Here is a 96,589-nt window from a genome sequence, read left to right as displayed (position 1 = left end):
TCCTTCTCGCTTCCACGGGCCTCTAGCTGTGCAATGACATTGTTCGCGACATCCAGAATCGGTTGCTTGGAGCGGAAGTTCTCCTCAAGCGTTTCTGGAACCAGCGTCTCGTAGCGTTCCTCGAGTCGGTGCCCGATGTTCTCGACTGCCGCCCCACGCCACTCGTAGATCGCCTGGTCATCATCACCGACCACGAACAGTTTGTCATCGTCCGCGAGCTGGTCGACCAGCTCGAACTGGACAGCATCTGTATCCTGGAATTCGTCACAGAACACGTAATCATACTGTCCCGCAATCTCGGCACGGATGTCCGGATCCTCAAGGAGATCGAGCGTCGCACCGATCAAGTCGGCAAAGTCGACCAGCGATGCCTCGCGGAGGCGTTGCTCGTACGCTGTATAGCCAGCGGCCAGATCGGCTGCCTCCTGGCATTCCTCGACGAACGACCGAAGTTTCCCGGTGAGCGTGACGGACATCGAGTCGGGGATACCGCTCGGTGGACTGGAGTACGTCCCGAACAGATAGGCGGGTAGACGGAACGCGGGCTTGTGCTCACCATCGATAATCGACGCCTGCTCCGTTTCTAATAGCTCCGCGAGGGAGGTACAGGTCTCCTCCATGCCGCGCAGATACGTCGCGACCGACTGTTCGACACCGGTTTGGCCGACCGCGGTTCGTTCGTCTGCAATCGATTGCTGGAGGTCGGCGAGGCCGTCACGCATCTCCTCGAGGCGGTCTGCAGACGGGGCCCGCCAGCTGACCCGGACTGTCTCATTCGCCCGGTCGACAATTCGGTCAACGAGTGCCTCCAGTTCCAGGAGTCGGTCAGCGTCACCAAGGAATGTCTCGATGGTGCCTGGCGAGATTCCTTTGCTCTTCATCGTGGAGATGAATTTGAGCAGGCTGCCTGCTGCCCCATCAGCATGTGAATCGGGGCCATAGACTTCAGGACCGGTGAACCGATAGGTGATTTCGTCGAGCGCTTCGTGAATGAGGGTGGTTCGATCAGCGTTATTCACGACATCGAATTGCGGATCGATTGCAGCGTGATACGCATACTCTCGAAGGATATCGTGGCAGATGGAGTGATAGGTGTATGCGTTCACATCGTATCCTGGTGCGCCAAGCTTCTCATTCAACTTCTCGCGCATCGAGTCTGCAGCCTTGTTCGTGAACGTTAATGCGAGGATTCGATCCGGTGAGACGTCGTGTTCGTTGATCAGGTGCTCGATCTTCCGAACCATCGTGAACGTCTTCCCGGTCCCAGCTCCGGCCAACACCCGCATTGGGTACTCTCCAGACTCGATGATACGCTGTTGGGAAATCCGCGGCGACGGCTCTTCGTCGGGGTCGTTTTCAGCGGGAGGAGGCGACATCAGAACTGCACCTCCTCTGCGAGTGCATCGGTACACATAGAACGATAATCACACCGCTCACAGGCATTCTCGCGAATCGCGTCCCACCGAATGGGCTCGTAGTTGTCCTCACGGATCCCATCGTGTGCCCGCTGTATCAGCCCCCAGATCGTTTCTTCTTCGCTGTAATAGGTTTCCTCGACATCGCGACCATAGCCCGAGACACGGGGCTGGACGCCGGCAGTACTCTTTTCGAGATCCGTGTTGGCGAGCAGTCCATAGTACGTGAAGACGACCTCCATCCCCTGCTCGTAGACGGATGTATTCTGGACCCCTTCGATGTAGGTCGCCGCCTGAATCGCGCTCTTGACGATACGGGGGTGGTAGTCCTCGCCGGCAAGGTGCTCGCGGAGCTTCTCCTTTGCGCGATCGCTCGTCGAGAGCTCGTATCTGACGGATGGTTTGTAGTCGATGATCTGAAGGCCGTCGTCCGTACGGACGACGTTATCAGCGTATCCGTGGAGGGAAATCCCATCTCGTTCACATTCGAGTTCGACTTCCGTGAGAACGGATCCACGAACGTGATCGAGCCCTGGACCGGTCGAGAAGTAAGCCTCAATCGCGGCACGGGCGAGCTGTTTATCGTACTCGTAGTGGGCAGCAGTGGCGTACTCAGTGCGACTCGTGCGACCGTCCCACTCGTCGGCGAAGGCATCGAGCGCGAGCGCACGAATCTCTTCATCCGACTCTCCTGCTATGGTCTCACAAACATACTCAATAGTGCCGTGCAGCGCCAGCCCACGGTCTAAATATCGGCGCGTTTGATCGGGGTTCGCGACAGAGAGGTCGTGCTTATATTCGTACTGACGCGGACACCGAGTGTACGTTCCCAGACGGGAGGGAGACAACGGTCGCGACCGGTCAGAATCAGTCACGGCGAACCCTCCCTTCAGCGAAGTCGACATGCGCTTCGAATGCGGCTTCAAGTTCTGGGTCATCCGTCTCATCCAACAGCTGCTGAATCGCGCCGAACTGCGTCTCAACCGCGTCCAGGCCGACGTCGTCGCCAGTGACGGGTGCTGTCCGTACGTCCTGGAGAGCACGCTCAACGCTGGAGAGGACCCTCGTTGCAGCACGACCCTGGCTATGGACGTCCTCGTGGGTGATCGAGTCGAACTCGAACTGGCCCCGAAGTTGTTGCAAGAAGCGGGACGGCTGTTTGTACTTTCCTGGATCTGCTGCGTTCTCTGCATAGGTACAGAAGTACAGTTGATCCGTCGCCGCGTTGGCGCCAACCGCGAGGAGCCGTCGGCTCAGCTCAGTATAGTACGCCGAGAACGGATGGTTGATGTCGTCGTCTGCGGTCGGGAAGGTCTCACAAACCTCGTCCCGAGTCGGACTCGTGACAGCAGGATATTCGGGGAGCGATTTGAGCTGTGCAATCGGAAAGAGCGACGAAAACCGTGGGACTGCAGGGTACTCCTCCTCGACGACGTTCAAGACGAACACCGCCTTCCAGGAAGCGTTTTTGACCACGCGGGCAGAGTCGACGAGGACCCCGCCCTCCTTCACGTCGACCTCACTGTAGAAGTCGGGCGCGGAGTATCGGAATGCTCGCTCCAGTGCTTGACAGAACGCGTCCCACGAGGAGTCCAGCAGCGGGCAGTCCTCAACGAACCGTGCGAGGTCGAGAACGCGCCCGATGTGCTGGAACTGGATGCGAGCCTCCAGCTGTGATTCGGTCGAAGCGACCCGTTGCTTGAGATCTGTGTCGAGAACCCAGGTCGTCAAAGCGTCCGAAACCGATGCAGTCGCCAGCTCGTCATCGTCGAGAATCGTCGTGAAGTCCGGGACTCTGGCTTCGAGCAGCGTTCGAGATTGGTCGTCTCCGCCCGACTCGAGATATCGAGCAACGTGATACAACTCCCGGGCAGCAGGGTCATCAGAAATCGCACTCGTGGTGATAGACGCCGTCGGAATGCCTGCCTGCTGTAAGATCCGAACGGTCTCTTGGATCGGTGAACTCGAATCTTTGAGGACGACCGCAAACTCGTCGTACGACCACCCCTCTGTCGTTCGACGGCGTTCGATTTCTTCTGCGACGGTCTGTACCTGATCGGCGAATGTTTCCTCGGTTATCTCGAAAAGGCCGTCCGGAGCTGCCGATTGTGGCGCTTCGCCGGTCGCGAGATGCGCTGCTACCTGGGCAGGGCCCGAGATGGGAGACGAGGAATCGTGGACGACGGTTTCCATCTGGAGATGATCGGTGATGTCTCCAGGTTCGTTCCTGATCCGCTGAATACTCCCATGTCGTTCTCCGACACACACCAATTCAGTGCCCGTCGACGCGGCTGCCAAGAATCTGCGCTCCAAGGCGGAGAACTCCTCGACCTCTACAGTCAGAATCACGTCAAACCGATCGAGAATCGGTGGACGTGCGGTCTCCGTCTCCAGGTACTCTAATGTTCGTGGGATGATGCTCGCACGCTCAGCATACCCGTTCGTCACAAGAACCTCCTGCAGATGGGTCGTGAAATCGAATAATTCAGCGAGCGACGAATCGTTCGCGTCGACGTTCTGATTTTGCCACGCTGCTGCCAAGGTGAAACGACCGACGTCGTCTTCGAAGGCATCGAATGCCGATGCTTGCTGCAGAAACGAGTCGGTCCATTCGTACTCGGAGAGGACCGATGCGAGAACTGCAGCACGTTCATGCTGGGAGACGAGCGTCGGGTTCTCTTGGCTCGCTTCGAGGATTGTCCGGGCGAACCGCGTGAGCGACATCACTTCTGGTCGTTCAACGGAGTCGACGTGAGTGGCCAAGACATCGGTAAACGTCTCGATGCCAGTCGGGAACCGCTTCAACACGAGGATATCGCCGACATCGTGTTCATGCAGACACTCGGCGAAGATAGGTGCGACTCGCTCCTCAAGCGGGGGGCCGGTTGGAGAGAACAGATGAAGCTCACCGGGAAGCTCCGTCATTGTGTGACCAATTGCAGACATAGTACTGTCGTCTGCATCTCATTTGATAAATCTTCAGCACGTGACTATACGATGACGGAGATATAACGCGAGAAACCATGTTCCGCCGATTACTGCGTGCCCTCGGAAGCAAAACAGATGATAGCCCAAAGAAGGATTCAGCGACGGCTTCCTCGGTTGGTTCGTTCGATCACTACACCGATTCAGTCGATACAATCAAACAGCTAAAGCGCGAGCAGCGCCACGACGAGGCCGAATCGTTGCTCCTCTGGTGTATTGAGCAAACTGAACAGGAGGAGTTTGGCGATCCAGCGCCGTGGTATTACAAACATCTAGCAATCGTCTATCGGAAGGAGAACCGATACCACGACGAGATTCAAATCATCGAGCGTTACCTCAACAACGCTTCCTCACCTCGGGACGACCTCCAGAAACGACTGCATCGGGCGAAGGAGCTTGCAGAGAACGAATCTGGATAACGAAAGTTACTGAAACACCCAGTTTGTGATAGATTGAGGAAGCCGTGCTGCATAGATAGCGCGTATCTCGCACCAGAGGATTATCGAATATCACTCCAGGCCTTTCAGCAATCGAAATAGTGATACTGTAACACACGACTATCAAGCACAGTGCGTGGACGATACTCTGATCGGACGGTGCTCCTCTATCTCGGGAGCGAAGTAGAGCGGATGGGGACGACCCTCGGGGCAGAAGAAGAGACCGTGCGAGATGCGATCCGTATCTGTGGTGAGGTACTTCGAACGGACTACGCGTACGACTCGCTTGACTCGGTTGCTGGGGCGACTGTCTATCTCGCGTGTACCCGGCAGGATGAACCGATATCGCTACCTGACATTGCCGATGTGAGTCGGAAGAGTCAGAAGAACATCCAACACCTCGGAGCGAAGCTGATGACCGAACTGGGGATACAACCAACACCAGTCGAACCGGATTCGTACTTGGAGGATGGTATCAAGGAGTTCGAGTTTACCGCAGCACAGGCAGCCGATGCGAGAGCGATCCTAGAACGAGGAAAGGAGAGAGGACTCCACAGCGGAATGGCACCGACGACAGTCGCTGGAAGTGTGTTATACGCGGTGGTCCAGAAGTACGACCTTGATATCCGTCAGGCAGACGTTGCAGAGCTCGTTAACAAGACCCCCGTTTCGATTCGGAACAACTACCGGGACTATCTCCGGTTGGCTGACGACGTGACCGTCGATGCACTCGCCCCACAGAGTGTAGAGGAGGGGCTCGGCCTCATCCAAGCGAAGTTCGACAACAATCCAGCCGTGTACGTTCAGGACGCACAGCGTTTAGTAGACGATGCCGAGCACATCAACGGTGCCATGAGCCCGGCGGGGGTCGCTGGGGGCGCGTACTTGGCCGTCGTCAATGCAAATGGGGGAGACGGAGACGCAGAGATGGTCGCAGATACGGTCGGTGTCACCGCACAGACGATACAGAGACACGCCAAGAGGTTCAACCATGTCTGAATCGGAGGTCAGTGTAGACACATGTGACGAGTGGCGACAACGGCACAACCGGAACGAGTCGCTGTTCTCGATCGCACACGACAATGACGTGATTCGAGCGACCGTTCGCGATCACGTGTCCGGTGAGTGCGACCACACAGGGAACGTCGATCCGATCGCTGCGGCGGCGAGACGACCCGTTGGTGAGACGGAGTGTACGGCACTTCGACGACGTGCCGCAACGGGCGAATCCCCAGACTCACTGGCCGAAGAGACGGGGCGAAGGTGGAAAACGCTCGTAAAACATCTCTCTGGAAACTGCGAACACCCGGATACGGAGGGGGTGACCGTGGCTCGGGAGACGCTACTGGAACGTACCAATATCACCGCAGAGCAGTGTGCTGCGTTCCGCGACGGTGTGGAAGAAACCGGGAACGTGTTGGCCTACGCAAAAGCGGCGGATCACGAGTATCAGACTGTGCTTCGGCACGTCAACGGGGAGTGTAACCACGACGTAGATATTCCACCTCGTGAGAGGCGAGAGCGAAGCAACGACGTATCCGAGTCGGAGTGTGCAGCGATCCGCGACCGGTATCGGGAGGGGCCAGATGTGACACTTGAGATGCTCGCAGACGAATTCAGTCTGTCGAGGGGCACAGTCGAGCGCCACATCAGATTCACGTGTTCGCATCCCCCGGGGGACCTCCTCGTAACATCGGTGGACGAGGTACAGGATCTCCTCGAAGAAACGATGGAACCAGAGACGACGTACCGGCCGGAGAGCGTCGCTTCACTCGATTCGGTGACTAATGGGGATCCAACCGAGGCAGCGGCTGACCTTGCGACGCCAGAGCCCGAGCGTGTCGAGACAACACAGAGCAGGGTTGTCCGCAACACTGCCTTAGCTCGTGAAGTGAAAGCGTTGTACGGCCACAGCTGCCAGCTCTGTGGCGACGTTCGTCGTGGACCAGGAGGAGACCCCTACGCAGAGGCCCACCATATCCGGCCACTTGGAGCTCCCCACGATGGCCCCGACGAGTTGGAGAACGTTCTCGTGTTGTGTCCGAACCATCATGCCGACTTCGACTACGGTCGGGTAGTAGTCGACCCGGAGACGTTGACCGTTCGCCACCAGGATGAACCCGCCGTCGAAGGAGAGGAGCTGACAGTTGTCGACTCTCACGACATCTCATCAGCCCATCTCCAGTACCACGCAGAGACAATCGCCTCGCAAGAGCAGAGTTAGATTCGGTCCAAGACTCTGTTCACCACGCACTCCCACGAACTCACGGGCCTCATCGAGATAGTCTCAGGAGTTCACTTCTGGCCTGATTGTCGCGATGAGCTCGTCGGCTGCCGGACCCATACTCAGGTCGTCCCTCGCGGGTGCGGTCATTATATGGACAGGAGGCTCCCGATACGATGAGACCCAACTCGTGTCGTTCTTCGTGGGTGTCCCCATTGCCGCCGTCCTCTATCTCGGCCGCCTTGTCTATACGGTGTACCTGACGCGTGGGTCGCCTCTTCAGGTAAAAACTGTACTTGACAGGAGTCTTGGGTCAGGAATTTGCCGTTCTATCGCTACTGATATTTTGTGGGCTTGGCATTGTCAGTTCGCTTGTCAGCCGTTCATTCGGCACTCGATTGAACTGATAGAGAGTGTCAGACGGTCATAACCTCATCTCAACTCCATGCGGAATTCACCCTCTATATTCAGCAAACCACGTCCATCTGTCAGACGATATTCATTCAACATCTAGCTACGACCAGGTTGGCTCCAGCAGTTCGCAGGGTTCGTCTGGCTTCGAGTAAGGCCCATCGAATTGACCATCGTCAAGACCCCAGTACTGGGCGCTATCTGTGTGCGTATCGACTCGTTCAAGAAGTTCCGGGTGGCACGTCAGCAGGAAAACCTGGTTCGTATCCGCCAACTCGGAAATCGTCTGCAGCGTTCGAACGTGGTGAGCGGGGTCGAAGTTCGTCATCGAATCATCGAGCAAAACGGGGAGCGACGATTCATGGCGACGAATCCGAGCAAGGCGAATCGCGAGGAACAGCTGCTCGGCGGTGGCTCGCGATAATTCCGCGGTACGTTGTGTCTGGCCATCAGCGAGCACCGACTGGAAGTCGAGATTGTCGAACTCGTTAGTGGAGTCAACCTCGGTATAGGCGTTGTCGGTGATTCGCGCGAAAATCTCGCTGGCTTCGTCGAGGAGTGGCCCTGTCGTCCGGTCAATGAAGCGTTCGTGGAGTTCGTTCAGCAGGTACTCGGCGATGCGAGATGTCGCATACTCCTCGGCAAGCGGCTCGAGCCGACGTCGTCCCGCCTCGATCGTCGCATGTGCCTCGCGGACATCGTCATCAGAGGCAAGCTCTTCGAGCTCTCTCGTGAGCTCAACCCGGTCTTCAACACGATCCGATCGTTCCGATTCAAGGCTCTCGATGGTTCCCCCAATCGTATCGAGTCGCTCCTCGATCGCCTCTCTATCAGCGTACTCCTCAACGACGCGCTCGAACGCAGCGAGCGCCCAGTCGTCATCGTCGTCCTCTGAATCGCGGTACGATTCAAACGCTGGTTCGATGGCTGACGCCGTCAGTCGGCGCTTGAGTCGGACACGAATCTCGTCGCGCTGTTCCCGCGCTTCTACGAGCTCGGTGACGCTCTCACCGCGTTCGAGAAACTGGTCGGCCGTACGAACGATAGTAGCTGAATCAGCAGTGGTGAGATCTGGTGCATCGTCCCACTCGGTTAAGAGATCACGGAGGTCATCTTTGTGACTGGTGACGGTCCGTTGGGCTGTCGTGACCGCCTGTGCGAGATCGAGGTCGTCTTCGGTATTTTCGATCGTCGCGAACAATTTCTCTGCGTCTTCGAGCGGGTCGATATCGTCAGTATCGAGAACACCGAGTTCGGACATGGTATCGGCGGCTGCTGCGAGGTCTGAACGGAGAGTTTCCTCCTTCTCATCGAGGGCTTGGACGTCTCCTTCCAGCGTCGTGAGATCGCCTCGGAGCGAGGAGATGTCAGCATAGAACTCTCGTACGGCAGCAGGACTCGTATCGTTTGAGAGTCCGAGCTTCTCTCGGAGGGAGTCCAATTGCTCGGTATCGATCGAATACTCTGTTTCGAGATCCGCTTTTCGAGAGCGCAGGCCTTCAATATCGGCAGTCAGGCTGCGTTTGTCTGCTCGAAGCGTCTCGACAGATATGCCATCGACTTCAGGGGACTCGAATTCAAGCCGTGACGCGGCATACGCGCCGACAATCAGGGTTATCACGAGCGTGATGACGACACCAGGAATCGCGCCACCAACAACGCCCACCCCACTCCCCACAATCAGCGCAACTACCGTCCCACCCGCAGCGACGGGAAGCTGGTCACGAAGTGTGTGAGACGCCTCAGATGATGAGTCGGTTGCAGTGTCGATTTCCTGTTCCAGCTGTTCGTGACGAGTCGTTTTCTCGTTCAGGTTGCGCTCGACCTCATCTAATTCGGATTTGAGATCCTCACAGGAGCGCGTAATCGACCGAACCTCATCGCGAGAGAACAGGTCGGTCTCAACATCACGAACCCGGTCAAGCAAGGACTCGCCATCCCACCCAGGTTGCAAGTCCGCAGCCTGGGAGCGAAGTTTTCGACGCTCTTTCGCAAGCTCAGACCGTTGCTCTTGTAGTGAATTTACCCGCTCACGCCAGCCAGCGATTTCCTTGTTGTACGCCCGTATCGTAGACGTGGCATCCAGTAGCCGGTCGCGATACGCTTCGTGATCCTCCGCACTAACCTGTCGAGCGAACGCTTCTTCCGCAGTCGTCAATTCCTCCTGCCCTTCCGCTAGTTGACTTTGCAGTTGCCGAGCGCGGTCAAGTTGGTCTGTCGGGAATGCATCGACTTTGTCAAGGTCAGCCCCATCAAGTTCAAAATTAAGCTCCTGAAGCGACTCGAACTCCTCGTATTCCGTGAGGACCGTGTTGAGACGGGTTTGTTCCGTTGATAGATCAGCAATCTCTTCATCAAGTTCCGCGATGCGGGAATTCACATCGTCACGAGCAGCCTGTTTCCGGTCGTGCTCGTCGACCTGAGTGACGGCGGCGTCTCGCGCATCGACCCCCGACTGAATCTCGTTAATCGGCCCTTTGAGGTCATAGACCGATCGTCCGTGTTTGCCTCCGATTGATTTCGCCCGATCACTGAATGACTCTTGAATCTGGGGGATTTTGAGGACGTCACCATATGCTGCACCGAGTAGGATTGCCGACAGGCTAACGTCGTCATCGAGACTCGTTGGCAACCGCCGGAGTTCGTCGAGACTAATGGTGAAGAGCTGCTGGTACTGTGCGGGCCCTAGATTGCCGAACACATCCGAAAGTGCTCGATCGGGGGCACCATTGACAGGCGCAAGTGCAGGATCACCATAGCCAGTGAGTGCCAGCTCATATTCAGCGCCCTCGACGACGACATCGGCCGTGAGGTCATACTGGTCCGTTGCTGGTGGGAGACCATTGCCGCGAGGAATCCCATAGCCGAGATGGCGAACCGCTTCCATAAACGTCGTTTTGCCCGCTCGTTGTGGGCCAGCGATGACGGTCAATCCATCATCGACATTTTGGAGTCGAGCTCGCCTGAAGCATCCGAAATCGTCCAGATCGAAGTTCTTAATTCGCATTGTCCCTCCGTGTCGCAAGTTCGTCGATTGACCGAGTGACGGCGCGGTCAATCAGGTCGTCTAGTCGTTCCTCGTCCAACGCAATCCGTTCCTCTGAAACGTCTTCGTGTTCTTCGTCCGTCCGCCACTCCCAGACGTCACCTGTCCTCGCTCGCAGCGCAGCTCGTGCCGCGTCGTCCGCTCGTATCTCGTTGGAAAGCTCAACCAATTCGCTGATGATCTCGTCCGACTCTACCAACGTCTCAAGGTCTGGAAGCGGTGGCGCAGAGTAATCACGGACGGACTCGGTCCACACAAAGGGTGAAGCGCTACTGCTGCGCTCCCGCAGACGGTTGGCGAGCACATCCGTCGCTTCCTCATCAAGCGCTTCAGATAGCTCTCCACGGCCACTCAGCGTCCATCGACACACGAACCCCTCTGGCATCCAGTCTGTCTCAGCCACCGGCATCGGAAGGGTGTCAGTGAGAGAGTCCTGGTCCGCTACCCGAAGGTCTAACATACGCTCCTCGAGGTACCCTTCCGCATCTGCAAGGTTGCGAAGGGGGGTATCGTCGTCTGTGCTCGCAGTGCCGAGGTCGACTACGATTTCCTGCCAGACGATCGGGCTCGTCGGAACGAACTCGATGTCAGGGTCGCCACCTGCATCCACGTCGACGAGCAAACACCCGCCGACGGCAGTTTCACCAATATTTCGTCCTTGTGGTATCCCAGCGTACGCCGCTGGCGCTCCGTCGACGAGCCGTGGCGTATGGATGTGCCCGAGCGCCCAGTAGTCGATTTCCTTCTGTGCTAAGTCGCTCGGCCCACAGGGGGCGTACCGCCGGCCATCCGGATTCAGGCCCGTGTGGAGCAGGCCAATATTCGGGATTGCTGTATCCGGCGGTGTGTAGTGATAGTACAGAGAGTTGCTCTCCCACTGGCTTCCATAGGATTGGCCCATGATGCGGGCCTCCGGCTCGTCGTCGTTGGGGTACAGAACCGTCTCGACGTCGTCTGCACCGAACACGTGGACGTTATCGGGTAAGGGGAGTTTCTCCGCCCCTGCTCCCAGTGGATCGTGATTCCCGTGGACAACATAACACGGGATATCGGCGTCTTCGAGCCGCTCGAATTGATTGACGAGAAATTCATTCGCGTAGACTGAGCGCGCTTGCTGATCGTAGAGGTCGCCAGCGACAACGACGAAGTCGACGTCCTCGTCGAGGGCGACCTGGATAACTCGACGGAGGGCTTCGTGCGTCGCTCGCTGCAGGCGCTCAGCCAATGATTCAGATGCCGCTTCCACAGCGCGGAGTGGACTTCCGAGATGGAAATCCGCGGTGTGGAGGAACGTAACTCCCATTCAGTTGACTGTCATGTGAAGCTCATATCAAAGTTTCCTGTCTAGCGAGACGACAGAACAAGTCCAATCGTATTAACCAACAGAATTATGCAAACTCCCCGACATTGTTGGTTAAGTCCTGTCCGGACGGTGAGTCCGATGCCATACTCCGAACCGACAACCCCACCAGAACTGCCAGCCCAACTTGTAGAGCAACTCGACAACTGTGATGTTGAGACGCTCCGCGCAGCTGGCAGCTACGCCGAGGCACTTGCAGAATATCGAGAACGTGAAGCGCGATTACGCGACGCTGAGGAGGGCAACGCAGAAGGCGTCGACGAGCGTCCTGAAGATCTTCCGAATGACGTTCCAACGAAAGCCACTCTCACGGTGAAGGAGATCAACGACAACCAGTACTACTACTGGCAATGGAGAGATGGAGAGAAGATCAAGTCGAAGTATAAGGGGCCGGTGAGTCAGAGCGAATAATTAACCAACAAAATCGAGCTGGTCCGTGGGTTGTTGGTTAAAATGGTGGCATCGATTGTCAGCCGAAGTAGGTCAAAAACGGCCGTATCTTAATCTTAAGATTAATCTTCAACTTAGATTTAAGTCGGAGCAGTATGATGAACCACTATGAGCGATCAATTCACCGACGCCCTTGACCAGACGGAGGAGGCACAAGCGGCGTACGCGAAACAGCTGGGGATCAAGCCAGATCGGATTCCCTTCACTGCCGAAACCCTTCCGAACGCCAGTATCGCCGTGCGAGTCAATCAAGGTCTGCTCAATGAAGTAGCGAGTCACATACTCAATCGTGCTGGCCACATCTCGATCATCGACGAACGTGGTGCTGGCAAATCGCACTTCCGTGACTTGGTGTACGATGCGCTTTCGGACGGCCCGCGAAGTGATGAGTTCCGTGTAGCCAGAATCCGTGAAGTCGAGTCAATCACTACACGTCGATTCTACACGCGGTTACTCGATGAACTCAGTTCGTTTGACGACCTCGACGTCCCGGACTCATATCCACATGCAACGGACGAAGTACGGGAGATTGTAGAGGACGTTGCTGAGCAGCTCGAAGCTCAGGACATCGCATGCATCATCCAGGTCGACCAACTCGAGGACGCAGCCAGGAATACGCGAACCTTCGAACAACTGCTCGCGGCGTTGCAGAGCGTCGGTGACCTCGGCGAGAGCGAACCTGTATTCATCCTCTTCTTGTTCGGAACGGAGCGTGCTGGGAATCGTATCGATGAGTTGCGGGAAACGCTGAGCTCTCGACTCGTCGCGAAGGATCGAACACTCGAACGATTTGAGTTCGCAGAGACAGAGGAACTCATCGCTCGCTGGTTAGCCTGGGCACGCGAGGAAGAGTATGACGGTGGGTATCCCTCCGACCCGTACACAGCGAGCGCGATCGATACTATCGTCGAGTACAGTGATGGAACCCCACGGAACACCCGGCAAAAATGCTATCACGCATTCCGCGCGGGGGCACAGCAATTTGCTGCCGAAGACGTCGTCGAAATCCGTGACGAGACGTTGGACACATACCTTTAAGATTAAGCTTAAGAATTAGCAAACATGAGCAGCGACAATCCGTTCGGTGAGGCGATGGACGACGCCTCCGAGGAGAAACAGCGTGAGGAACGGCGAGAGGCATCCGATTTCGACCTCGATCCCTATTACAACGCGCTGAACACGGGTGTGAAAGATCACACTATCGGCGTGTCAGTGAGTGAAGAGATGCATCAGTTCTGGCGAGAACTCCAGGACACGGATGACGTGGACATCAATCCAGCGCAGTCCATTCGCAACCACCTCGAGAACCTAGCGCACCGTCATCCCGACGTATTCGAACGGGCGATGCGCAAACTCGAAATCGATCGCGAGATGTGAGCCACTTCTTTAACCAACGAGACAGGTGAGAGACGGCTGTTGGTCTTTTCAGGTCACAACGAGACGGCGACGTTGAATACGCTACTTTCCCACCACCACTGGTCCCGTCAGAAACGGTCCTGTTGCATTTCGCCTGAAAAGATCAATGTCTGTTGGTTAAGGGAGGTTGCTCTGTATCAAAGACACGAGAGTCGTTCGCAGCGATGTTGCAGTGGTGTAGATTCCGTTGCTCGTATTCTGATTGACTGAATCTGGAGGCACACCCCTATCGACTTGTTTTCCGAAACCACGTGCAGACACAGAGTCACCCCTATCGATTTGTTCGTGAAGGATGCGCCCAAGGGGGATGCAGACTCACGCGAAAGAGTACCTCTGAGATAAACGTGAAGCTGCGAACGAGAAGATCTCAGTTGAGAGCCGAATCTGCATCGTGGAGTACCGACTCGGGAACCACTCTCTCACCCCTATCGATTTGTCCCCGTACGAAAGAGCACCACAGGACAAGCTTTGGCCCGATAAAAGTAATCGGAGATCTCACGATTGGTGGCCCATGGTGTAATCCCCCTTGTTTAAGGCACTATTTTACCGATTTCTGGGAGACTGCGTTGATATCGAACAAATCGATAGGGGAGACCGGACGAATTTAGAATGGCGTCTAAGGACTTGTATTGCTGGAATCGAGACCGTTCGTATCCACACTAAAGACACCTGTTTAAGTAAAGTACACGGGAGAAAATCGGACGACTTCGACCAGTTAGAACAAATCGATAGGGGTGTGTCTACTCTAGCTAGGCTAGTCTAGAACTAGAAGAAAGAAGAAGAGATCGAAAGAACAACAACCAATTCAATGAAATACTCGGTCTAGAGGTAGTGACAACGCAATCGGAATCGAGTCACCCCCACCCCTCCTTTGTGGTTGGAACAAATCGATAGGGGTGAGAGGGTGTTCTTCATGTTTCCACGATATCGTGCTACGAAATCCTTCCGAACAAATCGTCGGAGGTCTACGAGCAAACCGCTAAAACTCTCCGATTCTCCACCTCTGAGCCTCGTAGAGGGTGAAAAGAAATCGACAGGGGAATCTTTTAGTATCCTGATAGAGAGGGATGAGATATGCCCACGGATCCTGGTCCCGAGGAATCATCTGAGTCCACGGGTTCTATTAAAGATCTCATCCTCGAGCAGGAAGAAGCCGCGAGTCTCATCAAGAACCGAGCTCTTCTCGAACCGAACGAGATCGTCGACGAGGAACGGATCGTCGGTCGCGACTCCCAGCTCACCGACATCACCCAGCACCTTCGAGTCGCGATTAGCAATGAACGCCCACCGAACCTCTTCCTCTACGGGCCGTCAGGGACTGGAAAGTCGCTCATCATCAACGCCGTCTGTTCGAACATCCTCGAACTCTGTGAAAGCCGTGACATCAGATTCGGCGTAATCCAGATGAACTGCCAGAACGTCGGGACTCTCGGTTCTGCCGTTTACGAGTTAGCTCGAAAAGTCGCGAACGATGTCGGAGTGACCGTTGAGGTTCCAGAACACGGCATCCCGAACAAGAAGAAATGGCGAGAACTCTACCGCCTGATTAACGAACACTACGACACTGTCGTGTTCATCCTCGACGAACTCGATATGCTCATCGGTCGCCGCGATATGGAAGAACCTGCCTTCTCCCGTCTTCTGTACCAGCTTTCTCGCGCTGGGAGTACGGACGAGATTACTTCCCAGGTCTCTGTGACTGCCATCACCAACGACACGAAGATGATGGAGAACGTTGGCAGTCGAGCACTCAGTTCATTCACGCCGGAGGACGTCCACTTTAGCGACTATGATGCCAACCAACTCCGAGAAATTCTCTGGGCACGGGAAGATGCCTTCCACGAGGGCGCACTCAGTAACGACGTGATCCCACTGGCTGCAGCATTCGCCGCCCAAACGAACGGGGATGCACGGAAGGCGATCGATCTAATGCGGACTGCAGGCTCAATCGCCGAGAAAGCAAACGCGGACCAGGTTCGTGAAGAGCACATTCGAGAAGCCCAAGACAAGGTCGAGAAGAACCGCGTTCTAGAGGTAACTCGTGGAATTAGTACCCAGAAGAAGCTCTGTCTCTTCGCGACTGCTGCCGTTGCCCGGGAGACCGGGGGGGCAGCGAAAAGTCCGCTCGGGTATCGAGTGTATCAGTATCTGACGGGGACGCTTGATGCAGATCAGTATCACCAGGAAACGTACGTGAACAAGATGAAGGAGCTCACGACGTATTCGTTGGTCGAGACAGAGCGGAAGAGTCAGGGCCCGCACTCGGGAAGCTACCTCGAGTTCACGTTTGGGGAGAATCCGAACACGATTATCGAGACGCTTCGAGAAGATTCACGACTGAAGGACGTCCACGTAGATGAACTACGAGCGGTGGTTCGGGCTCAGATCAACAAGTAGCTCCTCATCGGAACAAATCGATAGGGGCGAGGGTGCTGCAGCGGTCTAGTTCTCTCGACATCGATAACAAGTCGATAGGGGTGCGTCTCTAGGGTTTGGTGGTCTCTCTCACAACAAATCGATAGAGGTGTGTCCCTTCCGAATCCAGAATCCTGACTGACCATCGCCTAATGAAAACCTGGTATATGTAGGTGTCTGTCATTCATGTTGCTAAATCTCATGAAGTGACTCCCGGAGCGACAGTGGGTAAAATTTGCACTTCAAAGCCCGTAACGCTTGATCTCTATCTCTTAGGGTCTCTTCTTGGCCACGCAAGCGTTTATACGCTGGAAGAATCAAGATTAGGTTGACCAATGAGTCTTGATGAGGCGGTTGACGAGGCACTCGCGACGTACAACATGTCGCGCAGCGAAGAGGCCGAGGAAACGGGCCGAACAGTCGCCACGCTCCAAGACTAACAGAGCCGCTTAGTCGAGGTTCCGAATCTTTTCAGCGAACGCTGCTTTCGATAGCCCCGGCGTTTCCTTCAGCTCTGGATAGCCTGCGCGTTCGACGGCCTCCTCGACGAATTCGGTCCAGAGTTCTTCGTGCTGCTCCGCGTAGACGACCTTCGCTTCACTCGGGTACATATCCAGCTCGTATGCAGTCAGGTCGATTTCTACCGCGTGTTTCCGCTCAATCGTTCTCGCGCCGAAGCGGTACAGGTGCTTGAAGAGGACGTTCTTCCGCCGAACGGTCAACAGCCGCTTCGATTCGTTGATGTACTCATTCACCCACTCCCGCCAGTCGTACGACTCCGGATTGACTTCTATGGACGTTTCGGGCATCGAGAAATTCGGATTCAAACGCCGGAGGTAGAACTGGATTAGTGCGACAGCAGTCCGGTGATTGGCGTTCGGAAGTGCGTGTCTCAGAATCAGGTTTGAGGCGAGTCGCCCTGCAACGGCTGTTGCTGAACCCTCCCAGGATGTCCGATCAAGCACGTCCGGCAGCGCGTCGACGTCGATTTGCTTGTATGCCTCGACAGGAACGCCTTCCTCTTCCTCGTTCTGAGCGATGAGGGCGCGGTAGATCTCAAGCAGCCGAATGACGATGGTGCTGTTGTCCTCACTCATCTTCGCGAGTGACGCTTTGAGATCGAAGTCGACCTCACGAACGGGGCCACCATCAACGCGGGACGTGTAGACGACGTAGAACGCTTCGTCAATCTCGTACTTCTGAACCTTCACAGCGACGTCGTCGTCGTAGTCGACGATATGCGAGACGACTTCAGCAGGGTCCGGATGCACGAAGTCAAGAGAGAACTGCTTGTCACCGGGATGGTGGTAGTAGACGTGGCCCATCTGGTATACTGTACTCTTTCATCAATGCATATAGAGACTGCGAGGTTTCTACATTTGTCTTGGATAAAAATAGCAATTAGTATCTAGTTTGATATGTCATCACACTTCATATCGGCCAGTAAATATATAATATTCCATCAATCTGATTGACATGTACGCACCGCAAGACAATCGGTGCGGAACGATACCGAACTCATGATCTCCCGCTCAGTCACCGTCGAAGACATCGATGAGTTGTTCCTCAGGTGGAACGACCATCTCAACGCATCGGCCCTCTATCGGCAAGCCCTCCGCGACGAGATGCAACTTCGCGACGTTGAGCCGCACGAACTCCGCGCGCAACTCACCGAAGCGCGTGAGTTGGGCTACTCGCTCGATGAGATTGCAACCATGACGAGTCGCTACGCCGACCTCCAAGCGCTCGTGTACGACCACACCCAGTGATTCCCCGTGTCTGACTCACACCAGTCCTCTGCTGACGCTCGCTCCGTCCGTCGGTTACGGCCCTCCCGGTCCATCCTCCGCCACGTCGCGATCGGGAGCGTCCTGTTCGCGCTCGTTGCCGTCCAGCCAGTTGCCGCACAAGACAGCGTGGTCTGCAGCGCTGAGAAATTGCCGGAGATGGTCGAGGGCTTCTTCCAGATCACGACGACGATCGGCTTCATTGGGTTGGCAGTCATCTGGCAGGCCGATTCCCTCGCTGAGATCTTCACCGCCAGCCCCGAACAGAAAAAGCGACTCAAAGTCCACAAGCGCGCGGCACTCAAATCCGCCCTCATCTTGGCGGTGCTCGGCCCGCTGTATACCGTTGTGGCGTCGATTATGGGCCTCCCACTTGGGGACTGTGTGAACCTCACTCCCTGGTAAGCGCCCCACCAATCCACCTTTGCCCTCCGATGAAGCATCGAGTGCCCTCCGTACTGGTAGCCGCGTTGCTCGTGTCGAGTTCCATTATCGGCCTCGCCACGGCACAGCCCCCGAGACCAGGGACTGAAACAAACGGCCTCACGGAAAACGAGTCGGCAACGCTCTGGTCTCGCGATAGCGACCGCTACGTCAGCCAACAAGACTACCAGCAGCAGTACGGCGACGACCGAACGGCGCTCCACCAACTCGCCAACGGGACTGACATCACGTTCACGCGCCCGCCGGCAACAGCCGCGACGTGGACGCGCAACGACTTTGCTGATCTCGACGCAGGCGGACCCGACACGTCGACCTACCCACCCCACGCGTCACTCGAAGATGGGACGTTCATCGATGATGCACACGCGACGATTTTCGCGGTCACGCCATCGACGCGTGGCCATCTCGACGCAGGTGAGACACCGCTCTATATCGCTCCCAATGGGACGGTTCGTGGCCTCGTCGATTATCGTGTTCGCGTTCCAACCAGGAACGAAACGGGCAACCGGACTACCGACTGGGCACTCGTCTCCCATGAGATTGAGAACATCCGTCTGAAAATCGACGGCATTCCAGTCGCAACTGCGAGCGGCACTCACACGCCAGAATTACAGTATCACACCACTCACTCGTGGGGTGCGAACCTCACGCTCGAAGCGACCATCTCTGTTCGCCTCAAGAAGACAGTCGAGACAACGGTTGGTGGCGAATCCGAGACGACAGTCAACTACCGGACGGAGACACGAACCGTCTCGGACACACTCGATACCGAGATTTACGACCTCGCGGCGTACCCCTACTACGCGCAGTACCCGAACGGGGATACTGGCGTCGCGATTTTCCAGTCCCGGCCGTGGCAGGGCTATACGCTCACCGACGATGAGAACTCTCGGGTCCGTGGTGTGTGGCGGTTCTACACCGCTCGCAACACGAACTGGGACACCCTCGTCACATCGACCGGGTCAACGACAACCACGGCACAGTCGGATGCGATTCCCGTCCGAGTTCACGCGTATCCTTCACAGATCGGGCCGCGAGCAGAGCCGGTTCGCGATGGGCCGGATATCATCGATACGTGGGGGACTGACCGGGCGTCACCTCGCCGGACGATCGGCGAGAACGTAACCGTCGAGGTCGTCAATCAGTCGTACACGCCGACGTACGGACTGGCCGTCCGTGCGGAGACCGTCGACCGGGAGGCGCTTCGGGTGGGTGGGATCGTTCGCGGCGTGAATGCCACGATTGTCGACCCCCAAGTCGGGTCAGCGCGCCAGCTTCGTGAGAGTAACCTCTCTGTTGAGCTCGTTTCGCAGACGACGTCGAACGCGACGCTTCGAGTCGAGTTGCGCGATAACCAGACGGGTGCGCCAATCGCGTCGAATGGGAGTGACCGACAGTACCCGATTGGCGGGTCGTCACACAGCGGCTACATCACGGTGGGTGACCAGCGCGTTGAGACCAATGAGAGTGGCATCGCGATCGTCACGCTGGACGAGCCGGGGATCTACACCGCTCGCTACCACCCCGGCACGTGGCTTGGCCACGACCCAGCATATGTGGGCGATACGGCCTCCGTTCGCTGGCATCCACTCGGGACTCTCGAGGGCTGGGTTACGTTCGTATTCGAAGTTGGCTGGCAGGCGATTCCGTTCGTCGTGACGTTCTACGCCGGTCGCCGACTCCTCCGCATGTTTGGTCCGACAGATAGCTACTACCGAAACCAATGATTCCAACCGATTCACCGATTGATAGACGTACCGTCCTCCGAACCGTTGGCGGGGCCGCCCTCGCCAGCGTTACCGGCTGCCTCGATGGTAGCCGTAACTCGGGCACAATGACGCCCGACCAGACATCGGCGACGACCGAGCGTGCTGGTCCCCTCTCACGCATCGCTGTCGAGGGCCAAGCCGTCGTTGTTGAGGTTGATGCTGACGCACCCGTCGAACAGGTAAACCTCATTCAGCCGAATGGGGAGCTCTTCGGGAAGCGCGGGCTTGCCGCCGGCGCACGACAGGTTTCGTTCGAAATCGGGACTGCCTACGAGCCCGGTGGGTACCGTATCGTCGCGCTGGATGGTGACGAAACTGTTGCTGAGGGCTCACTTTCCATTCAACCGGACCTCAGCATCGTCGAGATGGGGATTGGGAGAAATCAGCCAGAGGAGATGTGGAACTCTTCGGGTGACGAAGTTACTGATGAGGCGTTTGTGACTGTTGAGAACCGTGGAACGGGGCCAAACGCAGTCACGAAATTACTCTTCATCGGAGACGTTCCGTATCCCTCCGATGAAGAGGGGACGAACTACGCCAACCATGACGATGTTAGTGGGATCTATGACCCCGAGTCTGACTCTGAAGTAGCTGAAGTTGTTATTCCAGCCGGGAAGCAACTCACGATTTACAGCTTTCGGTCTCCGTTCGCTTTTGTTCCCGGTTCAGATATCTCGTGTCAAGATGGGGAGCAGAGTGGTGAGTTCAACCTCATCCTCAAAACACGTGTAGCTGCTTCTGAGGTGTCTAAGACCTACAACGTTCAGTATACAGACTCGACTAGTACTGAGGGTTGCAGTATCTCCATCGGAGAGCACGATGGTTGATCTAATTGACGTTGTACTTGAGGGATTCAAAGAGGCGCTTAGCTGGTTGACTGGCCTGTTCATGCGGGGTCTGAGAACTGGATATCAGTCTCTCACGGAGGGTATGTTTGGAACTCCGACTCCACGTACTGATGGGCCGATTGTGTTTGGAACAGCGTCTAATGGGCCGTGGCCTGCGATACAAGACGCTTTAGTTGGCGGTGAGATTATGCTGATCTCGCTGTTGTTGTTGGTAATGTGTGTTCAGGGGCGTCATGCGCTCCGAATTTTCAATATCGGGAGTGCGTACGAGGCAAGACGCACTAAGAAAACTGCGTGGGTTGGTGCGCTCCTCATCGTATCTTGGTACTGGGTTAGTATTCTGTCCCTCTACCTCGTTGACGGTTTCACGATCGCCTTGATGCCGAGTCTGAGTTCACTTGGAGACACGATGTTCGAACTTCTAGAGGTGTCGCTAACTAACCCCGTTCTCGCCTTTTTATTCGGCGTTGCTGGCGGACTGTCAATGTGGTCTCTTGAGGCGTTCTATTACATCCGTGAAGTTCTCATCTATGTCTACGTGTATGGGATGCCGATTGCGTTCGCCCTCGGTTACGGTAACCTCCCGGTCATCTCTGATATCGCAGTTGGGTTCAGCAAACGGTTTGTTCCTCTTGCAGTACTTCCTCTCCCTGCAGCAGTCGTATTCAAAGGGTACGACCTACTGTTCTCACAGAATGCTCTTGCTCCAAGTAGTCCATTCATGAGGTATCTTGTAGCAACGTCACTTCCACTAATCGCGCTCTATCTCACCTGGAAGACGTTCACGTACGCGACGCCCCTCACCGCGAAGGTGATTGGTGGTGCAACGCGAGGCGCAGCCCTCATCGGCGGCGTCGCAGCTGGTGCGTACGTTGGTGGCGCTGGCGTTGCGACGACGGCCGCCCGCTGGGGACCGAAAGCCGCCGCCGGCCAAGCCCTCGCCCAGCGAGCAGCCGCACAGCGTGACTCGACTGATGACAGCGACGGACTGCCGTCGTACCGGCGGACCGAAAACGAACCCCGAACCCGCTAACTATGTCGACAGATCAAGACACAGCCGCTCGGCGCATCATGGACCAGTTCGGCGAAGCGAGTCGCATCCCCTACCTCAACATCGAAGAGGGTGACGTCGGCATCCTCATCGCTCTCCCCATCTGTGGGTTGCTCCTCGCCGGCCTCACGGGCATTGAATCACTCGCCGTCCCGCTTATCGCAAGCGGCCTCGGGATGGGTGCGGCCATCGTCTACGTCACCCCCGACCATCTGAACGCATGGACGTGGACGAAAGACGTCTATCGCTACGCCAAACGGCCCCGGATTACGCTGAGTGCGCCGGAACACTCGGAGAGCCAATCGAACGAGACCGTGCGCAACGAGGGCGGACTCGCGAACTACACGCCATTCACGCCGGACGAGCGAACCCAAGACCTCACGAATATCGAGCGAGCGTGGCCCGGCGCCGGCGCGATTCAGCGGACCGATGGCGCGATGGAGGCGTTCATCGAAATCGACCCGGGGAACATGGACTTCGCGATGGCCGACGACTGGGCCCAACTCCAGGACGCAGGCACCGAGTTCGCCAACAAAGAACTCGACTCGAAGCTCAAATTCCACGCAACAACCCGGTCATTCCCGGTCGAACAGATCACCGAGACAATCGAGGAGCGACTCACCGACGAGGACGTCACACAGAACCCGATCTTCCGGGAACTCCTCGAGGAGTATCGGGAGACGCGGCCCAAAGAAATGCGTGACCGCGGCATTCAGCAGGTCCGATACTACATCGGTGTAGAAGTCTCGCCACTCGAAGTCTACGACCGATACCGTGACGAGGGAACGCCGGCTGAAAAGCTGACGCAGTTCCCCGTGATTGGCATCCTGTTCAACCCGTTCGTCACCCGGCGTGCGGACCTCTCTGACGTGGAACGCCGCGCTCAGATGTTCGAGAAGCTGGACGACCGGATCGAAGACGTCCGTTCCGAATTCATTCAGCAGGCCTCCGGCTGGTCTGCCCACCGACTCAGCACGGTCGAATTGTTCGTCCTGAACATGGACTTCTGGAACGGCGAGGAACACGATTTCGAGACCGAAGCAGGCGTAATTCGCGAACAGCCGATTCTCGGCCGCTCACGCCGGGAGGAGGCGTTCGATGCGTAACCTCCCGTTGCAGTCGAGTCGTGATATTCTCACGCAGCTCACCCAGTGGGCTCAACAGCCGACATCCCCCGAAGGTGCAGCATTCTATCTGGGCACCATCGTGGTGCTCGGTGTCGGCGGGACAGCCCTCTGGCAGCGGTACCGCACCGACGATGAGCCGGAAGTCGACTTCTCGGATGTCTTCGACGAGGAAACCCTCGAAGCCGGCGAGGCAGAAGGCCAACTTCTCGACGATATCTCGGAGTCACACAAGACGGCGACAGCACCGGCGGCAATCGAATGGGAGACGCGAGCTGCCCGTGTCGGTGAGCAATGGACGACGACGCTGTACATCGCTGATTACGCCGACTACCCGAATGACGGCTACTTGAGTGACCTCTTCGAGTTGACCGACGTCGAGTTCGACCTGACGGCGCACATCACGCCGAAGAACCAACAGCGCGCACGAAACGAACTGCAGAATATCGCTGACGACCTGCAGGTCGACGCTGATTTAGAACAGAGCGTCCGGAGTGAGTATCTCCAAGAGCGAGCCAACGAGGCAGCGGCGACGTACAAGGCCGTCGAGAGTGGTGCGAGTGTGTTCGACCAAGGGCTATTCGTCACCGTCCGCGCCGACGACACGGACAACCTCCGAGATGCTGTCAGAGCAGTCAAAAGCGCGCTCCGTGACGAACCGGCGAATCTCACGCCGAAGACGGCTATTTGCCGGCAGGACCTCGCGCTCCAGTCCGCCGCGCCAATTGGCGACAACGTCTTTGGTCGGGAGTCGATTGCCCTCGGGGGTGCTGTTGGGTCGCTTCTGGCGTCGCCACATAACGCGACGATTCTCGAAGAAGGAGGCGTCGAGTTCGGGATCCACAAGGACAACCAGAGTCCGGTCGTCATCGACCCGTTTGCCCGCGATAACGGCTATGCGATGTTCACTGTCGGCGACACAGGCTCCGGAAAATCGTTCGGTGCGAAGGAGAACTTCATTCGGTCGATCGAACAGAGCAAGGACCGCATCGGGATCATTCTCGAACCGCTCAACAACTGGGCGGGCGTCTCCGAAGCGCTCGATGCCAAGCGCATTACCGTTGGTGGGACACTCGGGTTGAACCCGCTCGAAATCCGCCAGACGCCCGAACACGTCCAACGGGCGATGGGTGAAGACGCGAGCCCGTTCAACGAGAAACTCGACGACGCGATGAGCTTCCTGACGAATTTCTTCGCCCTCCGCGGCATCTCACTCGGTGACCGCCGAACGACGCTCGAACTCGGACTCAGACACGCCTACGACCGTCATGGCATTACGGATGATATCACGACGCACGGCAACCCGAGCCCGACGATTCGAGAAATGTTAGACGTCTTTGAGGAGATGGTTGACGACCCCGAATCGTTCGTCGTCCGGTCGGATGCGGAAGCCGAGAAGCTTAGCAACGATGCGACGTGGTTAATCGACCAACTGCGGCCCTTCGAAGAAGCAGGCCGCTACGCGAACCTCGGGAAAGAATCGGAGTTCGACATCCGTGACGAGAAAGTCATCTATCTCGACCTCGCCCAGCAAGAAGGCAGCGTCGACAGCAGTACGGCGCTGACGATGCAGTTGCTCATCTCGCTCGTCTACGAGCGAGCGAAAGAGACGGACAAGGAGGTCGTGTTCGTCATCGACGAAGCGCGGTATATCATGCAGGACGCCGCGAGTCTGGCGTTCCTCGAAACGGTGTTCCGACACCATCGCCACCACGACCTCTCGATTCGCCTCGTTACCCAGACCGTCGACGAGTTCTTCGAGCACGCTGAAAGTGAGGCTATCCTCGACCAGTGTGCCGTTAAGCAGTTCCATCGCTTGGATGGGATGGACAAGGAATGGGCCGACGAGTTCGGCTTGAATCACGCCCAGATGCGGTATGTGCAAGACGCGGTGCCCGGGAATGAAGACGCTGGTTTCTCCGAGGCACTCGTCGGCGTCGACGGCGAGTGGCGTGGTATCAGAGTCGAAGCGATGCCCAAGGAAACGGAGGTCATCGACTTCGATCCGACCGAGCAGCGCCGGGCGTCGCTGCCCGGTGCTGGTGAGACAGCGGTCTCACCCGAGATTGAGACCTTTCGGACGGAGTTAGCGCAGCAAGCAAACGGAGAGTCACAAGACATGCAGACTGATTCAACAGCAACTGACACCGACCAGCTTGGAGGTACCGACGATGCCTGAGCGTGAGTATCTTCGCGTGACGCCGACCTCGGAGGAACTCACGGCTCGTGGTATCCCGCAGACGCTCGAGAGTCTCCACAAACTGATCCCTGACAGTTCGGGGCTGTGGTCGAAACTCAACCCGTTTACATCCGCGACCCCACCGTGCTTCGAGTTCCTCGCACTCAGTACCGGACAAGACGCGCCGGTTGAGTTCTACTATGGTGCTGACGACTATCTTGGGACACTCGAAGAGCGACTTCGATCTATCTATCCGAAGACGTTCGACATCGAGCGTGTCGAGGTGGACGTCGCGTCGAAGTTGATTCACCCGGTTGCATTGTCTCACGAGGAATTTGTCGAGCGGTACCAGCAGGGTGACCTGCAGTACGAGTTCACCGACGACGAACAGTATTCGGCTGCAGATGTCGACGTGGACGTGACGCCGGACGGTGGCGGAAGCGCCGTACACGAGTCTGGGGGTTCACCGACGGACACTGCCGACGAAATGGGTGGCAGAACGGCGGACGGACTGGTGTCGATTGGAGAGACAGTTGTCGAACTCGAAACGACTGACTCCCTCGCTGACGAGGTTTCGCCCACGTCGGTCGAGAAGCCGACGGTGGCCGCAGAGGGGACGATTCTCGCCCGCCCCGCGGCCGACGCCGTCTCACCACGGGGTGTGCGGTGGTGTGGGTCGGCAGTTCGGAAGCAAGACTGGATGTCGTCGTTGACTCCGCTGACGGCGACGCCCGACGAGAGCACGCTGCCGGCGGTCGACGAACCGGGGGCTGTGCTTGCGTCGCTGATCGACCATCTGAACGATGCACGCGAACCGCTCGCGTTCCAAGTCGTGTTTCAGCGCCGGGAGAGTTGGCAAGCAGATGCAGAACTCCGCAAAGAGGACTTGAATGATGGCCGGGATACGCTGTCGCAGAAAATCCTTGGCGACCTGCTTGACCCCGAACTAGAGTACGAACGTCGAACCCGTGACGAGTTGAGTGACATCGTCGTCAAGCGGCTTGACGCGATTGATGCGGTTAACCCCAAACGCTCGTACACGACGAATATCCGGGCGATTGGTGTACCAACGAATGAGGCTGGCCGCGACGCCCTTGATGACCGCCTGTCGTCACTCGCGCCGGTCTTTGACCCACTCGACGGCCCGTTCTACGAGATCGAAGCGACGCGACTTCGAGACCGTGGCTTCCGACAATCGAAGAAAGAACAAAACGCGCGAGCAGCGCTCCAGCGACTCCTCTCGCGAGAGGTAGCGACTGGACGTGGTAAGACCCGGCCGGAGTTGGTTCTCTGTGGGGCTGAGCTTGCGAACTTCGTGGTTGTCCCTTCGTCGGAACGATTGACAATGGAGGGTTCTCGTGGGACGCGTGCTGAGCAACAGAGCCGGAACCCGCTTGCCCGTCCGAATCCGGACCTCATGAGCGAGTTCCGTGAGGGCATGGCAATCGGCTACGCGCTTGATGAGACTGGTGAAGCGGAGAAGCAACCGACTCGAATACCTCCCGGACTGCTGCCGACACACTATGGCCGGTTTGGGACGACTGGGGCCGGTAAGTCCAAGGCACAGATTAATGAACTCCTCTCACTCTACGAGGCGACGACTGGGCCGTCGATTCTCATCGAACCGAAGGGCGACGGTATGGCGGAGAACTACATGCGTGCGCATGCTGCGCGTTTCGGCTTGGACGACCTCAGAGAGAATGTTATCTACTTCTCTCTCCCAGACGTCCTCCCCGGATTCTCGTTTTTCAATCTCGAGCCGTCGCTTGAAAACGGACTCCGGCGAGAAGATGCTGTCCAGCGCAAGGCCGACCATTACGAGGAAATTCTGAAACTCGTTATGGGGGTTGACCGCTACGAGCGGGCGACAGTCGCACCTGGGTTGATTAAGTCGCTGATCAAAGTGTTGTTCGACGAGACGCATGGTCGCGAAAACGGCCAGTATCGCGAGTCAGCGGACTACTTCGCTCATCGGCAGTTGGAGTCTGTGCTTGACCAACTTTGGCAAGCAGGGCCACCCCAGCCAGATCTGAGTGCTGCCCCGCAATCGAGTGACGAGGCTGTCTCGCGGTCACTCCGACGACAGTTACAGGCAGACAAGACGACCTTCTCGAATGTGTTGGGTGGTGTCGGCAATCGTCTTTCAGTTATTTCGGACGACACACATCTGCGTCGAATCTTCAACAACACCGAGCCACGGTTTGATTTCCGCGATGTCATCGACGACGATACGGTGATTCTCTTTGATCTGGGTGATCTCCGTGAGGATGCTGCTCGCGTCATGACCGGTGTGATTCTGACCAACCTCGAGGACGCCCTGAAAGAAGAGAACCAGGATGTCGGTAAGCGGCCCGAGGATTACGTGGTTAATCTCCTGATTGATGAGGCAGCGTCGGTTGCTGTTTCGGATGTCATGAATACACTACTCGAGCAAGGGCGGAGTTTCCGGCTGTCAGTCGGGCTCTCGATGCAGTTCCCCGAGCAAATGAAAGCGGAAGGGGGGCGGCGCGCCTATCTCAACGTCCTCAACAATATCGGGAGTCCGATTGTGGGGAAGATCAACGTTGACCGTGAGCTCGCTAGGGCGATGGCTCACGAGGAAATGGACCCAACAGCGTTCGCGAACCGAATCCGGTCACTTCCGCGTGGTGAGTGGATTGCGAATCTTCCAAGTCCGATCTTCGGTGAGACTGGGCCGTATCCGTTCAGTCTCGCTCCGCTGCCGATTCCGGATGGGCATCCTGAGAGCGACCGTCCTCTTACCGAGAGTGAAGAGTCTCGGTTTAGTGAGACGCTCAGTCGGATGCAGGGCCGCGTTGACGAGACGTACGGCGTGACCACGACTGAGGCACCGGCGACAGAACTCCCCGACGAACTCAGTACCACGCTTGACATTACTGATGGGGAACTCGACACGGCTCTTGCGAAAGTCGTTCGAGCGGTGCAACTTCGGCTGTCCGAACGTGAGGCAAACGGCTGGGTTTCAGTCGAAACCGTTGATGATGAACTCCGCCGTCTGTGCGACGAATCAGGTGGTGATGCACCGACGTACGACGAACTATCGACGATTCGCCAGCGCTCTCGCTTCCTTGAAACGACGGTTCACCTCGACCAAGACGAACTCGTGATTCGTCTAACTGAAGCGGGCGAAGCGGTTGCTGCCCCCGACACTGGGGCAGTCCAATCTGCTGGTAGTTCGAAGCATGACGCTGCTCTTGCACAGATCGAAGCAGAACTGACGACCCATGGCTGTACAGTATCGATACTCAGCCAAGACGGGAGCGAGAAACCGGATGGGCGTGCGACGCACCCTGCGTTTGACGCTCCGTTTGCCATCGAGGTCGAGACGACAACGCCAGGGAAGCCTGCGAAAGTCCTCACGAACCTCCGCAAAGCACAGGAGGCGGGGGAAATCCCGATGTTTGTCGTTCGGGCTGGTGAGCCGGAACCCTACTGGGCAGAACGTGTCGAACAGGTGCTGTCGCCACCGCTTCGTGAACTCCAGTCAGGAGACACGCGGTTCTATACGACTGATACAACGATCTCGTTCAATGGTGGTGCGAGCGAGGAGGGTGGTCTGACGGCACTTCGACCCGTGTCACCTGAGAGCGCACAGACGATCTGGTCACGAGTCGATGGGGATCTTGTTTTGGAAGACGGTGCTGGGGGTGAACTGCTTCGAGTTGAGTCATTAGACGAACTCTCGAAGAGCCGACTGCCTGCGGTTTACAGCTATGATTCGGTGGCCGATGAGTACGTCGTCTATGCGGGGGGCGAGCAGTATGTCTACGACTCGAAAGAGGCGTTTACTGCTGACTGGACTAAGCTCAAGCGGCCATTCGTCCCCGAAGATGAACTGCCGTATCCAGGATTCAGTAGTGAGCAGTATCTTATCGTCATTCTTCGGAACGACGGTGACGCAGTAATTTATCGGGACGGCACAGTACGGCCCTTGAGTGACCTCTCGGAGCTGGATCTCGTCGCACAGCCAACCCAATCCAATACCGCAGCGGCCGAAAGAGCCGCAACCCCCACATCAGACGAGTCGGACGAGTCTCTGGTCGACGTATCGGAGCTTGCAGACGACCCTGATGCTGTTGTGGGCCGCTTCGCAGAGGAGTTCCTCCGTGAGACAGCCCACGGATCTGTCTCCTCTGAACGGGTTTACAACTGCTATCAGTCGTGGGTGACTGAACAGGGGCTTTCACCGGACTCAAAGCGGTGGTTCACACGCCGGCTGAGACAGCACGTTGAGTTCGATAGCACGGTCAAGAAAGACGGGAATGCCACAACTCGTCATTACGATGGGCTCGCCCTCACTCAGGAGGAATTATCTAATGACTGATACTGGTCTGTCAGCGTTTGTCCCCGGTCAGACGAACAACAGCCGATTCAACAAGAAATCGGCCGAAGGAGTGTTCAGACGGATGGTTACGACAGGTTACGATAGTATCGCCCAGAGTTACGACAGCCGTTACGATAGAATTCGGATAATAGCGGGACTGAACGGCGTATCTTGGACAGATTCGGATTGTCGGTTACGACAGAATCCGACTAGTATAGACAGGGGGGACCCCGTCGGAACTGGGTATTGTCAAAGTGAGCAGACAATGCAGACGTATTTGGACTCTGAAATGACTGCGAGTCAGCGAGGAACAACGAATGTGTGATGAAATTGACCTCGATATAGACCAGCTGCCACCCGAACTTCGCGAGCGTGAGCAGTGGGTTTGCTGGCGGAGTGAGATGCGAGATGACAAAGCGACGAAGGTCCCAGTCAACCCTACGACTGGCGGCTTCGGTTCGGCCACCGATTCCGTGACATGGGCTGATCTCGATACTGCGGTTGCGGCCGTCGAGTCAGACGACGCTGATGGGATTGGGTTTGTGTTCACCGATGACGACCCGTTTGTCGGTGTGGATTTAGACGACTGTCGAGACCCCGAGACAGGTACGATTGACGACGACGCACAGGCGATAATCACACAGCTAGACTCCTACACGGAGGTGTCGCCATCGGGAACGGGTTTCCACATCCTCGTTGCGGGTGAACTTCCTGCAGGACGGAATCGCCGCGGGAGTGTCGAGTGCTACGATACGGCGCGCTTCTTTACAGTAACCGGTGCCCACGTTGCGGGGACGCCGACAGCGATCACACATCGGCAGGATGCACTTGTCGACATTCATCGTGAATACGTCCAGCCCGATACTGAGCCAACAGCGGAGCCACCGAGTGCAACACCACCCGCAGCAGCACGTGATGACGCGAGTGAGCCTGCCCTCAATGACGAGGTTGTGCTGACAAAAGCGAGGGAAGCAGCGAACGGTGAAAAGTTCGATCGACTGTGGCGCGGCCAGACGAGTGGATACGAGAGTCACTCGGAGGCAGATATGGCACTCTGCTGTCTACTCGCGTTCTGGACGGGCGGGAACCACCCACAGATGGACCGCCTCTTTCGGGAGTCGGGGCTGTACCGCGAGAAATGGGACGAAGTCCACTATGCAGACGGGTCGACATACGGCGAGAAGACACTTGAGCGAGCAGTCCAGCAGACATCGGAGTTCTACGACCCCAGTCCAAGAAACGAATCGACGCAGTCGAAGCTAGAAACAGAGCCTGAGACCACCGACGTGGGTATCGACGAACCGAACCGCCAGAACGCCTACCTCATCGAGAAGAACCAATTGTTGTCTACCCGTGTGAGCGAGCTTGAGGCGACGATTAAACAGAAAGACGAGCGTATCGCAGAACTCGAAAGCCAGCTTGAGGACCTCAGTGCAGAGCCTTCGGCAGGTAGTGGTGAGGATAATCGTGAACAAGAACAACGAACCAGTGGCAGCGAAGACAACTCAGACAATACCTCGCTACTCGGCCGAACGAGACGCTTGTTCAGCGAGAACTCCAAGTAGTATCTGATAGCTGTCTCTGTTTTGTAGCCCCGTTAGGGGTGACGGGGCAACTTGTGTGCCCTGGAGACAACGTATGCATTCTGAGCAACAGCAACACACACGTAGCAACGAGAGACCGCTGAATAATTCGAACCAATCCAGTTCTCCGTGGTCAAACTTCCAACTGACTGTCCCAAATAACCGTCACTACATTTCGATTGTCGCGTTTGTTGAGTGTGTTCTCGTCGAACTCACTCACGAGGACGTTGGTGCGGAGTACGTCTCATCGAACGTGTGGGGAACAAAACGGACGCAGTTCATCGCAGTTGATGACGTTGCAGAGACGTTCTACAAACGTCATTACGACGAGCGTCTGGGGTGGCATGAGACGACAATCAGCCGGAAATCTGTACGCAACGAGTTAATAGACCGACTTTCGCAGACTGATTCACTCGCGACCGACCGTAGTTACAGCGTTCCTGTTGAGTCGACCGACGTGTTCAGGGTGAAGCCGGTGCGGCAACTCTACAATCGGCAATTTTAACCAACGAGAGGCAACACCATCTCGATTCTGTTGGTTAAGATAGTCGTATCACTCCCGAACTGAGGATACTTCATTGCTCAAAAACCAGCCGCTAATTTGAGATACTGATGCTTCTTGTTCTGAAGTTCAATCGTCGGCAGTATACGCACCGCTTCGGTGCTCGATTCGATGGACCTCGAGGATTGACTCATCGTAGTCCAAGACACAAGCCAGACGATACTGTCCGATACGGAGTTTCGAGAATGGCCCACCAGTTAACGGCTCAACAAAGTCGTCAGGATCTCGCCACTCTGAGTCGACAATCTCGTCGAGCTTTGAGACGATCCGGTCTTGAACGTGCGTATCGAGCCCTTTGAATTGGTTCGCAGCGCGTGGTGAGAACTTCCACGTCCAGTCTTCCTCACTCACCATCCGTGTCTCGATCCATCATTTCGAGGACTTCGTCTCGCGAGACTAAATCTGATTCACCGGACCGGAGGTCGTGTTCGCTCGCTGCGATTTGCTTCCATCCTTCTCGCGAAAATTCGGGATGTTTGATGGCGTCACGAGCAGCGTAGCGAAGGAATTCGCTCCGTGAGTTGAACCCCTGTTCTTCCCACGTTGCGTCGATGTCTTCGAGGAAGGCTTTGCTTAGCCGGAGGTTTATCTGCACCATCTCTGGGCCGTTATTGCTGGACCCTGTCTCAGCATCGGACATATGCGTGTGCTATGCGTCCGTGTAGACATAAGCTTTCTCCGAAGAACTACCTGATTGCCTTGATCGAATTCTCGGTGTCGTCGAAAGATTGGTCTGTACGTATCCACATCATGATAGCGTAATCGTCTACCCATGGACACGGATCTCAACCAACAGGTAAAAGAAATCGCCGAAGCGCGGGGCTTCACCGGGTCGGAGATCCTCGAACAAGCGTTGGAACGCGGTGTCGAAGATCTCTAGGCAGAGCTTATGATCTCACAACACGTAAACGACGGAATCGACCGAGAGACAGCCATCGATTTCGTCGGTCGAGACCGCGTCAAGCGTGCGGAGCACGAATTACAGGCCGTTGAAGATGACGTCCGCTGGGGACTGAGTGCGTGATTCTCCGCTACTACGCCGATGCAGAAATCTCGGAGTGGCATGACCATGCGCTCCGACTCCTGAAAACGCTTCACGACGAGTACGGCATCACAGTAGAGATCGACCGGATTGACGAACAGCATGGGCTAATCACAGACTTTCCAGGCGAAGTACGATACCCGACGCCTGAAGACGTCTACGAGCGCGATCTTAAACGTAACCGTGAGCTGAACCAAGTCATTGAGCAGACGCCGTCAGAGGCGTTCAAACGCTACGGAAAACTCGATATCGCCGGGAACATTTCGGTCGTTGATGATGGGGGTACCGTTTGGTGGGCCTCGACACTCCCGGGCTACGCTGACGGCTATCGGCTAGATGCTGAATCACGGACTGCAATGGACTTCTTGGAAGATATCGCCGCCTCTCCGAGCAACCGTCTCTGTGTCGAGTGCCTCTCTTTGCTGGACGGCGACGAGAGCTTCTGTCCGAACTGTGGCTACGAAGTTCCGTAACACAGTACACCCAATTAGAGTTCTTAGAGCTGTTTGGCATCCAGTGAGGCGATAGAATCCGAGCCAGTTACTGATCGGTCGCTGCATCTGTGTCCAAGTCGCGACTAGAAAGGCGGACTCGAAGTTCCTGGCCATGCTTAAGGTCTACAGATGGATCGTCCACCCGGAGTAGAATCGTCCCATTACCTGCGTCAACAACGTGTGCGGTGAGTTCTCGACTAGTGACTGCCGACTCGATTCTCCCAAGGCGCTCGTCAATCGCTGCGAGTGACTGCTCAACAGTCTGTGTCTCTGCTGTCTCAGTGTCTTCGGGTGACCGGGACTCGGAGCTCGTTTCCGCTGGCATCGGGGGCGTCTCATCAGCTTTCGTCTCGGGAGCACCGTTTGACAGCCGTGGTCCCGGTCGTAATGGGATTTGTGTGCGGAGTTGTTCGAGGTCTAACCCTTCGGCGGCGAGGTCGATGTCGTTACAACGGGTCGTGATGGGCAGTGAGTATTCGAGTTCAGCCGAGCCGTTGGTGAGTAATGACCCATTGGTCGTGGCTGTTGCCCGTACCTGACGAGTTGTCTGCTCTGTCACCCATGGTGGTGGTGTCCAGCCAGCGTCGTCCAATAGCGTATAGCAGTCAGTATCGTCGGTGGCCCACACGAAACTGTCATACTTGTCCTTGTACTGGGTTGCAGCGGAACCTTGTTGATGCGTGATAATCGTCTGGATGGGCGCAAATGCGTCGACAACGGCGTCGATAGTATCTGTTGTTGGGTGGTTGCTGAGCGGGAAGTGGTGCGTCGTGCAGGTGGCACTCGACAGTGGGTCGCTCGGGCCGCTCGTAAGTTGGACAAGCGTCGCACCGGGGTCATCGCGAATCGAGTCGAAGAGTCGCTTCGAGCTGCCACCGACTGGGACTTCTGGGCCGGCAATCGTGACACCACCCGCTGTGAGAACGTCGGTCGGAGAACTAAATTCTGGACTCGTAGTAACGTTCGGGACTGTGTATTCGAGACTCTCATAGAGTTTTGCTGCATGTCCAACGAGAGTGATTGGCAGCGGGTCGTCCCATTGGTCTGTGAGGTGCCCGAGGAGATAGGCGGTCTGTACCCCAGTCAGACCACTCGCAGTAGTGAGAACAGTTGACCCAGCACGCGCTCGTTCGAGAATCGTCCCAATCGCGTCGGTCAGTGTTGGTTCAAACTCGTCGTTCGTTGCCGCCGTCAGGACGAGCGCGTCGATTTCGATAGGGAGGTTGAGGTCGAAACCCCGGTAGCCAGCCGCCCGTCGCGTCGTAAAATCGCCAGTGACGAGAATCGTTCGCCGTACGTCGTCGTCGGTGACCTCGAAGAGGAAGCCTGTCGCACCTGGAGTGTGACCTGCCGGAACGGGGTGGACGCGAAGTTCCGGCGCAATCTGTGTCCACGAGGTGATCGGTTCGAGGCGATTGAGGACTTCTTCGGTCTGTGTAAAGCCGTGGTGTTCACGCCCCGTTTCGAGGACGTCTTCGAGAATTCGAGCAGTACCATCCCCAGTGTATATCGGGGGTCCATGACTGAGATTCGTCCCCAGAGACTGGTAGTGGTCAAGATGTGCGTGCGTCAAACAAATTGCGGTGAGATACTCCCCGGCGTCTTCGTCGAGGAGCGTGGTCGTATCGACATCTGCTCCAGCATCAACGAGCACACAGACGGTCTGGTCGGCGAGGAGTCCGTCGAACCGGAGGATGAGCGACTCACGACCAGAATGTGGATTCGCATGCTGAAACTGGATGTGCATTGATGTCCAATCCTACAAAGGGACGGCCCATATATCATTCCACAACTGACAGAAGAAAAGAACCATATGAAGACAGATACAGTTGGTGTGGCACGACTGCGGTCATGAATTCAACATCCTGAAAGCCCCCGGACGCTCGACGACCGCGACTCGCTGCGCGCCTCGTTCCTGCGGTGCTTGCTCTGAAGAGCCGGTCTTGGATATCTCCCAGAATCGCTTGATTAGACCTCGTCGTAGTAGGTTCCCGGCTCTCTGAAGTTGGGCGCGATGTCGAAGAGTTCTGGCTGCGTGTATTCTTCTCCGTGCTGAATCATTGGGTCGACACCAAGATGGCGTTGCACCTCTACCTTCCGCAGCTTGAGGAAGTGGCGACCAGTTCCCTTCGTCCTCATCAAGTGGTCGTAGTATATCTCGATTTGATACACAACTTCCTCAATATCCCTTTCGTCAAAATCGTTCATTAGATGGCCGAGACGCCCCTCACCCTCTTCACCCAGTCGAGGTGTGCGGACCGCTGCTGCAAGTTTACCTATTTGTCTAGGAGATAGGCTTCCGATTTCAGCTGCTTCTCCAACAGGTAGATCAACAGCGTCAGAGTCTGCGGAATGGGTCAACGGGTCACCATCTGAGTCTACAGTGATACCCTCGTCTTCAACGTAGAAGTGCAGCTTGACGCCCATATCTTTCATCGGTCCGTTTCCGATGTTCCGTATCTTCGGCCACAGAAATTGGTCGTAGGAGTCGACATCAAGGACCTGGAGTATCGGTTCGTGGCTGGCTTCCATCAATTTCTGCTGGCCTTCCTGCAGTTCATTCTGGCTGCCTTGTCTAATTGCCAAGACACCGTAGATTCCGATCAATAATACCGAGGTAGCGAAATTGAGTCCAATGCTCAATAGCTGGAGATTGTTCGATGCATCCGCATACGGCGACAGTAAGTAGAGGAACGTAAGAGAGAGGGCAAGAAAAACTACGGCACCCACCACAGCAGCTGCCAACATGAGATTGTCCCGTTGCATATTGACCAGATTCAGCCAAGAGCCACATAGATATACCTCAAGGCGACATGGCTAGGAGACTTCCTGAATTGTGGGAGAATCTAAAATCTGCTGTGACTACGCAAAAGGACGGCTCACGGGATGGAATTTTTATACTAATCTGACGAATAGTTAGGATATGCAGGCTGTTGACCGCGTTTCAAACCGGTTTCGGGACTTGTTCACACGAGTTTTCGCTCGTCTGTATCACGGACCAGTAGAATCGGTCAGTAGTTTCAACGGATATAGCGACGACCAAGATGTGTACTGGTTCGAAAGCAACTCTGCTGCGTTTGGACAGGCAACGCCAGTCGGTACGATTATTCTGAATAAGCAGCGGATGGATAATCTGTCAGACGAGGCAGCCGAACTCGTCTATCGGCATGAACAGGGGCATCTTAATCGTCTTCCTGTTTTCAGAGGTTTATTCTGGGGTTTAATACTCAATGGGGCCATCGGGATCTACTATTTCTTACAGAGCCTCGGGTACTCACTTCTGATTCCGTTTGGAGTCACTATCGAACCGGTAGCGATGATGGTTGGAGTATCTTTGATACTCATTCTGCTCATGGTGGGTGCCGCCCGTCTTGAGGAGTTAGCAGCTGATCTCTACGCGCTCCGGAGTATGGGTGAGGAGGAGTTCCTTACCGCATACGATGAAATCTCTGAAGAAGGGAGTGATTCGCTTCACGTTAGGATCGTGAACCAGATACAGTACACTGATCCCGAAAACGTGGTCAAGTTCCATCGATTCTTAGCCCGAGCGAAGACGCTGTACCCAGCGTAGTTCATTAACTCGTCTACGGATTCACCAAACCATCCAAAATAGGTAGTACTGGGGGTAGGTTTCTTTTGACCCCTCTATGGGTGAGGGGCTCGCTGTACTGGCGGGTTCCCTGAACACGGTGAGAACGATGGCAACCAGAGACATCTACGGAGAGCGGACTCGACGAAGACGTCCGAACGGAATCAAGTGCGAACCAGTGTCCCGAGTGCGACGGCCAGGTCACCACGAACGCGGTCGAAACGGTCTGCGAGGACTGTGGGCTGGTCATCGACGAACAGCGTATCGATCACGGGACGGAGTGGCGTACGTACGACGACGAGGAGCGCGAGCGAACGGGCGCCCCACTCACTGCGGCCCGCCACGATCGCGGCCTGTCGACAGAGATCGGTCGCGGCACCGACGCGAAGGGAAACGAACTCTCTGGGCAGAAGCGACGGCGACTCGCACGGATGCGCCGTGAGCAGACCCGGGGTCGCTGGCGGTCGAAAGCGGAACGGAATCTCGCACACGGCTTGGGCGAAGTGCGCCGGTTGGCGAGCGCGCTCGAACTCTCCGATTCGGTCCGCGACCAGGCGTGCCATCTCTTCCGGAGCGCCCAGAACGAGGATCTGCTTCGTGGCAGATCCATCGAGGCCATCGCCGCGGCCAGCGTCTACGGGGCCTGCCGGTGCAACGGCCTCTCGCGGTTAGTGGACGACGTCAGCGAGATGGCCCGCGTGGCAGAGTCACGGGTCACGAACGCGTACAAAACGCTGAACGAAGAGCTGGGCCTCCCCGCTGAGCCCGTCTCCCCCAGCATGTTCGTGCCGCGACTCGCCTCGGACCTCGAGTGTCCGAACAAGATCCGACAGCGGGCCCGAACCCTTGCGGAGCAAGCTGAAGAGCGCGGCGTCACGACGGGCGTCCATCCGGCCGGGTTCGCCGCGGCCTGCCTCTACAAAGCGGGGCAGGAACAGGGGTAGTGGGTGACGCAAAGCGACGTCGCGGAGACAGGGAACGTCACGCCAACGACTGTCCGGACGCATCACGAAACACTCGATGAACTCGCGGTCTAGACAGGCCAGGTAGGAAGCGAGGGCGTGCCATTCTCCCAGCGAATCGCCTCTACCGCCGCCGGGAACTGTTGGAGCCGGTCATCGAGGACGGCGAGCGGGTGCGCATCGAGAAACGACGCGCTATGCCGATCAACCGGCATGTTTTCGTGGTTAAGTTGGATGTGACAGGGACCAAGGTCCGGATGGTCGGCGTCTTGGTGGAAGCCGAGCATCAGGTTCCGCTCCGGTTCGACCCAGTTGATGCGGTAGTATTCGTGGTCGACGCCAGCTGGGTACCAGAAGCGAATCTCGAGCCGTGCGGTCGCCGCATCGTAGGAGTCTCTCAGGAACGTCGTCGGGTCGATGTCCGCGATTACGTACCGGGGCCGTCGTCGAGACGGGCGATAGCGCACGTCATCACACCCAGCTTGATTCGTCAATCGGTCGTGAACGTCGCGGAGGAGGGTCCGCTGTGTATAGCGGTCGCGACCGGCAAGAAAAATCATTTGGGAGAGAAAGGATTAGCTCGTGGCGCGGTCGGCCACGTCGGTCATCTGTTCGCGGGCGGCTTCGACGTCAGAGTAGAGTTCCAGTGCGTGCTTGATGAGGCGGCGATCCTCCTCGTTCTCACGCCAGAACGCGATGACGTCGCGGCGCTCACGAAGCTCGGCACTTGCGAGGTTACCGTCGGCGAGCGACTGTTCGAGTTCCTCCCACGTCTCGACGTCGTAGGTCGCCTGCCACTGCTCGATTTCCTCGGTGATCGCGGCCAATTCGCTGCGCAGCTCTTCGCGCGTGTTCTCCTCGATGAGCGTCCGGATCTCCTCGAAGAGCAGACGCGTGTAGTCCGGCTGATAGCGCGTGGTCTCGCCGGCCTCGACGCGGCGCAGCTGGCCCTGATCGACGAGATCCTGGAGTTCCTCGTTGGTCGTACTCCAGGCAGCGTCGGCCTGTTCACTAATCCAGTTGACCGACCGCGGTTCGCGAAGCGTCTCGGCGACCGCTCGAATACGGTCGCGGGCACTCATCGATTCAGTCCACGACTGGACGCCATCTCCCGAAGATTCGGACATGCTTGGCACCTCTTGCGACTGTGTTAGCGCTGAACTCGCATATATGTTTGTACTGTCTCGCATAATCAAGAGGCCATTACGAACGTGGGGGGTCCTGACGTTGAAATACAAAACCGACTGAAACTATGAGTCAACCAATGCACAACCGATATTCTGACTTTGCAGAACTGCGGCCGACTGGCGAGGAGTCCCACATTCCGGACACGAGGCTGGACGACAACTGTGAGGGTGCCCCCCGGCGGCAACGCGTCGCGACGAGCGCTGGTGGCTACCCTGATGCGCCGACGGTAACCGACGGCGAGTGCCGGTCCTGTGGGGCGTCAGTCCCAGACGGCCAGACGAAATGCCGGTTCTGTCTCACTAACTATCTCGGGAGTGACGCCACTAGCACGAACGAGACAGCGTCGACGACGTGCCTCGGCATCGTCCACCTGGTCGTCGAGTCGACCACGTTCTATGGCGCCGTCGCGAAGGGCGGCGCCGCGGCGAACCTCCTCTCTGCCAACGAGGCGGAGCAGGCCGTCGACGACTACACGCTCATCTACGATCTCGACGAGGCACCGGCGCGCCAACTGGCCGAGCAATGGCCCTCACTTCCCGACGCGGTACAGGTGTCGTCAGCGGAGGGAGAGCGGCTTCTCAGTACCGCCCGCGACCGGACTGGGTGGCACGGGCAGGAAGCGTCGGAGCGTCAGGAGCAGGCCCCGACGCGGCTCTACGACCAGCGTGGGGACGGCATCCGCGACGCGTCGCGTCTCGACGCGGTCCTCGACGACGCCGACGACGCGGTGTGGCTGGTTCCAGCGATGGCGCTGACCGAATTCACTGGCAAGGCTGCGGCTGAGAGCCAGGTGTCGTCGGTACCGACGACGCAGGAACTCGACTGTCAAAACTGTGGACTGACGACCGACCATCGGTTCAAGACCCATGAATCGGTCCCGGATGAGGCGTGGACGGGACAACTGATCTGGGAGTGCCGGGTGTGTGGCTCGGCTCGCTACGGGCCCAGTCTCGAGTAGCACTAGTACTGGGCATAGATTAACCAACAGCCGGCGGGTGTCGTCGAGGTTCGTTGGTTAAGGTCGGCCTCCTCCAACCCCGACGCCAGTCTCGATGGGGAGTCTTTCCGCGCCGGCGAGCAGTGAGGCGCTTCCGATGGAGCAAGAGTTCAAACAGGGCTACCGGATGCATCGTATACTCAGCAATCTCAACCGACTCGACATCGACCGGTTGGATGAGGCGGATCGAGAGCGAGTCAAGACCGCGAGAGACCTCCTGGAGGAGGTGAGCCTTCTCACGCGGCCGGGCGACGGATCCGGGGCAGACGCCCACGCAGACTCCTAACTGGCGTCTCCGGCCACGCCTCGGGAGGCACTTCTCGCGTCGGTTTATCGCCCCCGACAGGGGTGCGGGGGCGACCCCGTGAGGTCTAGACATGGCGACACTACAAGCTGCGACGACGTCGACCGGCGCGATTGTATCGGATCCGCAGGCAGTCCGCGAGCTCTGTGAGAGCTACTGCTTCGGGACGCTCGACTGGGAGGTGACCGAAGACGGAGAGTTCACCATCTGGGGTTACGACGACTTCGAGGTGTACGAGGCACGGGAGAACGGCCTCCCAGACTACGAGAGCGGCATTGTGACCCACAAATTCTTGCGAAAACTCGCCGGCTACATCGAAGTCGACGAGGAACTCGATATTCAGACGGCCGGGTTCACGAAATGTCGCTTCCCCGTGCTGGCCAAGCGGTACGTCATTCGCGACGACGAGGTTCTGTATGCAAACCTCAGTTCCCCCGACCCGATCGACGAGTAGCGTTTTGGTCTCTCCTAAACGGACCCCACGTTTCCGACGTTCTTGACCACCGGCTAGCAGAATCAAATCAGCGTCTGAACGTGTTTGGGAGCTGAGGATTATCGGTACGTTTGGGGGGCGACTGCTCGGGTTGCGCGCGCTCCGGCGGGCAGTCCGTTCCTGCCGGGCCCGGGCGTTTCGCGCTGCCGTTGCGTCTGCGACGGACGGGGCACGGTCGCGGGGCCGGGTCGGGCCGGGTGCAGCCACCCGATACCGGTCAGCCCCGAAGGCGGGCCTGCGAGCGCTCGGCCCGCGACCGGGCCGTGACCGAGACCGGGGTGGCTGCATCTTCACCAGCCGTTGCGTCGACGCTCCCTCAATGCGGTCGCGCCGCCGGCCGGCTGGCTCAGACGTGGCCGCTTGCGCGGTCCGGGCGGGCTGCTCGCCATTCGGGCGATAGCCCTCACCCCTCGTTCGCCCGGGCTGCCGCGGCTACTGGGGGCTCGCCGTGCTCACCCCCAGTATGCCACGGTCCGGGGCTCACTCAGGGCTGGCTGTGCGGCCTGCCGGGCGTGCGCTCAAACTCGGCCGCGACGAGCTGTGGGTCCGCGGGCGTCCAGCCCGCACCGGGCTGCCGCACGAGGCGTTTCCGTTGCGTCTGCGACGGACGGGACAGGCTCGTGCGGGTCCGGGCGCGTGCTGTTCCAGCGGGTCCTCGCTCTCTGCGGCCTCGCTGTGGCCGTATGCGACGCCGTTCACCACCGTATACCCCCCGGCCGTGCCGCCTCGGCGCCGTGGCCGCTTCCGTTGCGTCTGCCGACGGACGGGTGTCGGCGAGGCGTCGACCCGCGGTGACCGGCTGGGTATATGGTGGTGACCGCGCGCTCACCTCGAGGTTCACCCCCCGCACTCGTCTGTGGGGGTGCCGTCGGTGCCGCGCCGCGCCGGACAGGGTCCGGCGTGAAGGCGCGGCGCGGACACCTCGGTGACGGCGTCATCGGTCGACGTCGGAGCCGTGGCTCGAGTAGGTTTGTTCGTGAGAATCCCGCGAGTGGTGTCGCGGGCGTCGGCGCGTTAGCGCCTTCAGGAACAACGATGTCTAGTAACAACTCCAGTCGAAAGGTAGTTTCGGTGGCTGAACAGGCGTTCGAGCAAGCGGATGACAAGACAGTCGACGAAGACGGGTTCGAGGTCTTCGACGAGACGCCGACGTTTCAGGCGACGGTGCAACAGGAGATCCAAGCAAAGGTGGATGCGAACCACCCAGATGGGATTGCAGACACGAGCGACGAGCGGATTGACGGGATGACGTTGGCCCAAGAAGAACGCATTCGAGCGCGGGAAGCTGAACTCGAACGGATTAGTGCCCGTGCGGAACTGGGCTCGCAAGAGGGTCGTGAGGCACGGTCGCGGGTGATTGCGGCCGAGCGGAGCGCTGCGCGACGGCGGCAGTTTCAGAAGCGCGCAGCGAGTGTGAACCCGATGGCGGACCCCGACCGGGCGGATCCCCGGACGGAGCTAACCCAAGCACAGTTGGGCGCAGTGAACTCTCAGGCAAAACGGCTGGCAGAGAAGCTGGATGGGTGGTCGCGAGCGGCGATCAGTCGGCGGCTGAGTGAAGCGGTATTAAGCGGCAAAGACATGCTGTCGGCAACTGTGAGCGTGTTCGAGGAACTCGAAGGTGCACCGGGGACGATGGTGCCGATCGGGAAACTGGAGGGCGTGTCGCGACGCGAGGTGTGCATTGAAGGGAGGCTGACGACGATGTGGGAGTCAGAGTCACCGGCGATTCAGCAAGCAGGAATACTCGAAGACGAAAGCGGGCAGGTGAAGCTGACGAGTTGGAAGGCGTCGGACGTGCCGTGGATTCGCGAGGGCGAACGCGTGCGGATTCACGGAGCGGCGCGGAACTGGTACGACGGGCGTGTCTCGGTGGCGCTGACGGGGTGGACGACCGTGCATTTCCCCGAGCGTGACGCTTGGTGGGACGCCTAACGGCGCGAGGCAGCCCTCTTTTTTGTTGGTGGCCGGGCCGACCCAGACCCCACCGCCCCACCCTCCGCTCCGTGCTCGCTCCGTGAGACTCGCATTCGCTCGTCTCACGTGCCCTCGTTCGCGATGCTCACGAGTGACTCCGCTGCGCGCGCAGCCACGACCTTGGTCCATACTCAACATCGAGATCCATGTTCATGGCGGCAACCCCTCTGATATGAACAGCAGGCTCTGTGGAAGTCCTTAGATTTTGACAAACCTGCGTAACACAGACAGAGGATGTATGCAGTAGACGGTCCTCGTTCTGTCGAACAACCCTGAGTATCTGGCCCCCAAAAATCATATGTCTGGTCACGACTGGAATCAGAGAACAGTATTCGTTCAGCGGTTTCAGATCAACCCGTCGTTGTCATCGTCGTCCTGATCGATGAGGTCAATCCCAGAGTTAGCAAAATCCTCTACGAGAGACTCTACGTCGATGTCACCCATGTTTTGCTGATGGTTGTTCGGTAGTTCAGGCCCATTCTGGTTCTGAACAGGAGTAGAGTCGTTATTGGCGTTCTGCAGAAATTTGTACAGTAGATAGCCTCCCCCGACGATTCCTCCTATTTTACCTGCAGATTGGAGGACTTTCACAAACTTCTCTCCGCTATTTATCTCTCTGACCGACATCTTTTCCTTCTTAGTGAGCTGGTCGGCCTGCTGTTTGGCATCTTCAACCCAGTCCCCTATGTTATCCCAGCCATCATCTCTCTTCCATTCGTATGTCTCAAATACGTTGGAGAGTTTCTTCACCCCGTCCTTGGTTTCGATGACGAAATCTTTGAACGGGTTGGAGCCTTGGAAATCTTGGCCGTCCTCCTTGTCTCTCAACCGATGGATCTTGATGCCGACTATCCCGTTACCCTGCCTGACGCTCTCCTTGATCTCGTAGTTGACATATTTCCGGCCCGCGGTTTTGTTACCAATCAGAACCGCTGTTACTGAGGTACCGTGTAACTGGTCGCCTATCCAGTTCTTGATCTCTTCCTCGCTTTGCTTTTTTACTTCCTCCCAGTCCGCAGCATCTTCGAAACCAGCCGCTTCTCTCCCTTGCGTCACCCACGCATTTCTAACCGGGTTGACTCGCCACTTGTCTCTCTCGTAATGAAAACTGAAGAAGACTCTTCGAACCATGATTTGAACTTATAGCTCCATTGAATACCTACCAGTATCAAAATTTCCCGACCGCGGTGAAAGTAATAACAGGAAGGAGGTTCAAAGAATTCTTGAACACCCACTTTTGAAATATTGATCAGTTTCTCAGCTAAACTCACCCGGTGATAGTCGCTCACCCAGCTCACCAACTAGATTAATGAATAGTCTACCGCGTATTCAGAAGTCGTACATCTCGTTGATCGATTCGATATCCGGTCCTGCGAAGTACTGCATCAATTTCGTCAACCGTCGTGACCAACTCAGAAAGTGGGTGGTCAGCAGAGGGCAAGAAATATACTTAAAAGCCGGATCAGTTGTTGGTATGGCCGTTCGTACTGAGCAGGTACGAAATTAAAATTCGTGTTCACTTCCCATCAATTCCTTTTTGATGATCTCCGCGTCGGAGTCCATCTCCGAGCGGTTCAAGTCCAGTCGCGGACCTTCCAAACGAATTTTGTCTGTTGCTGACCGTGGCAACACGTGAAGATGAACATGAAACACTTCCTGACCGGCTGCTTCTCCGTCTGCTAGCCAAAAGTTGATTCCTTCACTCTCTATCTCTGAAGCTCTGAGCGCCTCAGCTACCTTCATACCTACCTCAAATAGCTCTCCTCCGGCCTTATATTCCATATCTGACAGTGAGGCTGTGTGTGTTTTTGGTATCACGAGGACGTGACCTCTGGTCATCGGCCGGAGAGTCATCATAGCCAAGATGCAATCATTCTGATAAACAACGCTGCTCGGCGCGTCTCCAGCTACGATCTTACAGAACTCACAATCTTCCATAGTGATACCGTTACAGCCAGAAGTCATTATTCGTTCTGCCAGTGTTTAATGGCTGCCGCTAAAATCCATTAGACCCTCATAGTGTATATAATATGATTGACTATAGTGATACACCACTCAGTTCAAGAGATAACCACAATACGAAAACCAAAATGGAATATATTAGTAGTAGAGCAAAAATTGTCCCATGGAAAAGCAATAGCGATTTTGAGAGCATTAACTTCGGGATTGAGTCTACACTATACGCAGATGCATCCATCTCGAACTGGGCCCTATTTTCGTTACCCGTCCTTGCATCCTCAAACATAGACCGATATCTTCGCTCAAGTTTGAGGTAGTATGCGTCCAATATCCAGAATCCGAAAAGAGGTATAAACGCAACTAGGAGATGCAGATCTTTAGTCCGGAAAAGAAGGACTACCACAATAAGAGTGATTGACCATCCTTTAATTTTAAATGAGTTCCCAGCTAAACGGGAAATGATGTCTTGAATAAATTCAAGATCTGATATATTAGGGCCGTCTCCCATTACCGGTTAACAATTTGAGCTGCTTCCTCCACCCAATCCCCTAAATTCTCCCGGCCATCGTCACTTACCCAATCATAGGTGTTAAAAATGGAAGACAGTTTTTGGTCTGTGTTTGGATCTTTATACCTTGATAACGGGTTTTTACCTCGCCGACCTCTGTTTCCATCTTCATCCCGTATTTTATGAATTCTAACGCCGACTAATCCCATATCTTCTTCATAACTTTTTTCGATTTCATGATTTATCCATTTTCTATCGTATGTGTCACTTCCAATTAGAACAACGGTCACAGAACAACCCTTTATTTGCCTATTAATCCAGTCTCGAACTGCATCATCCCCCTCACGTTTTATTGATTCCCAACTTGCACCATCAATAAATCCAGATTCTTCAATACTCTGGTCAACAACATCTGAATTCCGGACCTGACTAGCTCTCCAGATGTCGTTATCGTAATGAAAGCTAAAGAACGTTGTTCGCGCCATATGTTTATCATTCAATTAGTGTACATTATATCTTTGGTTAGTAACGATTGACACGTGAAAATGGGAGCAGTTCGGGTGGCACATTCGTGCGCTGTATTCAGCACGGCCTCAACAAACTATCTGTGACTGAGGATTTCAACAGAGCCGAACAGCAGGAATCACGATCTAATAATGTGTGGTCCAGAAGTTCTATAAGATATGTATTTGTAGTGAACTATAATGGCTGCAAATGTCTTTCTCGTCCCATGTGACCCCGGAAACTTCCAAAGAACAGTTCTAAACCACGTTGAATTGGATGACTACCCGGATCACCCTGCTGCACTTTCCAACCTTGAGTCTGTCCGGTTCTGGGGTGCCCGTGATGGTGAGAGTAACCGAAACTACTTCGAGAAAATGGTGTCAGACGATCTTGTATTGTTTTATCAGGATGGTCAATACGTAGGTGTTGGGTTCGTTGGGCTAACATTTGAGGATTCTTCCGATTGGGAAAGCACAACGTTCTGGCGGAACGCACCGTCGAATCTCATCTACACTATTACTGAGTTTGACGAGGTTGCTGTCCCACGGGCTGCTGTCAATCGAATCTTTGGGTATAGCGATGAGTACTACCCCCAGGGATTAATGCGGGTTGCTTCAGGTCGCGTCAGCCGTCGACCAGTCGTAATCAAGCGAGCGGTAACAGAATTCGATGCAAAGAATAGCTCGCAACAAGATATATACCGTATCTTTGCTGTGTGTGGTCGCCTTGCTCGTTCTCACTCGGTGAGTGTACTCGTATACTGTTGTTCCCAGTCGTCGCGGGCTTCGATTTCTCGGCGACCGCGAGCTGTGATCGCGTAGACGTTTGTTCGGCGGTCCTTTTCGCCCTTGTCGAGTAGCCCTTTCTCAACGAGTGTATCGAGGTTGGGATACAGCCGACCGTGGTGGATCTCGGTTTCGTAGTAGTCCTCGAGTTGGTCTTTGATTGCAAGCCCGTGTGGCTCCTCCAAGCCGGCGGTGACATACAGCAGGTCGCGTTGGAACCCAGTCAAATCGTACATTTTGCTGCCCGCAGCTAGTTTAAGAATACATATACGTTTGTTGGCTATCGGCCGGGTTTCAGAGCGGCCTCGCTGGACGAACGTTTATATCGGAACGTACAGCCACGATGCGATATGCCGCCCTACCGTGACCCGACCGCGGAGTTTCGACCATATGGCGAAGCGACGCAGATTACAGACGCACAGTTGGAAACTGACCATGCCGAGTACGGCGACGGAATCCCGGAGCGTGACTACCCTGCAGGTAACGACCGGGATACGGACACCTGTCAGACCTGTGAGCGGGCCATTCCTCGGACCCAGAGCCAGTGTCGGTTCTGCCTCGATCAGGACGTCTCGGTCCCAGACAGCACCTCTGCGCCCCACGAGCAATCGCTCCACGGCATCATCTGTCTGCTCGTTCCGTCGCAGTCATCGCGGGGTGCACTCGCAAAAGGAACTGCAGCAGCACGATTACTGCAGCGTTCCCACTCGTCCCCCATCGATGAGTGTACACCTGTTGCAGCGCTCGAACAGCCGATCGCGGAGCCACTTCGAACTCGATGGGGTCACCTCCCGGACGTCGTCCCAGCGACTGGGTCGCGGGAGGATGGCTTCGTGGCGAAAGCCCGGTCAGTCTCGTTGTGGTCCGCCTCTCCTTTGACGGAGGGTTCTGCTTCCCGGTGGTACGACGCTGCTGGGACGCAGATTACTGAGGAACCCCGTCGTGAGCAGTTACTTTCGGACCCGAGAACGTGGGTTGTCCCAGCGATTGCGCTTCGACGAGCGTCTGTCGACGCCTCGCCATCACAGTCGTCGTCAGCCTCACCAACACGGCAACTGCTCCGCTGTCAGTCGTGTGGTGAGCAGACACCGCATCGGTTCGACTCACGCGACGACAGCCCACCCGCAGCGTGGGCTGGAGAGCCTGTCTGGCGGTGTTCCGTATGTCGAACGCCGCAGTACGGACCTGACCTGGGTGCCAGTCATTGAGATTACTGACCGTGTGGTCATCGCGAGGAATTCTTGAGCGATACCGGCGGAATCCACGTATGCAAAACAGGACAGCGACAGTCTGATCAATAGTTATACAACGGCTGAGCAATTCAGCGAATTTAGCGTTCCCTGAACTCATCAAGCTTCGATTGTATCGTATCCTCTTCCAACTCAACGGATTCGTCGCCGATTCTGAGCGACACATCTTTGTCTTTCAGTTTGTCATAGAGCCAGGAACTCGCAACATTCAGTGCCACCGATCCTCCCACATATAGTACGAAATCAGCGACAGGTGGCGTGTCGATGCCTTTCTGGATGAGAGCCCCATTAAATTCAATCTCTACACCATCAGCAATCTCATTGGACATTCCCATCGCCATTCGTTTCTCATCGGGGTCGATGAGATCGTACGCGATGCGTTTGTCACGTGAGACAATAGTGAGTGGAATACGCTGAGTCATACTTCGTCCCTTGTGGTAAAGAAACAAGAAGGGTCACCACCGGGTGAAACTAATAGACGGGTAGTAGCTTACCTGTTTTGAGCGATTCGACTCTCTCTTCGCTAGACATCATGCCTGGTCCAACTTGCACCCTGAGTTCAGCACGGCTTCAACGACTGCCAGCGACTGGGCTTTCAACAGAGCAGTCTGAAGCGTCATCCAACCTCGTTAAGAGCAACAGTACACGTGAAATCTGGTGTGTCGTAGTGGGTTGTGTTTGTGTGCGCCGGCGATGGGCGCCGGCGCAGGAGGTCGGACAGACTTCGACTCTTGAGCCGGTGAGGTGACGACGAATGCACCAGGTAATCTACGCACTCGTGACTGCATCGACAACAGACCAAGCCCTCTCGCGGGCCGCTGACGTATTCGATCAACTGGTGGGGGCCGCCCCGCACGCCGAGGCGGTGTTCGACTATTATGTGACGTTCGACGACGACTCGACAACAGTCGCCGGCAGCGCCCGGTGGGGTGACCTCCCGGTTGCAGAGCCTGTTGGCTCAGAAGACGGACAACAGCTCCTTGAGCGCGGGTGGCAGGCGACGACACGCGAGTTTGAGCGAAACCTCGAGCGTGTTCGAGAGGGCGTTGACAACCTCGACGCTGCGGCGATCATGCGCGATGAGGATCTTGTCAGGCATGCGTGCCACAACCTCGGGGCATACCGCGGACCGGCGGTGTACCTCTACGACGAGTTCGCTGACGGGGTTCGGCATCGCGAGCGGCTTGAGCAGCTCGTCGGGTCCAACGACCATCTGTGGATCGTTCCCGCTGATGTCCATTACTGAGTCGACGCTGTGTCCAATGGTACTCCTGAGAGAGCCGCTTCCTGATCGTGGTATTGCTGTTCGAATCGTCATCGACGACGTGGCTGACACTTATCGTGTCGAGTACACGCCGCTGTCCGGTGGTGTGGTGACCGACGAGTGGACTGTGTTCGGTGGCTCCGTCGGCTATGATGCGTCGGTGTTTGCGACTGACACTGCTGCCCGTGCGTTTGTCGAGCGCGTTCGAACGACCTCACACGATGATGTCCTCGCGGAGTTAGCAGCAGACACAGACTGAGCGACCGAGTAGGACGGTGGTGCGCTTGGTGTTGTTTTTGCGCCGCCCAAAGGGGCGGAGGCGCAGTAACAGATACAAATTCCAACGCTGGCAGTCGAGTTGTCTCACTTCCCACACCACCCGCTCGTGATACTTGCTCCGGTGGTGAATGATTGATGAGTCTCGAGCGCGTGTCCCGTCACGACGAGGCGCTGTTCGAGTTTTTGTGGTGTCCGGTGTGTGGCACGGAAGCGTTCACGCACATTCCCTTCGAGGGGGTGTTCTGTACTGAGTGCAATACCTGCGTGACGTACCGTGAGTCGCCTGAGTCGCGTGGCTACGATGAGGCGGTCATCATCACATTCGACGCGACGACGACGTGGAATCTCCACGTCGACGAGAAACTTCGCCGGCCGCTCCCGGACGACGAAGCACAAGTTAAGATTCTCGGTGCGCCCGGTGACTACCACGTCGATTGGTGGGCACCAACCACGACCGAAGATTGGACGCCAGTCGAGCGCAACGAGTTCGCTGACGAGTCCGAACCGGAGGAAGTGTCGCACCTCGCATAGCGTCGGTCGGGAGACCCGTCGGTACTAGCGCGCCGTGGTTATTTTTTCGCCCGTGATGGGTGCGGGCTGAAGACACAGTCCGTGTGACGTGATTTCCATGAGTCACCAACAAACAGAGTCAGACGTGTCAATCGATCAGGTTCCGGTCGACCTCGACCTCGTGCATCGTTCGGAGTTCACCCGAGCCGACGTTCCCGATGCAATCGAGTCGATTTCGTGGGACCTTCTGAGTGAACAACCGCCGACGAATCCGCTCGTTGTGCTCAAAGCCGCTCGCTGGTGGTACATCCACGGCACAGGTGAGTCCGATCCCGTGTACTGCTGGGCGATTGAGTGGGTTCGCCACCTCACAACCGGTGAATCGACTGCAAGCGGCCTGTTCGGCGAGTGTCGACAGTACCTTCGGAGCCTCGAGTGCGAGGACACCGACCAGTAGTTCGCCCCGCTGTTTTTTTGTGCGCCCCAGAGGGGTGCGGCGCGTCCTAGAGAGACGTGTTAGAACTGAAACCAATGGCAACAACGAGTTCTCCGTCGGTGTCGTTCGACGAGACCGACACGCGACACGATGAAATGCATCGCACGATCGAACAGTGGCTTGCTGACCTCGCTGACGACGTCGACGACGCTCGGGCGAGCGAGCAGTTCCAAGAATGGCTGGACATCCAGAGCCGATTCCACGACTACTCCCACCGCAATACACTCCTCATCACCCTCCAATGCCCTGAGGCGACGAAGATTGCTGGCTACCGGACGTGGCAAGCAGAGTTCGACCGATACGTCGAGGAAGGCGAGTCGGCGATCTGGATCTGGGCGCCGATCATCACGACCCAATGCCCCGAGTGTGGGAACGCACCGAGCTATCACGAAAACAGCGAGTGTGAGTACGACGAGACGCCACCCGAGGAATGGTCAGAGGGACTGGTGGGCTTCAAGCCCGCTCCAGTCTTCGACATTTCGCAGACTGAGGGTGAGCCACTCCCAAGGCTGGACACGGCGGCGACTAGTGAGCCTGACACGCTCGTCGACGACCTCACTCACATCGCGTCGGACCTCGGCGTGACCATCCGCATCGTCGATTCCGACGAGTGGCGACATGGGGAGGCAAAGGGCGTCTGCCAGTCGCGGAGCGTCCAAGACCTCACCCCACTCGTGGAAGTGAAGAATCGGCCGAACCGTGCCGACCTCGCGTCGACGATCATCCACGAGTACGCCCACGCGATTCTGCACTTCGACATCACCGACGCGACCGAGCGGGCGAAACGTGAGGTCGAAGCGGAGGCCGTTGCGTACGTCGTCGGTCGCTATCTCGGCTTGGATACGAGTGGGTCGGCGTTCTACCTTGCAGCGTGGCAGGGCGACGAGACAGACGTGCTGCAAGAGCGACTGGGTCGGATTAGCGGGACGGCTGAAGAGATTCTCTCAACACTCGACGCGGTCTGAGATCTCTTATCTGTGGTTCGGTTGTCGCTGCTCTGTGCCTCTTTGTCAGACGTAGTTTGTCTGTAACAGGGTATATAGAACTTTTCACAGGGTGATGTTTTCGCAGGTCCAGCGGTGAATTGCTAGGCACACCGTTTCTGGGGATTTATTGATTGAATGTCGGTGCCCCGGTGGAATAGTCTCGATGAGTTGAACTGGCCACTTCCCTTCTCCACGATATGATGACCAACGAACTCGACTCCTTGCTCGAATGGTTCGAGTTGAAGGACGAACTTCGGACGGGATGGGTGCTTCGGAATATCGACTCGCCTGAATCGGTCGCGGCCCACACGTGGGGGACAGCGTCGCTTTGTCTGCTCTATGCCGAGCAGGAAGACGTTGACCCTCAGAAAGCAGTGACGATGGCACTCATTCATGACCTCGGCGAAGCTCGAACGGGCGATATCGCAACCCGCGCGGAAGACGGACGCCAGACCATTCCCACGTCCGAGAAGGAGGCAGCTGAACGGAGTGCAGTAACCGATCTTGTCGGACCGTTCGCGGACACCGAACTGCTGTCGCTTTGGGAAGAGTACGAAGCTCGTGACACCCCGACGGCACAGTTCGTCAAGGACATGGATCTAATCGATAACTGTCTCCAGGCGCTCAAGTACGAGCGCCAAGGTCGGTACGACGAGGACGAGACGAACGACCACTTTGCCGAGTTCGAGAATCTGGACGAGTTCTTTGCTACCGCTGCGCCTCGCTTCCGGACAGAACTCGGCCAAGACCTGTTCGAGCAAATTAAATCGCAGTACGAACGAGAACTTGGGCGACCCTGCCAACTCTGAATACGTCTTTCAGTCGCAACTCCCCTAGTCGGTGTCGCACCTGTATTGACTGCAGGACAATCAGGACAGGACAGCACAAAGAATCCCACCAGATTCTGTGTCACCTGTCACTCTGTTCGGCAGTGTAGTTTTTCATGCGCCCGAAGGGGTGCGCGCATTGCGTGCTGGCTACCATGATTCCTGTACTACCAGAGTTCGACCCACCTGCACGCGTCCTCAAGCGGGCGCAGTACGAGGCGTTTGCATTCGAACTCCTCGAGGGCGATGTCCGTGTTCGCAACGAGAGCTATGCTGAGCCGACTGCCCACGAGTACCGGGTTCGAATTCGTGATGGCGTGCCCGATTCGTGTTCGTGTCCCGCTGATGCGAGCGGTAACGGTCCGTGTAAGCATCGAGTTGCGGTCGCGATCCGCCCACGAATACTCGACCTCGCCGTCCAGATGCGCGTCGTCGCAGATGGTGGGTCAACATCACGCGGTGATGATGACACAACAGACCTGCCCTGCGAGTGTGAACAGCTCTCTGAAGCTCTTCCCTGTTGGAACTGTATCGTCGCTGGGCGGCGTAAGCTGTCTGAGTAGTCGTTGGTGAGGGCCTCGTACGTCACCAATCACCCATCAGTCGTCGGACTGCTGGGACGCAGCGTACGCACCAGCAAACTGCTCGCGCATCTCTCGACGGAGCAGTTCGCTCATCACTTCGTAGACGACTGGCTGGGGATACTTGTTGAGGAGGCGTTGGACGTCAGCTGCACATTCGCTTTTTTCAGTCGCAAAGTTCGCAGTCCATGGTGAGCTACTCATACCAGATAGTAATTTGTTGTCTCAGTTAACTGTTCGCCTGGTGAGAGATTCCTACGACCGCAGTCCGCGACTCGTGGCCCACAGATATCGATAACTCGAGTGCACGAAACTCGGTGGGCACGAGGCCCACGAGGGAGTTATCAAGGGGTGGATGCAGATAGCTTGGTACGCGATTCCGCACCCGTTGCAGAACAGGGCACGTCTTGTGTGACACGACGAGCCTGCAACGGTAATCCACCTGCTAGCATGTTTGGTATTGTGGTTCAGTCATTTAATGACCGCCAACCGAAGCCAACCTGTCCGAGACGGCGACGGCGTTTTTTGAGCCCCTGAAGGGTGCGGGGCGCAGCGAGATGCGTCCCGCGGTGTTCGAGATGGCAACACGAGATGTCTACGAGCGACAGTTCGACGAATCGTGCGGGAAATCCTGTGGAAACGCCTCCTGTCCGGAGTGTGGCGGTCAAGTCATTACGGACGCTGGCGAGCAACGGTGTGAGTCCTGTGGGCTCATCATCGACGACCACGGCATCGACCACGGCCCGGAGTGGCGGTCGTTCGAACGTGACGAGCGCAAGCGGGTCGGGGCGCCGCGAACGCCGACGCGACACGATCACGGCCTCGCTACTGAAATCGGCCGACACGTCGATGCGAATGGGAGGCCGCTTCCGGGCGAACGCCGACAGCAACTCTCCCGGCTCCGCACCCAGCACAGTCGGAGTCGGTATCAGTCGAGTCGCAAGCGTCGACTCGCACATGGGTTGGACGAAGTCCGGCGACTCGCCGGCGCGCTCGACCTCCCCGACAGCCTGCGTGACCAAGCCTGTCGGTGCTTCCGGTCTGCTCAGCAGGCGGATCTGTTGCCGGGGCGGTCGATTGAAGCAGTCGCGGCTGCGAGCGTCCACGCGGCCTGCCGATGTTCGGGGCTTTCGCGAACGCTCGCTGAACTTGTCCCACTCGCACGGGTGGTTGAATCGCGCGTTCGGTCGGCGTACAACGCACTCAATACAGAACTCGGGCTGCCTGCGGAGCCAGTTACACCGGTTGAGTTCGTTCCGCGGGTGGCAGATGCGCTTGACGTGACAGACCGGATTCGGCGACGAGCACGGTCGTTAGCTGAGACATCGAGTAGTGAGTGGGCTCATCGGGGCGCGAATCCGCATGCAGTCGCGGCAGCGTGTGTGTACACTGCTGCGACTGAGCGGGACTGGCCGCTCACGCAGGCGCGCGTTGCGGCCGTGAGTGATACCTCAACTCAAACAATTCGGACGCATTACCAGACGTTGTGTAAAATCGGCACCACGTGAATAATATCCCCCCGGGATTTACCATCTATACATGCTCGGCGAGCAGTTGAAGACAGTCCCAAGTGGTGAATCCGGGGTCTATTGTATGTTTGATCTCGATGGTGAGCCGGCTTATGCCGGCCGATCAAGTGATCTTCGCTCGCGCTTACGCCAACACTTCGTCCGACAAGACTCGAGCGTGGTGAGCTATGGTCGGTTAGACATCTGGGACATCGGACGGGTCGATTGGTGGCAAACGCCGCACGACAAAGACGCCGAAGAACAACTCCTTGCCCATTACAGACCGTACCTAAATTTCGAAGAAGTGACTGCCGTGGGTGATGTGAAGACTCACATTGACCCGACCTGTCCGGACGATTCTGTCGCGCTCGCTTCAGACGATGAACAGCGGTTCCGGTCTGAACCCTACAACCGCACAAAACAGAAACTTGAGCACATCTCTCGAATGGTCGACAAAATCAAACTTTCGGGACATAGTGACGATACCAAGCGAACGTTGTACGAACACGAGCGGATTTTACGAGAGAACCTCGCAGAATTCCTCGATATCGATGCTCCTGGAGAACAGTCTACACTCTCAATTTGGGACGAAGAGTAACTACGTGGGGAGGAACAGAGTCGCCCAACGAGTGTGGTAACTCAGGGTAAATCCAGCTCAGATCGCAAATACGCATCGACACTATCGTATTGATTCTCGATAACCTCACAGAGCTCTCGGTTCGTCAAGAGTCCACCTCTGGTGATGTTTGCAGACCCAATGTAGACGTAGCCGTCAGTCACGACTGCTTTGGCATGCAGATCGTCAACCTCGAAGATTGTCGCTAGGTCCTCTAGCCTGGAGAGTGCGTAGCTATTGTGCGACTCACCCTCCCTGACGTAGATGTCTATAGTAGTCTCGAACTGCTCAAGAGCTTCTGAGAGCGTCATTCGCCTTGTTTCGACACCTTGCCCCAATGGAAGCTTGACTTCGACATCGCTCAACCATGGTGAACAAATTGCCACCTTGTCAGCGTGGACCAGCGAGAAGCCGATAAAGTACCGGAGTGCGCTAGAGGGTAACGAAAACGCTTGTACCATCGAACTCACCCCCCGGTAACGTTTCGAGATTAAACATCTTATCCTCTACCTGCTCGCTAGGGACCCGTTCGAGTAGCTGTTCCCGTAGCACTTCCAAGAAGACGTAACTGAGTACATCAGACTGATCGTGAGCAGAGATGCATTCTGAGAGGTGTAAGTTATCCACGCATCCATCGATATCTGGTGAGAAGAACATCTGTTTCGCGCGTTTATGACCGTCGAAATCTGGGACGACTTCGGAGACGCGCTCACGGGGATAGGAGTCGTTTCCAGCAACCCGCTCTCGCGCAATCACGTGTTTTATCTGATACGCCACGTCTCGGGAAAGTCCTTCTTCAGTAGCGAGCTGCTCGGCTCGGTCAATCGATGACTGGGCCTCTTCGACAACGAGATCGATAATGTGATCAAATATGGGCACGCTGTCCGATGCTCGAACCAGGTTCTCGATGCTACCGTGGTTCGGGTCAGTCGTAGAAATTCCATCAATAAATGTCCGGTCGGCCCAGAGACGTTCGTTGAGTACTTGTGGGTTGTATGTGATTCGGGTAATCGCTTCGAGAGCAGATGCCGGATCTTCACGGACATCATCAAAGACTAGGTCAACAATTCCTTGACCACCTTGCGACCGCTCGAACACATAGACCTCTTGATTGTCCAAGTCAACACTATAGAAAAGCATATTCGAGGTAATGCCAGACATGTCTGCGACAAACTGGGTGAAGAAGTGTGCAGCGGTATGTGCCGCAACCTCCGTTTTCGACGTTTCGTCAAACGACTTGTAGCGAGTCACCTGTTCCGTCTCTGCCGACGTGGCTGCGTGAAGGAAGCCACTAATATCGAAGAGGAGACCACGTGTGTCTAGCGTAAAGCCAAGTGTTTGGTCTGGTGCGTCAATCTCTCGTTCAATTCGATCACCACCTGTAAACCGATACTCGCCAGTCGTCTGGTTGTACCTTGCAGGTGTAATTTCTAGCGAGGTGCCAGTAAGACGAACCTTCCCAGAAACATCTGCAAGCGTCATGTTCCCTCTCGTCTGCTCATCAGCTCTGTCTGTGAGCTCGGTTTTGATGCGTGGACTGGCGTGAATTTTTCCGGTCTGTGACTCGTTGTGTCGCAGACAACTGCTCTGGTCAAGTATCTGTAGACACACCGGACAGTATCGCACAATATTCAGCGCTTGACTACCACTCAGGTCGGAGACATCACGAAGTGTTATCGACTCTGGAACAAGCAGTCCAACCCTCTCTTCCCCGTTTATCTCGCTGAAATCGAATTTGACAGTATCGTTTTCAACAACAGTTTTGGGGATGAACGCTTTCAGGTGTCCCGCTTCTTGCTGATATTCACTTCGTAGTGGCGTGTACGTGTGGACCAGCTTGTCGATCGGCTGCTCAGACCCACTTGTGTCTTCCTCACCCTGGAAGACTGTGAAGTACTTGCCTGCATCGTCGAAGTAGTTCTCGGGCGTGTACCATACTTCACTTCCAATCGATCCACCATTTGCTCGGAGGAATCGGTCATAATAGTAGCCACCTCGAAGTAGATACTTCACGTAGTACAAACTGAGGAAATTCGACTCAATGCTGAAGTACTCGTGTAACTGCTCGAGTGCCTGCATTAAGTAGTAAATCTGCTTTTGTTGGCGGGTGATCTTCTCAATCTCGTCGTTATCGACTAAGCCTTTTAATTTCGTCAACTGTGTTTGGACATCCTGAACATCATGTTGATCTGTTTTTACGTCGACACCCTGAGCACCTGCACGGTTTCTCACGTGCATCATGTCGCCAGTAAGATGATACAGGTCTGGAAGCAGTTGTTCAAATTTACTGACCAACTCCACGGTTGATGCTTGCTCTGCAACAGCCTGCTCTCTAACAGACGCTAACTGATCTTCGACATCCGTGAGGTGTGATTCGGATACAACCTCCCCAGAATGTTCACGACATGTCTGGACAATATCGACCCGTTCTTGAACGAACTGTAAGATGGTCTCACGGACGGATTCGGCGAGTGAGACGACCACATCAGTTCCGGCTTGGTTATTGGCCCCCTCGACAGCTGTTCGCTCGTTGAGTTCTTCTTGCTTCGTTTCTAATGCAGCAAGCACCTCGACGACTGGCTTTTGCCCAGTTAGCGGATCAAAATGCCCATGCAAATCTAACTCACGTGAGAGAACCTTCGACGGATTCGTCAGGAGCGTATGATAGTCGGCCCACTGTAATTCATCGACAAGGAATCGCTCGTGGAATGTGTCTTTATTTTGTCGTTGCGAGATATTTCGTTGGTTCCGTACCTCCGTCGACACTTCGTAAAACGTCTCATATTGGTCGTGGATCCATTCGACGACCTCATTATCAACCTTTAGTGGTGTTTTGATTTCAGAATCGAGGAAGCGGTCGGCGCGGTAGAACATGTTCGCGTCATCCGTGAGGTTCGACAGGAAGACGAAAATGTGCGAATCTGTCCCCTCTTTTCGGGCTGCACGCCCAGCACGCTGGATGAACGAGGCGAGGTTCCACGGTGTACGATACTGCGTTACAATTGTGATATCCCCCACGTCAATGCCGACTTCAAGGAAATTTGTTGAAAGGAGGACGTCGCTTTCGAGTACCGACGCGTCAAATCCAACGTCAGAGTAGACGGATGAGAACTCAATGTCATCTGAGAGAAACTCGTAGCCCATCTCATCAGCAACGACCTGCCAGTCTTCCTCGTCGCCTGACCCGACGTGGTACTCCCAGAGTCTCCGGTTGTGGTCGGCATCCTCCAACTGAGTTCGCTTTTGATTCACCTGGCTAATACTATCGATAAACGAGAGGAGCTTACCATGGGTTCCATCAGATTTCTTCAGGAGGCCATGTGCAAGCAGTAGCACTTGCTGAATGAACATTGACGAGACTCCCGGCCCGTCATCCGTCGATTTGAGAAAGTAATAGTGTTCTTTGTCGTCGTGAGTTGTGTCAAAATCAGCGGCACCTGGGGACGAGGATTCGATTTGGCTCGCTGGGACAGGGAAGATTTTCCCCGCGAAACGCTCCGCATTGTCGACTGTCGCACTTGAGCCAAGCCAGAGTATTGGATCATCAGTAACGGACTCGATGTTCTTCACCACGTTGGCTGTATGTGATCCTCTGAGACCGGTATACTGGTGAATCTCATCGAAAACGATGGTACTCGCGTGGGAAATAATCTCGTAGTTTGGCTTGAGTCCGAATAGCTCCAAGGACTCGAGTGTTGTCAGGAGGATGTCCGGCTGTCCGCCATGCCGCATATCCGACCTGTTGAGTAGTAGTTCCCGACCGCTGAAACTGTGTGAGTCGTCATGTTCACATACAATCTCATACCCGTCGTAGCCACCCTTGTAGTGGAACGAGTGCGATTCCCCCTCGGTTCCACACCAGCAGTTCGCAAGCCGGAAGCGACTTCGTCCATTTGACCGCTCAAACAGTTCTGGTGTCGATTCGAGATCACCCGGATTGTATGGTATGTTCCCAGTCCAAACTCCAACTGAGAGAGTGTCATCGCTGATTGATTTGATTTTGTGCGCGTGTTTGAGGATGCGACCGAGCTGGTCTTGGAGGAGTGCACGGCTTGGATACACCAGAATTGCCATCTCTTGGTGGCCCTTACGGAGTAATTGATAGAGCGGGCCAAGGAACGCCTCTGTCTTCCCAAATCCGGTTGGTGCCGAAAAGATGGCGCCCTGCGAGCGATTTCGTTTTCGACGGGTGTGGTCTAGCTCTTGGACTAGCTTCCAGCTCTCTGCTTGGAAGTCTAAGGGATGGAAATCGGCTCCGAAAATATCGAGAATATTGCTAATGAATGGATCATCGCCTGTGTATTGGGTGACTTGACGGCGTTTCTGAGGTTTTTGGGTATACTTGATTGCATCTGTAACGTGCCGCAGCGTGTCATCATCCGGTCCGAAGATCTGTGTATTCTGTAAAAGCCCCTGGAGTAGCGGACGAACACTCTCATCCATCCGCGACCGACTGGAGTTCCGGTCGAAATATTTCATTGAGATAATTACAGTCGATTATTCAAATGCATATGTTTACTCCTTCGACAACTCTCGTTGTGGGCAATTCCCGCTGTGAGTGATGCTGTACTCTGCAATAACCCCTCCCAAATCAGGACTACAGGTAACAAACAACATACAGGACATAGTTAAAGTCCCTGAGGGAAAATATCAGATAGGAATCTCCCGAATGCACTCACCACAAGACACTCTGGACGCGGCGATGGATCGAGCCGCGGAAATCACGTGGTGGAACCGTCGAATGACGAAGCTCGCTGGGCTTGACGGCATTTCGAACGCACAGTCGTTCGTATCCGACGAGTTAATTGAGAAAAAAGGCCCATACGTAGAGTTCGTTGATGCGCCGAAATTCCACGATCAGACTGCCAGAGACTTCCTTGAACAGCTTGGATACGACGACGCAATCTCGAACACGATAATCACCGAACTGTTCGGTGGGGACGCATCGGGGTCGCTGTACCAGCACCAGGCTGAGATGATTGAACAGATTGAGACCACGAGCCGAGACAACATCCTTGCCGTTCCGACGGCGGCTGGCAAGACTGAGGCGTTCTTTCTCCCGATTCTCAATTACTGTCTGTCAACCGATGAAGAAGGCTTGAAGTCGATTATTCTGTACCCAATGAAGACGTTGGGTGTTGATCAGCTCAATCGGTTTATTACGTACCTCCATCAGATCAACCGACCTCTAGACCCTGACGACCGGATTACGATTGGTATCTGGGATTCTGATACTCCCCAGCGTGTTGGAACGAGAAGCTACGAGGTTGAGGAAGGGTCGTACATCCGTGGCCTCGTCGATCCACAAGACGACTCTGAGAAGCTACGTGTTCTGAGTAATACGAGCGTCGGAACGGATGATAACCAGTACTCGTGGATTCGAGTAACGCGCGATGCGATTCGACAAGGAGTCGACATCCTCCTTACGGTTCCTGAAGCACTCGATTATATGTTCGTCTCAGATAACGATGAGACGAGAGGGCTTCTCGGTGATCAACCCGGGTCCCAACCGCTCAAGCATATCGTCTACGACGAGGCGCACGTTTGGAGCGGGATCAAGGGTGCTGCAGTTTCACTCCTGTCGCAGCGGCTCAAGTCGTTCTATGCAGACAATGATCCTCAGGTTACGATGGTGTCCGCAACCGTCGACAACCCGAGGACTCTGGCAGCCTCTCTGGCTGGGAGTGGTGCAAAAAAAGAGGACATAAACGCAGTTGAATTCACCCCCAGAGGATTTGATGTTTCAGGCGAGGTGGCGTTTAATCGCTTCACACCGTGCAATTTGGGAGACCTCGTAACTGCACTTGCGATTGCAGTACTCGACGTTAAGGATGCTGATAACCTCGTCGACGAATTAGATGTTGGAAACGGAGTTGCGACACTTCGCGAAGTTGGACTCCTCGAGAACGACCGGATCGAGGTCTCCGCTGGTCCACCGGAGTTCGCTATCAAGCCGATTGTAGATGCGGTCGACGGGCTTCTCGCGCACGAGGAGTTCTCAGACGAGGGTGCCATCCTTCGCTCGAACTCAGGGCGAAACCGCATTGTTGAGAACGTAATCGAGGAGAGCGGTTCCACAAGCGGCTGGTACGACTTCGTAATCGACTCTGTTCCAGAAGTTGCAGCGTTCACCCAGTGGTTTGATACAGGGACTACTGGTGTTGTCGGCTTCAAAAAGTACGCTGCATTACTCGAAGATGCAGCGAACCAAGGGGTCGACATTCCTGACGGAACAATTGAAACCATTATGGCATTTGGTCGGCTCGCCGGCATCGTGACTGAAAAATACCATGTCTTCCTCAAACCACCACACAAAGTCTTCTGGTGTCGTCAGTGTGAGCAGGTCACCCGAGACGAACGGTGTCCAGACTGTCAAGAGGCGCTTCCAGAGATTAGGTTTTGTCGTCGCTGTAATGAACCATATGTAGAAATTGACACCGAAGATGATACTGAAGAGTTCGTCCCGATTACGTCACCTACACCAACGGACACGTGTCCTGGCTGTGAGAGTCGACCACTTCTGAGTGACGTTGGGGTCCCCACCTCCTCGCTCTTATCGTACATGTTGACCGAGGTGTGCCATGTGACACCGTCAAAGAAGACGTTGGTGTTCTCTGACTCTCATAGTGCAGCAGAAAGTGTCGGTGATACCATCATCGACACAGAGTACGGTCTTATGGCTCAAACGCTCTACCTCGAAGAGCTCATCAGCGAAGGGGGACGGGCAGACAACTACGACCTCTACGTGACTGTTGCATCTCGGCTCCAAGAAGAGTACTGGGACCCTCTTGTTCAGAACGAAATCGATGAGAGCTCGGAGGCGTACAGCTTCCTGCAACCACTTCAACGGACGATTAGGAACCACGCTGGATTATCGAATTGCGATGCGCTTCTCGATAGTGCACTCGTTACTGGGGATGTTGTAGCTGACTGTTCCGATCCAGTTGAGATGACTATTGCTCATGAGGTGTACAAGCTGTTCGTCCTGAATAAAGCGTCATTCACGTACAATAGCGTCTCATTTGATGGATTGACCCGATCGAAGATCATTGACCGATTGGACAATCGGCTCTCGATTGGTAGTAGTCGAATTGAGTCCGTTGTTACTGATGTGCTCACGGACATGCTTGAGGTCGGAATCATCTCGATAATGCCGTTTGATGATGTCAAGCAGTCGGTGAGCTCATCGAGCGCAAGTGAAGCAAAAATCGAAGGACTCCGAGAATATCTTGAGTCAGCACGGCAGCGTGTTGATGAGCTGGATATCCTCGACGAGCCTGCCGATAGTGGTATTTTCACGAGGATTATCACACAAGATCGATCTAATCTTGTCTTACTTCCCAGGGTCGCCTTCTGTGACGACTGCTACTCATCGTATCCGGTGACCTCTGCTGGGGAGGTAGTTGACTCCTGTCAGCATTGTGGATCGTCGATCGATGTCTACCGGCGGTTTACCGAGCAAGATGATGGGACACTCGTCGCTGCGCCCGGGTATGCGGATGTCGACACGGATTGGGACTACGCAGTCGACCACTGGGCACATGACGTAACGAGGCCGATTCGGAACGGGAAGTCACCGGAGTTCGTCACGGTCGGAATTCACAAAGGAAACATCCCACACACCGTCAGGGGGGCAATTGAGGAAAGCTTCCGAAAAGAGGATCCTGATGTGAATATCGTGAGTTCGACGCCAACGATGGAACTTGGGGTTGACATCGGTAGTTTAGACACCGTCGCACAGGTTGGTGTCCCGCCAACACTAACGAACTACGTCCAGAGATCCGGTCGTACTGGGCGGACGAGAGGGAGTTCATCGCTCGTCATGACCGTCGTCCGTGGCCAGCACCCAGTTGACGGTCATTATTATGCAAACCTCGATAGCTATCTCGGAGGCTTTGAGCCGGTCCGTGTTCCAGATCCCTATGACTTCGATGAACTTCTTGCTGGCCACGTCGCTACAGAGGTATTTGCCTACCTCGCACGGAATCCCCACGAGACAAACGTGTTCAGGCGGATGTACAGCATTCCAGAACCCGAGCGAGAGAACCTCAGTAAATTTGTAACTGCCGTACAGCAACGGCTCAGCATCCTCACGGACTTCATCAGCGAAGAACGAGAGACAGTCCTTCGAAATCACGTTCGGAGTGTGTTTGGGGAGCGAGGTGTAGCAGTATATGAACAGATCTTCTTCGATACCGGGCCACTTTCGCTTTCAGTTCGAGTCGAACAGACGTTTGGTCGGTTGCGAACCATGTCAAGTGGTGCAACGGCGAACCGAGACCTCACAAAGAACGCAAGCAGACTAGACCAATGGCTCGACAAGCTCGGATACCTCGCGAATTACCGGTCATTTGGTCAATCGTTCCCGGTCAAATTTAGTGGGTATAGTGATGAAATCTCGTTCGAGAGTAGTGGACGCCTCTACGACATGTACCCTGGTGAAGAAAACGATCTTGGTGCGTTGGTTACCCTTCACGGAACGGACTATCTTGTCGCCGACGTTCGCGGGACACCGACAGAACTCACCGATGTCGCAATCTGTGACAACGAGGAGTGCGACCGTCGGTTCCAGAGTTACGATACGAGCGAAACTGTCTGCCCACACTGTGATTCGGAGTTGAAACGAACTGACGTTCATGGCATTGCAAACGTCGAGTGCAAACTCGCCCGTGGTGCGCAAACTGGGTGGCGGACACACGCTCAGATGTCGACGTACATCGAGCCCAAGGATACTGCGGACAAAACGGTCCAAGAGGTGACTGTCTTCGGAGTCCCGTGTGAAGTTGAGTACGGACAGTACGAACTCACCGACTTCGTCTATGCGTTCGAGCGAGGGCATTCGAATAGTCCCGACACGAAAGTGATTCGGTCGGAAGCGCTTGTTGAAGAAGATGAAAGTGAGGGAGCATCCACAAGTGGACTCTCGTGGCGAGATCGCCTTGATGAGGCAGAAGCCCAACAGTATCGACCTGTTGGCCAACAGTACCACACACAAGGGCTCATCCTCCGATTCGATCGTGAGACGCTTGAGAAGCGATATGAGCAGGCGACTCACGAGCCGAAATCTTGGCCACAGGCACTCACAAGTTTAGAACAGGCGCTCCAGCGCGCGGTTGCGATTGTTGCAGAGTGTGACCGAAGCGATTTCCGAGTCAAGTCGACGACGACTGGTACGAAAGTCGAGGTTTCACTCGTTGATAGCCGCCAGGGTGGCAACGGGATCACCTGGCGTATTCATGAGAGCCTTGGTGAAGTCGAGACGCGGATTAACGAGATTGCAGAGTGCGATTGTGTCGCATACTGTGACGAGTGTCTGCTCCTCTCGCGGACACCTGCACACTACCTCGAGAATAACCTCCTCGACCACCGAACGCTTGCGGCACTTGTTGGGAAGGTGAACGTGTGACGCTGGCAGCCATCAAGCGTCGGCTGGAGGCGAATGACGTTGCGTTCATCCATGACCCAGAGGGGAGTGTTCACTTTTGGAAACTTCGTGTGCTCCCTGCACTCCAGTATCTCGGTGTTGGGAATTTCACCTATCCAACGTCATGGCGACAGCTGAAACAGAGCTGGGAGTATGAGAAGGGCGGTCAGCAGTATGAATTCCCAGGAGGAGCGTATCATGTCATTGGGGGAATGGACCTCTCAAATGACGAAGACTTGGGAGTGGTCACGACGAGTTACTACGAACACCAGACAAAATACTCCATCAAACAACTCATTGACCGATATACGCTGGGAGAGGGAACATTGGTCGTCATCGCAGACAAGCGTGACTTTCAGCCGGTAGGGGGCACCAGGCCTCTGTATCAAGAGCAGTTTGTCGACCGAGTGGGTTCGTACGAGCGAGTCTATGACGCGATTAGAGAGACGTACATCAACGCGGGATGGAACCCACTACTTCGTGACACCAAGAATCTCTTCGTCCAAGACAACGCTATGCTTTACGAGTTCGTCGAGGGAGAGCGGCTTACGACGGCACATGAGCTTCTCACGGTACTCCCTGAATCTCCGTATCTTCCGATGTATGAGACATTTTGTGACATCTTTACTACTGGTGGCGACCAACGAAGTAGCCCACTAGAGAGTGATACAAAAATTGAAGCGCTTGGCGGGTGGCTTCGACGACGAATCGAATGGGATCGACAAAAGAGTATCCAGATTGCTCGAGAATTGAATCGGGCTGTGGCCGCGAATATCGAGACGTTTGATCTCTCGTACGCAGCACGAAGCCCCAAACTCAGAGATGCACGTGAGGCAGCGAAAGAATTGAGTCCCGAAACGAACGACATTGATGAAAAGTATCACCGCTGGCTGACCACTACACTACGATGAGTGAATCTGAAGGATACCTACTGAATGCGGTACAGACTCCGACACCACTACAGACAGTCTACTATTCCATTGAGCGAGGAAACACGACGAAGGACGCAGTCCAAGAAGACACATCGCTTCCCGAGAATCTCCTTGAACAGGGGTTTAGTGGGCTGCAACAGATTGGTCTCATTGGGCGCGAAGAACCCAATTACTATACTGTCGACTTCCGATGGGTGTCTGGAGATGACGACGTAGACTTTCGGCTAGCTGCTCTCCATCAACTTGCTTCAATCGCAACTCCAGATGATTGGGGAAAACAGTCTGTCGTCCTTTTGAACTACCAGTACCTACTCGATGAAAACATACAGACGTTCGAAGCAAATTCGGAGAGCGTCTACACACGGATGAATCAGTTTGCGAGAGAGCGTGGGTATGAACCTCGTTCGAAACAGGGACCAATCGATATGAACGAACCCAAGATGGTAAACTGGACACGATTGGCTGAATTCTTGGGACTTATCTACAAGGTTAGCGGACGGACCTATACGACGTATCCTGACGAGGAGCTGATTTATCAGTCAATCAGATGGGCTTCGGATGACCTTAGTCGCGAGAGAATCACGATACAGTCCTACGAGAACTGGCTTAACGAGAATCTACTTCTCGTGGATATGGGTCCAGACGGTATTCCTGCGCCACTTTCGCGTGTCCTGTTCAACCTCGTTGTCGACGGCCGTATCAGGATTCTTGAATCGGGCGACGCAGGTGCAGTTGATCTCCAACAAGTCCCCCCCCACCGTGGCATTGACAGCGAAGCAAATTCGATTGAGATACTTTCATGAGTACGTACACTACCCCAGCAGAGAGCGAATTCGGACGCTGTCCTCACTTTGATGCAGTCGATGAAAAGACACTCAGAAGGCTGTTCAGTAAAGTTGCAGCCGTTCGGTCCGAGGATTACGACCTCTTTTCGTTTACCCATCGTCCGATGGATGTGTACGACGGATCGGACCCGCGTACCGAGCGAACGGTCAGCGAGGATAAGGTCTATCGCCAATTTACTGAAAACCGCGAAGGGAACTTCGTCGTCGTGATTGAGGGTGTTGTTGGAACCGGGAAGTCTGAACTCTGTGCATACCTTTCACACAGACTCGAGGCTGAAGATGACCGCCCAACCCTTCACATCGATAAAAACGATGACTTGATGACAATCCTCTCAGAGCGGATTCCAGAATTCTATGAGGAACACTTCGATGAGGAACTACCAGGTGCTAGCGATTTCAAGAATCTGAAATCAGACATCGAAGATAATCCGCAGACAGTCGCGAACAATGCAACGTCCGGGGCGATATTGAACCTCAAACGCCTAGATTACGACGTATCGACGACGGCAGATCAGGAAAATGAGATTCGAGACTACGTAGCGGACAAACTCGTCCAACTCGTTGAGCGGGGAGAGTACGACAGAAAAGTCCAGTTTGTTGGTGACAAGGAGTACGAGCAGAACGAGGATCTCCAGATATTCGAAGACGATGTCCACTCGTCTGAGGCTGCAAGCGCGTTCGACGCAGAACTGTGGCGAGAGGTCCGCGACCGGTATAACACCGCATCACTAGATAATGTGTTAGAACACGTCGGCAGTCGGTTCGAGGATACGAGGCCCGTCCTTGTATTCGAAGACTTCTCGATTGCTGCGATGGAAGCGGAGAAGCTCCGAAATTACATGGAGCGAGATAAAACCAGCGACAACTGGGATTTCATCATCGCGGGGACGCACGACTCAACTGAGATTTTGCACACGCAGACTGCTGGAGATCGATTCAAATTCTATCAGACGAATACCCCGAACTCCAATAGTGTCCCCTTCCTCACCGAGCAGACGGCGGTTGATTTTGTCCGCCCGTACCTCGGCTATATGAAAAAGCACGACGGAAGCGTTCGGTACGATTCTGAGGGAGATTCGTTCGAACTCCTTCCTGCACCAAGTGGCTCAATTTGTGCAGACTGTGGATTCTGTGATGAGTCGTTCCGAGACCTCTATCCGTTCAACAAACCGTTTCTCCGGCGAATATACACGAGTCTCGAAGAGGACCAACAATCACCCCGTGAGCTGGTTATGGTTGTGTTCGAGGTTCTTCGTGACTTCTACGAAGGGTTCGTACACGCCCCGTCGAGCGCGGATATCCTCAAACCGCTTCGAAACACAATTTCGGTCGCAGATTCGGTCTACGATGAAGCCGAAGAGTACGCAGACTTGGCGAAATGGTACGGTATTGAAGACGGTGAGTCAGTAGTAATTGATAGAAAATTTGTTGATGCGTTTGGGTTACCGATTGAGAATCTCCCGGACGAAATATCAATTGGAGATGACCACATCCGTGTTCAAAAGACAGGAGGAACTATTGGGCCGGAGAAGACCCGTTGCCCATCTTGCAATGCGCTTTCTTCTGAATTCAGGACCGAGCAGAGCGGGAGAGTTGTTTGTGGTTCGTGTGGTGAAGAAATCTCACCACCAGATGATCCGGTCGTAGGAAAAATCAAGAACGCTAAAGAGGAGGTAGACTCCTGGCTAGAGAACCCACAGAAGTACCCGGACACGAATATGTACATTCGGCGTGGGATCAAAGATCTCCTCGAACATCTCACCGATGGTTTCAGACTCTACGAAGGTCAACCGTTGCTGTACAAACTCAGTAGCCAAAAAGATCCGTTCGTCTACCCGGACTCAACTGATTCACCGGAGCCGGACCAGATCATCATCGATCGCGAAGAGTTCCAACGCTCTGATCTCCGCCAGTTGGCAGAGTTTGGAGTTAGACGGGTAGAGAAACCGCGAAGCGCGAACTATGAGAAATTACGAAGTCGAATCGGAACGCAATTAACTGGATACGCCAAGCGATGGCGACGCCGTATCTTTGAAACCCAACTTGACAATGAAAACTCTCTGTACAAACAACACGCACAGTATGACTTCTCTGACTTCATTCTCGCGTCGTACGCGACACTCGTCGTACTTGACGACCCTACAACGCCGGTAACCGCAGAACGGCTCAATGAGAGATTCCAAGACCCAGAAGACCTGTCTCTCGATCTAGATCTTAAAAGTGGCCTCAAAGAAGTCGTGGACAAGGATGACTATCCACACTTCACAACCGCGATGAATAACGCTGCATACGTTGAGTCGCTAGTTGGCGAACTCTTCGGTGTCTCTGCGAGTTCACTCGACGTGCCTCACGTTCGCCAACGGCTGAGTCAACGCTCACCCTACCAAGTACTGGCGATGCTGGGCCGACAGTACATCCAGAACGTGGAGGCTAGAGTTCGATTCGATACTGGGCACAACGTCAAGGATTTTGCTAATACGATGTATGACGTTCGGAAAGCGTTAGACGACGTTGTCAATCGAGGATATGATGCTGAAACTGTTAAGTACGTAACAACCACGATCGAGGGAACAGATATGGGTCGGATAAACGAGATTTACAATAATCTGACAGCGTACAATGGTGTGGACCCGGACTTCCGCGAAGCTCTTGCCAAAGTGTGTCAGCACTCAAACGAAGACGTTGCGGATGCGATTGACATCGCTCATCTCGCACGAGAGTTGTCCTCTGGTGACACATTTGATCAGGCAACTGCCGCGCTTGCGAGCCAGAAACTCTCGAATCTAAAACTCGTCAGGCAGTTCGAGGAGGTACCGTTTGCAGGTAAGGGAGGTACGACTACCGATTCAATTGGCGCAGCATTCAGGGAGGTGAGCCAATACTATGTCGAATGAATCTTTCCAAGCTCAGCTCGAATCGGTGTATAAGCGCTATCAACACTCGGAACTCGAGACTCGACTCAATGACGTTGCACAGGTGATCGAGGAGACTGTGCTTCAACGCGTCCTCGCTGAGGAATTTCTCCACACCAACATCGAAGTTGACCCTGAAGCAAAGAAAGCTGTCCGAGATGCGCAGGCATCCCTCAATGATGGTGACTTGGACACGCTTTCAGAGAACATCGATAACCTCGAAGATGTCGTTGCTGATGAAGAGCGGAAGGTAAATGACCGAATTCAGAAAGCCCGCATTTCGATGTCAAAGAAGATGGACGGGATGCAACGTCTGAATGAACGTGTTGACCGAGTAAACGAGATCAAGCTCAACTCAATCTCAAAACTCCTGAAAAACTGGAACTGGAAAGAGCAAGTCTACCGCAATGACGACGCTGATATCGAGATGTTAAAACAACGTTCACGTGAGTATGGTGCGGATATGCGTCGCTTCTATGAAGAAGCAAAGAGCGACCTCTTTGGACCCTACACGGATACACCGCTTGAACAAATCGTCGATGGACTACTTGATGACGAACGTTTTGCGCTCAGCAGTTTGAGTGATGCTCAGTTAGAACAGCTTCGTCGTTCTGATCTTGAAGAGCACGTCGAGCTGTCGCTATCGTGAGATTGTCACTCAGTTAATGTCGAGGTGCGGTGGCTTGTGGACAAGTCTGCGGGGTGTTCTTCTAGATAATCGATCAACTGCTGGATATTCTCGTTCCGGAAGTGTTCAGTAAGTTGCAGCGCACGGGGATTTCTGGGGAAGACCTCACCTCGTCCATACGCTGTGAATGCATCCTCGATTACCTGTCGATAGTTCGAACTCGCAACGTATCCTACGATATGATCGTACTCCTCACCGTACTGTTCGAGGTACTCTGTCACCCGTTTAGTCACGAGCTCTCGTTGTTTCGTGTCCTCGTTCGCAAGTACGTATTCGTATTCCAGCACAGGGTCTTTTTCTTCCATTTCTTGTGGTACTGGTCCATACATCCCGGAGACAGTTACTTTATGTATCCGGCGGGTTTTCGACCCCAACTTATCCCACAGGACAGAGTGTGTCCGTGATTCCGAATACGGTTTTACCTGACTACAGGGGATTAAGAGAAGAACGTCCTTCTCGCTTGGGGGTTCGAATTTCTGTTGAAGAACATAGAAGTCACTCGGCCGGTGCTTAAGTGAGATTGTCTGTGTGGGCTCTAAATCAGAGGCTCCGCCGCCCCACTCGGTAAGCTGTTTTTGTTCGCTTCTGAGCCATGGGCCCGGTATCAAGTCCTCTGCACCGAGTTCCCTGAGATCTTTCGTAAGTTGGTTTGTCGGGTCTTGTACTTGTGCTTGTTTCAGACCTTTTGCGATATCAGCGTGGTCACGAGCGAGATCGACGACGTATTCGAGGAGCCGACCATCGGAGGTTGCATCCCGAACACGCTGTAACTCAGCGTTGTACACTTCGAAATTGTGCCCCGCGAGTAACGCATAGTAATCGCTTTTAATCCACTCGTCATTCGCCTTTCGGGCCTGCCGTTCATCGTAATCGAGGCTGAGGTTGAGTTCTTCGTTTAGCAGCTCGTAATCAATATCGTACTCTCCACTACACAACGGGCAGTGCTCGAGCGAGCACGGGAACTGTCCATCATCGAGACGTGATTCGAGGTCATCGAGTTTGATGTGCTCCCATGTCTCGGGGATGAGGTACTTCTTGTACATCGCTGTCTGCATGTGACTCGAACAGTCGAACGAGTCTGCACCGAGCAGCGAAAGAAGACCCACTTGTTTCCCTCCAACACCGAACACGTGAATACCAACCTCGTCGTCGAGCCCTTTCTGTTTAATCGCCTGTTTCGCACCGTTGACGATGTTTACTAAGACGTCGATACTGCTCCGGAGGGGCACAAGTGATCCGATTGCAAATCCTTCGAACGAACCTTCGAGGTTTTCTTCCTCAACCCGCTCGATGAATTTTTGAACGTACCAGCTTACCCATTCATCATCGTGGCCGTGGATTGCAACGTATACACCTGGTCGCTCTTGGCCCCCGTCCTCTGGGTTAAACCCCCCAGACTGAATCCGCTCTGCCACAGCTGGATTCAGAAATGTATCGGGGTCCAACTGACTAGGTTCATCGAGAAGTTGAAGACATCTAATTGAACTCTCGATGCTCTTCAACATCCGCTCTTCGCGTTCTTCTGCATTCAGGTTCGGGGGAACAGGGTAATCGAGCGTTGCGATTATATCCGCACCAAAGTCTAGTTGGAGCCCGAGGATACTTTCTGGGTTTGTGTACAGTCCCCACTCGTTTTTCGCACCGCCTTCAGACGGAGCGGCGCCAAACGTGTCGGAATTCATTAACTTGAAGCCCCCCGAGTCAATGAACACCGGTGCACTCAGTTCCTCGAACTTCTCATGGAACGTTTCAGTCCGCCAAAACTCATTCAGGTTCTTCGGAGAGACGCCATAGTCGATGAAGCTCATCGCTTGAAACATAATCCCCTGGAGTCGTTCAGCGGACATAAGGCGATCTCGCATTCGTCTCCACACGCCACCCGACTTCTTTGTCGTCCCACCGATTAGATTGATAACTGGAAACAGCGCCGGTGTGTCAACTGAGTAGGAAGGCAAATCGAGAGTCCCGAGTCTGCCGTAGCCATCATCGCCTTCCTCGTCGACGCGAAAGACAGACATCGCTTTGAGTTGGTAGTCGGTGTGGGTTGTTATCCGCTTTGCTTTGCATTGTCGGCGGAACGTCGGTTACTTTCCCCCGACATCTGCTTTTATTCTGAAAACTAATTCTTGGGAGATTCCCTCAACTTCGACCAGGTTGTCTACTGTGGCAGTTTTAAGATCCTCAATCGAACCGAACCCCGCAGCAAAGAGTGCCTCCGCCTCACGCTGTTCGACCCCACTCACAGAGCACAACTCAGTTGTCGCTTGAGCGGGGGTAACCTCGGATGATTCCGTCTGCTCTTGTGAGCCTCTGGGGTCAATTATATCTTCTCGGTCAGGCCATTCCCATTGATCTACTGGTGGCTCTGCTGGGAATTCCGCAAGTAACTTCGTCACATAACTGAGTTCGCGTTCTGATTCAACAAATACTGGAAGCGGTTCCATAGATTCCGGTGAGACAGGGCGGTGAACTGCAACGGTCTCCCATTCGAGAACCGATTTGAGGATATCACTAACTACGGAGTCAACTGGTTCAACACCGATAACTTGGAACTCGGTCACCTGTTCGCCATCGCCATACTTAGCTCTGTAGTCGTTAATGTTGATCGCTGATCGGTCTGCTTGCTGTGGTCCGTATCCATTTTCCCACTCTGCTCTTCCTTCCAAGATGAACTTGGACAGAGTGTCACGCCACTCCCTCATGACCGATTCAGAAGTCTCTGAAGCAGTTTGCTCGACGAGTCGATTGACTGTTCGACTGAGCTGCAAAAACACCTCGTACCGTTCTGCAAGCTCTGAAGGGGACACAGAAGAAGAATTCTGGCTTTCATCGGTGGTCGAACTCTCCTTTGTTGAGCTGTCGCTCTCCTCAAATTGAGTTGCTTCTTTGGCCTCGTCCCAAGAGTCAAAGTGTTTGTAGACATCGTTTGGTGAATACACACCGTGAGTTTCCATCTCAGTTGTCGTCGGGAGGTGCCCCAGCTTCACCGCAACTGCTTGTAAGTCGTCAAGTACCTCGGTGCGATAGTCAAGCTCTGTTGCTTCTATTGCGTCGACCCAGCTGCCGAACCGCTCCGCATACATGTGCGAATTAAATCGACCCTGGTCGTCCATGTGACGAGCAGTAGGAATTCGACCCAGCTCGTCGGCTAACTCTTCGATTGCTTCACAGAGTTCCTTATCTGTTGCAGGGTCAATCTTGGAGGCCGCTACTGCATCGGTCCATGATCCAAATGCACGTTGTATCCGACTCGGTGAATACTCACCGTGTACATTGTGTTCAGCAATTGTCGGTCGCTTGCCTAGCTTCTCTCCAACGGCCTTAAGATCTCTAATGAAGGCGCTCCGATGAGCAATGTTCGACGCTTCAATGACATCAGTCCACGAATCAAAATAATCATAAAATATGTCTAGATTTCGCACACCCTCATTTCGAACATCCTCGTGAGACGGAACACGGTCCATCCGCGTTGCGAGATCTTCGACATAGGTTAGTACTTCATCTCGGCTTGGGTTGGTATCTTCGTGATTGAGCAGATTGTGCCAGACATGGCTAGAAATTTGAGTTATTGACTCTCCACTCAGATCGCTTGCGTTGCCAACGGTGGGTATCTCTTTTATATCGGTGAGAAAGTCTTGCAGCTGGACAATCTCGCTTTCACTCAACGAGGAAACTGATCCGTCAGGGGGGGCAAACAACTTTTCCAGAACTCTCATGTCGGCTTTGAGCAATTCAGCGTATTTTTCGAGTGCGCTGATATCTGACCGAATTTGAGATGCTTTTCGATCCGTCAATTCGTGATTGCTCTCTGTCGAAAGTTGACGAAGCGCTCCACAGAGTGAGTTATGTGCTAATAGAATAGAGCAGTAGACCTCACTCGGCGAATCCAGCTCATCGTCTATTGAAGCAATTTGTCTCTGGGCGGAAGCAAGATGTTCCGCGACTGTATCTGGTTTGTGACTACTGTGTGACATTCGTCGCTACACTTTCTGAATAAGGATGGTTGTTCTGGGTTGTCATTCTTATAGCTTGTCGAAGGCGTTGTGAAGCAATGTCTATACTTTTTTCCTGGGGAATACATGATGGGTGTGAAACAGTAATTAGAACTGACGAATCAAATTCCCCTTCAAATGTCACACTCTCGCCTTTAGTCTTCTTGTGGTCCGCAAAGTCACCGCAGACTACGGAGACGAAGGCACCATCAAGTGGCTCTCCCGTCTTAGAAATAACATCTATGATTATCTGCCGAGCCCCGTTCTCAACCATATTCTAAGCAGATGAAACGCACGTACTTATCATTTCACATCACATACCTTTATTCTCAAAACTATTGATGCACACTATCCTTGACTGAGAGGGAGAAAAGAATAAGGCCTCGGCGGAGACAACATAGTTCATGTCTCTGCTATTGCTGCAGTCTTGCTCAAATTCTAAGCGAGAGGCCTCAGAAAGCCGTCCTGCCCTGGAATTATACTCTGGATATTTCTACAAAATCATAAAAAAAGCGATACGAGATGGAGAGTGCCGTCCAGATATGGACCTAAAGATACTCTCCGCAAAATACGGACTCCTCGAACCTGATGAACAAATCGAATATTATGACTATCGAATGGACAAGCAACGAGCAGAAGAACTCCGCCCAATAGTTGTTGATGAACTCCAACAACTCATTCTCGAAAGAGAATATGAACGCGTTGTTGTTAACATGGGAAAAGAGTACAGAATGGCGATTCGCGGCTTCGATGATGGACTCGATATTATTCCCGAGTATATCGGTGGTGAAGGAATCGGCTATAAGGGTCACGTCCTCAAGCGATTTGTCCGCGGTGACGATACGGTACTAGAGGTGTCTGGGTGAATGCCATTCTCCTCACCGAGAACAGATATTGCTACATTTGATATCGAATCTACCGCTGGAGATGCTCGTGCTGGCACGCTCCGAATAGAGGATACGTCTCTTCAGACTCCTAACCTTCTCCCAGTAGTGAACCTTTACGCGGGGGGAATGGACAGGAGCCTCTACGGCGGTGGAATCCACCGAACAATGAAGGAATTCATGACCGGGCATGATGTAATCGGAGGTGGTGATTACAGCGAGTTCTTCGATGGTATCATGACCTCTGTTGGCTCACTCACGGATTACAATATTTCACGTGAGCGGTATGAGGATTACATTGCTGAGCCAGTTAAGGAACGTGAGGTTTTTGAAGATTTCAATGGGACGTTGTTTCTCGACTCAGGCGGATTCAAATTCCTTGGAGGATATGGCCTCGACGGGAGTAACTTCGAAGTTGAAATCGATCAAGAACAGGTGTACGAGATACAGCAACAGATGGGTGGAGATATTATCGTGAATTTAGACCGCCCAATCACCCGTGATGATGACTATGAGACGCGGGTTCAGAAAGCTCGACGGACAGCTGAGAACGTCGTCGAATTTTTAGATCTCTCTGAAGGAACCTCAAGTGCCCGATATCTCACACTCCACGGCCATAACTACTCAATGCTCGACACATTCCTTCAGGAAATCGATGATGTTGTTGGATCTAAGCGAGCGCACAACGAATTCGACGGTGTTGCATTGGGGAGTCTCGTGCCGATGAAAGACAACAAAGGAGCACTCATTGATGCTGTTCAAGATTGTCGGTCCGTTCTTCAGGACTGGCAATTCGATGACCTACCACTTCACGTCTTAGGAATCTCTTCAAGTGCGATTCCGCTCTTGGCTGCAGTTGGTGCAGATTCATTTGACTCTTCGTCATATCTGCACTCGGCGATAAACGGGAAATACAACACGTCGTTAATTGAGACAAAACCACTCGACGACGTTGACTTCAACAATTGTGATTGTCCTGTGTGTTCCAACGAGGATCTCGTTCGCCAAATGAAGGGAGATACAGAGTATCGAAAAGATGAGCTTGGACCTGTCGCGATGCACAACCTCATCCTGCAAAAAAGAGAGGTTGCACACATTAGAGAGTGTATCCACGAACCAGGTAGTGAACGTTTCGTAGAATATATTGAGGAATCGATCGGTCAAAATAAGGGATTGCGGCGTTTCGCTCACCGCGTCGTAAACGAATCACTAGGTGGGTATTTCTAACATGCAAAAGGCTCCCGCAGACACACAAACAAAGAAACGACCAAAAGTTAACGAAGTAAACGAGTTTCTGGAGATTGCAAGCGACTTCGAGGACCCGCTTGAGGTCATTCGTGAAGCTCTTTCAAACAGTTATGATGCTGGAGCAACCAGTGTCGAAATTAGTATCAAGAGTCGTCCAGACGGATCTGAAATCATCATCGAAGACAACGGAAAGGGGATGTCTCAGTCAGACCTTGAGTCGTTTTTTGACTTGGGTAATTCAACCAAGACGAATCCTGAGAACGACTCAATTGGATACAAAGGTCACGGAACAAAGATCCTCTACAAAAGCGATCGAATAGTCGTGAACACGGCCAGGGACGGGACGAATCTCCGTGCTGTAATGGACAAGCCGTGGGAGAAGCTTAATAATCGCGTTCTTCCGGAATATGAAGTAACTGAATCCACGACTCGGCAGGGTAATGATGGAACACTAATCAAAGTTAGTGGATTTAAATCCGGGCAGGGGTTCGCTCCAGAGTCGCTCACATATAATAAAATTGAGCATTATCTAAAGTGGAAGACGCTTGCAGGGTCTACAAAGCATTACTTCCATCCTGAGGAGCATGATGAACTGGAAATTACTGTAAACTTGGGTGACGAAATCGATGATAGCCGAGATAAGCTAGTCACGAACAATAGGCTGGAGTTCCCAGAACCAAACCCTGAACCAGGCGATGGACCATTCCCAGAATCCGAAATGTGTCAACATTATGGTCCAAAAACGCTAGCAGTTGAAGCTGAGAATGGAGACACGACTGAGCTTGAAATTGTTGGAATGGTTGGTGGAAAAGAAGCCAGAGACAAACTTCCAACATATGGCCGGCACTCAGCGCAATTCGGAATCTGGCTAGCGAAAGATCACATCAAGGTTGAACGTTTGAATGAGGCAATCTCCCACGACAATGAGTTCATTCATTTCTTATTCGTTGCAAATTCTCAAGATATTGAGTTATCTGCAAATAGGGAGAAAATAAGAAACAAGTCGAGTGCCATCTATCAAGCAATCGAAGAAGAATTGAACTACTTCCTTTCAAAGGTGTCCGCTGACCCCTGGTTCAAAGACTATCTGGAGCAGCGGCGAATCGCAGAATTAAACCGTAGAGCATCATCCCAACAGAATTCTGTTGAAACTCGAAAACAAGAAATTTCTAAGCGAGGTGGTTTCTGTGCGACGAACCAATCAGAAGTCATTCTCGGACTAGAGAGGTCCAACCGCCTCGAAGGCCATACCAAAATCACCATTGAGGACTTCGATCTCGGTTCAGAAATCAATGCGATTGTAGAACAAGAAGGTCGCCTGTACGCGAGCTCAGTTCATCTCCAACTGACTGACCACTTTACAGAAGACAAGCCCTTAGAGAACGTTGATAAGCTCATTTGTTGGGAAGTGGGGGATAAAGACAAGCTCAGGGAGATTGAACGGAAGGGGTATCAGAAGGGGGATGTTGAATTTGATTTTGAAAATAACGAGATGGCGTATGAGAATGTCACCACTCGCAACATTGAGATTGTAGTTGTCAGTTCTCGACTCAAGTAACATTTCGAGAGTCCAGTCTTACTGACAATCAATTCTGTTTGACGGACATCGACTACGATTGCCATGCCTCCCTGCAGTTTCGTCGTCCTGCCACGCTTGTTCCACGCTGACAGAGAGTTTTTCTGCGCCTATAGGGGTGCAGGCGCGTATGTGGACCTGCGTTGTACTACAATGAATCGTAACACCAACTCAAGGGCTGGACAGAAGACTGAATTAGAGAAGTGGTCAAATGTACTGTTTATCAGCATCTGCCCCTCTCGAGATTCATTGAACCGGTTGATTCCAGTAGCGGGACCGAAGGTTCAAGTCTTGAACAACCATCGAGTTGAAATATGAGTGGACATCAATCCGAAATGGTTCATTTTGAGTCTGCAGCGGAGGTTCGGGATTTTGTGAGCAAGCACCTTGCAAACTATCAGTCAGTCGCTGAGGAGTACGATACCTATGAAGCTGCAACTGCTATCCGGGCAGATTTCAACCTCTGTCCGTGGAGTATTGCAACGCAATTCGAATCACCTGTCCCCTTTGACGAACTTACGGGACCTGATCCAACAGACGCAGTAAACCATCTAGCGATTTTGTGCCTTGAAGAACTAATTATTGAACTACTGGATGACGATTAATGATTTTCAAGAGTACCTGACAGCGTTCAGCGACGTACCTGCCCTCACAATTTCGGAGAATATCTGTGTTGCGTGTCTTCTCACCGACAAGCTCAAACTTGGATCAATCCCTGTGGTGAGTTATTTGTATATTAACCTCATTTCTCCAGAAACGGTAGCTTTCTGATTTCAGATAGCAAAGATTGAGTGTTCAAGTGGACCTCTGTGACTACTAGTTTGTGACTGTCCGAATCAGACTGACCTCGCACGGACGCGAGTTCATGAGTACGCTCACGCGCTGCTGCACGTGACTATCGATGATACCACTAAGCGGTTCAAGCGCGCGGAAGTCATCGAGATACTCATGGACTAATCCAGCACTAAACCCAGATCTGAACGGCAATCAATTCGTTCGATGGAAGACCGTGTGAATCAGCCCATTGCCTGACTTACGTAGCGAGACGGCGGTACAGAGATCTGACCTCGAATTAATACTTCAGGCGCCGCTTGTCATATCATGCCATACTGTCCGAATTGCGGTTCAGAGGTTGGCGAGAAACACAATTTCTGCGGGAGTTGCGCAACTCCGTTGCCGAACTGCCCCGACGAACTCCGAGAATCTCACTACGACTCGCTGAGCGACGGGTTTCTGTCAGTAGAAGAGTATCAATATCTGCTCGATGTTTTTAGCGGCGATCGACAACCCCATCAAGATGACCCAGAGCGCCAGGAGATTATCAACCGAGCCCGTTCCTCACTTCTCGATTTCCGGCTGCTATCTCAATTAGATACGATCGAAGACCGAGATGTGTTTGGAAAGCCAGTTGCCTCACTTGTCAAACACATCGACGGTGGCAATGTAGATGCGGCCGCCAAAAGACGCTATTAGATCTCTTTCCGATGCTCGTAAAGAGCTTAACACCACTGTTAGCCACTGGTTTGATTGAGTCCATGATTTCATCCGGAATTTCCGTCCCCGAGGGTGGCGATTTGGATGTTTCAGTATCCATCGAGATTCAACCAGATGGGGTAACGCTTGCTGACATTCAGAGACGACGAGAGGAGGGGACCGAGATAGATTACTTCGAGTCGTGGGTTCTGTATCAGGAAGGCGATATAGAGAAACCGGAGTTGTAACGCGGTTCAGAGAAGGTTTTTCTGCCGTCGAAGGGCGACGGCGTGATCAGGAACATCGCGTCGAATAGAGCGACCGCATTCATGACCGAGCGAAGTAACCACACGAGAACCGCCAGTCGAAGCAAGTGATCAGTAATTCAGATGGTTTCGCCTCCGATGGTGGGGTCGTTGCCGTTCCCTCTGCATCGGATGCAGGCGATGCAGAGATTCAGTCACCGAAGTAGGAGATGATGACCAAGACAACAATATCGATCCGAGAACGGAGCGCGCTCTGACGGAAGAGATGGACGTGTCGCTGCTGCGAAAGGGAGGGGTGTATGAAGTAAAGTCCCACTCAGGCAGCTATTACGAAGGAGATGTAGATGGACGGCTTCCAGATAACCCACGGCCTGGCCAATCCAGTGGCCCAATATCGCAGGCCACCGAGTGCATCGCAAAGCAAATTGAGTCTCTCGAATCCGAGATAGAACATCGGTCGTGGAGACATGAACAGCACCACGAGCTACTACAGTTCTCAAGAGTCTCCGCTGAGGGGAGCTGTAATGAAAATCCAGCTACTGCCCAGATAGACCAGTAACAGGAGGGAAAATGAGATTAACTTTAACATTAAATCGACAGAGTGGAGTTTTAAAACCGTATATTAGAAAGTCTGATAGTGCTGGCCTAATTAGTTACGTTAGATTGTCTAATTAGCGCTGGAAAGCTCGCCACAGGAGCGAATTAGCAAAAATAGTATCATCACACAGTCGAAGATAGAGAACAATGACCGAAGACACGATCGACAACTCGCTTCTATCCAACCTCCATCGTCACAATCCATGGTGGAAAAACGGAGTGAGCGCATTTGACGAATTGAACATTCCAGCACAGAAAAAAAGTGATTTTTATGGGTTCGCATCACCGCATAAATCAGAGCCTGCGCCCGACGGAGTCGACGTTTATGCGTTAGTTGGGCAACGAGGAGTCGGGAAAACCGTTCTCATTAGTCAATTTATCCGTCAGCGAGTCAAAGAGGACGGGATACCACCTCAAAACGTACTCTACATTCCTTTTGACGAAAAACCGCTCTACCAGCTCCAGTCTAATGATCAGTTGCGACGTGCGGTCAACTATTACGAGGGACGTATTTTGAGTCAGGTGTTCGAGAACGATGCACCACAGTACATCATTTTAGACGATATCCATCGAATTGAGCACCCAAACAAATCCTTAGAAGGCTGGGGTAAGGAAGTCAAATCACTAATCAACGAAGCTGAAGATCGGCATGTGATTCTCACCGCGAGTGCAGAACTCCAGATCGAACGAGAACTCAAACGGGTTGGATTTGATTCCGATCGATATTCGGTCTGGCCGATATTCCCAGAGAAGTTCAGTGACCACATACAGAGTGTCTTCCCAGAACTCGGTGAGGACGAGAGGCGGCTGAGTCCAAGACCTATCCGAAAGGGCGAGACGGGATTGCCAAACGCCTGCCGAACGGGAGATCCAACGCAGTTTTTCGAAACGTTACGCGAACTCTACGACTCTGTCGAGGCCGACTCAAGCCGCATCCGTTCACAGGTGGCGCACTATCTTGCACTCGGTGGTGTTCTCAGCTACGAAGCAGAAGGAATAGATTCTGCATCGAACCTCTCAGATGATACCTACAAACGGCGTCGCGAAGACGTACGACTCTCACTCTACCAAGAGATTCCAGGCCTGGATGCAGTAAAGAACATTGCGGACTTAGAACGGTTGTGTGCGCTTGTTGCTGCAGATTTAGAATCGCCGTTTAGGTACAACCGTCTTTCTGACCTATTCGACGTCGATCGGCGAACCCTACGAGAGAGCTACTTCGAGGCACTCGATAAGTTGTTTCTCCTCACTCCGTCGCCAGAATATGATAACAGCCGCCCCCGATCCATTCGACTCTACCTGCGTGATACTGCGCTCGTCAATTCCTATCTAGGCCACAACCCCAGTGAGGTTCTCAACGACTATCAGCTCGAATCCAAACTGGCGCGAGCCATGGCATTCGACCACTCAATGCGGTTCAGTTTCAATATGAACCGTTATGCAGGATATGATTTCGATGACTACGATCCACCAGCTGAACCGACAGTCGAGTACTGGCCCGGAACAGAGGGTGAGGTTGATTTCGTGTTCGAATGTGCTGGTGTCCCCGTTCCGATCGGACTCGGCTACAAAGCAGGTTCAATGGAACCAACAACGAACGCAGTCGCGGAGTTCATCGAGACCTACGAAGCTCCGCTTGGTATCGTTGTCGCGGGAGACACAGCGACCTTACCAGAACCAGTCCAAGTTCTTGAAGAGACTCCTATCGTACGTATTCCATACTGGTTCTATCTCATGCTCGCATAGCAACGCAACGATTGGATAGTGTAAGAACGTATGCAGACTATCTGAATCCCAGACGCTGCAAGAACCCGCGTCTGGGTTCGATACCGGTCCACTCAAAGAACCGCTCAGGTTGACTAAACTCGATCCGTGCTCGTTGCTTTTCTGCCCGAATCGTCGCGGGAACGAGCTTCTGGTACTTCCAAACGTCTTGTGACTCGAGTTCTGCGGAGAAGTCGGCTCGGATGACTCCGTTCCGCGTTTCAAGAGTGAATAGGCCGCTCTCGTGTGCGTGCCGCCACACGCGCCGGCCATGGTCATAGATGTCCTCAGCAGGACCTTCAGACGGGAAGTAGTCCGGTTCGTCACGCCCAGCGAATTCGTACAGCTGTTTGAAGACAGCGCGAGCGACGGCTAACTTGTCCGACCGATCTGGAAGCGAAAGCTCCTGCTCGAACATGAAGTGCGAGAACCAGGAGAAGAGCCGGTTCTGTTCGTTTGCAATCCGGGCGGCTTTCTCGCGCTGATCACCAGTAACGTCGAACATGACGTCGAAGTCGAGGACCTTCATCCTGGTGCGGAACTCCGACTTGGGCTTCGTGTGGTTGCTGGTGAAAATGAATGTGGGAAACGAAACTGAGCCATTCCAGCCACCTTCCCAGTAGGTCTTGACGATGTCCCGCTCGACATTGCCCTTATCGACGTCGTCGACGACGAACGGGAAGACGGTATTCGACCCTCGACACCGGTTGATCGCGTCCTTCGTGAACTGCGTTCCCTCCACAGGTTCTGCCACGTACCCATTCGAGATGAGCCGAGTCGCAAACCGGATGAACATCCCCTTTCCGGAGTCGTTTCCACCGTGAATGTACAGGAAGGGGAGGTCTTTGTCAAGCTCAGCGCCGGGGGTACCAGCGTAGTGACTCGCAAAGTAGTCTGCGAACGGGGCCCAGAAAAAGTAGATCAGTGCCTCATAGAAATGCGCCATCGTTGCCTCGGAGTGCTTCGTGTCCCCAAAGCGCTGAATCGTCTCGATGTACGACTCGACATGTGCTAGTGCGTCGTCGACCTCCGTGGCGTGGTCAGGCGAAGCAGTGAGTTCCAGCGTAGTATTGTCCACCTGCATCCTGACTGACTGCTCTTCCTCATTGACCCACATTATCGGGAAGTCGTCGTTGAACGACCGCATATAGCGGGCGAAGCCAGCTGGCGATCCCCGTAGTTCGGTCGGTTTCACGACGACGTTGTGGCGTGTGAGCGTTGATTTGGCACTTTTGACCGGGCCTTCGAGACCTTGTGGTGAGAGTCGGATCTGCTGGCTCGGTCCCACATCGGTAGGGTCGACATCTCCAGAGCCGTCCGTAGCCAGCGCAACGACTTCGTCTGCCTCGTCCGGGTCGGAAGCCACGTTGACCCGTCGAATTCGCTCGTCGTTTTCGTCGAGAAGATCGACGATACGGCGGTGTAGGTCGCCAGTAGGGTTGTTCGACGGCATCGTTCCATCAACCCAGAGATGCAGTTCCTCCGTTCGCTCCTCCGGTGTCTCGGCAGCATCGAGTCGCTCTGTGAGATCCTTCATGAACACCTCGCATTGCTTTCGATGCGCCTCGTAGAACTTCTCGAACCAGGTGTCGATAACCGAAGTCCCATCCGTCGTAAAGGCAACCAGCATGTTCGTCTGGTTTCCCTCCCACGCTTGTTTCGAGAGGTTGGGTGACCCAAGGATGAGTGTACGCGTACCATCGCGATTCTCGTTCAGGTACAGCTTCGAGTGAAGCGTCACCTGCTTATCGAGGGTGAATAGCTGAAGCTGCTCATCCTGGAGCAGATGGTTTAGCTGTGCTGCTAGGTCGACGTCCCCCTGCAAATCTTTTCGATACTCGCTCTGTCGGTAATCGCCGATGACCACTTCGAGAAAGTCGATGTCGAGTTTTTCGTGATTGAATACTTCGTGAATGATCTGTGGCGACTGAGAGTAGGTGACAGTACGAATCGCCCGTGCCGCACCGAAGTACTTCACGAACGACCGCCACGACCGGACCATCGCGAACTCCATCTCGATTTCGACCGTGTCGTCGCCGTCACTGCGTGGGACTGTGATTGGGGTGCTGAAGTTCATGGGTTTGTGGGGTTTGAACGGACTCAGTGGTGAGATTGCCGCTCACCATCGGCCGAGGGTGACTACAGGTACGGAACCCCCTCGATCAGTTCACCGTGGAGTAGATAGCCCTCTCGAGCGTGCTCAGCGCAGCGGTCTGCGTAGTAGGTAGTAATCGGGAGCCGAACACTCCGCGAGACACTTCCAACGTGGGCTTCACTCAGCCAGTACACCTGCTTCAGGAGCGTCAGCATCGGCGTGTCTCCCGCACGTCGAACAACGCGTAGCGTTTTCGGGGTCCCGAGGTTATCCGAGTCATCGAATTCGGGTTTCCCGGTGGTCGCGATGAACCCGTGGGTATCATCTTGGGAGATGAACAGCCTGCCCTTCTCATCGATTTTGAACGAGTTATCCTCGTACCGGGCGATACGTGGAGCACCACTCTTCCGGACGTCGAGGATGTCGATTGAGACGCCTGAGTCTGCGAACGGCGCCTGAATCTCGTCTGCGTCCTCGAATAGCCGACCGTCGCGGTGGATGACGATGTGCTCGGGGGACCGCCCTTCGCGTCGAACGAACTCCTGGAAAACGTCTTTGATGACGTCGATGATGGATTGTTCGTCGAACGTCTCTCCCGATTGCAGTGTCTGGGTCTTCGAGGCGAAGACCGTCCCGTCAGCGTAGACCACGTTTGCACTGGCCCCGAGATGTTGCCCCGTCTCCGGATCGCGAGTGACGTCGAGGCCAATGAAACAGTCCGCTTCACCGGGCATCTCGTCGACGCGCCATGGGACACCACCGGCACCGGCAATGAGCCCCATCGCAGTATTGTTCATCACCCATCTCGTGCCGAGGTTTTCGGTCACGACCATCTGTGATGGGACCTTTTGCTTTCCGAGCCCTTTCTTGAATTCAGGGTACGGGTCGGTGATATCCCCAGCAACAATTCGGTCGTCGTTCCGTGGCGGGACGACAGCAAGGACAGCGTCCACCGACTCTAGTTCGTTGATCACAGCAAGGTAGCTGAGTTCACCGCCGAGTTCGTAGGGAACATGACGCGTTGCCGTTGGCTCGCAGTGGCATTGTGAAAGCTTGTTCTCGAAGTTCGAAATGAACCGCTTACTCTCCTGTTCGCTCTCCGTAGGATAGACGTACGCGATATCGAAGCTCGTGGGTTGCTGGTAAACCCCGGAGCGAATCCCGCTCGACGGAGTGGTAGCCGTTCGTCCGTCTTTGAATCGGAGATTTCTCTCGCGATCGACAGCCGTCGACATGTAGGACAGACTCGGACCGAGGGGCTCTGGAGCAACCGTCGAATCGATGTCGGGGAGACTGCCGAGATGATCGACGAACTCGATAGCGTGCCGGAACCGCTTGTCTGGGAGCATCTTTGCCTCGCGGTCCCACCGTCGATGGAAGGCTGGGTCAAGCTCCTTGACCACCTCCTTGCGCGGCGCGACTCGGAGTAGCTCTGGCACGTGGATTCGAGCAGGTTCGTCTTCCTGATACTGGATATCGACGAGCTGTGGATTTTTCTCGCGGAGCGCCTCGAGGACGCCTTCAGGAACGCGACCCTTCTGGGCGTACCAGTCTGCAAGTGAGAGGCCACCGAGTTCGTCGAGGGAATCGGTAAAGTGGTGGTCAGTGAATCCCACAACTCGCCCGGTCCCACTGATGTTGTACCGCTCGGGGTCGTGCTCGACGATAGTGCCGACCAATTCGCCAGTCTTGTCCTCGTAGACGTCAGCAGTGACCTGACTCCGTGCGTGGTAACGCACTTCAATGCCCACGAATGCATCACCCGAGGGCATGACATCAACCCGTGCAGCGAATTCGTAACACGCCTCGAAGAGCCCATCTCCGGCAGTGATCGACGGTGTTCGCGCACGAATCCGGTTGATCTGGTACGGGTCGTACGTCGAGTCGTCGATTGCAGCTTTGACGAGTGATTTGAGGAGCCGCTCGATTCGGTGACGATCCCGGGCATCAGCCGCTTTCAGTTCTCTCTCCGTCGGTTCGCTCAGCGAGAACGGGTCTGCGAGTTTATCCGGGAGTTTCCGGGTCGACACGATCCGCATCGGACCCGCATACGCGACACCCGCGCCAGTAATCCGACGGAGCCGACCAGCACATCGGTAGGTGACTGTATCGGGAGGATCCTCGAAGGCCTCAGCCGCTTCAATCGAGTACTCGTAGACCGAGAGGGTATCGAAGGACCGACTGATCGGGAAGAGCGAGAGGTAGGCCTGGTCAGGCGACATGTTTCCGAGGATGGTGTCAACCCGACCTACGTCGTCGGCACTCGTCTCTTCTTCCTCTGATGCCTCCAGGGGTATCGCACGCATATTCGACGAGCCATTCAGACTCTGTTTCCCGTTAAAGACATTTCCGCGTGCGTTCTCGAGTCGGTACCATTGGCCGACCGTCCAGTCGTAATCCGAGAGCGCGTTGTTCTTCCAGATCGCTAGCGCGAACTGGTTCCCGGCACGGTCCGCGACGAGAAGACGAGTCGCCATCTTCGGGCTGGGCTTGTCGATCTCCTTGAGGACCTGAACCTCGATTGTTATCGGCTGCTTGTGGGCAATGTCGTCCTGGGTCTTCATCCTCAAACAGAAGTACGCATCACACAACTTAATTCTAGGGAGAAAGCCGAAACGCGATGTATCTTTCTTAGTTATAGGCACAATCTGAATCAGATTTTTTAATGGCGCGTTAGATGGATTTTCACAGCTATTTAATCCTAATATTAATCTTAAGTACATCAGAACCGCTGTCGAACCACTATTCAGACGCCGAAGCACTGGATAGTAGAAGTGAATCTGCTATACAGGCTCTTCAGGACAGTTGAATAGACGGTCGAGTTCGAAAAGGGGCTCAATGTCCCCTGTGGCATAATGTGAGATCAACCGTTCGAGGTCATCAATCGAACAGGGGCCAGTATCGCCGCTATCGAGTCCATCGACATACAGCTCTCCCAGAACTTGCCCAATGTGCTTGCCCTGTACATGTACGGAGTCAATCGCGTCGTATCCCTGCAGCGACGTCTCCAGATTGTAATCGGAGTAGTAGGTGGGTGTCGTCTCAACGCCCTCCCAGTCACAGAGCGTCTCGAACTTTGGGAAGTCCTTCCATTCCGGAAGTCGATTACCGTGGCGTTCAGTCGCCGGATGTTTCAAATCCTCGTGACCAACGAGCAGCGGTTCAACGTCGACGCCCACAAGTGCGCCCCAGTTGCGAAGGTGGATGGCGTCAAACCCGTCTCCGTTATAGGTGAGCGTACGAGCGGTTCGAAGACGGGACCTCCTATGAACTGGTCGTCCTGAGCGACCCAACGGGCCGCACTGAGGCAATCGATCCAAGAATCGATGTTAACCCGTTCCGTACTGAAGAATCCGAGTGTTACGAACTGCAGGTTCTGACGGACGAAAGAAGTGAGGAGGAAGAATCTACGAAAAAGGATTGAGCGCGGTGGCCACCCTCAAAAAGGGTATAGCGCCATATAATTTATAATTTTGTGTTCCGTGTTTTCAGACCTTCTATCTTCGAAATTTGGGGTTTTGGGAGTTCTCCAGTCTACTGTGTATTAGACGAGTTGTACACAGTAGATTTACGTGGGTCGCCGCCGTCGGTCGAGCACGAACCATGGAACCCGACGAGGGAGACGCTACATCCGGGGGAACGCCGGTCGAGACGGCCATCCAGCAGTATCTCGACAGCGTCGAGGCGGGCAATTCCCGGAAGAACTTCCAGTCGACCCTCGTGACGTGGCAGTCCTGGCTACACGAGGAGCGGGGAGTGACGACCCTCGAGGAGCTGGACGTCCTCGACTGCCGGCGGTACGCTCGCCACCTCAAACGCCGTGTTCGTGCCGGGGACCTGAAAGCGAGTACCGCGACGACCTACTATGCGTACGTCCGTGCGTTCCTCTCCTTCTGCGTTGCCGACGAACTCCTGGATACGAACCCTGCGAAGGCCAAGCGCGCGACCGATGAACTCCCAGAAGACCTCGGTGATGCAGATCGCCAGTTCTGGCGACAAGAACAACGGCGTGCGATTCTGCGCTACGTCGACGAACGAGTCCAGCGTGCGCTCGACGACAAGGCAGACGTCTCTCGCGAGCGAGCCTACCGCGACCGGGCAATTATCTATCTCTTGGCTCTCTCGGGTGTGCGTGGAGCAGAGGTATTCGCCGAACCGTCCGACGAGAAACGCACTGGCATCGCCTGGAAGGACGTCCAGCTCGACGCTGGTGCCGTCCGCGTTCTCGGGAAGTCACGCGAGTACGAGTATGCCCAGCTTCCTGAAAAGGCTGCGACGGCGCTTGAACGGTACAAGACCATCCTCGATCCACCTACTGACGAATGGCCGGTCTTTCCCAGTGCACACGCTCCCTCGAAATACCGCGCCGTACGCGAGCAGCTGTCGAAGCGGGACGTCCCCGACGACGAGATCGAGGCCATCCTCGAGAGCGACAACATCGATACGGTACTCCGAGAACACGATGTCGTCCCTCCAGCAATTTCGACGAACGGAGCACGCAACCTGATGAAGCGGCTCTGTGAGGATGCCGACATCGCCGTCGACGGCGACTATCTGAAACCCCACGGCGCCCGTCGAGGACTGGGTCACGAGCTCTACGCTAACGGTCATGCTGAACTCGCGCAGTCAGCACTCCGTCACGCCAGCATCGAGACAACCCACGAATCCTACTCTGATATCCAAGCTGCAGAGACTGCGCGGCAGGTCGATGATCTACTGAGCGAATAAATTAACCAACGAGAAGCTCTCGGCGTCGTTCGTTGGTTAAGAACCAGCGTCACAGAAAAGCAGTTGATTATAATATTAAGATTAAGTTCGCTCAGAAGTCGACGTGTCGGGTGAGAGCGTGACGGCACTCACGGTGGGGAAGGAATTCAGATGCACGTTCTGGCGTTCCATTCTCGTGTTGACTCGCATGCTCCTCGATAAGTGACTGAAGCATTGTGAGCGGAACAGCCCCACCTTGAGACTCGATGTCTCGTTTGATGCCAGCACATATGTCTGTCGTTCGATGATCATCGGGCCCCATCCATTGGTAGACGTACTCTTGGGAATCAGCTCGAGACGAATAGCTTTGCACCCGTCTCAGGTTTGACATCGCAGCACTTTCCGATCCTATAATCGTGAATACTCTATCTTCATCCAATCCCGTGTGTTCAGTTACCTCGTCGGCGATTCCTCGCATACTATAATTGCCCTCAGTCAGTTTTCTGCAGAGAATCTCAGCGATCTCCTGAGCCTGAGACTCCGGGATATCTTCGTAATGTTGGTGTATCGCCTCAGAACGAGCGTCAACATCGTTCCAGTCGTACTGTGGAATCGTCTCTGACGGTTCTTCCTCGGACGTACGAGTATTCCCAAACAGCCGGTCAATGAGTCCCATAGTTGGATTGTGAGTCGTTAGCACAAAATGATTTACACGAATAGAAGAGTGTCCACTCAGATGTTATCGACTGGATTCAGACAGTAATCCAGTTTCTTAATCTTAAGATTGAGATTATATCACCCCAACCGGGATTCAACCTTGCGTGCTTGACCTCGTCTTACTTCGCCGTTCAATACGGACTCACCAAAATCTACAAGAGTATCGATAGCTAAAAGCGACCATGGTAGCCTTCAGGGAACAGACTGCAGGGATGGAGCTCACGTTCCCACTGCCTGTACCAAACAACCGGCTGTTCCGATATGCTGCAACCGGCGACGTTCTCACACTGCTCGCCAACAACCCGCATACACGGTTCAGCATCCGAGATATTCGACGAGCGACCGATCACAGCCCGAGCAGCGTGACCGATACGGTCGACTTGCTGGCTGAAACAGATCTCGTCCAGATCACACGAGAAGGGAACAAGAAGCTCGTCCAAATCAATCGCAACCGCCTCACGAAGCCCGACGACCCCATCCTCCAAATCCCGCAGTCTGAGTTCCATGATCCGGTTCGCACCCTCGTGGACAGGTTGCGCAGCCGGATCGACAACATTGCTGGCATCCTCGTCTTCGGCAGTGTCGCCCGTGGCGAGGCTGACCGGTCGAGCGACATCGACTGCTTTGTCCTCGTCACCGAGGAGAAGTCGACTGCCCAGCGAATCGCTCACGAAGTCGCACGCGACTTAGAGGAGGAGCGATTCGATGGCGACCGCTACCAGTTCCAGGTCCTCGCCGAATCAGTCGAGAGCGCTACCAACATCGGCGATCGCCTCCGCGAAATCTTCACCGAGGGCATCGTTCTCCACGGAACTGAGGACCTCCAAACGGCCAAGCAAGAGGTACTGACGACTGGACAGTAGTTACGTTGAAGATGCGCTCACGGACGCCCAGCGAGCGTTCGATCGTGAGCCAGTACACAAAGAGTCCGGACTCGATACCGACGACGATGCTCTCCTACAGCTCCGGAAGGCATGTTGCCTCCTCGATGCGGCCCGCTTCCTGCGAACACAGAACGGGTACTACACCGTCGTCATCGAAAGTTCGTTCATCGCCATCGAACGCAGTATCCACTTCTATCTCCTCCACGCAACTGGGATGGACAGCACGGAGTTCGTCACTCACTCGGACGTCTACGAACGAGGTGCCGAGGCGAACTTGTACAGCGAGTCGCTGGGAGACCAGTTCGTCCAGCTCTGGCGGGAGAATCGCTCGAAAACCAACTATCGACAGGCCGTTGGCAGAGAGACACAAGCCGACGCCATGCTCGAGCTCGCGACCGCGGTTCATCAGATTATTCTCGACTATCTCTCGATCGGCCACGAGTGCATCTGCACCCGAGGTTGACAGGCTTAATTCTAATATTAATATTAACTCACCAGCTACGGCCTCTGTAGTTGGCTCTGAGTGAAAGTAAGTTCAGGACAAGAGTCGATCACGTGACGGTCTCGGGGTTGGATGAAGAGGGATTGAACGGAACCGCTCTACTAGAGGTTGGTTGGCGGGAGGAGGTCACAGAGGACGGGCGCTTGTTCAAGCAGAGAGTCAAAGAGGCGCTCAGTAGGCCGAAATAATGCATGATGTTCATCAACGGTGCAGGTGGCCTCCTCATCGTCCGTCCACGAGAGGAAGCCATTGTCGAGAAGCGGAGCTAGCGTCGCATCTAGCGCGGCACCGGTACGCCCAGACTCGACCTCGAGTGTATGACGTGGAAATTGGGAAAGAAAACTGCGGGTACAGCAGCTTAGCACGTGGGCGCGTCGAGCAGCGAATAACTCATTGAGCGCAATACGGTGGGTGCGTGTCCAAAAATCGTCGAGCCTGACGTAGGTGCGAACAATCGGAGAGAGATCATTCAGGGCACCATTTGCGTGGACGATGCCGAGGTCGTTGAGGGCGTGCCAATCGTGGGTCTCGAGAGACTCACCGAGCGGATGGAGGACAGTTTGAAGAGCGTCGTGGTACCGTGACGTGAGAAATTCGCCAGCGACGACGTGGGCGTTGCCGATATTCCGGGTTGGGTGGAGTGCCTCGTGGTGATCGGGATTGCGATGGTCGACATGAGTGCGTGGGTAGGTCATGTTGCACCCCCACAACGAGGCGTCGAGGATTAACATTCCGAGCGTTCAGGAACTGCTTATCGAAGTTCCCGCGTACAGTCGGGTCAGTTGAATGCGTTCTACCTTTTCGAGATCCACGAGCGGTGTCGTCCCTGAACAACTGAGAACGCGTAGCTCGCTACGACGGACGAGGTTCCAGGGCTCCGAAATTAAAACGGAGAGAGTGGTAGCAATTTAATATTAGGATTAAGATTAAGTGGGCGGTGGAGACGCCAGAGAGACAATCGGCCTGCTTCGCTGTGATCGGGTCTGCCGGTGGGCGCTATCTTGGCTATGATAGTCCCAGTCCAAAATATCGCACTGTCTCTTCGACAGTATGTTTAAACACTCAGGATTGTCAACATCCCATATGAGAATATTTGACAAGATATTTGGTAAGCGCCCTTCCTCAAAATCGGAAAAAGCAGCGGAGCCGAGTCCCGATATAGTAATTGAGGGCTCTGTTGAAATCCTCAGAGAGTTACAGGTTCGCCCGGTAGTGTGACCGAATGCAGGCCCTCCCAAAGTCGCGGTTGCTCCGGTTCGTTGAGCAGGCGTACCACTTGGCTCGTCGAGCCGTTGCTCGCTACTCCTCGAAGTTCTCGAAACGTCGGTACACACTTCATCAGCACATCGTCCTCCTCTGTCTCAAGGTTCGGAAGAATACGACGTACCGGACGCTTCTTGACGAACTTATCGAGATGCCCCGGATTCGGAGTGCCATCGATCTGATGGAACTCCCCTCTCCCTCAACGTTGTGTAAAGCGTTCAATCGCCTTGATATGGCTGTTTGGCGGGTTCTTCTCAACCTCTCAGTCACGCTTCTTCCGACTAATGGTGTCGTCGGGATCGATGCCTCCGGTTTCGACCGCAGTCACGCCTCGAAACACTATACAAAGCGAACGAAGTTGACTATTCAGCAGTTGAAAGTCACGCTCCTCGTAGACACGAAGTCGAACGCAATCATCGACTTACACGTGACGACGACACGAAAACATGACTCGCAAATTGCGCCGTTGATTATCAAGCGGAATACCAGTGATGTAGGGATTCTCCTCGGCGACAAGGGATACGATGACCAGAAGATTCGTGTATTAGCTCACGAGGAGGGTGTTCGCCCGCTCATCAAGCACCGCGAGTTTTCGTCGCTCCACAAGGCGTGGAACGCTCGGTTGGACGCTGACCTCTATGGTCAACGGAGTCAGAACGAGACAGTAAACTCCCGCCTCAAACGCAAGTACGGCGCATTCGTCCGCTCACGCTACTGGTGGAAACAGTTCCGTGAACTCGCTGTTGGCTGTCTCACACATAACATCGACAAGACACTCTGAGCGTTAGATACAGACAAAGCACTTACCGTTAGCATAAGTTCAGGTCGCTATGCGCATGCGCATTGGTTTCCTGACTGCGTTCGTCGTGGCGAATCTCGCTCTCGCAGGGTGTGCTACGTCGCCAGCAAGCCAGTCCACGCCAGCAGACACTACAATCGGTCCTCCAACTACGACGACCACGGAAGCCGGAACGACAATCGAGACGGCTGATGAAACATACTCATCGGCACCATCGACGACAGTGACCTGCATGGCGACGTCGCCCCGGTACAATGTGTCGGTGCCTGCGAAGCCTGCGAACCTGACCAGGGAAACCGCCACGGCGCTTGCAAAGAACTTCGACAGACGATACGAGAGAGCGCGGGTTAACGCCACCTACGACAACGTCACGGTCGATAGAATGTCGTTTCGGGAGGTCAATGTCCAGCGTATCGACAGGGGTTTCGAAGTTACGGTTCGATTGTACGTCCAGATCTCGGGTGAAGACCTCCACGCTAAATGGGCCTACCCGACAACCTATCGCATCACCGACCGCGAGTTTGAGCGAGAAGGACGAACACTCACTTGCTGGTGAAAAGCAGTCCTATCTAACGGCAGATTCATCTGGAAAGGTATCGAAACAATGGGATTTCAACAGAGCCTAATTGAGGGTTCTCTGAATTCTGAGTTTATCTCCGGTAACTTCCGTGGATCAAGAGTGATGTTCCAGTCGGTGGAATCTCCCGACGGCGAATGGCACTGCCTCTATGCCAGTTCTGGATCAGATGATGGCGCACCAATTGTGCTAGTGAACTCTTCCGACCAAGTTGCACACGCCTTCAGCGTCACTCGGGTAGAGGATGCTGCTGTGGCCAACAATGGAACAATAGTAGTAACTGACATCGGTGACGCTACCGACCAGGATCTACGTGGGACACTTGTTGTCGTCAATTCTAATGGTGAGTCAATCGTTGAACACGAGTTCAACGCAAACATCTGGAGGTGTGCGATCACTGACAACGGACGATACGCTTCAACGGCTACCCACAACCCAGATCGGACGGTGTACATCTTCGACACTGATACGGGCGAAGTTGTGACGGAATATGAGACGCCCAATCTGAACGGCCCACCACAGAGATTTGGAAGTCACGAAGGCGAAGAGGTATTGTATCTGCTGGATGGTGACTCTCGGTATCGTGCAATAAATCTCGACGGTGAAACGGTGTGGCGGAGCGAGGAACTTGTACGGAAGGATCGTTATGAAGAACTTCGAGCAAGTGGGGAAGAAGCTGATCTGGAAGAAGCTCTAGAACTTCTTGAGGAGGCCTACGAACTTGCGAACGGCGAGTACGAGAAAAAGCCGGTGGCTCGGGAACTCGCAGAGACACACTGGAAGCTTGCCAAAGAGATATGGAAAGAAGAGGATGACACCGACGAGTGGTGGGCAAATCTCAACCAAGCCAAGATGTACTACATGGAGATTCTTCCATGGCACGATGGGAAAAAAGGCGTTGCCAAGGTTCAGCGGAAGCAGGCCAAGTACCACCTCAAGAAGGGTAACGAAAACATGACCCTTGAACTCCTCCAGAACATTGCTACGATGGAGGACGAATACGACGTCCAACTCCTCACAGACCACGACAAGAAGACGATAAAGGAACTTTCCTAAGTGGCGCTCGTTCGAAATTTTCTAACGAAGCAATTGATTTGAAACCGATATTGCAATTGCGGCTAAGCTGGCGTCGACAACAATAGCGAATGACCAACTCGAGGTGAGTCGAAAAAATCGACAGCAGCTTAGTGAGTTTGGCTGCAGGACAGGCTACGGTGGGGACACCACTGGCAGTGATCGCCCGCAGTGTAGTCGTCAAAGGTCGAGTCTTCAGCCGCTTGTAACCGTGTGAGGAGGTCTTCTCGGCATTGCGCTAATTCATTATCAGAGAACGCACGAGTACTCATGTTGGGGCCGACCGACCCGACATAGACATAGCCGGCTTCCTCGATTCGTTCGTCGAAGAGCTGTTGGCAGGCGAGCAGATAGATCGGTAACTGGAGGTTGTCATCGAGCGAGCGCTGCATCGTGGTCGCCTTGTAATCGAGGACGACGAGGTTGCCAGCCGAGTTGCGACAGACAGCGTCAATTTTCCCCGTAATCGTATGACCATCAATGTCAAGCGTGAACGACCGTTCTGCACTGAGGATCTCCCACGAACTTGCCTCAGTGCTGAAATACCGGTCGATGCAGTCCTTGGCCTGATCAACGATATCAGCAGAGTAACTCTCCTGGCGGCCGAGTTCGTCGCAGACATCGTTCCATTCCTCAGGGGATGTCAGACTCCGTTTCGCAGCTAGCTCAGCGGTATCGTGAAAGAGGATACCCGTATCACGAATCGACACGGTGTCGGAACCGGTGGCACCTCGCTGGGGATCCTCGAACGCACGAACGAGATAATCGAGATAGTGACGCCGGGAACACTGGCTGTACTTCTCGAGCGAAGTATAGCTGTGCCGGTGACTCAGCGCAGGACCACCATCCGTCGACAGCGCCTCAACGGCAAATCCAACCGTTGCAGGTGAGACAGAGTCGAGGTCCCCGTTCAGTAAACCACGAGCAAGTGCCAGGACGCGGTCCCGGGCCGCTGACTGGGGTACGGGTTCGCCGTTCACAGAGATAGTCGGATCGACGCCGCCATCGGTCGGAGCAACCTCGTCCGTCCAATCTGTGGCTGCCGGTGGAAGTCCAGCGGTGACCTCTTGCCAGATGGGGAAGGACGCGCCGGTGGCTCGCCAAGGAATTTGCTCGGGGAGCCAGGAGTCGATGAACGATAGCGAGAGATCACCGTCATCAACTCCGCCGTCGTCGGCGTGCCGACCAACGAGTACGAGCTGTTCTTCCGCACGCGTCATGGCGACGTGGAAAATGCGGCGTGCTTCGTACTCGTCGCGCTTTTCGAAGTCCTGGTCGAGCGGGGTAGCAGCTGTCTCTTCGAGCGTGTGGCCGAGTGTATCGTACGAGCGCGTACTCGGTTCCCACTGGTCAGCAGATAGGTTCGGGAGGAAGACGACCGGGAACTCCAGTCCCTTGCTCTTGTGCACGGTCATGATGTTGACCGCGTCACTCACCGTTTCAGCCTGGTCTTGGACGCTTGCGATGCTATCGTCGAGTGACCCCATGAGGGAGAGCAGCTCGAGGAACGACTCGTCTAATGCTGGCTGGAGCGCGCCCTCTCCGAAGGAGTCGATAAGTGACTCCAGGGTTCGTAGGTCTCGTCGTTCTTGTGGCGACAGGTACCAGTGGATATTCGTCTGCTCTTTCAACTCGCGGAACAGACGAGCTACGGAGTAGATCTCTCGCTTGGCACGTAGCGCCTGGAGATCTTCGCGGGCACGACGAACGCGCTCAGGTTCACGAAACTGGTCGAGTGGAAGCGACTGCAATGCCTCCGATAACGAATCAGAGGCAGTGTTGAGTAGTCGTATATCAGCGTCGTGAAGCCGATAGCGCATCGTAAACACACGATTCAGACTGACCTCGTCCGCTGGGTTCGCGAGTGCTTTGAGATACGCGAGGACGGTCTCAACACCAACCGAATCGGCCGCGAGTCCACCGGCGAGTTGATAGGGGATGCCGCGCTCTTCGAGTGCTCGTACTATCGGCTTTGCATGGCGATTTTTCCGTACGAGAAGTGCGATGTCGCCCGCATCATACGTTTCATCGACGTCACCGAGTGACCCTGAAAGGAGGTGGCCGATTGCAGTCGCAATCTGTTCAGCCTGCACTTCATCGTCCCCAGCTGCCGTTACCGTCGCAATGCCATCGCTGGCATCCGCAGCGTCACCGACCGCGGTGAGTTCCTTCTCGCTTCCACGGGCCTCTAGCTGTGCAATGACATTGTTCGCGACATCCAGAATCGGTTGCTTGGAGCGGAAGTTCTCCTCAAGCGTTTCTGGAACCAGCGTCTCGTAGCGTTCCTCGAGTCGGTGCCCGATGTTCTCGACTGCCGCCCCACGCCACTCGTAGATCGCCTGGTCATCATCACCGACCACGAACAGTTTGTCATCGTCCGCGAGCTGGTCGACCAGCTCG

General features: G+C 54.7%; 76 protein-coding genes and 2 pseudogenes. 51 read left to right on the top strand and 27 right to left on the bottom strand.

The annotated features are described in order from the left end of the window. The 3 genes from BN984_RS18840 to BN984_RS18830 all read right to left on the bottom strand — a co-directional run. Positions 1–1,376, bottom strand: a 1,376-nt coding sequence (locus tag BN984_RS18840) for an ATP-dependent helicase (RefSeq protein ID WP_156037907.1), incomplete at its 3' end; no start/stop codon positions are given. Further along, the gene (locus BN984_RS18835) at positions 1,376–2,290 is read right to left on the bottom strand and encodes a RecB family exonuclease (RefSeq protein WP_244877494.1); all 915 of its coding nucleotides are present in this window, start codon (positions 2,288–2,290) and stop codon (positions 1,376–1,378) included. The genes BN984_RS18835 and BN984_RS18840, both read right to left, overlap by 1 nt. Beyond that, positions 2,283–4,361 (bottom strand): PD-(D/E)XK nuclease family protein, encoded by a 2,079-nt coding sequence (locus tag BN984_RS18830; protein ID WP_244877493.1) that lies wholly within the window; start codon positions 4,359–4,361, stop codon positions 2,283–2,285. The genes BN984_RS18835 and BN984_RS18830 overlap by 8 nt, the downstream gene beginning before the upstream one ends. Positions 4,362–4,438: 77 nt before the next feature. Between BN984_RS18830 and BN984_RS18825 the strand changes: the two genes are divergently transcribed. The 3 genes from BN984_RS18825 (at position 4,439) to BN984_RS19880 (ending at position 7,061) form a co-directional block, all read left to right on the top strand. Further along, on the top strand, positions 4,439–4,819 hold the full coding sequence (locus tag BN984_RS18825) for a hypothetical protein (RefSeq protein ID WP_049969057.1): 381 nt from the start codon (positions 4,439–4,441) through the stop codon (positions 4,817–4,819). A 177-nt stretch (positions 4,820–4,996) separates the two neighbouring features. Further along, the gene (locus BN984_RS18820) at positions 4,997–5,836 is read left to right on the top strand and encodes a transcription initiation factor IIB family protein (protein WP_222114944.1); all 840 of its coding nucleotides are present in this window, start codon (positions 4,997–4,999) and stop codon (positions 5,834–5,836) included. Then, on the top strand, positions 5,829–7,061 hold the full coding sequence (locus BN984_RS19880) for an HNH endonuclease (protein WP_222114943.1): 1,233 nt from the start codon (positions 5,829–5,831) through the stop codon (positions 7,059–7,061). Before BN984_RS18820 ends, BN984_RS19880 begins: the two co-directional genes overlap by 8 nt. Positions 7,062–7,575: 514 nt before the next feature. Here the strand turns inward: BN984_RS19880 and BN984_RS18810 are convergent. After that, complete coding sequence (locus tag BN984_RS18810) at positions 7,576–10,479, bottom strand: AAA family ATPase (protein ID WP_081909283.1); 2,904 nt, start codon at positions 10,477–10,479, stop codon at positions 7,576–7,578. Then, positions 10,469–11,821: a metallophosphoesterase family protein gene (locus BN984_RS18805; RefSeq protein WP_049969053.1), complete on the bottom strand. Its 1,353-nt coding sequence runs from the start codon at positions 11,819–11,821 to the stop codon at positions 10,469–10,471. Before BN984_RS18805 ends, BN984_RS18810 begins: the two co-directional genes overlap by 11 nt. 138 nt (positions 11,822–11,959) lie before the next feature. Here BN984_RS18805 and BN984_RS18800 point away from each other — a divergent pair, with 138 nt between their 5' ends. The 4 genes from BN984_RS18800 to BN984_RS18785 all read left to right on the top strand — a co-directional run bounded on the left by BN984_RS18800 (position 11,960) and on the right by BN984_RS18785 (position 16,141). Beyond that, positions 11,960–12,289 carry a hypothetical protein gene (locus tag BN984_RS18800; RefSeq protein WP_049969052.1) on the top strand — a complete coding sequence of 110 codons (330 nt, stop codon included), beginning with the start codon at positions 11,960–11,962 and terminating at the stop codon, positions 12,287–12,289. 147 nt (positions 12,290–12,436) lie between these two features. After that, on the top strand, positions 12,437–13,366 hold the full coding sequence (locus tag BN984_RS18795) for a hypothetical protein (RefSeq protein ID WP_049969051.1): 930 nt from the start codon (positions 12,437–12,439) through the stop codon (positions 13,364–13,366). A gap of 24 nt (positions 13,367–13,390) precedes the next feature. Continuing rightward, the gene (locus BN984_RS18790) at positions 13,391–13,705 is read left to right on the top strand and encodes a hypothetical protein (RefSeq protein WP_049969050.1); all 315 of its coding nucleotides are present in this window, start codon (positions 13,391–13,393) and stop codon (positions 13,703–13,705) included. A 1,113-nt stretch (positions 13,706–14,818) separates the two neighbouring features. Further along, positions 14,819–16,141, top strand: coding sequence for an orc1/cdc6 family replication initiation protein (locus BN984_RS18785; RefSeq protein ID WP_049969049.1), 1,323 nt, complete (start codon positions 14,819–14,821; stop codon positions 16,139–16,141). Positions 16,142–16,608: 467 nt separating this feature from the next. Here the strand turns inward: BN984_RS18785 and BN984_RS18780 are convergent, their stop codons facing one another. Next, positions 16,609–17,484: a hypothetical protein gene (locus BN984_RS18780; protein ID WP_049969048.1), complete on the bottom strand. Its 876-nt coding sequence runs from the start codon at positions 17,482–17,484 to the stop codon at positions 16,609–16,611. Positions 17,485–17,679: 195 nt separating this feature from the next. On the opposite strand from BN984_RS18780, the gene BN984_RS18775 reads away from it, so the two are divergent. From BN984_RS18775 to BN984_RS18735, 9 genes are all read left to right on the top strand, one after another. After that, complete coding sequence (locus tag BN984_RS18775) at positions 17,680–17,928, top strand: hypothetical protein (RefSeq protein ID WP_049969065.1); 249 nt, start codon at positions 17,680–17,682, stop codon at positions 17,926–17,928. 6 nt (positions 17,929–17,934) lie between these two features. Continuing rightward, positions 17,935–18,351 carry a hypothetical protein gene (locus tag BN984_RS18770; protein ID WP_049969046.1) on the top strand — a complete coding sequence of 139 codons (417 nt, stop codon included), beginning with the start codon at positions 17,935–17,937 and terminating at the stop codon, positions 18,349–18,351. Between the two features lie 29 nt (positions 18,352–18,380). Continuing rightward, positions 18,381–20,117 carry a hypothetical protein gene (locus BN984_RS18765; protein WP_049969045.1) on the top strand — a complete coding sequence of 579 codons (1,737 nt, stop codon included), beginning with the start codon at positions 18,381–18,383 and terminating at the stop codon, positions 20,115–20,117. Beyond that, complete coding sequence (locus BN984_RS18760) at positions 20,114–20,986, top strand: hypothetical protein (RefSeq protein WP_081909282.1); 873 nt, start codon at positions 20,114–20,116, stop codon at positions 20,984–20,986. Before BN984_RS18765 ends, BN984_RS18760 begins: the two co-directional genes overlap by 4 nt. Then, on the top strand, positions 20,979–22,040 hold the full coding sequence (locus BN984_RS18755) for a hypothetical protein (RefSeq protein ID WP_049969043.1): 1,062 nt from the start codon (positions 20,979–20,981) through the stop codon (positions 22,038–22,040). Before BN984_RS18760 ends, BN984_RS18755 begins: the two co-directional genes overlap by 8 nt. 2 nt (positions 22,041–22,042) lie before the next feature. After that, a complete protein-coding gene (locus BN984_RS18750; RefSeq protein ID WP_049969042.1) occupies positions 22,043–23,164 on the top strand; it encodes a hypothetical protein in 1,122 nt (373 codons plus the stop codon). Next, entirely contained in the window at positions 23,157–25,361 is a 2,205-nt protein-coding gene (locus tag BN984_RS18745) for a VirB4 family type IV secretion system protein (protein ID WP_049969041.1), read from the top strand. Before BN984_RS18750 ends, BN984_RS18745 begins: the two co-directional genes overlap by 8 nt. Beyond that, on the top strand, positions 25,354–29,706 hold the full coding sequence (locus BN984_RS18740) for a type IV secretory system conjugative DNA transfer family protein (protein ID WP_049969040.1): 4,353 nt from the start codon (positions 25,354–25,356) through the stop codon (positions 29,704–29,706). Before BN984_RS18745 ends, BN984_RS18740 begins: the two co-directional genes overlap by 8 nt. Positions 29,707–30,023: 317 nt before the next feature. Next, a complete protein-coding gene (locus tag BN984_RS18735; RefSeq protein ID WP_049969039.1) occupies positions 30,024–31,271 on the top strand; it encodes a phage NrS-1 polymerase family protein in 1,248 nt (415 codons plus the stop codon). Positions 31,272–31,920: 649 nt separating this feature from the next. Here the strand turns inward: BN984_RS18735 and BN984_RS18730 are convergent. Together BN984_RS18730 and BN984_RS18725 are read right to left on the bottom strand one after the other, a co-directional pair. Continuing rightward, positions 31,921–32,205 (bottom strand): type II toxin-antitoxin system RelE family toxin, encoded by a 285-nt coding sequence (locus tag BN984_RS18730; RefSeq protein ID WP_049914854.1) that lies wholly within the window; start codon positions 32,203–32,205, stop codon positions 31,921–31,923. Then, complete coding sequence (locus BN984_RS18725) at positions 32,195–32,491, bottom strand: ribbon-helix-helix domain-containing protein (RefSeq protein WP_049969038.1); 297 nt, start codon at positions 32,489–32,491, stop codon at positions 32,195–32,197. Before BN984_RS18725 ends, BN984_RS18730 begins: the two co-directional genes overlap by 11 nt. Positions 32,492–32,871: 380 nt before the next feature. Here BN984_RS18725 and BN984_RS18715 point away from each other — a divergent pair, with 380 nt between their 5' ends. Continuing rightward, positions 32,872–33,366, top strand: a complete 495-nt coding sequence (locus BN984_RS18715) for a hypothetical protein (RefSeq protein ID WP_004043273.1) — start codon at positions 32,872–32,874, stop codon at positions 33,364–33,366. Positions 33,367–33,433: 67 nt separating this feature from the next. Here BN984_RS18715 and BN984_RS19255 read toward each other — a convergent pair whose 3' ends face one another. Both BN984_RS19255 and BN984_RS18705 read right to left on the bottom strand, forming a co-directional pair. Next, a complete protein-coding gene (locus BN984_RS19255; RefSeq protein WP_081909280.1) occupies positions 33,434–35,134 on the bottom strand; it encodes an MBL fold metallo-hydrolase in 1,701 nt (566 codons plus the stop codon). Between the two features lie 221 nt (positions 35,135–35,355). Beyond that, positions 35,356–36,153, bottom strand: a complete 798-nt coding sequence (locus BN984_RS18705; RefSeq protein ID WP_049969036.1) for a hypothetical protein — start codon at positions 36,151–36,153, stop codon at positions 35,356–35,358. A 157-nt stretch (positions 36,154–36,310) separates the two neighbouring features. Between BN984_RS18705 and BN984_RS18700 the strand changes: the two genes are divergently transcribed. Together BN984_RS18700 and BN984_RS18695 are read left to right on the top strand one after the other, a co-directional pair. Next, a complete protein-coding gene (locus BN984_RS18700; protein ID WP_049969035.1) occupies positions 36,311–36,958 on the top strand; it encodes a M48 family metalloprotease in 648 nt (215 codons plus the stop codon). Positions 36,959–37,085: 127 nt separating this feature from the next. Further along, a pseudogene (locus BN984_RS18695) lies at positions 37,086–38,013 on the top strand (transcription initiation factor IIB). Here BN984_RS18695 and BN984_RS18690 read toward each other — a convergent pair. Both BN984_RS18690 and BN984_RS18685 read right to left on the bottom strand, forming a co-directional pair. After that, positions 38,010–38,498 (bottom strand): hypothetical protein, encoded by a 489-nt coding sequence (locus BN984_RS18690; RefSeq protein ID WP_049969034.1) that lies wholly within the window; start codon positions 38,496–38,498, stop codon positions 38,010–38,012. The pseudogene BN984_RS18695 and the gene BN984_RS18690 sit on opposite strands and share 4 nt — an antisense overlap. 15 nt (positions 38,499–38,513) lie before the next feature. Next, positions 38,514–39,065, bottom strand: coding sequence for a DUF7342 family protein (locus BN984_RS18685; RefSeq protein ID WP_049969033.1), 552 nt, complete (start codon positions 39,063–39,065; stop codon positions 38,514–38,516). A 137-nt stretch (positions 39,066–39,202) separates the two neighbouring features. Between BN984_RS18685 and BN984_RS18680 the strand changes: the two genes are divergently transcribed. The 4 genes from BN984_RS18680 to BN984_RS18665 all read left to right on the top strand — a co-directional run bounded on the left by BN984_RS18680 (position 39,203) and on the right by BN984_RS18665 (position 42,855). After that, complete coding sequence (locus BN984_RS18680; protein ID WP_049969032.1) at positions 39,203–40,084, top strand: biosurfactant protein 1; 882 nt, start codon at positions 39,203–39,205, stop codon at positions 40,082–40,084. Between the two features lie 136 nt (positions 40,085–40,220). Then, positions 40,221–40,409: a hypothetical protein gene (locus BN984_RS18675; protein WP_049969031.1), complete on the top strand. Its 189-nt coding sequence runs from the start codon at positions 40,221–40,223 to the stop codon at positions 40,407–40,409. Between the two features lie 91 nt (positions 40,410–40,500). Further along, positions 40,501–40,881, top strand: coding sequence for a hypothetical protein (locus BN984_RS18670; RefSeq protein WP_049969030.1), 381 nt, complete (start codon positions 40,501–40,503; stop codon positions 40,879–40,881). 1,074 nt (positions 40,882–41,955) lie between these two features. Continuing rightward, the gene (locus BN984_RS18665) at positions 41,956–42,855 is read left to right on the top strand and encodes an SOSS complex subunit B family protein (protein WP_049969028.1); all 900 of its coding nucleotides are present in this window, start codon (positions 41,956–41,958) and stop codon (positions 42,853–42,855) included. Between the two features lie 387 nt (positions 42,856–43,242). Here BN984_RS18665 and BN984_RS18660 read toward each other — a convergent pair whose 3' ends face one another. From BN984_RS18660 to BN984_RS18645, 5 genes are all read right to left on the bottom strand, one after another. Then, positions 43,243–44,028, bottom strand: coding sequence for a TIR domain-containing protein (locus BN984_RS18660; protein ID WP_049969027.1), 786 nt, complete (start codon positions 44,026–44,028; stop codon positions 43,243–43,245). 372 nt (positions 44,029–44,400) lie between these two features. Then, a complete protein-coding gene (locus tag BN984_RS18655) occupies positions 44,401–44,835 on the bottom strand; it encodes an HIT family protein (protein WP_049969064.1) in 435 nt (144 codons plus the stop codon). Between the two features lie 528 nt (positions 44,836–45,363). Then, positions 45,364–45,849 (bottom strand): TIR domain-containing protein, encoded by a 486-nt coding sequence (locus BN984_RS19240; RefSeq protein ID WP_081909278.1) that lies wholly within the window; start codon positions 45,847–45,849, stop codon positions 45,364–45,366. A gap of 755 nt (positions 45,850–46,604) precedes the next feature. Then, positions 46,605–46,889, bottom strand: coding sequence for a PadR family transcriptional regulator (locus BN984_RS18650; RefSeq protein ID WP_049969026.1), 285 nt, complete (start codon positions 46,887–46,889; stop codon positions 46,605–46,607). A gap of 1,094 nt (positions 46,890–47,983) precedes the next feature. Then, positions 47,984–48,325, bottom strand: coding sequence for a hypothetical protein (locus BN984_RS18645; protein WP_049969025.1), 342 nt, complete (start codon positions 48,323–48,325; stop codon positions 47,984–47,986). A 332-nt stretch (positions 48,326–48,657) separates the two neighbouring features. Between BN984_RS18645 and BN984_RS18640 the strand changes: the two genes are divergently transcribed. From BN984_RS18640 to BN984_RS19235, 7 genes are all read left to right on the top strand, one after another. Beyond that, on the top strand, positions 48,658–49,149 hold the full coding sequence (locus tag BN984_RS18640; RefSeq protein ID WP_049969023.1) for a hypothetical protein: 492 nt from the start codon (positions 48,658–48,660) through the stop codon (positions 49,147–49,149). 16 nt (positions 49,150–49,165) lie between these two features. After that, complete coding sequence (locus BN984_RS18635; RefSeq protein ID WP_049969022.1) at positions 49,166–49,426, top strand: hypothetical protein; 261 nt, start codon at positions 49,166–49,168, stop codon at positions 49,424–49,426. Positions 49,427–49,581: 155 nt separating this feature from the next. Next, positions 49,582–49,977 carry a DUF7567 family protein gene (locus BN984_RS18630; protein WP_049969021.1) on the top strand — a complete coding sequence of 132 codons (396 nt, stop codon included), beginning with the start codon at positions 49,582–49,584 and terminating at the stop codon, positions 49,975–49,977. A gap of 97 nt (positions 49,978–50,074) precedes the next feature. After that, positions 50,075–50,413: a hypothetical protein gene (locus BN984_RS18625; RefSeq protein WP_049969020.1), complete on the top strand. Its 339-nt coding sequence runs from the start codon at positions 50,075–50,077 to the stop codon at positions 50,411–50,413. A 74-nt stretch (positions 50,414–50,487) separates the two neighbouring features. Beyond that, a complete protein-coding gene (locus BN984_RS18620) occupies positions 50,488–51,417 on the top strand; it encodes a M78 family metallopeptidase domain-containing protein (protein WP_049969019.1) in 930 nt (309 codons plus the stop codon). A 218-nt stretch (positions 51,418–51,635) separates the two neighbouring features. Continuing rightward, complete coding sequence (locus BN984_RS18615) at positions 51,636–52,247, top strand: HD domain-containing protein (RefSeq protein ID WP_049969018.1); 612 nt, start codon at positions 51,636–51,638, stop codon at positions 52,245–52,247. Between the two features lie 173 nt (positions 52,248–52,420). Beyond that, the gene (locus BN984_RS19235; protein WP_081909288.1) at positions 52,421–52,828 is read left to right on the top strand and encodes an SWIM zinc finger family protein; all 408 of its coding nucleotides are present in this window, start codon (positions 52,421–52,423) and stop codon (positions 52,826–52,828) included. 36 nt (positions 52,829–52,864) lie between these two features. On the opposite strand, the gene BN984_RS18605 is transcribed toward BN984_RS19235, so the two are convergent. After that, the gene (locus BN984_RS18605) at positions 52,865–53,050 is read right to left on the bottom strand and encodes a hypothetical protein (RefSeq protein WP_049969016.1); all 186 of its coding nucleotides are present in this window, start codon (positions 53,048–53,050) and stop codon (positions 52,865–52,867) included. 374 nt (positions 53,051–53,424) lie between these two features. Here BN984_RS18605 and BN984_RS19230 point away from each other — a divergent pair, with 374 nt between their 5' ends. Continuing rightward, complete coding sequence (locus BN984_RS19230; RefSeq protein ID WP_081909287.1) at positions 53,425–54,354, top strand: transcription initiation factor IIB; 930 nt, start codon at positions 53,425–53,427, stop codon at positions 54,352–54,354. Between the two features lie 31 nt (positions 54,355–54,385). Beyond that, complete coding sequence (locus BN984_RS18600) at positions 54,386–54,952, top strand: GIY-YIG nuclease family protein (RefSeq protein ID WP_049969015.1); 567 nt, start codon at positions 54,386–54,388, stop codon at positions 54,950–54,952. A 41-nt stretch (positions 54,953–54,993) separates the two neighbouring features. Here BN984_RS18600 and BN984_RS18595 read toward each other — a convergent pair whose 3' ends face one another. Further along, positions 54,994–55,281 carry a phospholipase D-like domain-containing protein gene (locus BN984_RS18595; protein ID WP_049969014.1) on the bottom strand — a complete coding sequence of 96 codons (288 nt, stop codon included), beginning with the start codon at positions 55,279–55,281 and terminating at the stop codon, positions 54,994–54,996. A 121-nt stretch (positions 55,282–55,402) separates the two neighbouring features. Next, positions 55,403–59,449, bottom strand: coding sequence for a DEAD/DEAH box helicase (locus BN984_RS18590; protein ID WP_049969013.1), 4,047 nt, complete (start codon positions 59,447–59,449; stop codon positions 55,403–55,405). A gap of 262 nt (positions 59,450–59,711) precedes the next feature. Between BN984_RS18590 and BN984_RS18585 the strand changes: the two genes are divergently transcribed. From BN984_RS18585 to BN984_RS18565, 5 genes are read left to right on the top strand one after another with little or no spacing between them, the layout of a single operon-like run. After that, on the top strand, positions 59,712–64,376 hold the full coding sequence (locus tag BN984_RS18585) for a DEAD/DEAH box helicase (RefSeq protein ID WP_049969063.1): 4,665 nt from the start codon (positions 59,712–59,714) through the stop codon (positions 64,374–64,376). Continuing rightward, positions 64,373–65,305, top strand: coding sequence for a hypothetical protein (locus tag BN984_RS18580; RefSeq protein ID WP_049969012.1), 933 nt, complete (start codon positions 64,373–64,375; stop codon positions 65,303–65,305). Before BN984_RS18585 ends, BN984_RS18580 begins: the two co-directional genes overlap by 4 nt. Next, positions 65,302–66,129: a hypothetical protein gene (locus BN984_RS18575; protein WP_049969011.1), complete on the top strand. Its 828-nt coding sequence runs from the start codon at positions 65,302–65,304 to the stop codon at positions 66,127–66,129. Before BN984_RS18580 ends, BN984_RS18575 begins: the two co-directional genes overlap by 4 nt. Then, complete coding sequence (locus BN984_RS18570) at positions 66,126–69,065, top strand: hypothetical protein (RefSeq protein ID WP_244877491.1); 2,940 nt, start codon at positions 66,126–66,128, stop codon at positions 69,063–69,065. Before BN984_RS18575 ends, BN984_RS18570 begins: the two co-directional genes overlap by 4 nt. Further along, a complete protein-coding gene (locus BN984_RS18565; RefSeq protein WP_049969010.1) occupies positions 69,055–69,732 on the top strand; it encodes a hypothetical protein in 678 nt (225 codons plus the stop codon). Before BN984_RS18570 ends, BN984_RS18565 begins: the two co-directional genes overlap by 11 nt. A gap of 5 nt (positions 69,733–69,737) precedes the next feature. Here BN984_RS18565 and BN984_RS18560 read toward each other — a convergent pair whose 3' ends face one another. Both BN984_RS18560 and BN984_RS19225 read right to left on the bottom strand, forming a co-directional pair. After that, positions 69,738–71,789, bottom strand: a complete 2,052-nt coding sequence (locus tag BN984_RS18560; protein ID WP_181950727.1) for a DUF5591 domain-containing protein — start codon at positions 71,787–71,789, stop codon at positions 69,738–69,740. 66 nt (positions 71,790–71,855) lie between these two features. Beyond that, on the bottom strand, positions 71,856–73,745 hold the full coding sequence (locus BN984_RS19225; RefSeq protein WP_081909277.1) for a homing endonuclease associated repeat-containing protein: 1,890 nt from the start codon (positions 73,743–73,745) through the stop codon (positions 71,856–71,858). Between the two features lie 422 nt (positions 73,746–74,167). On the opposite strand from BN984_RS19225, the gene yaaA reads away from it, so the two are divergent. The 8 genes and pseudogenes from yaaA to BN984_RS19200 all read left to right on the top strand — a co-directional run bounded on the left by yaaA (position 74,168) and on the right by BN984_RS19200 (position 81,553). After that, the gene (gene yaaA, locus BN984_RS19220) at positions 74,168–74,629 is read left to right on the top strand and encodes a peroxide stress protein YaaA (RefSeq protein WP_081909276.1); all 462 of its coding nucleotides are present in this window, start codon (positions 74,168–74,170) and stop codon (positions 74,627–74,629) included. Next, entirely contained in the window at positions 74,630–75,874 is a 1,245-nt protein-coding gene (locus BN984_RS19215; RefSeq protein WP_244877490.1) for a tRNA-guanine transglycosylase, read from the top strand. Position 75,875: 1 nt separating this feature from the next. Then, the gene (locus tag BN984_RS19210; protein WP_081909275.1) at positions 75,876–77,453 is read left to right on the top strand and encodes an ATP-binding protein; all 1,578 of its coding nucleotides are present in this window, start codon (positions 75,876–75,878) and stop codon (positions 77,451–77,453) included. Between the two features lie 332 nt (positions 77,454–77,785). Continuing rightward, positions 77,786–78,076: a hypothetical protein gene (locus BN984_RS19205; RefSeq protein WP_081909274.1), complete on the top strand. Its 291-nt coding sequence runs from the start codon at positions 77,786–77,788 to the stop codon at positions 78,074–78,076. Positions 78,077–78,290: 214 nt separating this feature from the next. Beyond that, positions 78,291–78,398: pseudogene (locus tag BN984_RS20180) on the top strand (DUF955 domain-containing protein); the annotation flags it as partial. A 174-nt stretch (positions 78,399–78,572) separates the two neighbouring features. Further along, positions 78,573–78,944, top strand: a complete 372-nt coding sequence (locus BN984_RS20175) for a zinc-ribbon domain-containing protein (RefSeq protein WP_394325027.1) — start codon at positions 78,573–78,575, stop codon at positions 78,942–78,944. Positions 78,945–78,955: 11 nt separating this feature from the next. Next, positions 78,956–79,192, top strand: a complete 237-nt coding sequence (locus tag BN984_RS18540) for a hypothetical protein (protein ID WP_156037905.1) — start codon at positions 78,956–78,958, stop codon at positions 79,190–79,192. Between the two features lie 762 nt (positions 79,193–79,954). Further along, positions 79,955–81,553, top strand: coding sequence for an ATP-binding protein (locus BN984_RS19200; RefSeq protein WP_081909273.1), 1,599 nt, complete (start codon positions 79,955–79,957; stop codon positions 81,551–81,553). A gap of 37 nt (positions 81,554–81,590) precedes the next feature. Here BN984_RS19200 and BN984_RS18535 read toward each other — a convergent pair whose 3' ends face one another. The 3 genes from BN984_RS18535 to BN984_RS18525 form a co-directional block, all read right to left on the bottom strand. Further along, positions 81,591–83,648 carry a restriction endonuclease PLD domain-containing protein gene (locus BN984_RS18535; RefSeq protein ID WP_049969003.1) on the bottom strand — a complete coding sequence of 686 codons (2,058 nt, stop codon included), beginning with the start codon at positions 83,646–83,648 and terminating at the stop codon, positions 81,591–81,593. 62 nt (positions 83,649–83,710) lie between these two features. Continuing rightward, a complete protein-coding gene (locus BN984_RS18530; RefSeq protein WP_049969002.1) occupies positions 83,711–86,230 on the bottom strand; it encodes a Piwi domain-containing protein in 2,520 nt (839 codons plus the stop codon). A 219-nt stretch (positions 86,231–86,449) separates the two neighbouring features. Then, positions 86,450–86,845 (bottom strand): hypothetical protein, encoded by a 396-nt coding sequence (locus tag BN984_RS18525; RefSeq protein WP_049969001.1) that lies wholly within the window; start codon positions 86,843–86,845, stop codon positions 86,450–86,452. 424 nt (positions 86,846–87,269) lie between these two features. Here BN984_RS18525 and BN984_RS18520 point away from each other — a divergent pair, with 424 nt between their 5' ends. After that, on the top strand, positions 87,270–88,394 hold the full coding sequence (locus tag BN984_RS18520) for a tyrosine-type recombinase/integrase (protein WP_049969000.1): 1,125 nt from the start codon (positions 87,270–87,272) through the stop codon (positions 88,392–88,394). Between the two features lie 91 nt (positions 88,395–88,485). Here BN984_RS18520 and BN984_RS19530 read toward each other — a convergent pair whose 3' ends face one another. Beyond that, positions 88,486–89,049, bottom strand: coding sequence for a hypothetical protein (locus BN984_RS19530; protein ID WP_156037904.1), 564 nt, complete (start codon positions 89,047–89,049; stop codon positions 88,486–88,488). A gap of 223 nt (positions 89,050–89,272) precedes the next feature. On the opposite strand from BN984_RS19530, the gene BN984_RS18515 reads away from it, so the two are divergent. The 5 genes from BN984_RS18515 to BN984_RS19525 all read left to right on the top strand — a co-directional run bounded on the left by BN984_RS18515 (position 89,273) and on the right by BN984_RS19525 (position 94,171). Further along, positions 89,273–89,953, top strand: coding sequence for a nucleotidyltransferase domain-containing protein (locus BN984_RS18515; RefSeq protein WP_244877489.1), 681 nt, complete (start codon positions 89,273–89,275; stop codon positions 89,951–89,953). A 235-nt stretch (positions 89,954–90,188) separates the two neighbouring features. After that, positions 90,189–90,437: a hypothetical protein gene (locus BN984_RS18510; protein WP_049968999.1), complete on the top strand. Its 249-nt coding sequence runs from the start codon at positions 90,189–90,191 to the stop codon at positions 90,435–90,437. Positions 90,438–91,698: 1,261 nt separating this feature from the next. Continuing rightward, positions 91,699–92,520 (top strand): IS5 family transposase, encoded by an 822-nt coding sequence (locus tag BN984_RS18500; protein ID WP_049968998.1) that lies wholly within the window; start codon positions 91,699–91,701, stop codon positions 92,518–92,520. 250 nt (positions 92,521–92,770) lie between these two features. Next, the gene (locus tag BN984_RS18495; RefSeq protein WP_049968997.1) at positions 92,771–93,094 is read left to right on the top strand and encodes a hypothetical protein; all 324 of its coding nucleotides are present in this window, start codon (positions 92,771–92,773) and stop codon (positions 93,092–93,094) included. 123 nt (positions 93,095–93,217) lie between these two features. Then, a complete protein-coding gene (locus tag BN984_RS19525; protein WP_156037903.1) occupies positions 93,218–94,171 on the top strand; it encodes a WD40 repeat domain-containing protein in 954 nt (317 codons plus the stop codon). 128 nt (positions 94,172–94,299) lie between these two features. On the opposite strand, the gene BN984_RS18485 is transcribed toward BN984_RS19525, so the two are convergent. After that, on the bottom strand, positions 94,300–96,589 hold a 2,290-nt coding region (locus BN984_RS18485; RefSeq protein ID WP_049968995.1), incomplete at its 5' end, for an ATP-dependent helicase.

The organism is Haloferax prahovense, from assembly GCF_000723845.1.
In the GTDB taxonomy this organism is placed as follows: domain Archaea; phylum Halobacteriota; class Halobacteria; order Halobacteriales; family Haloferacaceae; genus Haloferax; species Haloferax prahovense.
The sequence above is the reverse complement of the archived record's forward strand: the minus strand, read 5'-3'. Positions and strand labels throughout refer to the sequence as shown.

Excerpts from the sequence above, each read along its gene's own strand:
- BN984_RS18830 (WP_244877493.1), bottom strand. The coding sequence starts at position 4,361 with ATGTCTGCAATTGGTCACACAATGACGGAGCTTCCCGGTGAGCTTCAT.
- BN984_RS18825 (WP_049969057.1), top strand. The coding sequence starts at position 4,439 with ATGTTCCGCCGATTACTGCGTGCCCTCGGAAGCAAAACAGATGATAGC.
- BN984_RS19880 (WP_222114943.1), top strand. The coding sequence starts at position 5,829 with ATGTCTGAATCGGAGGTCAGTGTAGACACATGTGACGAGTGGCGACAA.
- BN984_RS18810 (WP_081909283.1), bottom strand. The coding sequence starts at position 10,479 with ATGCGAATTAAGAACTTCGATCTGGACGATTTCGGATGCTTCAGGCGA.
- BN984_RS18805 (WP_049969053.1), bottom strand. The coding sequence starts at position 11,821 with ATGGGAGTTACGTTCCTCCACACCGCGGATTTCCATCTCGGAAGTCCA.
- BN984_RS18800 (WP_049969052.1), top strand. The coding sequence starts at position 11,960 with ATGCCATACTCCGAACCGACAACCCCACCAGAACTGCCAGCCCAACTT.
- BN984_RS18795 (WP_049969051.1), top strand. The coding sequence starts at position 12,437 with ATGAGCGATCAATTCACCGACGCCCTTGACCAGACGGAGGAGGCACAA.
- BN984_RS18790 (WP_049969050.1), top strand. The coding sequence starts at position 13,391 with ATGAGCAGCGACAATCCGTTCGGTGAGGCGATGGACGACGCCTCCGAG.
- BN984_RS18785 (WP_049969049.1), top strand. The coding sequence starts at position 14,819 with ATGCCCACGGATCCTGGTCCCGAGGAATCATCTGAGTCCACGGGTTCT.
- BN984_RS18780 (WP_049969048.1), bottom strand. The coding sequence starts at position 17,484 with ATGGGCCACGTCTACTACCACCATCCCGGTGACAAGCAGTTCTCTCTT.
- BN984_RS18775 (WP_049969065.1), top strand. The coding sequence starts at position 17,680 with ATGATCTCCCGCTCAGTCACCGTCGAAGACATCGATGAGTTGTTCCTC.
- BN984_RS18765 (WP_049969045.1), top strand. The coding sequence starts at position 18,381 with ATGAAGCATCGAGTGCCCTCCGTACTGGTAGCCGCGTTGCTCGTGTCG.
- BN984_RS18760 (WP_081909282.1), top strand. The coding sequence starts at position 20,114 with ATGATTCCAACCGATTCACCGATTGATAGACGTACCGTCCTCCGAACC.
- BN984_RS18755 (WP_049969043.1), top strand. The coding sequence starts at position 20,979 with ATGGTTGATCTAATTGACGTTGTACTTGAGGGATTCAAAGAGGCGCTT.
- BN984_RS18750 (WP_049969042.1), top strand. The coding sequence starts at position 22,043 with ATGTCGACAGATCAAGACACAGCCGCTCGGCGCATCATGGACCAGTTC.
- BN984_RS18745 (WP_049969041.1), top strand. The coding sequence starts at position 23,157 with ATGCGTAACCTCCCGTTGCAGTCGAGTCGTGATATTCTCACGCAGCTC.
- BN984_RS18740 (WP_049969040.1), top strand. The coding sequence starts at position 25,354 with ATGCCTGAGCGTGAGTATCTTCGCGTGACGCCGACCTCGGAGGAACTC.
- BN984_RS18735 (WP_049969039.1), top strand. The coding sequence starts at position 30,024 with ATGTGTGATGAAATTGACCTCGATATAGACCAGCTGCCACCCGAACTT.
- BN984_RS18730 (WP_049914854.1), bottom strand. The coding sequence starts at position 32,205 with ATGGTGAGTGAGGAAGACTGGACGTGGAAGTTCTCACCACGCGCTGCG.
- BN984_RS18725 (WP_049969038.1), bottom strand. The coding sequence starts at position 32,491 with ATGTCCGATGCTGAGACAGGGTCCAGCAATAACGGCCCAGAGATGGTG.
- BN984_RS19255 (WP_081909280.1), bottom strand. The coding sequence starts at position 35,134 with ATGCACATCCAGTTTCAGCATGCGAATCCACATTCTGGTCGTGAGTCG.
- BN984_RS18705 (WP_049969036.1), bottom strand. The coding sequence starts at position 36,153 with ATGCAACGGGACAATCTCATGTTGGCAGCTGCTGTGGTGGGTGCCGTA.
- BN984_RS18700 (WP_049969035.1), top strand. The coding sequence starts at position 36,311 with ATGCAGGCTGTTGACCGCGTTTCAAACCGGTTTCGGGACTTGTTCACA.
- BN984_RS18690 (WP_049969034.1), bottom strand. The coding sequence starts at position 38,498 with ATGATTTTTCTTGCCGGTCGCGACCGCTATACACAGCGGACCCTCCTC.
- BN984_RS18685 (WP_049969033.1), bottom strand. The coding sequence starts at position 39,065 with ATGTCCGAATCTTCGGGAGATGGCGTCCAGTCGTGGACTGAATCGATG.
- BN984_RS18680 (WP_049969032.1), top strand. The coding sequence starts at position 39,203 with ATGCACAACCGATATTCTGACTTTGCAGAACTGCGGCCGACTGGCGAG.
- BN984_RS18675 (WP_049969031.1), top strand. The coding sequence starts at position 40,221 with ATGGAGCAAGAGTTCAAACAGGGCTACCGGATGCATCGTATACTCAGC.
- BN984_RS18670 (WP_049969030.1), top strand. The coding sequence starts at position 40,501 with ATGGCGACACTACAAGCTGCGACGACGTCGACCGGCGCGATTGTATCG.
- BN984_RS18665 (WP_049969028.1), top strand. The coding sequence starts at position 41,956 with ATGTCTAGTAACAACTCCAGTCGAAAGGTAGTTTCGGTGGCTGAACAG.
- BN984_RS18660 (WP_049969027.1), bottom strand. The coding sequence starts at position 44,028 with ATGGTTCGAAGAGTCTTCTTCAGTTTTCATTACGAGAGAGACAAGTGG.
- BN984_RS18655 (WP_049969064.1), bottom strand. The coding sequence starts at position 44,835 with ATGGAAGATTGTGAGTTCTGTAAGATCGTAGCTGGAGACGCGCCGAGC.
- BN984_RS19240 (WP_081909278.1), bottom strand. The coding sequence starts at position 45,849 with ATGGCGCGAACAACGTTCTTTAGCTTTCATTACGATAACGACATCTGG.
- BN984_RS18650 (WP_049969026.1), bottom strand. The coding sequence starts at position 46,889 with ATGTACGATTTGACTGGGTTCCAACGCGACCTGCTGTATGTCACCGCC.
- BN984_RS18645 (WP_049969025.1), bottom strand. The coding sequence starts at position 48,325 with ATGACTCAGCGTATTCCACTCACTATTGTCTCACGTGACAAACGCATC.
- BN984_RS18640 (WP_049969023.1), top strand. The coding sequence starts at position 48,658 with ATGCACCAGGTAATCTACGCACTCGTGACTGCATCGACAACAGACCAA.
- BN984_RS18635 (WP_049969022.1), top strand. The coding sequence starts at position 49,166 with ATGGTACTCCTGAGAGAGCCGCTTCCTGATCGTGGTATTGCTGTTCGA.
- BN984_RS18630 (WP_049969021.1), top strand. The coding sequence starts at position 49,582 with ATGAGTCTCGAGCGCGTGTCCCGTCACGACGAGGCGCTGTTCGAGTTT.
- BN984_RS18625 (WP_049969020.1), top strand. The coding sequence starts at position 50,075 with ATGAGTCACCAACAAACAGAGTCAGACGTGTCAATCGATCAGGTTCCG.
- BN984_RS18620 (WP_049969019.1), top strand. The coding sequence starts at position 50,488 with ATGGCAACAACGAGTTCTCCGTCGGTGTCGTTCGACGAGACCGACACG.
- BN984_RS18615 (WP_049969018.1), top strand. The coding sequence starts at position 51,636 with ATGATGACCAACGAACTCGACTCCTTGCTCGAATGGTTCGAGTTGAAG.
- BN984_RS19235 (WP_081909288.1), top strand. The coding sequence starts at position 52,421 with ATGATTCCTGTACTACCAGAGTTCGACCCACCTGCACGCGTCCTCAAG.
- BN984_RS18605 (WP_049969016.1), bottom strand. The coding sequence starts at position 53,050 with ATGAGTAGCTCACCATGGACTGCGAACTTTGCGACTGAAAAAAGCGAA.
- BN984_RS19230 (WP_081909287.1), top strand. The coding sequence starts at position 53,425 with ATGGCAACACGAGATGTCTACGAGCGACAGTTCGACGAATCGTGCGGG.
- BN984_RS18600 (WP_049969015.1), top strand. The coding sequence starts at position 54,386 with ATGCTCGGCGAGCAGTTGAAGACAGTCCCAAGTGGTGAATCCGGGGTC.
- BN984_RS18595 (WP_049969014.1), bottom strand. The coding sequence starts at position 55,281 with ATGACGCTCTCAGAAGCTCTTGAGCAGTTCGAGACTACTATAGACATC.
- BN984_RS18590 (WP_049969013.1), bottom strand. The coding sequence starts at position 59,449 with ATGAAATATTTCGACCGGAACTCCAGTCGGTCGCGGATGGATGAGAGT.
- BN984_RS18585 (WP_049969063.1), top strand. The coding sequence starts at position 59,712 with ATGACGAAGCTCGCTGGGCTTGACGGCATTTCGAACGCACAGTCGTTC.
- BN984_RS18575 (WP_049969011.1), top strand. The coding sequence starts at position 65,302 with ATGAGTGAATCTGAAGGATACCTACTGAATGCGGTACAGACTCCGACA.
- BN984_RS18570 (WP_244877491.1), top strand. The coding sequence starts at position 66,126 with ATGAGTACGTACACTACCCCAGCAGAGAGCGAATTCGGACGCTGTCCT.
- BN984_RS18565 (WP_049969010.1), top strand. The coding sequence starts at position 69,055 with ATGTCGAATGAATCTTTCCAAGCTCAGCTCGAATCGGTGTATAAGCGC.
- BN984_RS18560 (WP_181950727.1), bottom strand. The coding sequence starts at position 71,789 with ATGTCTGTCTTTCGCGTCGACGAGGAAGGCGATGATGGCTACGGCAGA.
- BN984_RS19225 (WP_081909277.1), bottom strand. The coding sequence starts at position 73,745 with ATGTCACACAGTAGTCACAAACCAGATACAGTCGCGGAACATCTTGCT.
- yaaA (WP_081909276.1), top strand. The coding sequence starts at position 74,168 with ATGTCTCTGCTATTGCTGCAGTCTTGCTCAAATTCTAAGCGAGAGGCC.
- BN984_RS19215 (WP_244877490.1), top strand. The coding sequence starts at position 74,630 with ATGCCATTCTCCTCACCGAGAACAGATATTGCTACATTTGATATCGAA.
- BN984_RS19210 (WP_081909275.1), top strand. The coding sequence starts at position 75,876 with ATGCAAAAGGCTCCCGCAGACACACAAACAAAGAAACGACCAAAAGTT.
- BN984_RS19205 (WP_081909274.1), top strand. The coding sequence starts at position 77,786 with ATGAGTGGACATCAATCCGAAATGGTTCATTTTGAGTCTGCAGCGGAG.
- BN984_RS20175 (WP_394325027.1), top strand. The coding sequence starts at position 78,573 with ATGCCATACTGTCCGAATTGCGGTTCAGAGGTTGGCGAGAAACACAAT.
- BN984_RS18540 (WP_156037905.1), top strand. The coding sequence starts at position 78,956 with ATGCTCGTAAAGAGCTTAACACCACTGTTAGCCACTGGTTTGATTGAG.
- BN984_RS19200 (WP_081909273.1), top strand. The coding sequence starts at position 79,955 with ATGACCGAAGACACGATCGACAACTCGCTTCTATCCAACCTCCATCGT.
- BN984_RS18535 (WP_049969003.1), bottom strand. The coding sequence starts at position 83,648 with ATGAACTTCAGCACCCCAATCACAGTCCCACGCAGTGACGGCGACGAC.
- BN984_RS18530 (WP_049969002.1), bottom strand. The coding sequence starts at position 86,230 with ATGAAGACCCAGGACGACATTGCCCACAAGCAGCCGATAACAATCGAG.
- BN984_RS18520 (WP_049969000.1), top strand. The coding sequence starts at position 87,270 with ATGGAACCCGACGAGGGAGACGCTACATCCGGGGGAACGCCGGTCGAG.
- BN984_RS19530 (WP_156037904.1), bottom strand. The coding sequence starts at position 89,049 with ATGGGACTCATTGACCGGCTGTTTGGGAATACTCGTACGTCCGAGGAA.
- BN984_RS18515 (WP_244877489.1), top strand. The coding sequence starts at position 89,273 with ATGGTAGCCTTCAGGGAACAGACTGCAGGGATGGAGCTCACGTTCCCA.
- BN984_RS18510 (WP_049968999.1), top strand. The coding sequence starts at position 90,189 with ATGGACAGCACGGAGTTCGTCACTCACTCGGACGTCTACGAACGAGGT.
- BN984_RS18500 (WP_049968998.1), top strand. The coding sequence starts at position 91,699 with ATGCAGGCCCTCCCAAAGTCGCGGTTGCTCCGGTTCGTTGAGCAGGCG.
- BN984_RS18495 (WP_049968997.1), top strand. The coding sequence starts at position 92,771 with ATGGCGACGTCGCCCCGGTACAATGTGTCGGTGCCTGCGAAGCCTGCG.